A 109,046-nucleotide genomic window follows, 5' to 3' on the forward strand; every position below is an offset into this window, starting at 1 on the left:
GCGGGTGCCCGCCCCCCCCCCCCCACACCCCCCCCCCCCCCCCCCCCCCCCCGCCGATAATGACGCCCAGCGTACAGTAGAAGAACAGATCGTCCGCATGGCGTTGCGCCATCGGGCTGCCCGGCGCTTTGATCATCTTCGACAGGTGCCAATAGGCGAGCAGGATGCCCACCAGATAAGCGAGCGAATAATAGCGCAGCTCGAACCCGCCGATGCTGAACAGGTAGGGGCGCAGGCCAAGCTCCGACCAGTAAATCGGATCGGCGGCCGAAGCGGTCGCCACCAGTAGTGACAGCAAGGTATTATCTCCTTAGAGATTTCCATCGAAGGCCGACACCGCGACCGGAAATGCGGGCGGCTTTTGGCATAGCAGGTGATTTGGGGAAAGCCTGTGTCGCACGCGTTCGGCAATTGCCGCCGAACGCGCGTTGGAAGAGACATATGTACGAGAGGACTGCCACCTAATGCCCACCCAACTCGATCAGGATATCGACCGCTTTACGAGTGCCGTCACTGCGCCGGGCCAGATGTTCGAGCTCACCACGGCGATGCGTGCGAACACGGAAATGCCGGCCTTCAAGAACGCCCCGCCCAGCCTTGCGCATTATTTCGCGCATTTCTGCAACGAGAAGAAGGACGAGCTTTTTCTCGTCGACGGCGACCTGCGGCTGACCTTCGGTGAAGTCTATGCCGCCGCCGTCCACGTCGCGCACGGGCTGGCGACGAAGCAGGGCGTCAAGAAGGGCGATAGGGTGGGCATCGCCGCTCGCAACTCTGCCAACTGGATGATCGCCTATATGGGTACGCTGATGGCCGGCGGCTGCGCGACCCTGCTCAACGGCTGGTGGACGGGCGAGGAACTCGCTTACGGCATCAACCTGTGCGATTGTTCGCTGGTACTCGCTGATGCGCAACGCGCAGCCCGGATGGACGGCGAGACCATCTCCGCGAAGATCGTCACTATCGGCCATGGCAAACCATCGGAAGGGCTGTCCGATATCTGGGCCGAGGGTGATACGGCGAGCAGAATGCTCGGCGAACTCAAACCCTCCGATCTCGCGACGATCCTCTATACCTCGGGCAGCACCGGCAATCCGAAGGGCGCCTATTCCGATCACCTGGGCGTCGTGTCCGGCACGATGAACTATGTCTGCCAGACGGCGATGATCCTGCAGATCCTGACCGAGCGCAACGAAGCGCCCAGCGTCCAGCCCTCCGCGCTCGTGGCCGTTCCGCTTTTTCATGTGACCGGCGAAATCCCGTTGTTCCTTCAGAGCTTTGCTTTGGGGCGCAAGCTGGTGCTGATGCCGAAATGGGACGCGGAAGAAGCCCTCCGCTTGCTCGACAAGGAAAAGATCACCTACTTCGTCGGCGTGCCGTTGATGAGCTACGAACTGGCGACGCATCCCAATCGCGACGATTACGATCTGTCCGAATGCAAAAGCTTTGCTGCGGGCGGGTCGCCCCGGCCGCCCGAACACGTGACCAAGATCAAGAACGCCTTCCCGGAAGGCAATCCGCTTCTGGGATACGGTCTTACGGAAACCAATGCGGTCGGTTGCGGCAATCTCAACGAGAATTATCTCGCCAAGCCCGGTTCAACCGGCATGCCGTCGAAGCCGCTGGTAGATCTTGCGATCCTCGACGACGATGGCAACAAGCTCGATACCGGCAAGGTCGGCGAGGTCTGCATTCGCTCGATCGCGAACTTCATCGGCTACTGGCGCAACGAGGAAGCGACCGAAGCGGCATTCACAAAGGATGCCTATTTCCGCACTGGCGATCTCGGCTATCTCGATGAGGACGATTATCTTTTCATCGTCGACCGCAAAAAGGACATCATCATTCGCGGCGGCGAGAACATCGCCTGCATCGAAGTGGAAGAAGCGATTTACGCCCATCCCGATGTGGCGGAATGTTCCGTCTTCGGCCTGCCCGACGAGCGGCTGGGCGAGGTTCCGGCGGCGGTCTACCTCCCGGTCCGCGGCAAGACGCTGGAGAAGGACGATCTGCGCGAATATCTTGCCGAGCACATTGCCGGCTTCAAGGTGCCGCAATATCTCTGGATCGCGGAAGACACGCTCCCCCGCCTCGGCACGCAAAAGGTCGATAAGCGGACGCTGAAGGCGCGGTACGAAAAGGAAGTCGCATCAGGGTGAGCGGGCCGCGCATCTCCGATCAACGCGCAATTCTCGATCGCCGCGCGCTGTCCTCGGCAATCGAGGAACTGGTGGCGCGCGGCGAGGAGGGAACGCGGACGCAGGTCGTCGCCATGTTGCGCAAGGCGCTGGACGACGGGCGGGCCGAAATGGAGCGGCGGTTGCTCGAAAATCCCTCGGCCGGCCATACGATTGCGGCAGGCTATTCCTTCCTGATCGACCAACTGGTGCGGATCATTCACGAATACGTGACCCTGCACCTCTATCCCGCCGCCAATCCGTCCGCGCAGGAGCGGTTGGCGATCATGGCAGTCGGCGGATACGGCCGCGCGGAAATGGCGCCGCATTCCGATGTCGACATCGCGTTCCTCGTCGGCGGAAAGCGCAACAGCTGGTGCGAGCAGGTCGTCGAGGCGATGCTCTATCTGATGTGGGATCTCGGCCTCAAGGTCGGGCATTCCACCCGGACGATCGAGGAAGCAACACGCCTCGCGAAGGACGATCTCACCATCCGTACGTCCCTGCTTGAAGGGCGGTTCGTCTGGGGCGACCGCGAATTGTACGACGAAGGTGCACGGCGCTTCGAACTCGAAGTGCGGCGCGGGAACGAGCGCGCGTTCGTCACGGAAAAGCTGGCCGAAAGGAATGCTCGTCACAAGCGGATGGGCGACAGCCGCTACGTCGTCGAACCCAATGTAAAGGACGGCAAGGGCGGGTTGCGCGATCTTCAGACCTTGTTCTGGATCGGCAAGTTCATTCATAACGTGCGGCGCGCCGCCGAACTCGTCGGCGTCGGTCTGATGACGCAAGTCGAATATCGCAGCTTCCGCCGTGCCGAGCGGTTCCTCCTCGCCGTGCGCTGTCACATGCATGTAATTACCGGGCGCGCCGAAGACCGGCTGACTTTCGACCTGCAGCGGCAGGTGGCCGAGCGAATGAACTTCGCCGACCGGCCGGGAAAGAGCGCGGTCGAACGATTTATGCAGTTCTATTTTCTGCAGGCCAAACGGGTCGGTAGCCTGACCGGCATATTTCTCGCGCATATCGAGGAGGATTTCGCGCAGAAGGCGGGCCGGTCCGGCTTCTTCGCGGGCTTTCGCGCCCGTTCGCGCACCGTCCAGGGATACCGGATTTCGGGCGGGCGGATTGCGGCGCCGGGCGACGACTGGTTCCGCAAGGATCCGGTTCGCCTGATCGAGATATTTACGCTGGCAGAAAGCGAGGAAGTCGAGATCCATCCTGAAACGATGCGGCAGGCGGATCGCGACAGCGGCCTGATTGACGCTAAAATCCGCAACGATGCGCGTGCGAACGCGCTGTTTCTCGATCTGCTTACCGGGCGCAACGATCCTGAAACGGTGCTGCGCTGGATGAACGAAGCCGGCGTGTTCGGCCGCTTCGTGCCCGATTTCGGTAAGGTCAATGCTCAGATGCAGTTCGATATGTACCATCACTACACGGTGGACGAGCATACCATTCGCGCAATCGGCTTGCTCTCGCAGATCGAGAAAGGCCTGCTGGAACACGATCATCCCCGCGCCACCCGTCTGATCCACAAAGTCGCCTCGCGCCGCGTCGCCTATGTCGCCGCGCTGTTGCACGACATTGCGAAAGGACGCGGCGGCGATCATTCCGAACTCGGTGCGGACATCGCGCTGGAACTCTGCCCACGGTTCGGCCTGTCGGATAGCGAGACCGAACTCGTCTCCTGGCTCGTCCTCAATCACTTGCTGATGAGCCACACCGCCCAGAAGCGCGATCTGACCGACCCCAAGACGATCGAGGATTTTTGCGGCAAGGTTCAGAGCATCGAGCGGCTGCGCCACCTAGCGATCCTCACCGCGGTCGATATTCGTGCGGTCGGCCCGGGTACGTGGAACAGTTGGAAGGGCCAGTTATTAGGCGAGTTGTTCGACGCGGCGCACGAACGGCTCCGGCTCGGCCATATGCGTCATGGTCGCGAGCAGCGGGTTGCGTTCAAGAAGGACGAAGTTCGCCGGGAACTGGGTTCGCGCGAGGATCTGGTCGATCGGTTCGCCGATACGCTGGACGATGCCTATTGGGTCGCCGAACCCGCCGATATTATCGCCTTGAACCTCGTCCACTACGAGGCAGCGCGCGAAGCCGAACACAGCCTCTCAGTCCATTGCGAACCGTACGAGGCGCGCGGCGCAACGCTGGTCACTGTGATCGCGGCGGACCATCCCGGCCTGTTCTACCGGATCGCGGGCGGCATCCACCTTGCAGGCGGCAACATCATCGATGCGCGCATCCATACGACACGAAAGGGCTGGGCGATCGACAATTTCCTCGTCCAAGACCCTCACGGTTCGCCGTTTGCGGAAGAAACGCAGCTCGAGCGGATCGAGACCGCGATCGCCGATGCGCTCGCGAACCGCATCGAACTGGCGCCGCGCTTGGCGAAGCGTCCCTTGCCGCACAGCCGTTCGAAAGTGTTCGAGGTCTCGCCGCGGGTCGACTTCGACAACAAAGCCTCGAATCGGTTCACGGTCGTCGAGGTCAATGCGCGCGACCGGCCGGCGTTGCTCAATCGTCTGGCGCGTGTCCTGTTCGAAAGCCGTCTGGTCGTGCATTCGGCGCATATCACGCATTATGGCGAACGGGCCGTGGACACGTTTTACGTTACGGATTTGACGGGCGACAAACTCGCGGATGGAGAGCGGCAGAACCGGCTCGCTGCCAGGTTGGTCGATGCCGCAAGTGATGCAATGCAGGCACGGTTGGAAGACGCCTGAACGTAATTCGCAGAAACAATCTTGCGTAACCCGGTCGACATGCGCATTCGATTGCGCAACCGTTTATGGGAGAGTTCTGAAATGAAGGTATCCGCAGTTTCTCTGCGTACGTTGGCTATGCTCGGGGCAGGTTTCGCCCTCGTTCCGCAGGCCGCTTTGGCGCAAACCAGCAATCAGCCCGACGAAGGCGATATTATCGACAACGCCGACGTCGAAAATACGACACCAGTCATCGTTGTTACCGCGCAGGGCCGTGCTCAGGCGCTTGCCGATGTACCCGTTGCCGTCTCCGCAGTCTCTGCCGAGACGCTCGAGAATTCCGGTACGACCGACATTCGCGAATTGAACCAGGTCGCACCGTCGCTGCTCGTCTCTTCGACAGGTAACGAAGCCAACGGCTCGGCGCGTATTCGTGGTATCGGTACGGTTGGCGACAATCCCGGCCTCGAAAGCTCGGTCGCAGTGTTCGTCGATGGCGTCTATCGCTCGCGTTCGGGCAACGCGCTGTCCGAACTTGGCCCGCTTGACCGGGTCGAAATCCTGCGCGGCCCGCAGGGTACGCTCGGCGGCCGTAATGCATCGGCCGGCCTGATCAGCATTTACACCGCACCGCCGGAGTTCGAGTTCGGCGCCTATGGTGCCTTCACCTATGGCAATTACGATGCAATCCGCGTCGAGGGCGGCGTCAACGCTCCGCTCAGCGATACGATCGCGGTACGTGCCGATGGTGTGTATTTCGAGCGTGACGGCTTCTACAACGATGTCGTCAACGATGTGCGGATCAACAATCGCGACCGGTATCTCGTGCGTGCACAGGCGCTGTTCGAGCCGACCGAATCGCTGAGCTTCCGCTTGGTCGGCGACTATTCGAAGAAGGACGAGGCGTGCTGCGCTGCGACTTTCGTGCAAACGGATTTCGCGCCGCTTGCCCGCGTTTCGCCCGGCCTCGATTCGTTCGCGCGACCGGAACCGGGTGCGCCGGCTCTTACGAGCCCTGAAAATCCGATCATTCCTGTCCTCCTCGGTCTGGGTCTGAATCCCGCCGCGTTGAACAGCGGCACGTTCGATCGCGATATCTACGTGACGCCGGGCCGATCGTATGAAGGCGAAACCGAAGATTACGGCGTCTCCGGCGAACTGAATTACGATCTCGGTTTTGCGAACCTCACCTCTATCACCGGTTATCGCGAATATTCGAACTTCCAGGGTTCGGACACCGATTACCAGCAGGTCGATCTGCTCTATCGTGCGCCCAACGAGTTTGGTGGCGCGCGTTCGTTCAAGACATTCACGCAGGAACTGCGCCTCAACGGCACGTTCTTCGATGACCGGATCGACTGGCTGATCGGTGGCTTCTATGCCAATGAAAAGCTGCGTGTGCAGGATAACCTCCGCTTTGGCGACGATTACGGCACGTTTGCGAACTGTCGTATCGCGCTGGCGATCAACCCTGCACTGGCCAACCCTGCGGCCGATAATTGCTTCGGCGCGAACATCGCTGCGATTGACGGCACGCTTACCGGCACGCCGGCCTTCGGTGCAGCAACGCCGCTCATCATCGCGGGCATCAATAACCTCGCCCAGGTTCGCGACCGTGGGTCGACGGGTGATGTCTACAACCAGAAGAGCGAGAACTTCGCGTTCTTCACCCATAACATCATCCATCTGACCGATACTGTCGATCTGACACTGGGTGCGCGTTATACGAACGAAACGAAGGATTTCGACGCGACGTTCGGTAACGACAACGTCTTCTGTCAGCAGAACCAGGCACTGCTCGGAGGTCTCCTTGCCGTTCCGTCACTGGCCGGTCTTGCGGGCGGTCTGTTGGGCCTGACCTGTCAGGGTAACTCGACGGCAGGTCTCGATGGGGTATCGATCACCGATACCCGCGACGAGGACGAGTTCACCGGCACGGCTATCCTGAGCTGGAAGCCGACCCCCGATGCCCTGGTCTATGGCTCGTACTCGCGTGGCTACAAGGCCGGCGGCTTCAACCTTGATCGCTCGGCACTCGGCGCTCCGGTGACGTTCAACCCGGCGAACATCGATCCCACGGTCCTGCAATTCGCACAGGAAACGGTGGACGCTTACGAAGTCGGGTTCAAATATTCGAAGCGCAAATGGGGCTTCAGCCTGGTCGGGTTCCGGCAGGAGTTCAGCAATTTCCAGCTGAACACCTTCAACGGCTCGGTCTTCCTGGTGCAGAACATCAACGGTTGCGATGCCGATCTGGGCGGCGGCGACCGTGATGCTAGCGCCACCACCGGTCGGTGCGATCCGGACGATGTCGGTGCCGGCGTTATCGCGCAGGGTATCGAGTTCGAGACTACGCTCAACCCGATCCGCGACCTCGGTTTCACCTTGGGCGTGACTTATGCCGACACCAGCTACGAGGACAACCTCGTCGGTAATGACGACGGCTCGCCGCTCGATCCGGCGCTCCGCTTGCTGCCGGGCGACAATCTTTCGAACGCGCCCGAAATCGTCGGTACGACCTCGCTGACCTGGACCCCGCCGCTCGGCGACAGCGGTATGTCCGGCCTGTTCTTCGTGAACGCCCGGATGACCGACGATTACAACACCGGCTCCGACTTGCTATACGGTAAGGAGCAGGACGCGTTCGTGATCGTCAACGGCCGCGTGGGCGTGACGAATATCGGTGGGCGCTTCGCGGTCGAAGGCTGGGTGCAGAACCTGTTCGACGTCGATTATACGCAGGTTGCATTCAACACGCCGTTCGTGGCGCCGCAGCAGACCTTCTCGGCTTACCTTGCCGAGCCGCGGACCTACGGCATCACCCTTCGCGGCGAATTTTAAACCGCTTCGAAGCTCAGCGATACGAAGAGGGCGCTCCCTTCGGGGCGCCCTTTTTGTTTGGGTTCAGACCCTTCAGTCTCGCGCGCCGAACAGTGCAGTGCCGACGCGAACATGCGTCGCGCCAAGCATGACAGCGGTCTCGTAGTCGCCGCTCATCCCCATGCTGCGGCCTTCCAATCCATGATCGCGTGCAAGTTTGTCGAGCAGCGCGAAGAACGGAGCCGGCTCGATATCCTGCGGCGGCAGACACATGAGCCCGGCCACCGGAATATCGGCGTCGCGGGCCTGTGCTATAAGGTCGGGCAATCCGGCGATGGGGCAGCCGCCTTTCTGCTCTTCCTCGCCAACATCTACCTGAATGAAGCAGGGCACGCGCCGCCCCGTCTTGTCGAATGCCTTGCCCAGTGCCTTCACGAGGCTCGGCCGATCGAGAGAATGGATGACATCGAACAAAGCGGCAGCATCCTCTGCCTTGTTCGACTGCAACTGGCCGACGAGATGAAGCCGGACATCCGAAAAGCGGTCGCGCAAATCGGGCCACTTCTCCTGCGCTTCCTGCACCCGGTTCTCGCCAAAATCGCGGTGGCCTTGTTCCAGGACAGGCAAAATGGCCTCTGCGCTATGGCGCTTGCTGACGGCGACCAGCGTAACCTCGTCTTGCGAGCGTTTGGCGCGCTTGCACACCGAAGCGATGTTTGAGCGGATCTGTTCGAGCGGGGTGTCTGCCTTTTCCATTGGGCGGCGCTATACCGTGCGAATGGCTTCGGACCATCCCCTGCCGCTGATCTGGCTGCTGAGCGACGCGCGCAACGACGCGCACCTCGAACAGTCGCTTGAATGCCTGCCGCCCGGATCGGGTTTCGTATTTCGGCACTATCACCTCCAGAAGGATGTGCGTGTGCGCCGGTTTGCGGCTCTATGCGGGATTGCGCGCCGTAACGGTCACGTCGTCGTGCTTGCCGGAAACGAAGACTGGCCGGCCGACGGTACCTATGGTGGGCGGCGGAGACGCGAAACCGGCCTCCATCTCGCGACCGCCCATGATGGGCCGGAATTGCAGGCCGCAGTTCGCGACCGTGCCGACGGCGTGTTCCTGTCGCCCGTGTTCCGAACGGCGTCGCATCCGGGCGGCGTTACGCTCGGCTTGCAGGGTTTTCATACCCTCGCACAGCAAAGCCCGATCCCGGTCATCGCGCTCGGGGGGATGGACGCGGCGCGGGCTCGGTTGCTCGGTTGGCCGCGCTGGGGGGCGATCGACGGCTTGACGTCGGACTCTCCTCCGCCGCATACTGCCGGGCCTACGGACTAGGGGATATTGCATGGCGACGCGCGCGAGCGCTCAACCCGATTGGCGGGCGGCGTTTCGCCGTTCGATGCGGCGCGCCCTCCATATGACCGGGGCTGTGCTGCTGCTCGGGCTCCTGCTGTTCCTTACCTTGTCGCTAGCCAGCTACACGCAGACCGATCCCAGCACCTCGACCGCCGCAGCCGATGCCAATGTCGCCAACTGGATGGGCCCGAGCGGCGCTTGGGCGGCGGAGCGGGTCTTCATGCTGTTCGGGCTGCCTGCGCTCTTACTCCTCCCGATGCTCTGGATCGGTGCGCGGCGGCTGTGGACCGGAGTGGAGGATGCTGACGAGGAGGAGACCCCCGGCCAGTGGTGGCGCCCGTTCGGCCTTCTGCTGGCGGCCATGGCGCTGCTCGGCATCGTCGTCTCGCTACTGTTCGCGGAATCGCCCGGACCGTTTCCTGCCGGGGCCGGCGGCCTTGCCGGATTGCTCGGTGCGGACGGGATCGAGACGGTCGCAACTCGCTTTGCGGGAGACTTTTCCGGCTGGATCGTAGGCTTAATGGGCCTCGTCGCGCTAGGGGGCGGCCTTGCCTTGACCACGCGGGTCTTTGCGATCGATTGGGCGCAATTCCTGACGTTACCGGAGTTTCTACAAAAGCGCGTTGCGGCGGCCGACTTCGATCTGCCGCTGGTGAAAAAGGCCGCGCCGGAAAAACCCGAGAAGGCACGCCGCAAACCCGCGCCGGTCGAGGAAGAGGCGGATCGGCCTGCCGCTCCGCGCCGTGCCCCCGAAATCGCCGATCCCTTGCCCGCACCCGCGCAGTCGCGCCCCGCTGCTGCGAAGCAGCGCGACATGTTCGCGAATTACCAGCTTCCGAGCAACGACCTGCTTACCGACGCGCCGCCCAATACGGCGCAAAAGCTCGACAAGATCGCGCTGGAGCGCAACGCCCGCCTGCTCGAAAACGTTCTCGACGATTTCAATGTGAAGGGCGAAATCACTGCCGTGCGGGCCGGCCCGGTGGTGACGATGTACGAGTTGGAGCCTGCCGCGGGCATCAAGGCGAGCCGTGTGGTCGGCCTGGCCGAGGACATCGCCCGCAACATGAGCGCGATCAGCGCGCGCGTATCGCCGATCCCGGGTAAGACCGTGATCGGTATCGAACTGCCCAATGCCGACCGGCAGATGGTCAGTTACAAGGAACTGGCGACCTCGGCTGCCTTCGTCGACAATTCGGGTAGCCTGCCGATGATCCTCGGCAAGGACATCGCGGGCGAACCGATCGTGGCCGACCTTGCGGCCATGCCCCACCTACTGGTCGCGGGTACGACCGGGTCGGGCAAATCGGTTGGTCTCAATGCCATCCTCCTGTCGCTGCTCTATCGCTTCACGCCCGACGAGTGCCGCCTGATCCTGATCGATCCCAAGGTGCTGGAACTCAAAACCTACGACGATATTCCGCATCTTCTCTCGCCCGTTGTCACCGAGCCTGCGAAATCGGTCCGCGCGCTCAAATGGGCGGTCGAGGAGATGGAGCGCCGCTACCGGATGATGAGCAGCGTGAATTCGCGCAATATCGCCGGGTTCAACGAGAAGGTCCGGACGGCCGCCGCGAAGGGCGCCCCGCTCGGTCGCCGCGTGCAGACCGGCTTCGATCCGGAAACGGGCGAGGAAATGTACGAGGAGGAGCAGCTCGATTACCAGCCGCTGCCTCTGATCGTGCTGATCGTTGACGAGCTGGCCGACCTGATGGTGACGGTCGGCAAGGAAATCGAAGTGCTGATCCAGCGCCTCAGCCAGAAAAGCCGTGCCGCGGGCATCCACCTCATCATGGCGACCCAACGCCCCAGCGTCGATGTCATCACCGGCGTTATCAAAGCCAACCTGCCGACCCGCATCAGCTTCAAGGTGACGAGCCGGATCGACAGCCGCACTATCCTCGGCGAGCAGGGCGCGGAGCAGCTTCTGGGCAAGGGCGACATGCTCTATAAACCCAATACCGGCGCGATGGTGCGCGTGCACGGACCGTTCGTTTCCGACGACGAGGTCGAGCGGGTAGCCGATCACTGGCGCGGGCAGGGCAAGCCCGACTATGTCGATGCGGTCACCGAGGAGCCGGAAGACGGCGGCTACAATTTCGAGGACGAGTTCACCGCATCCGACAATCCGGAAGAGCGCAAGTATCGCCAGGCCTGCCAGATCGTGATCGAGAACCAGAAGGCGTCCGGCAGCTGGCTCCAGCGCCAGATGGGCGTCGGTTACAACACGGCCGCCAAGTGGATCGAGCGGATGGAAAGCGAAGGCCTGGTCGGCCCGGCGAACCATGTCGGCCGGCGCGAGATTTTCCGCGACCAGGACGGCAATCCGCTTTAAGCCCGCCACATGGCCGATATTGCCTCTCCGACCATCGAGCAGGATGCCCACGACCGTCGCCCGACGCCGCGTTGGGTGCACAGCCCGATCGGCCGCGCCTTCGTGCCGCTGCGGCGCTGGTGGCTCGACAATGTGGTGCAGGACGTCGACCACACGGCGGTGATCGCCAAGATCGCGGGCGAGAGCAGCACGTCTCCGCGCTACATCTTCATGACCATGATGTCGGCCGGTATCGCCATTCTCGGCATGCTGCTGTCTTCGCCGGCAGTGGTCATCGGGGCCATGCTGCTCTCGCCGCTGATGAGTCCGATCTTGGGCGCAGGCTTCGCGCTTGCGTCGGGCAAGATCAAGTGGCTGCAGATTAGCGCCCGCGCGCTTTTGATCGGCACGGTGGCGGCCATCGCCTTCACTGCGCTGATCGTGTTGCTGTCGCCGCTACAGACCATGACGCCGGAGATAGCCTCGCGCACACGGCCCAATCTGTTCGATCTGCTGGTGGCGCTGTTCTCTTCACTCGCCGGGTCCTACGCCATGATCCGTGGGCGGGAAGGCACGATCGTCGGCGTCGCCATCGCCACCGCTTTGATGCCGCCGCTCGCCGCGGTGGGTTACGGTCTCGCGACGATGAACTGGACGGTGTTCGCAGGCGCCTTCGCGCTTTACGTCACCAACTTCCTTACCATCGCGCTCACCGCCACGATCATGGCACGCCTCTATGGCTTCCGCACCGATCTTTCCAAGCGGCAGGGTGTGTTTCAGAATGTCGGCATCATCGCGGTGTTCGTCGCGCTTGCCATCCCGCTCGGCCTGTCGCTGCGCCAGATCGCGCTGGAATCGAACGCGCAGCGGCTGGTGCAGGCGGCGGTGAGCGAAAGCTTCCCGCAGGATGCGCAGGTCAGCGATGCGGCAATCGATTGGGGTAGCGAACCGTTGGTCATTTCCGGTACCGTTTTCACGCCAAGCTTCAATGCGCGGGCCAACACCGAAATCTCCGATCGGCTGCGCGAAACTTTGAACCGCGACGTGACCGTACAGATCGAGCAATTCCGCGTCGGCACCGATCCCGGAGCGGCGGAGCAGGCACAGTTGGCGCAGGCGCGGGCGGAGCAGCAGGCCGAAGCGAGCGAGCGCGAGATCGCCGCGCTCGCCGCCAATCTGGCGCTCATTGCAGGCGTCGATCGTCAGGCCGTTACCATCGATCGCGACAACAATCGCGCAATCGTCATCGCGAAGCCTCTGCCGGGGCTGACGCTAGCTGGCTGGCGCATTCTCGAACGGCGCGCGGCGGCCAAGACACCGAACTGGGATGTGGAATTGCGCCCCCCCCTCCTGCCTTTGCCCGCCATTCCGCTGAACGACGAGGGTGCACTCACGCCGGATGGCCAGCAGGCGCAACAAGTGATCGCTTGGGCGGCCGACCGGCTCGACCTGCCGGTGGTGCTGGCGGGCGGGAATGAGGAGGCGCGCGATTCGGTAGCGGAGGCGCTCGCCGCGAACGGGGTGACATTAACGCAAACCGATGGCGAGACCGAGGATGTGATCGAAGCGCGCTGGCAGACGCCGGAGCAATAAGATTACATAGCTCTCGCTCCGCTTGCCGCACCCGCGGTGCAGGCGTAACGCCGCCTGCAAATCAGGAGAGAATGTGCGATGCGTGTCGGCTGCCCCAAGGAAATCAAGAACCACGAATACCGCGTCGGCCTGACGCCGGAAAGCGCGCACGAACTGGTCAGCCAAGGCAACGAGGTGTGGATCGAAAGCGGCGCGGGCCTCGGCATCGATGCGACGGACGAGCAGTATATGGCGGCCGGCGCGGAAATCGTCGACGGACCCGACCCGATCTTCGCCGAGTGCGAGATGGTGGTGAAGGTCAAGGAACCGCAGGCTAACGAGCGCAAGAAGCTGCGCGAGGGGCAGATCCTCTACACCTATCTTCACCTCGCGCCCGATCCCGAACAGACCCGTGATCTCGTCGATAGCGGCGTGACCGCCATCGCCTACGAGACGGTGACGGGTCCGCGTGGCCAGCTCCCGCTTCTCAAGCCGATGAGCCAGGTGGCTGGTCGTATGAGCGTGCAGGCGGGTGCAGCGGCGCTGGAAAAGGCGCATGGCGGGCGCGGCGTGCTTCTGGGCGGCGTTCCTGGCGTGATGCCGGGCAAGGTCGTGGTGATCGGTGGCGGCGTGGTCGGTTTCAACGCGGCGCAGATGGCGGTCGGCCTGGGTGCGAACGTCACCATCCTCGATCGCGATCCGGAAACGCTGGAAAAGGTCGGAACCCATTTCGAAGCGCGGGCAAGTACCCGCTTCTCCAATGCCGCCAACCTGCTTGACGCGGTGAGCAGCGCGGACCTCGTGATCGGCGCGGTTCTGATCCCCGGCGCGGCGGCACCCAAGCTAGTTACCCGCACCATGCTCAAGCGCATGCAGAAGGGCGCGGTGCTGGTCGATGTCGCGATTGATCAGGGGGGGTGCTTCGAAACCTCGAAGCCCACTACCCATGCCGAGCCGACCTATGTGGTGGACGATGTGGTGCATTACTGCGTCGCCAACATGCCCGGCGCCGTGGCGCGCACCAGCACCTATGCGCTCAACAACGTGACCCTGCCCCACGCCCTGCGCATCGCGAACCTCGGCTGGAAAGAAGCGCTGAAAAGCGATCCGCATTTGGCCGAAGGCCTGAACGTCCATGCGGGTCAGGTCAGCTATAAGGCAGTGGCTGAAGAGCTTGGGTACGAATACCGGACTGCGGCTGATATTCTGGGGGTTTGAGTGCCGACCGGGAAGGGCTTTTTACGGGGCCTTCCCGTTCATTTCTGCAATTCGAGGGCAGGCCTAGCCGGAACTACGCTCTCGGCATTCGAAAAGTGAAACGCGTCTGCTCGTCGTCCGATTTTACGAGGATGCTCCCTCCGTGCGCTCTCGCGATCTCGGATGCGATGAAAAGGCCTAATCCCAATCCTTCCTGGGAAGGACGGACCTCCTCCCGTACGAAAGGTTCGAACAGGCCTTCCCGAACAGAATCCGTAATCGGTTCTCCCGCATTGATAATGGAGATTTCGAGAAATGCCTCGTCGCTGCTGGCCAGCAAGGTGATCGGGGCGGTGCTATCGCCGTGGGTAACGGCGTTTGCCAGAAGATTGGAAACGAGCTGGCTCACTCTTGGGACATCGCAGCGGACCGTACCGTTAATCTCGATGTCGGAGCTGAAGGTAACTTCGGGGTGGGAAACGGCGATTTCCTGCAGCACCTCTTCGAGCGCCGAAGACAAATCCGCGTTCTCTTCGATATTGAGCGAAACGCCGCTTCCAAGGCGCGAACGGGCAAAGTCCATCAGATCGTCGATCATATCGAACATCCGTTTCGTCGACTTCGCGCTTTCTTTCAGGATCAGCGCGCCGCGTTCACTCAGATCTTCGCGTTCGAGGAGGTTGATTCCGGCCTGTACGGCCGCAAGTGGATTGCGCAAATCGTGACCAAGGACGGCAATGAATTGTTCGCGCAGCTGAGCCTGTTCCATGCTGGAATCCAGCGACGACTTGTTCAGCTTGTCGGCGCTGATGTCGCGGGCCGTGCAATAATAAATGCCGTTCTCTGGGATCGCGTTCCACGATAGCCAGACATAGCTACCGTCCTTGTGCCGATACCGGTTTTCGAAATGAAGAGCCGGTTTGCCGGCTATGAGATCGTGGAAAGCCGCGATGGTCGCTTCGGAATCTTCCGGATGCAAAAATTCCGAAAAGCTGCGACTCTCGATCTCTTCGGGAGCCCAACCCAGAACGGATTGCCATGCCGGATTGGTTTTTTTGAAGACGCCGGTATCGTCGAGAATACCGAACAGGTCGGGCGCAACGTCCCAGATTCTTTCCGGACGAACTTCTGTTTCCGAACGTGCGATGACTTATTCCTCTTCGTCAGAGGAGAGCATCGCACAGATCCATGCAAAAGTCATCCGTTAGAACCGATCCCGGCATGGAGACGGCCTTGGTGATCCGCGGTTTATGTCGGCTCGCTGCCTGATACTTCACTTCGAAAGCTCTCGGCGATGGCCGGATTGCTCTTGGTAGTCCGGTAGGTTCAAAACAAAAAAGGCGCGGTCGGGATTCCAACCACGCCTTTCCGGTTCGTCTCGTAATTCGAAATCAGCTGAAGGAATACGCCAACTTTGTCGTACGGTTCTTCCGACGCATAGCGGCTCCGATTCCCGCAAAGCTCAACAGCATCAAAGCCCAAATTCCGGGTTCGGGAACTGCACCGGTCGCGAGACTGACATTGGCGTTGACGAAGGAACTCGTGAAGGGGTTGGTCGTGTTTACGCGATACTGGCTGCCTTGCTGCAGGAACAGGTTTGCCGTCGTTCCTGCCGCGTTGGTGAAGCCGATCCCCTGGCCGCGAACGAAGAATTCGCCCATGTAGAAATAATTATCCGCTCCAAAGACCCCCGGCGTAAGCCCGGTGATGGCAGAGCCGTTCAGAACACCGCTGATATCGGTAATAAGGAACGCTTCGCGGCCATTCACCGTATCCGGCGTGTCGGAGACCGTGAAAACTCCGTTTCCGGAGACAGGTCCACCGATCAGGCTTCTGCTCGTTTCGAAGTCGAAAATGTATTCTGCTGCCTGTGCAGCTCCAGCCGGCGCTGCCATGGCTGCTATAGCGGCAAGAAAAAGCGCTGGTTTGCAGTTAATCATAAAAATCCTCTCAGGTGAATGGTTTGCTTAATTCCAGCTGACTACCATAAACCTTTGATTAACCGGAAAGGCAACGCATGCTGTGCCATTTTGGAACGACCTAGTGTGAAATGCATCCGATCGGTGTAGCAGTTCGAACGAAATTTCATTCCCCTAAAAACGGCCCCGCCACCTCGTCCGTAATGCGCGCGGGTCGCCCGCTATCGCGGTCGATCATCGCCCAGGTCGAGCGGACTGCGACCAGCAGCTTTTCGCTCGCATCGTGGAAATCCACGCAGCGGTCGAACTTCGCGCCTTTGGGTTTGCCGGGAATGTAGGTGACGCAGCGTACCGTCTCGCCCGCACCAACATTGCCGCGATAGTCGATCTCGTGCCGTACCACGACCCAGACGTAGCGATCGACCACCGACGCGTCAGCCGCCGCGCGCCAGTGCTCGGTCGCGATGTTCTGCACCCAGCGGACCCATACGGCGTTGTTGACGTGGCCTAACTCGTCGATGTGATCGGGCTCGGCGACGAATTCCCGCTCGTAGCTGTTGCTCACTCCGTCATGCCCATCTGCCACAGGATGAATGCGTATTCCTCCGCCACTTCGTACAGCGAGGCGAAGCGGCCGGATTTGCCGCCGTGACCGGCGCCCATATTCGTCTTCAGCAGGAGCGTGTTGTCGTCGGTCTTGTTTTCGCGCAGCTTGGCAACCCACTTGGCGGGCTCCCAGTACGTGACGCGCGGATCGTTCAGCCCGGCGGTGACCAGCATCGGCGGATAGTCCTGCGCCACCACTTGGTCGTAGGGCGAATAGCTCAGCATATAGGCGAAGGCCTGCTTGCTCTCTATCGGATTGCCCCATTCGGGCCATTCGCCCGGCGTGAGCGGCAGGTCCTTGTCGAGCATGGTATTAAGCACATCGACGAATGGCACATGCGCCACCACCGCGCCCCACAGATCGGGGTTGGTGTTGACGACAACACCCATCAGTTCGCCGCCTGCCGAACCGCCGCTCGCAGAAATTCGGCCTTTGGCGGTATAGCCCCGGTCGATCAGACCTTCGGCCACATCTACGAAATCGTTGAAGGTGTTGGTCCGCTCGTTGAGCTTGCCTTGGAGGTACCATTTGCGGCCCAGATCGTCGCCGCCGCGGATATGCGCGATGGCGAAGGCGAAGCCGCGATCGACCAAGCTCAGGCGGCTGGTCGAAAAGCCCGGCGGCACGGCATAGCCGTATGCGCCATAGGCATAGAGGTGGAGCGGACCGCCCATCGGTCGATCGGCGCGGCTCACCACGGAGACCGGCACCATTGTTCCATCGCGCGCGGCGATCTCGATCCGCTCGACCTTGTAGGCATTCGCATCGTAGCCGCTCGGGATTTCCTGCTGCTTGAGCTGCTCCAGCTCGCCGTTCGCGACATGGTAATCGAACACGGTATCGGGCGTGACCATGCTTTCATAGGACAGGCGCAGCGTGTCGACGTCGTATTCGGGATTGTTCGACAGGCCGGCGCTGAAGCTCGCCTCGGTAAAAGCGACCGGTTTTACCAGGTTGGGATCGGCATAACTGCGCAGTTGGATCTGGTCGAGACCGCGCAAGCGCCCCTCGGTCACGTAGAAGTCTTTGAAGAGCTCGAAGCCGTCGAGATAGAATTCGTCCGATCCCTCGATCAGCGTCGTCCATTCGCCCGGCGCATCGAGCGTGGCGGTGGCGAGGCGGAAATTGACGTGGTCGTCGTTCGTGTGGACGTAGAGCGTGGCGTCGTCGCCCTCGGTGCGCACGTCGACGTCGTATTCCACGCCCTTGCGACGCGGTGCGACGAGGATCTGCTTGCCGGTCGGATCGTCGGCGCGCACGAGGCGGATTTCGCTCGTTTCGTTGTCGCCCGTGGCGATGATAAGCCAGTCTTCCTGCGCGGTAAGGCCGGTATCGACCCCGAAGCTCTCGTCGCCCTCACGGTAGATTTCGACGTCTTCAGACACCGGAGTGCCCATGCGGTGTACCTTGGCATTGAGGGTGCGCCATTGTTCGGTCGATTCGCCGTAAACCACCGCGCTGTCGTCGGCGACCCAGGTCAGGCTGGTGCGGATGCCGGGAATTTCGTCGGGCAGCAGTTCGCCAGTCTGCAGATCCTTGAAGCGAGCGACATAGCGCTCCGAACCGTTGGTGTCGGTCGAATAAGCGAGATAGCGGCCGTTTTTCGAAACGGAGAAAGCGCCCAGCCGAAAATAGTCGTGCCCATCGGCCAGCGTGTTCTGATCGAGGATCAGTTCCGCCTCGCCGCCCGCCACCGGTTTGCGGTAATGCTTGCGGTACTCCTTGCCTTCTTCGAATTCGGACCAATAGAGCCAGTCACCATCCTTCTGGGGGACGGTGGATTCGTCCTCTTTGATGCGCGCTTTCATCTCTTCGTACAGCGTTTCGACGAGCGGCTGATGATCCGCCATCTGCGCCTCGAACCAGGCATTCTCCGCCTTCACGTAATCGAGCACATCCTCGTCGTTCACCTCGGGATAGCTCTCGTCCTTCAGCCAGTGATACGGATCGGCGATGGTGATGCCGTGGTGGCTGTAGGAATAGTCGCGCTTCTCGGCGACGGGCGGGGTGGTCGGTTGGTTCACGGATGTCCCTTTTGCGGAATTCGGGCCGGTTTGCGCGGCGAGCGGCATCGCCGCGGCGAGCGAGACGGCAGATAGGCACGCGCCCAGTCGCATGAAACCCATGATCGGTCCTCCCTTGCGGGCACGGGTGGTGGAAAGGCGCGCCGCGATGGTCTAAGTGGGATGGGTGATTACGCGGGCGCCACGTGCGCCGCAAGCGCCGCCGCAAAGGCGGGACGAAAGGATTTTGACCATGCTCATGCAAACCCACGAAGCGCGCCTCTCGGCCCTTCGCACCGAACTCGAAAAGCGCGACCTGGACGGCTTCGTCGTGCCGATATCCGACGAGCATATGAGCGAGTATGTCGGCAGCTATGCCCAGCGCCTCCACTGGCTGACCGGCTTCGGGGGCAGCGCGGGCAGCGCGGTCGTCCTGAAGGACAAGGCGGCGATGTTCACCGACGGACGCTATACGGTGCAGGTGCGCGAGCAGGTGGACGGCAAGCTCTTCGATTACGAGGACGTGCCTAAGACCTCGCCCGCCAAATGGATCGCCGGCAATGCGGCCAAGGGTGCACGGATCGGGTACGATGCGTGGTTGCACGGCGTCGAATGGGCGGAAGAGGCGGAGAAGCTGTTCGCCAAGAGAGGTATCGAACTGGTCGCGGTCGACGGCAATCCGATCGACGCCGTCTGGGCCGACCGCCCCGAACCCAGCAGCGCCGCCGCCGTGCCGCACGAAGATCGCTTCGCCGGTCGCTCCAGCGCCGACAAGCGCGCCGCCATCGCCGATTGGCTGAAGGAGGAGGGTTACGATGCGACCGTCATCACTGCGCTCGATTCCGTCGCCTGGGTGCTGAACATGCGTGGGGCTGATATCGCCAACACGCCTGTCGCCTTGTCCTATGTGGTCGCCCATGCGGACGGCACCGCAGAGCTGTTCATCGCGGGCGAGAAGGTAACGCCGGAACTCGTCCAGCATTTCGGCAACGCCGTGACCGTACGCGAGCGCAGCGATTTCGAACCGGCGCTGCAAGGCCTGAAGGGCAAGACCGTGGCGGTCGATCCCAAGCATGCGGTGGCGGGCATTTTCCGCGCGTTGGAGCAGGGCGGGGCAAAGGTGGTGCGCGATGCCGATCCCGCTGTGCTGCCCAAGGCGATCAAAACGCCTGAGGAACAGCAGGGCCATCGCGATGCGCAGGCGCGCGATGGGGCGGCGGTTGCGAAATACCTTCGCTGGATCGAGGAGAATGCCCCCTCCGGCGAGATCGACGAACTGACCGCCGCCGCCAAGCTGCGCGAATTCCGTGGCCTCAGCGCAGACCTCAAGGACACAAGCTTCGACACGATCAGCGCGGCGGCCGGCCATGCCGCCTTGCCACATTACAAGGTGGACGAGGACAGCAACATCCCGATCCCGCCTTCCAGCATCTATCTGTGCGATTCGGGCGGCCAGTATCTCGACGGCACGACCGACATCACCCGCACCGTATGGGTCGGACCGGGCGAGCCGACGGCGGAAATGATCGACCGCAACACGCGCGTGCTCAAAGGCCATATCGAATTGGCGCTCGCGACTTTCCCCGACGAGACGACCGGGGGCGCGCTCGATGTATTGGCGCGCATGCATCTGTGGCAGGCGGGCATGGATTACGGCCACGGTACGGGTCACGGCGTCGGCAGCTACCTGTCCGTACATGAAGGGCCCCAGCGCATCTCCAAGCCCGGTGGCGCCTTCCCCGGCACCGAGACGCCGCTGCGCGAAGGCATGATCCTTTCGAACGAGCCTGGCTATTACAAGGCGGGCGAATACGGCATCCGGATCGAGAACCTCGTCCTATGCGTCGATGCGGGGATCGAAGGCGCGGAAGGCAAGTTTCTGGGTTTCGAAACGCTGACGCTGGTGCCGCTCGACCGCCGGATGGTCGACAAAGCCATGCTGACCGACCGCGAGATTGCTTGGTGGAACGATTATCACGCGCAGGTCCGCGAGGTTCTCGCGCCGCAGCTCGATGGCGCCGATCTCGAATGGCTTGAACGCGAGTGCCGCTCGCTGTGACGGGATCGCAGTTGTCTCTCGCTGTGCGGCCTCTCCATCTCGGCCTAGGCGCACGAGCGGTGCCGCAGCCTGAATTCGGCGGGGGGATGGAATGGTACGGCGCCTACGAGGCGCGCAACGCGGTCGACGGGGCAGAGGGGCGGTTGGTCAGCCAACATCACTTCACCGCCGATTGGGACATGTGGGAAATGCATCCACAAGGCGACGAGGTGGTGATCTGCATCGCCGGGCAGATGGTCCTGCATCAGGAGCGGGCGGGCGGCGGGGTTGACACCTTCACGCTCGAGCCAGGGGACTATGCAATCAATAGCCCGAGCGTGTGGCATACGGCCGATATTGCGAGCGAGGCGACAGCGATCTTCATCACCGCCGGCAAGGGCACGCAGCACCGGCCGCGCTAGATCACCGCATCAAGCCGCCGATGATGTTGCGCACGAAGGCGGTCGCGCCGGTGTGTAGCGGGTTTGCGCGCGATTTTTTGCCGAGCACGGCGGCCACGGCTATCGAAGTCAGCGAGCCTGCTGCCGCCTTGGTCGCGGCCTTCCCGGCTTTGCCCCATAGCGAGGGGGACTTGCGCGGTTCCTTAGCCACCTCGCGGCGCCCTTTTGCCTCGACCTCCTCGGCCACGGAGGCGGCATCGGCGGCTTTTGCTGCCAGCACTTCCGCTGCGCTTTCGCGATCGACCGCCTCATCGTACTTGCCGTCGAGGTCGCTAACGGAATTTACGATTTTTCGCTCCTTCTCGGTCACCGGGCCGAGGCGGGATTGCGGCGGCTTGATGAGCGTGCGCTGCACCACCGTTGGCGCGCCGTCTCCATCCAGCGTCGAAACCAGCGCTTCGCCCACCTTCAGTTCGGTGATCGCGCGCTCGACATCGAGATCCGGGTTGATCCGGAAGGTCTCCGCGGCCGCCTTGATCGCCCGCTTGTCGCGCGGGGTGAAGGCGCGCAGGGCATGCTGCACCCGATTGCCGAGCTGGCCGGCAATTTTTTCGGGAATGTCGATCGGGTTCTGCGTCACGAAATAGACGCCGACGCCTTTCGAGCGGATCAGGCGCACGACCTGCTCCACCTTGTCTTCCAACGCATCGGGCGCATCGTCGAAGAGCAAATGTGCCTCGTCGAAGAAGAAGACGAGCTTCGGTTTTTCCGGATCGCCCACTTCAGGGAGAGTCTCGAACATTTCAGCCAGCAACCAGAGCAGGAAGGTCGCATAAAGCTTCGGGCTGCGCATCAGCTTGTCGGCGGCGAGGATATTGATGACCCCGCGCCCCTGTTCGTCGGTCTTGAGAAAATCATCGATCTCGAGCGCCGGCTCACCGAAGAACAGGCCTGCGCCCTGGCTTTCGAGCATCAGCAATTGCCGCTGGATCGCGCCGACGCTGGCCTTCGAGACATTGCCGTAGGCTCCGGAAAGTTCGCTGGTATTTTCGTAGGCATAGGCCAGCATCGCCTGCAGATCGCCGAGGTCGAGCAGCAGCAGGCCATTGTCGTCGGCATAACGGAAAACGATGTTGAGCACGCCTTCCTGCGTCTCGTTCAGATCGAGCAAGCGGGCGAGCAGCAACGGCCCCATCTCGCTGATCGTCGTGCGAATGGGGAACCCTTTTTCGCCGTACAGGTCCCAGAACACCGCAGCATTGTCGGCATAGGCGTAGTCGGTCATGCCCAATTCTGCGGCGCGGCTTTCCAGTTTGTCGGCATGCTTGAACTGCGCGCTGCCGGCCATCGCGATGCCCGACAAATCGCCCTTCACATCGGCAAGAAAGACAGGAACGCCATTGGCGGAGAAGCTTTCGGCAAGGCCTTGCAAGGTGACCGTCTTCCCGGTCCCGGTTGCGCCCGCGATCAGCCCGTGGCGGTTCGCCTGGCCGAGCAGGAGGTCCTGCCGCTCGCCGTTCCCGCCCAGTCCAAGAAAGATCGATCCCATCCGTCTGCTCCCGCCGTTCGTCCTGCATTGGCGCAGAGGCGCGGGCACGGTCAAGCAGTCCTCGACTTGGCGCGGCGAGGCGTTAAAGGCAGCGGCATGGGGAAACGGCAGCCATTCGTCCTGCTCGACGATGCCCGCGAAAGCGGCGCGGCCGATGCCATGCTGTTCGAGAACCCCCACGAACTCTTCGTCGCGCGCCGCCCGGCGGATGTCGCCGCTGTGCTGGACGCGGCCGCTGCTGCGCAGGTCGGCGGCGGCACGCTGGCAGGCTACATCGCATACGAAGCCGGGCTGGCGCTTGAGCCCAAGCTCGCGCCGCTGGCCGAAGCACACAGCTGCGGGGCGGGACCGCTGGTATGGCTCGGCCTGTTTGGCGAGGGGCGGCGCATCCCGGCGGCAGACGTAGGCGAATGGCTGGCGGCGGAAGCGCAGGGGCCGGGCAGCCTCGGGCCGCTCGAACCGCAACTGTCGCCGGGCGGCTATGCCGAGGCTTTCGCAGCTTTGCAGGAGGCGATCCGCGCGGGCGATATCTACCAGGCCAACTTGACCTTTCCGCTTGCCGGCGGTTTCGCGGGCGATCCGCTCGGACTCTATGCCGCGCTGCGTCCGGCGGCGCGGGCGGGCTATGGCGGCGTGCTGTTCGACGGGTCGCACTGGCTGCTGAGCCTGTCGCCCGAACTGTTCGTATCGTTGAAGGACGGTGAGGCGAAAGCCAAGCCGATGAAGGGCACCCGCCCGCGCAGCAGCGATCCGGCGGAGGACGCCGCGCTGGCGCAGGAGCTCGGCGCTTCGGAGAAGGACCGGGCCGAAAACCTGATGATCGTCGACCTCCTGCGTAACGATCTGTCCCGCGTGGCGGAGGCGGGCAGTGTGCAGGTGGACAAGCCCTTTGCCGTCGAAAGCTATCCCACCGTCCATCAGATGACGAGCGTGGTGCGCGCCCGACTGCGCGCGGGGCAGGGGCCGATGGATCTGGTCCGCGCACTGTTCCCCTGCGGTTCGATCACCGGCGCGCCGAAAATACGTGCGATGGAATTGCTGGGCGGTGTCGAGCGCGAGCCGCGCGGTCCGTATTGCGGCGCGATCGGGCGGATCGGGCCGGATGGCGATGCCGCCTTCAATGTCGCAATCCGCACCCTGCGCCTGACCGAGATCGAGAACGGGCGCGGCAAGGCCGTGCTCGGCGTCGGGGGCGCGATCGTGGCCGATAGCGAAGCGCGCGGCGAATACCGCGAAGCCTTGCTCAAGGGTGCGTTCGCGAAAGCCTCGTCGCCAGATCTGGCCGCCGCGCAATTCGACTTGATCGAGACGATGCGGTTTTCGCCCGAAGAGGGCCTGCCGCATCTTGAACGGCACCTCGCCCGCATGAAGAGCAGCGCACAGGAACTGGGCTTCCTGTTCGACCGGCATCAGGCCCGAAACCAGCTTCATGCATTATGCTTTACGGTCGAGAAGCCGAGCCGGGTGCGCCTGCTCGCCGCGCGGTCGGGCGCCATCGCAGTCGATGTGCAGGATATCGAGGAAGCATGGCCGGAACCGGCGCGCTGTGTCGTTCTGCCCCTGCCGGTCGATCCCGGCGACTGGCGGCTGCGCCACAAGACCAGCGATCGCGGCTTTTACGAAGCTGGTCGACACATTGCGGCGGAACGTGGCGTGGAAGAAGCGCTGTTCGTGCGCGAGGACGGCTTGTTGACCGAAGGCTGCATCACCACTCTCTTCGTCGAGCGGGACGGCATGTTGCTAACCCCGCCCACATCGCTCGGTCTGCTCCCCGGCGTCCTGCGGGAAGCGCTGATCGAATCGGGCCAAGCGCGCGAGGCGGAACTTCGCATCGAGGACCTGGAAAACGGCTTCCTGATCGGCAACGCCGTGCGGGGTTTGATGAAGGCAGAGCTCGCCAGCTAAGGTATTTATGCAAGATATTCCCATCGTTTACGAAGATGCCGAAGCGCTGGTGATCGACAAGCCTGCGGGCCTGCCGGTGGACCGGCCGCGCAAGGGCGGGCCGTGTCTCGAGGATCATTTCGAACAACTGCGCCTCGGCTTCCAGCGCGATCCTGTGCCCGTCCATCGGCTCGATACCGATACCAGCGGCTGCCTGCTGCTGGCGCGCAATCCAAAGGCGTTGAAACGCTTCGGCCATGCGTTCGAGGAGCGGCGGGTCGGCAAGCGCTATCTCGGTATCCTCGCAGGCATTCCTGGCGAAGAGGAAGGCACGATCGATTTCGCCCTGTCCAAGATCAGCAGCGCGGAAAAAGGCTGGCGCATGATCGCAGCGAAGAAAGGAAAACCGTCGGTCACCCATTGGCGGGTCGTGGCGATGGCGGAGGGGCGCGCACTGGTCGAGTTCCGGCCTGAAACGGGCCGAACGCACCAGATCCGCATCCACGCGCTGTCCGGCCTCGGCATTCCGCTGCTGGGCGACCCGGTCTATGGTGATGGCAAGGGCGCGCCGCGCACAATGCTCCACGCCGCCGGGCTGACCATGCAGCGCGAAAAGAAGCCGGCCATCGAAGCCGTCGCCCCGCTGCCCGCCGATTTCGCCGCAGCCGGATTTCCCGAAGGATAGGCGCAATGGGTAAAATCGCCGATCGGGCGCTGGAGATCGCGGAAGAGAAATTCATCGCTTCGTCCGGCCCTGGCGGCCAGAACGTCAACAAGGTGGCGAGCGCTGTGCAATTGCGTGTCGACGTTTTCCAGCTCGGCATGCCGCCCGATGCCTTCAACCGGTTGCAGGAGATCGCTGGAAGCAAACTCACCAAGAGCGGCGAAATTCTCATCGCGGCGAACGAGTACCGCACCCAGGAACAGAACCGAGAGGCCGCGCGCGAACGGCTCTTGGCTCTCCTCTCCGAGGCACTGACATCGCCGAAAAAGCGCAAGAAAAGCCGGGTGAACCGCGTCGGTAAGGTCAAGCGGTTGAAGGCGAAGAAGGCGCGCGGCGATGTGAAGTCCAAACGCGGTAAGGTCGAATGGTAGGGTGTCGCTCGCCTCGCGCTTGACTTTCGCGTGTGAATCGCGCAGTGGCCGCGCCGGAACGGCGGTGCTGCGCGCGCCGCCTTATTTTTTCGGCATTGTCCCATATAGTTCGGGGCGGCCTACCAGAGATATTTAGGATTACGACATGGCGAAGCCCGCAACCGTCAAGATCAAGCTCGTCTCGACCGCCGATACGGGTTTCTTCTATGTCACGAAGAAGAACCCGCGCAACATCACGGAAAAGATGACCTTCAAGAAGTACGATCCGATCGCGCGTAAGCACGTCGAGTTCAAGGAAGCCAAAATCAAGTAAGTCCGCGCTTCGGCGCATGTCTTGCTGAACCGCGGGAACGTGCCGGGTTCACGGATGGTTCAATGCTCCGATCTCAATACGGGAGCATGAGCACCTTGTCTTTTCTTACCAAGCGTTCCGCCACCGCTGCCGCCGCACTGGCGCTGGCGGTCGGCATACCCGCCACCTTCGCGATTGCGCCTGCCCCGGTCGAAGCCGCGGTGGGCGATCTCGACAAGGCGGTCGCCGCGCTGCGCGGCATCTCCACCATGAAGGCGGACTTCACGCAGACCGATCGCAACGGTCAGAGCGTGTCCGGCGTCATGACTTTGAAGCGCCCCGGCAAGATCCGTTTCCAATACGAGAAGAGCGTTCCGATGCTCGTCGTCTCGAACGGCAAGTCGATGTATCTCATCGATTACGAAGTGAACCAGGTCCAGCGCTGGCCGATCAAGAACTCGCCCTTGGGCGCGCTGCTCGATCCCAGCCGCGACGTAAAGAAATACGGCAAGCTGATGCCGACCGAGCACCCTGACGTCGTCAGCATCCAGGTGCGCGATACGAGCCATCCCGAGTACGGTGTGATCACCCTGATCTTTCAGCGCGATGCTTCGGCCCCCGGCGGCCTGCAATTGACGCATTGGGTCGCGCTCGATTCGCAGAATCACCGCACCACCGTGCGTTTGCGCAACCAGCGCTACGGCGTGTCGGTTGCGGATAGCGCATTTACCTTCCGCGACCCGCGTCGTTCGTCCCGTCGCCCCGGATAAACCGATTGGCGGCGAACCGTTCGCTTTTAACGCCATACGCCGCGCGACATTCATTCAGTAGCAAGCCGCTAAGGCCTATTCCTAATCGGACGAAGTGACGGGAGGCGGGTTTCCCCCCTGTTGACCCCCGACCACAAGGTCACCTCGTTACAAGCGTGACGAACGCTCAAAGGAACCCTCGAGCTAATGCCCCCGGCTCGAGGGTTTTCCTTTGGCCGAACCCCGTGCGGGGTGGACCACGCATCGCCCGCATCCTATCTGGCCGCCATGATCTCCGTCGCTACGTGGAATATCAATTCGGTGCGCCTGCGCATGCCGATCGTCTCGCGCTTTCTGAAGGAGCAGGCGCCCGACGTACTCTGCCTGCAGGAAATCAAGTGCCAGGAGGATCAGTTCCCCTACGAAGCCTTCTGCGAACTCGGTTATGAGCATATCGCGGTGCATGGGCAAAAGGGCTATCACGGCGTTGCGACAGTCGCGAAGATCCCGTTCCGCGATTTCTCCAAGCATGACTGGCAGGATAACGGCGAGGCTCGGCATATCGGGGTCGAACTGACTAATCCCGTCCATCAGGGCATGATCGTGGAAAACGTCTACGTGCCCGCCGGTGGCGATATTCCCGACCGCGAGCAGAACGTGAAGTTCGGGCAGAAGCTCGATTTCCTCGAGCGCATGACCCGCTGGGCCGACGCGGTGGATCGGCCAACCTTGATCGTCGGCGATTTCAACATCGCCCCGCTTGAAAGCGACGTGTGGAGCCACAAGCAACTCCTGAAGGTCGTCAGCCATACCCCGGTAGAGGTGGATAGCCTGCAACGCTTCATGGATGCGCATGGATGGAGCGATATCGGGCGCGAGCACATCGCCGCGCCCGAGCGCTACTACAGTTGGTGGAGCTATCGTTCGAAAGACTGGAAAGCGAACGATCGGGGGCGGCGGCTGGACCATATGTGGGCGAGCCCGGAGCTCGCACGGCAGGCGACAGGACATTCGGTGCATGAATATGCGCGCGACTGGGAAAAGCCGTCCGACCATGTGCCGCTGGTGACGGAGTTCGACCTCTGAGCGAAGGTGCCTCTCCGGCACGCAGGGCGGCGCAGGCGGTGGACGGCTTGCGTCACGGCTGGCCCTTGGCGATGCCGGGCGCGCCGCTGCTACAGCCGGTGGAGACAGCGTTCGGCGATCTTTCGGGGGAACGTCTGCTGATCTCCGCCAGCCGTGCCGCCACGTTGAAGCTCGCGAACCAGCGGGATGCGGCCATACCGGGCCAGCCGGTGTTGCTACGTGGAGCCGGGACGTTCGATCTATCCGCTGCCTTGGCGATTGCCGATCCTGCGCTCGACTTGGCCAATCCGATGAAGGGACCGTTCGCCGCGCTCGAATGCGATTGGCGGGAGCAGGCAGCGGCGGCGCTGGAACTCGCGCGGTTAGCAGGCATGCTGCCCGCCTTCCTCGTTGCGCCCGAGGGTGCGGGCGAAGCAGTGATGCTGGAGCCTTCCGATCTTGCGGCGTTTGTCGATGCCTCCCGCCTCGAGATTGCCAGCCGGGCCAAACTACCCGTCGAAACGGCAGAGAATGCCCGCATCGTCGCCTTTCGCAGCCCCGACGACACACGCGAGCACGTCGCGCTGATCATCGGGGAGCAGCGTTCCGACCGGTCACCGCTTGTCCGCCTGCATTCCGAATGCCTTACCGGCGATATCCTCGGTAGTCTGAAATGCGATTGCGGACCGCAACTCAACGCGGCGCTCGGCGCGATGGCCGACGAGGCGGCGCAGGGCGGCTGGGGTTTACTGCTGTATCTGCGGCAGGAGGGCCGGGGCATTGGCCTCATCAACAAGCTGCGCGCCTATCGCTTGCAGGATCAGGGCTTCGATACGGTCGATGCCAATACGCGACTCGGTCTGCCCGACGAAGCGCGCGATTTCCCCACGGCTTCCCGGATGCTCGAATTGTTGGGCGTGCGCAGCATTCGCCTGATGACGAACAACCCGGCGAAGGTATCAGCGCTGGAAGCGTCGGGCATCGCAGTCGCAGAACGCGTGCCGCATGCCTTGCCGGACAATCCGCATAACGCCCGCTACCTCGCGACCAAGCGCGACCGGGCGGGGCATTTGCTGGACTAGCGCAACCGCCGGCCCAGTGCCTCGCCCATGCGAACGCTGTCGCCCGCTTTGAACCGGTCCATCCATTCGACGCGGCCCGGTTCGAACAACAGTACGGTAGTCGAGCCGAGAATGAAGCGCCCCATCTCGTCGCCCGCCTTCAGCACGTGTTCGCCCGGCGCAAAGCGGTCGCGCAGCAATTTCGGCGCATGGGTTTCGACCGGGCCACCCCAAACCGTTTCGATCCCCGCCACAATCATCGCGCCGACCATGACGCTGGCGAATAGGCCGTCCTCCCCCTCGAAGAGGCTGGCGAGCCTTTCGTTGCGGGCGAACAGGCCGTCGACATTCTCCGCCGTGACCTGGTTGACCGAAAAGAGATCGCCCGGAACGTAGGTCGTCGAGACCAACGCGCCGCTGGCGGGCATGTGCACCCGGTGATAATCTTTCGGGCTGAGATAGATGGTCGCGAAAGTGCCGCCTTCGAACCGGCGTGCGGCGTCAGCGTCTCCGCCGAGCAACTGGGTGGCGGTGAAGTGGCGCCCCTTGGCCTGGAAGATGCGACCTTCCTCGATCCGTCCGACCTGGCTGATCGCTCCGTCGGCAGGGCTAAGGATGAATTCGTCCGCATCGGCCAGCGGACGGACGCCGGGCTTGAGTTCGCGCGTGAAAAAATCGTTGAAGCTGCGGAACTGGCCTGCGCTGCGTGCCGCCTCGCTCATGTCCACATCGTAGGCGGCGATGAAGCGCCTGATGAGGAGATCGCGCAGCCACGGCGTCTCGCTGCTCGCGAGTTTCCCGGCGCCACGCGAAACGGCATGATGGGGCAGGGCGTGCTGCAGCCAGATGAAGGGGGAAGCCATGACTTGTTCGATGGACGCCCGCGCGGATCAGCGCAACTGGCTGTCCTTGCTGCCGCGACGGTTATAGGCGGAATGCTTCACCGCAGTGTCGCGGCCCGACTGGCATTCGACGCAGGTGCGGACGCCGGGGAGGGCGTTGCGGCGTTTCTCCGGGATCGGCTCACCGCATTCGTCGCAATATTCCGCGCTCTCGCCTTTCGGCATACGCGAGCGGGCGGCGCTGACCGCGTCGCTCACCGTATCGTCGATTTGATCCTGCACCGCGCCGTCGCGGGTCCATCCGCCTGCCATTTTTCGCTCCTTACGAGTGTAGAACGAATAGCGGTCGGGGCGTGTTCCGCCGTGTTTAATACTGGCGAATGACGGCCAGGAACGCGTCGCCATAGGCATCGAGCTTCTTCGCGCCCACGCCTTCGACCCGGCCCATCGCCTCGCGGGTCGTAGGCCGGGCGGCGGCCATCTGGCGCAAGGTCGAATCGTGGAAGATCACATAGGGCGGCAAGCCCGCTTCCTTCGCCAGATCGCGGCGCAGGTCGCGTAATGCCTCGAACAGCGGATCGCCGACTGGGTTCGCTTCGGACCCGCCGCGCCTGCCGCTCCGCTTGCGTGCCGCGGGCACAACGATTTCCACGGATTGCTCGCCTTTCAGGATATCGCGCGCATCGCCGCCGAGCGCCAAACCGCCATGCTCGGTCGCCACCAGATCGCCGCGCGCCTGCAATGCGCGCGACAAAGGCTGGAGCATTCGTGCATCCTCCCCTTCGACGATGCCGAATACGGACAGGCTTTCATGCCCCTTCTGCAGCACGCGTTCGTCACTCTGCCCGGTCAATACCTTGCGCAAATGGCCGAGGCCGAAACTCTGGCCGGTGCGATAGACCGCGCTTAGCAATTTGCGGGCGAGTTCGGTCGCGTCGGTGACTTTGGGCGGATCGAGGCAGTTGTCGCAATTGCCGCAGGTCGGCGGCGGTTCCTCGCCGAAATGGCGCAGCAGCACGGCGCGGCGGCAATGCGGCGTCTCGACCAGTCCGGCGAGCGCATCGAGCCGTTGCCGTTCCGCCGCACGCCGCGCTTCGCCGACTTCCGCCAAGCGCGAGCGGGCGGTAGCGAAATCGCCCGCGCTCCAGAACATGTCGGCTCTCGCCGGATCGCCGTCGCGTCCGGCGCGGCCGGTCTCCTGATAATAGCCCTCGATCGATTTCGGCACGCCGACATGTGCGACGAAGCGCACGTCTGGCTTGTCGATCCCCATGCCGAAGGCGACCGTGGCCACGATCACCATGTCCTCGCTGGCGACGAAGGCGGCTTGGTTGGCGGCCCGCGTCTCCGCATCGAGACCGGCGTGATAGGGCCGCACGGCGCGCCCCGTGGCAGCGCCGAGCTTTTCGGCAAGATCCTCTACCTTGCGGCGGGTGGGCGCATACACGATGCCCGCGCCCGGCTGTTCGGCCATCAATGCGGCGATCTGGCGTACGGGATTGTCGCGAGGGGCAATGGCATAGCGGATGTTGGGCCGGTCGAAGCCCGCCAGCACCAGTCCGTCTTCCGGAATACCGAGCTGCGCCATCACGTCGGCGCGGGTCTGCCGGTCGGCGGTGGCCGTCAAAGCGAGGCGGGGCACGTCCGGGAACTGGTCCATAAGCGGGCGTAGCTGGCGGTAATCGGGGCGGAAGTCGTGACCCCATTCCGAAACGCAGTGCGCCTCGTCCACCGCAAACAGGGCAAGCGGAGTGGCGCTCAGGAATTCGCGAAAGGCGGGCTGGCTGGCGCGTTCGGGCGCGACGTAGAGCAGGTCGAGCGCGCCTGCACGAAAGGCGTCCTGCGTTTCGCGCCAGTCGCTATCCGCACTGGTCAGGGTGGCGGCGCGGATACCGTTTGCCCGCGCGCTCCGCAATTGATCGTGCATCAGGGCGATAAGCGGGCTGATAACGACGCGGGTGCCTTCCAGCATCACGGCGGGCAGTTGATAGGTCAGCGACTTGCCCGCACCGGTCGGCATCACGGCAAGGGTCGATTCCCCGTTGAGCACGCGCGCGACGACATCGGCCTGCCGCCCGCGAAATTCGTCGAAACCGAAGATGTCGCGCAGATAGTCGCGTGCGCGGGCGAGGCGATCCATGGCCCCTGCCTTGGGAGCAGACCGGGCCGGGCGCAAGCGCACCATACGCGTTTTTCCCGTGGTCAGCGCTGCGCTGCCGGAGTAACACGCGGTCCGATGCGGCGATATGATGCCGCGACCTTTGTAAGGAGTTATGCAAATGAAGTTCCGTTTCACCGTGCTCGCCGCCGGTTCCATCGCCCTTGCCGCCTGCGGTGGCGGGAACGAGGACGCTTCGATGGAAGCCGAAGCCGACACCGTCGAAATCACCGCAGACGAGGCGCTCGCTCCTGTGAACGAGATGCCGGTCGAGGATCCCAACGCCAATGTCGTGACCGCTCCCGCCACGCCGGTCGACAATACGACCGAGGAAGAGCGCATCCAGGAAGCGGGCGACAGTGCCGCGGACACCGCAGCCGCCGCGATGGACGCGATGGCGGAAGACAGCGCCGACCAGCAGAACTGAGTTGGAACGGCGGGTGGCGGGGGCCGAACGCGCGCCTCCGCCGTCTTGCCGTAGCGGAATTGGCGGGGCGGAATTCTGCCGCTAGAAAACCGGGTATGATTCACCGCCTCGCATTCGCCTCCGCATCGGGTCTGATCCTCGCCGGCTGCGGCACTCCGCCCGAACAGCGCCGGGTCGATCCCGCCACCACGGAGGAGGCACAGGCGCTGGAAGACGCGGCCTCCATGCTCGACGAACGCGAAGCCGCGCCGCCGGACACGCAAATTCAAGATAACCAGACATCGGGAGAGACACGATGAGCGATGCACCTGCCACCGCCAATCCGGGCATGGATGCCGACGTTTTCGAGCAGTTCCACGAACAGCTCGAACGCTATGTGCGCGAACGCCTGCTTCCGGCGGAAAAGGACGTCATCGCGAACGACAAGATCCCCGAGGAAATCGTTGAGGAAATGAAGGAAATGGGGCTGTTCGGCCTCTCCGTTCCCGAGGACCATGGCGGGGCGGGTCTCAACATGACGCAGTACGCCAAGATCGTGAAAACGATGGCCTATGCCGCGCCCGCCTATCGCTCGATCTTCTCAATCAATATCGGGATGTTCAATTCTGCGTTGAAGAACGGCGGCACCAAGGCGCAGCAGGAGGAGTGGTGGCCGCGCATTGCGGGCGGCGAGATCGCCTGCTTCGGCCTCACCGAACCCGGCTCGGGCAGCGACAGCGCCGCGATGCAGACCACCGCCAAACCCAATCCCGACGGCAATGGCTGGATCCTCAATGGCTCCAAGCGCTACATCACCAACGCGCCCCATGCCGATGTCGCACTGATCATGGCGCGCACGGAGAAGGAGGCGCAGCCCAAGAACGCGCACGTCTCCGCCTTCATCGTGCCGATGGACACGCCCGGCGTTTCAGTTGGCAGCCCGGACGAGAAGATGGGACAGGCGGGCAGCCATATCGCCGATGTCATGCTCGACGATGTGCACGTGCCGGGCGATGCGTTGCTTGGCGGGGAAACCGGCAAGGGCTTCCGCTTCGCGATGATGAGCCTCGATAACGGGCGCATATCGGTCGGCGCGGCGAGCACCGGCTATGCCCGTCGTGCGCTCGATTCCGCGTTGCGCTACGCCAATGAGCGGCAGGCGTTCGGCGAACCGATTTCGAGCTTCCAGCTGATCCAGCAGATGCTCGCAGAAAGCGAGACCGAAATCTACGCCGCCGAGTGCATGATGGCGGACGTGACCGCGCGCGCCGATCGGGGCGAGAATACCATTCGCCAGGCCGCCGCCTTCAAGGTTTTCGCCTCGGAGATGTGCGGCCGCGTGGTCGACCGCGTGGTCCAGATTTATGGCGGCGCAGGCTACCTTGCCGAATACGATGCCGAGCGCTTCTTCCGAGATGCCCGCATCTACCGCATCTACGAAGGGACGACGCAGATCCTGCAATTGCAGATCGCCAAGAACATGCTGCGCGAATACGCCGCGCAGGCCTGAGGCGTGTACGACCTTCTTAGCGACCTATCGATCATCGAGGCGTCGAGCTTCGTCGCCTCGCCCACGGCCGGCCTCTATTGCGCGCAGATGGGCGCGGAGGTCATCCGCGTCGATCACAAGGAAGGCGGGCTCGATTACGACCGTTACCTGCTGACAGAGGAAGGCCGCTCGCTCGCCTGGGAGAACCTCAACCGGGCGAAGAAATCGGTCGCCCTCGATCTGCGCAGCGGCGTAGGGCGCGAACTGCTGGTCGAACTCAGCGCGAAAACCGGCAATCTCATCACCAACCTGCCGGAGAAAAGCTTTCTAAGCCATGCAGCGGTTGCCGCCGAGCGCCCCGATCTCGTCAGCGTGCGCATCATGGGCTGGCACGACGGACGCCAGGCGATGGACTTCACGGTCAATGCGGCGAGCGGCTATCCGCTGATGTGTGGGCCGGAAGAATGGGACATGGCCACCGCGCCACCGGTCAACCAGGTATTGCCCGCCTGGGACTTCATCACGGGCGCCTATTGCGCCTTCGCCATGCTTGCCGCGCTGCGGCACCGCGACCGGACGGGCGAGGGCAGCGAAGTGCGCGTGCCGTTGGGCGATGTCGCGATCGGGACATTGGCGAATAGCGGCGCGATGGCGGAAATGCTCCATCGCGGCGGCGATCGGGAGCGGCTCGGCAATGCGATCTGGGGTGCGTTCGGGCGCGATTTCCGCACTAGGGACGGGGTGCGCTTCATGGTCGCCGCGCTGACCGCCAAGCAATGGACGGGGCTGGTGCGGGCTTTCAACGTCGAGCACCAAATCGCGGCGCTCGAACAGAAGTTGGGTGTACGCTTCGCCGAGGGGGACCGCCCGCGCTTCGAGCACCGCCATTCGCTGTTCGATCTCTTCCAGCGTAAGGCCGAAGGACAGGATTGGGCCGACCTCTCCGCCGCGATGGCACGCGAAGGCTGCACGTTCGAGCGCTATCGCACGGCGTACGAAGCCGCCAACGACCCCGTACTTGTCGGAGACAATCCGTTGTTCGCGACCACAGCCGACAATCCGAGCGGGTTGGAATATCCCGCCCCGCGCAGCTTCGCCAATATGCCCGAGCGCGAAGCCGGCGCCCCCCGGCCCGCGCCGTTCCTCGGTCAGCATACCGAAGAGGTGCTGGCCGAACGGCTCGGCCTCTCATCCGCCGCGATCGGCACGCTCGTCGACCGCGATATCGCCCGTCTTTCCGACAAGGACCGTATCTATGCCTGAACTTCGCCGCGTCGCCATCTGCAAGCCGCTCCGCACCCCCGTCGGGGCAATTCTCGGCACACTGGCCCCGCTCGAGGCCGGTGAACTCGGCGCGAAGATCATCACGGCGGTGATCGAGCGCAGCGGCCTCGATCCGTCGCGGGTGGACGATGTCGTCTTCAGCCAGGGCTACGGCAATGGCGAGGCGCCGGCCATCGGGCGCTGGAGCTGGCTCGCCGCCGGCTACCCGATCGAAGTGCCCGGCTACCAGCTCGACCGGCGTTGCGGCTCGGGCCTGCAGGCGGTCGTCAATGCGGCGATGATGGTGCAGACCGGCGCGGCGGACTGCGTGCTGGCGGGCGGTGTCGAAAGCATGTCGAACGTCGAGCATTACACGACCAAAGCCCGCCACGGCGCGCGGCTCGGCGACATGGTGCTGTGGGACCGACTGACCCGCGGTCGGCTGATGAGCCAGCCGATCGAGCGGTTCGGCGTCATCACTGGCATGATCGAGACGGCCGAGAACCTCGCCAAGGATTACGATATTTCCCGTGAGGAAGCCGACGCCTTCGCCGTGCGGAGCCATCAGAATGCAGCGGCGGCATGGAACGCGGGGCGGTTCGACGAGCAACTCGTCGAAGTCGAAATCCCCCAGCGACGCGGCGACCCGGTAATGTTCGCCAAGGACGAGGGCTTCCGCGCCGATGCAAGCATGGAGACACTGGGCGGGCTTCGCGCGATCGACGGCAAGCGCGACAAGGATGCCATCGTCACTGCCGGCAATGCGAGCCAGCAGAACGATGCCGCCGCCGCCTGCCTCGTTGTGGCCGAAGACAAGGTCGAGGAACTTGGGCTCGAACCGATCCTGTGGTTCCATTCGTGGAGCGCGGCGGGCTGCGATCCTTCGCGCATGGGCATCGGCCCGGTCCCGGCGGTTGAACGGTTGTTCGCGCGTAGCGGGCTCGGCTGGAACGATATTGGCCTCATCGAACTGAACGAGGCGTTCGCCCCGCAGGCTCTCGCCGTGATGAAAGGATGGGGCTTCGCCGAGGACGACAGTCGCCGTGATATCGTCAACGTCAACGGTTCGGGCATTTCTCTCGGCCATCCCATCGGCGCGACCGGCATCCGCATCCTCGCGGACATGGCGTACGAGATGCAGCGGCGCGAAGTGCGCTACGGCCTCGAAACCATGTGCATCGGCGGCGGGCAGGGCATGGCGGCGGTGTTCGAGCGGGCGGCGTGACCGACTGGCAGGACTGGATCGGGCGCGAGCAGCGGGCTGCGGACCGGCTCGATCAAGGCCTAGCTGCACGCTGGTGCGCAACCTTCGATAGCGACGCTCCGGCGGGCGCCACCATGCCGCAAGGGGTCCACTTCTGCCTCTGCACACCCGAAGCGCGAACCGGACAATTGGGCGAAGACGGCCACCCTGCACGCAGCGAGGCGGGGTTCCTGCCGCCGATCCCGCTGCCGAGGCGTATGTGGGCGGGAAGCGATATTCGTTTCCATGCCCCGCTTGCCATCGGTGCGACGATCGAACGGACAAGCCGCATCGCATCGGTCACGCCCAAATCTGGCAATCGGGGCGAGATGGTGTTTGTTGCTGTCGAGCATGAGACCAGCGCCGATGGCGTGCTGGCTGCCAGAGAGACGCAGAACCTCGTCTATCTCGAAGCGGTGGCCGAAGATGCTCCGCTATCGCCGCCGGAAGCGGGCGGCGATACGTTCGACCGCTCGGAATGGGAAGCGCACCATGAGGTCGCCCCGAACGAAGCGCTGTTGTTCCGATACTCCGCACTGACGTTCAACAGCCACCGTATCCATTACGATGCGCCCTATGCGCGCGCGGTCGAGCGGTATCGCGGGCTGGTGGTCCACGGACCGCTGACAGCGAGCCTGCTGCTGCAACTCGCCGCAGCGAAATATGGCGAGAACCGTCTAGCGCAGTTCCGATTTCGCGGGCTCAGCCCGGCTATCGCGAACGAGCCGCTTCATCTCGTCATGCGAGAGGGGGAAGATGGCATCGAACTCGGCGCTTTCGCTTCCGACGGGCGCCAGATCACCGAAGCAGGTGCCTATCTGTCCTGAATGTCAGCCGGTAAAATCCGGCAATGGTTTCAGCGCGCCGTATCGCTCCACCAGCGGGGTGTGGCCGAGGGGCGGGAACGCAATTTCGGGCGGAGGCACCATCGTATCGGGCAAGCGATCGAGCAAATCGCGGATCAGGGTCAGCCGCCCCTGCTTCTGGTCGTTGAAGTCCACCAGCGTCCACGGCGCCCAGACGGTATGGGAGGCCTCGAACATCCGCTCGCGCGCTTCGGTGTAATCCTCGTACCGCTCGCGCGCGGCTAGATCGATTGGCGAAAGCTTCCAGCGCTTCAACGGATCGTCCAGCCGTTCGCGCAGCCGTTCTTCCTGCTGCGCCTGATCGGTCGCCAACCAGTATTTCAACAAATGGATGCCGTCGTCGGTCAGCATCTTCTCGAAGGTCGGCACCTGCACAAGGAATTGCGTGACCTGATCTTCGGTCGCGAAGCCCATGACCTTTTCCACGCCCGCCCGGTTGTACCAGCTTCGGTCGAACAGCACGATTTCGCCGGCGGTTGGCAAATGCTGGACATAACGCTGGAAATACCATTCGCCGCGCTCACGATCGGTCGGTGTGCCGAGCGCGACGACATGGCACTGGCGCGGATTCAGCCGTTCCGAAACCGCGCCGATCGCGCCGCCCTTGCCTGCCGTATCCCGCCCTTCGAACAGCACGACCACCCGCGCGCCGGTTGCCTTTAGCCAACGCGCCATGCCGACAAGTTCTTCCTGCATCGGTTCGAGCAGGCGTTCGTAGTCTTTGCGTTTCATGGCGGATTGGCTCCCATCGTTTGTGCCGCACGGCGATTGGTAGTAGCTTCTATTGCATGGCTACACTTGCAGAACCGCAAACCGATTTCACCCGTCTGCCCGATATGGACGAAAGCGTGTTTACCGCGCCGCTTAAACGACCGGACCACGTCGGCGAAGACTGGCTCGAGCCCAAGCAAACCGAATATGACAGCGAGGACGACGCGATCTGGAACGACCTGTTCGCGCGGCAGATGCAGGTCCTGCCGGGCCGCGCGGCGACGGCATTCATGCATGGTCTCGAAAAGCTCGATCTCGGCAAGGGCGGCGTGCCCGATTTCGGCGAGCTCAGCGAAAATCTCAACAAGCTGACCGGGTGGAGCGTGGTGCCCGTGCCCATGCTTATCCCCGATCACGTGTTCTTCTGGCATCTCGCCAACCGGCGCTTTCCCGCCGGCAATTTCATCCGCACGCGCGAGACGTTCGATTACATCCAGGAGCCGGACGTGTTTCACGACGTGTTCGGGCACGTCCCCATGCTGACCGATCCGACCTATGCCGATTACATGGCGGAATACGGCAAGGCAGGCTGGAAGGCGATGCGCTACAACCGGCTAAAGGCGCTGGGTTCGCTATACTGGTACACCGTCGAATTCGGGCTGTTGCAGGAGAAGGACGAAATCCGCGCCTATGGGGCCGGCATTCTCTCCGGGCCGACCGAAGTGGTTTATGCGACCGAAGCGGAAAGTCCCAACCGCATCATGCTGAATGTCGACCGGGTAATGCGCACCGATTACGTCATCAGCGACCTGCAGCCGACCTATTTCGTTATCGAGAGTTTCGAGGACCTGTTCCGCCAGACGGTGGAGCGCGATTTCGACAAGCTCTACCGCAATCTCGGCCCGGGCTTCACCTATGCCAATACGGCGGTGATCGACATCGATTACGTCGTCAATCGCGGCACGCTGGAATACACGTTGCGCGGCGGGCGGGGCAGCGGCGCGGCGCCGGTCTGAAACCCTTCGGACAAAAACAAAACGGCCCCGGATTGCTCCGGGGCCGCTTCGTAATTAACTTCGAACGAACGAAATTACATCGTTTCGTCGACCTGGTCTTCCATGTTTTCTTCCATGGCATCGGTCTGATCGTCCATGGCATCGGCCTGTTCGTCGGTGATCTGGCCCGAAGCTTCCATGTCGTTGACCTGCGCGTCGCGCGTATCTTCCATCTGTTCGATGTTATCTTCGGCCTGGTTTTCGGCCGGGCTGTCGCATGCGGCGACGCCGAGGCTGAGAGCGGCGGCCGAAGCGACGAGCAGAGTTTTGTTGAACTTCATGATTTTCCCCTTTGTTGAAAGACGGTGGCGTATAGCCCGGGGCGAAGGGTTTGGTAAGCCCTATTGTCGCCTTATTTCAAACCGCGGTGCGACGGCGCCGTACGAACACGAAAAGCGCAACGAAAACCGCAGCACCCAAAAGTCCGGCGAGCAAGGCGATGGCGGTTACCGATCCAAGGACCATGCCACTCGAAACTGCGAAGCCCACGATTACCGAACCTGCCGCGCCGAACGCGACCGTGCGCCCGATCTCGCCGCCATCCTCGATCCGCAGCGCGATCGTGGTCAGCCAGCCGACCAGTATTCCAGTGACGAGGAGTAAGAGCAGTCCCATCGGTCTTCCCAAAGCCTAACGTGTGAAACAGCTAGCGGTTTGCCGCTATGGCAGTTCCCGATGTTTCCCAATTATCCTTTATTGATCTCAGACTGTGACAGCTTGGTCACGCAAGGCCGAGCCAGGCGATCGCCGCGAGACCCACCACGATCCGGTACCAGCCGAACGGCGCGAAGCCCGATTTGCTGACATAAGCGACGAAGGCGCGGATCACGATCAGCGCGACGATGAAGCTGACTACGAAACCGATCGCCACTTCGTCCCAGCCGACGCGCGATGCGCCGCTCGCGAGCCGGTCGTACTTGGTCGTGAGTTCGAGGAAGCTCGCCCCGATCATGGTCGGCACGGCAAGGAAGAAGGAGAATTCCGCGGCGGTCTTGCGGTTCACGCCCATTGCCAGCGCGCCCATGATCGTGGCGCCCGAACGGCTGACACCGGGCACCAGTGCGAGGCATTGCGCGAAACCGACGCCGATAACCTTTTTGACCGGAAGCTGGGCGACAGTGCTTTCGTCCTTCGGATCGACCGAACGTTCAATTAAGATAATGGCGATCCCGCCAACCAGCAGCGCCCACGGGACGACCGCCGGGCTGCCAAGCAGTATCTCGAACTGTTCGTGCAGCGCGAAGCCGATCACGGCGCTCGGCAGGAAGGCAAGCAGGATATTGCGCGCGAACATCAGGCCTTCGCGCTCGCGCCTCAGGACACCCATGCCGGCGTTCCAGAAGGTGCTCCAGTATTGATAGACCACGGCGAGGATCGCGCCGAGCTGGATCACGACGTTGAACAGCGCCCATTCCGCGGGGTCCGCGCCGAGCAGTTCGGTCGTCAGGATGAGGTGGCCGGTCGAGGAGACCGGAATGAATTCTGTCAGGCCCTCGACGATGCCGAGGATGATGGCGGTGATCCAGTCATGCATAGGGGCAGGGTCCATGAAGAAAGGGCGGGACAAGTCAAGCGACCTGTCCCGCCCCTTTAAGGCTTTTCGGTTTCCATCGAATTACCAGATGGTGATGCGCTCTTCCGGCGGCAGGTACAGCTCGTCCGCCGGCTGTACGTTGAACGCCTTGTACCAAGCGTCCATGTTGCGCACGATGCCGTTCACGCGGAATTCTTCCGGACTGTGCGGATCGGTGGTCAGCCGCTGGCGAGCCGAAGCCTCGCGCTGCTCCGAGCGCCAGACCTGCGCCCAGGCGAGGAAGAAGCGCTGATCGCCGGTAAGCCCGTCGATCACCTTGTCTTCCTTGCCGTTAAGCGAAAGCTTGTAGGCACGGTATGCGAGGCTCAAGCCGCCGAGATCGCCGATGTTCTCGCCGAGCGTAAGTCGGCCGTTGACACAGGTTTCGCCGTTATCGAGAGGGCAATAGGCATTGTACTGCTCGACAAGGGCATCGCCGAGTTTGTCAAACGCCTTGCGATCGCTGTCGGTCCACCAGTTGCGTAGCATGCCGGTGGCATCGGACTTGGAGCCCTGATCGTCGAAACCGTGGCTCATTTCGTGTCCGATCACACCACCGATCGCGCCGTAATTTACCGCCGGGTCCGCATCGATGCCGAAGAACGGCTGCTGCAGGATGGCGGCGGGGAAGACGACCTCGTTCTTGGTCGGGTTGTAATAGGCGTTCACCGTCTGCGGCAGCATGTACCATTCAGTACGGTCGATCGGTTCGCCGAGCTTGGAGAGATTGTCCTGCCATGCCCACTGCGCCGCCGCCATGCGGTTGGCGATGGGCGAGCCGGCTTCGATCCCGAGGCCGGGATAGGTTTCCAGGTTGTCGCGATAGCCGATCTTGGGATCGAAACTTTCGAGCTTGGCCATTGCCTGCTGCTTGGTTTCCGGCGTCATCCAGTCGTTTTCTTTAAGCGACTCGGCCAGCGCAAGGCGAAGGTTAGCGACGAGATCGCTCATCGCTTCCTTGTTTTGCGGCGGGAAGTATTCCGCGACATAGGACTTACCGAGCAGTTCGCCGAGCAGTCCTTCGGTCTCTGCCGTGGCACGCTTCCAGCGCGGGCGCTGTTCGGGCGTGCCGTTCAGCAGCGTGCCGTAAAGCGCGAAGTTGGCATCGTCGAATCGCTTGGGAAGGACCGAGGCATTGGAATTGAGCCAACCCTTGGCAGTCCATGCCTGAAGCACGTCCATCGGCGTGTTCGCAGCAAGTTTTGCCAATGCGGGCAAGCCCCCGCCGATCTTGTCGAGCGTCGCCTGGTCGAGGCCGAGTTCCTGCGCGCGTTCGGCGCTAGGCGGAATATCAGACACGATGATGCGGTCGAGATCGGGGAATCCACCGGCTTCGAGCATGGCAGCGAGCGGGAAATCGCCCGCCATCGCCTCGAGCTCGTCGACCGTCAGTGCGGTATAGGTGAGGTCGTCATTACGCCGCGTCGCGCGGTCCCACGCCACGGTGCGGGCGATGGTGTCCTCGAAAGCATAGACCTGCTGGGCCATCGCCTGTGGATCGCTGTATCCCGCTTCTCCGAGCAGGAAAGCAAGATATTCGCGGTACTTCTGCTGGATTTCGCGGCCCTTCTCGCTCTCGTCGAGATAATAGTCCCGATCGGGAAGGCCGAGGCCGCCGGCACCGGCCTGCGCGGTGTAGCGCGTCGGCTCCTTGGCATCGACTTCGACATAGGCGAAGATCGGCGAACTGTAACCGGGCTGGCCCCACAAGGTGGCCAGATCTTCAAGCGTATCGGCACCCTTGATCGTTTCGAGATAGGGCTGCGCCGGAGCAAGGCCGGCCTGTTCGATCGCGTCGGTATCGAGATAGGAGCCGTAGGCATCGACGATGCGGCGCTCGTCGTCGGTCAGTTGCGCCGGATCTTTCGCCATCAACTGGTCGATCACCGCCTTGACGTCGGCGGTGGATTTCTCGCGCAGGAGATTGAAAGCACCGAAGCGGGCATACTCAGGCGGTAACGGGTTCGCATCGAGCCAGCTCTTGTTGACATAGGCGAAAAAGTCGTCGCCCGGATCAATGTTGGGCGAAAGCGATGCGGGATCGAAGCCCCATTCGCCGAACTCCATAGTCGGCGTCGCGGGCTCTGCAGCAGTCGTCTCGGCGGTCTGCTGCGCGGCAGCGGGCATGGCGATCAAAAGGGCGAGCGCGGACGCACCGGCGCTGAAAAATGTCTTGGTCAAATCGTGTCTCCTCGGGAGGAATCGCAGGGTCCTGGCCGCAGGACGCGCCGAACCATCATGACTTGTATACATAGCGCAGGCTTAATGCGGCCTGTCGCCCTTCGTCGGACGAACGCGGGGGTCGGTCGATTAATCGGGCTCAGGCGGCGGTTTCGCGGCCGAATTGCAGCGCGGCGAGTCGGGCGTACAAGCCGCTCCCGTCGGCGAGATCGGCATGGGTGCCCTGTTCCACGATACCGCCGTCTTCCATCACCACGATCCGGTCCGCCGCGCGAATGGTGGCGAGCCGATGGGCGATGACGAGCGTGGTGCGGTTCGCCATCAAGCGGTCGAGCGCGTCCTGCACCAGACGTTCGCTTTGCGCATCCAGCGCGCTGGTCGCCTCGTCCAGCAGCAGGATCGGCGCATCGCGAAGCAGGGCGCGGGCGATGGCGAGACGCTGCTGCTGGCCGCCCGAGAGCCGTGTGCCACTTTCACCGAGGAAGGTATCGAGCCCTTGCGGCAGACGTTCGAGGAATTCGGCGGCATTCGCGGCGCGGGCGGCATCCCAAAGCTCGTCCTCGCTCGCATCCCAATTGCCGTAGCGGAGATTGTCGCGCGCGCTGGCGGAGAACAGGACGCCGTCCTGCGGGACGAAGGCGATCCGCTCGCGAATTTCCGCGGGATCGGCGCTGATGAGCGGCACGCCGTCGATCCGCACGGAACCCATCTGCGGATCGTAGAAGCGTTCGACCAGCTGGAAAATCGTCGTCTTGCCCGCGCCCGAAGGGCCGACGATGGCGACCGTCTCGCCTGGCTCGATCTCGAGGCTGAAATCGCGGATCGCCGCTTCTTCGGGCCGCGTGGGATAGCGGAACGTGACATTGCGGAAGGATACACTGCCGCGCGGAGGTGTCGGCAACGTCTGCGGGCGGGCGGGGGCCGCAATTTCCGGTTCGGCATCGAGCAGTTCGGACAGGCGGCTCGCCGCGCCAGCGCCGCGCAGCAGATCGCCCAGCACCTCGGTCAGAGCCCCGAAGGCACCTGCCGCAATCACGCCCGCGAACACGAAGGCCCCGATCGTGCCACCGGTAATCTCGCCTTGCTGGACAAGGTTCGCCCCGCGCCAGAGCAGCACCACGATTGCTCCGAAGATGAGCGTGATGATCAGCGCCGTCATGATCGCACGGATAAGGATGCGTTGGCGCGCCGTGTCGAAGGTGCGCTCCACCGCCGCTCCGAACCGCTCGCTTTCGCGGCCTTGCTGGTTGAAGGCCTGGACGACCTTCATGCCCGAAAGCACTTCGGTCACCATCGCGCCCACATCGGCGATCCGGTCCTGGCTCGAACGGCTAATCGCGCGCAGACGCGAGCCGAACAGCGCGATGGGGACGATGACCAGCGGGATGCCGATCAGCAAGTAGACCGCCAGTTGCGGCGCAAGCCAGAAGAGATAGGCAGTGGCGAAGATCGCCATGATGATATTACGCAGCGCTACCGATAGCGTGGTGCCGACCACGGTTTCGATGATCGCCGTGTCTGCCGTCATCCGGCTGGAGATTTCCTTGGGGCTGTTCTCTTCGAAGAAGGAGGGGGAGAGCCGGAGCAAATTGCGATGCACTTTCGTGCGGATATCGGCGACCACCCGTTCGCCGATCCAGCTGACGAAATAGAACCGCACTGCCGTAAAGCCGCCCAGCACCACGACAAGCATGAGCAGATAGCGGAACCAGCGCCCGATATCCGCTCCGCCTTCCGCGCCGAACCCGCGATCGATGATCAGTTTCAGGGCGCTGGGCACGGCGAGTGAGGTGATCAGCGCGGTGACAAGCAAGGCGATCATGGCAAACGTGACTTGCAAAGGATATTCCTTCGCCGAGTCCCACACCATGGCCAGCGACCTTAGCGATCGTTTCTCGCCCTCGTCCTTCGGCTTGCGAAACCGGGCTAGGCCTCGCCGTTTCTCGCCCTGTGTCGCGCTCTCGTCCATGAATCCTGCCTAGCGTCCGCGTCCCGGCAAATCCACCTGCCGAAATTGGACATGCGCAAGATCGTCACTATTTGTGCATTGCACAAGGACCGCTTGTCCGTAATGTCATTCGCCACAGCACCCGCGACCTAAAAGGATGCGGGGCAGCAGGGGACCCGCAATGCTCTATCACGCCTACGAACTCCAACGAAGCTGGCTTTCCAGCGCCAGTGCTTGGGCCTCCATCGGGGCGGAAATGCTGTCGAACCCGGCTCTGCCGATGGGCTATATGGGCGTTGGGCCGGCAACGGCGTCGGCGCTCGAAGTGTTCGCCCATGCCGCAGCCACCCGGGGCAAGCCTGCATGGAACATCGAAACGGTCGCTGCCGGCAAGAAGCGCTGGCCGGTGGAAGAGGCGACGGTCCTCAACAAGCCCTTCGGCGATCTGAAGCGCTTCACCCGCGATGGCCTGCCCGACGATGCGCCGAGCATGCTGATCGTTGCCCCGATGAGCGGGCATTATGCCACGCTGCTGCGCGGCACCGTCGAGCGGATGCTTGAAAACTACGTCGTCTATGTCACCGATTGGGCGGACGCGAAAACCGTGCCTCTGAGCGAAGGGCGCTTCGATCTCGACGACTATATTGATTACGTCATCGAATATCTCGAGCTTATCGGCACCGGCGCCCATGTCATGGCGGTGTGCCAGCCTTCGGTCCCGGTATTCGCCGCAACCGCGATCATGAACCGCGACGAGCACGAATGCGCGCCGCGCACGCTGACCATGATGGGTGGGCCGATCGATACGCGCTGTTCGCCGACCACGGTGAACGACCTTGCCATGGACCGCCCGCTTGCATGGTTCCGGCAAAACGTGATCGCCACCGTTCCGATGCAGTATCGTGGGGCGGGGCGGCGGGTCTATCCCGGCTTTCTGCAACTGGCGAGCTTCATGAGCATGAACCTCGGCAGCCACCTCCAAAGCCATTACGAGATGTTCAAGCATCTCACCGAGGGCGATGAGGAAAGCGCGAACGCGACCAAGGATTTCTACGACGAATATCGCAGCGTGTGCGACATGACGGCGGAATTCTATATCCAGACGGTGGAGGAGGTGTTCCAGAAGCACTCGCTGCCGAACGGCGAATTGATGCATCGCGGCAAGCGGATCGATCTTGGCGATGTCGACACGACCGCGCTACTCGCCATCGAAGGCGAGCGAGACGATATTTCCGGCCTCGGCCAGACTCGCGCCGCGCTGGAACTGACGCCCAACCTCGATCCATCGAAAAAGCGCTATTACATGGCCGAGGGCGCGGGACATTACGGCATCTTCAACGGCAGCAAGTGGCGCGGCAAGATCGCGCCGGTCGTCGAGGAATTCGTGGCGATGCACGGCTGAACCAAAAAGGGGCGGCACGGTGCCGCCCCTTCTCTAATGGTCGGACGAATGCGCTTAAGCGAACTTCACGCTCACATTTTTGCGCGCCGCCGAACGCATCGCCGCGCCGATTACGCCGAAACCGAGGATGAACAGCGCCCAGGTCGCCGGTTCCGGAACCGCTCCGGTGGCCTGCACGACCGAGAACGTACCCCGCAGCGTTTGCGCGCTGTCAAAGTTCGCACCGCTCAGGCGGAAACCGAATTCTTGCCCGGCCACCAGATCGAGCATGACCGAACCGGTGTAGAGAAAACCGTTGGACGGTGAGGCGCAGCAATTCGCCGGACCGGCGTCGTACAGCGAGAACACCGTTTCGCCCGAGAAGGCGGAGGCGGCGGCTGTGACTGCGAAGAAGGAATAGAACCCCTCGCTGGTAAAATCGAAGGTGTAGCTCCCGGTCACATCCGAGACACCCGCAAGCGTCCACGTGCCATCGAACCCGCGGGCCGAATAGTCGAGCGTCGCGGTCGTATCGGTACTGGTCGAAGTGACCATGCCCGATCCCGAGCCCACGAGAACTTCAGTGGCGGCGGACGCCGGATTGGCGGCCACCAGCGCGACTGCGCCCGCTGCCATAGGTAGAAGGTTTTTCATTATATCCCCCTGTTGCGGGAAGGATTTCCCGTACTTTGTGGATTAGGGGGACGCGCGAACCCGGATCTAGCAAGTTAACCGAAATTAATCATGGATGTATCAGTTCGGCTCAACCGGAAAAGGGGGCGGCATCACTGCCGCCCCCGGTAATGCAGCTTCTACGCGAACTTCACGCTTACGTTTTTCCGCGCCGCCGAACGCATCGCTGCGCCGATCACGCCGAAACCGAGGATGAACAGCGCCCAGGTCGCCGGTTCCGGAATGGCTCCGGTGGCGGTCGTAGCGGTGATCGTCGTATTCGGCGCGTTCTGGAACCCGATGGTGTTCAGGACGGAGTTGGTGGTGAAGGCGTAACCGAAATAGTCCTGCCCTTCGAAGGTCGCCCGAAGACCGAGGAAGTTCTCGCCATTCGAAGCCGGAACCGCAGTTTCCTCGGAGAAGGACGCATAGGCACCGAAGGCGTCCGGGCCGAACTGCACAGTGCCGCGGTTCGTGAAGAACGGTGACGGGTTCACGGGAATACCGAGGAATCCGCCGAACGAGCTTACCGCCGCGTTAGGCGACGTCTGGATGGTCAGCGGATTGAATATGTTTCCGCTGCTCCCGAACGTGAATGTGCTGTCGAGAAATGTGAAAGTAAAATCACCGTTACGCAAATCGGCATTGATCGGCGTTATTATTTCCGCAGCGGAAGCAGGCGTAGCTGCAGCCATTGCGCAAACGGCCAAAATGGCAGCTGACGCAGATTGCTTTAAATAATTAGTCATCAAGAATCCTTTCGTGTGACCCTCCCGTATTCGCAGAAGGTACAGGATACACCGAAAGTTAACCATGAATTTATCTGAGCATTTTTTCTAGCAGGGCTGCATCCGCTGCGTTTATTAAGGGTATATCGTAGAATGGGCTATTCTGGTTCCGAGGTCGAGAGCCTGACCGGTCACGTTGAACGCAACCGCTCGGCATGCCACGCGATGTGTTCGGCCATGAAGGTCGAAATGAAGTAGTAGGAATGATCGTACCCCTCCTGCATCCGGATTTCCGGTTGCATTCCGGCTCTGGCGCAAGCCATCGATAGCAGGCCGGGTTTCAACTGGTCGTCGAGGAACTGGTCTGCGGTACCCTGGTCCACAAGAATATGGTCGTGCCGCGCGCCGTTTTCGATCAGCGCGACGGCATCGTACCTGGCCCATGTATCGCGATCCTCACCCAGATAGCGAGAGAAACTCTTCTCCCCCCACGGCACGCGCGAAGCGGTACAGATGGGCGAAAAAGCGCTGATCGAACGGAAGCGATCCGCATTGCGCAGGCCGATGGTCAGCGCCCCATGGCCGCCCATCGAATGGCCGGTGATCGACTGGCGCGACAGGTCGACCGGGAATTCGCTCTCGATCAGGCCGGGCAGTTCCTCCTCGATATAGCCACGCATCCGGTAATGCTGCGACCACGGCGCCTCGGTCGCGTCGACATACATGCCAGCGCCCTTGCCGAAGTCGTACTCGTCTTCAGCATCGGGCACATCCGGCCCGCGCGGACTCGTATCGGGTGCGACGAAAACGATGCCATGTTCGGCGCAGGCGGCGCGGTATTCGCCTTTCTCGGTCACGTTTTCATGCGTGCAGGTGAGGCCGGACAGATACCACAGTACCGGTAGCCTCGCACCGTCCTCATGCGGCGGGATATAGACCGACAGCGTCATATCGGTGCCAGTACTGGTGGAGGCATGCGAGCACACGAATTGCGTGCCGCCATACGCCTTGTTCTGCGAGAGATATTCGAATTGCATGGGCCGCCTTTGCAAGAAAGGGCGCAGCGGAGGAAGAACCGCTGCGCCCGGATCGTGTTTGCGCGGGACGAACCGCGCGGGTGTTCGGTCTCAGCCGGGGCGATGCATTGCGCAGACCTTGTTGCCGGCCGGATCGCGCAGATAGGCGAGGTAGAGCTTCATGCCCGCACCTTCGCGGATGCCCGGCGGATCTTCGATCTCGGTGCCGCCATTCTCGCTGCCCGCCTTGTGCCAAGCATCGGCCATTTCCGGACTGTCTGCCGCAAAGCCGATGGTCGAGCCATTGCCGCAGCTTGCCGGGCCGCCGTCGATCGGCTTGGTCAGCATGAAGATGCCGCCATTGTGCATGTAGAACACGCGGCCCTTGGGATCGATCGACCCTTCGCGCCCGCCCAACGCTTTGAAGCAAGCGTCGTAGAACTTCTTGGACGCCTCGATATCGTCGGCCCCCAGCATTACGTGACTGAACATTCGTCTCTCCTTCAAGCTTCCACCGCGCGGGTGGCGGTTTCGTTGTTTCCGGTGTTGGGGCTTTCGGCCGGATCGAGCAATAGCGCTCGAACCTCGCCCTTGCGTGCGACCGGGCGGTGCTCCGTCTCGCGAGGCACGACAAACAATTCGCCTTCGCGCAAGGTGACGGTTCGCTCACGCAATTCGATGTCGAGCTCTCCGCGAAGGATCAGGAACAGCTCATCGTGATCGTGACTGTGCCAGCCGAATTCGCCTTCGAGCCGCGCTATGCGGACCTCGTGCCCTTCGTAGCGCGCAACGATGCGCGGCGCCCACTGTTCGGTGAAGGTCGCAAACTTGTCGTCGAGCGAGACGGGCTCGTGCATCAATCGTACACCACCACGCTGCGGATGCTTTCGCCTGCATGCATCAGGTCGAACGCTTTGTTGATCTCTTCCAGCTTCAGCACGTGGGTGATCATCGGGTCGATCTGGATCTTGCCGTCCATGTACCAATCGACGATCTTGGGCACGTCGGTCCGACCCTTCGCCCCGCCGAAGGCCGTGCCGCGCCAGTTGCGGCCCGTAACGAGCTGGAAGGGGCGCGTCTCGATCGTCGCGCCGGCCTCGGCCACGCCGATGATGATGCTGGTGCCCCATCCCTTGTGGCAGCATTCCAGCGCCTGGCGCATGACCGTGGTGTTTCCCGTGCAATCGAAGCTGTAATCCGCCCCGCCGTCGAGCATCTCGACCAGATGCGCGACAACATCGTCCACTTCCTTCGGGTTGACGAAGTCGGTCATGCCGAAATGCTCGGCGTAGGATTTCTTGTCGGGATTGATATCGACGCCCACGATCCGGTTCGCGCCGGCCATGCGCGCACCCTGGATGACGTTGAGGCCGATCCCGCCGAGGCCGAACACCACGACATTGTCGCCCGGGCGTACGTCTGCGGTATTCACCACTGCGCCAACACCCGTCGTCACGCCGCAGCCGATATAGCAGCTGGTATGGAACGGCGCATCCTCGCGGATTTTGGCCACCGCGATTTCGGGCAGGACGGTGAAGTTCGAGAAGGTGGAGCAGCCCATATAATGGTAGATCGGCTTGCCCTGATAGCTGAACCGCGTCGTGCCATCCGGCATCAGGCCCTTGCCTTGCGTTTCGCGAATGGCGCTGCACAGGTTCGTCTTACCCGAAAGGCACATTTTGCACTGGCGGCATTCGGGCGTGTAGAGCGGGATGACATGGTCCCCCTCCTTCACGGATGTCACCCCGGGGCCGACCTCGCGCACGATGCCGGCACCTTCGTGGCCGAGCACGCTGGGGAACAGTCCTTCGCTATCCAGCCCGTCGAGCGTGTAGGCATCGGTGTGGCAGATACCGGTCGCCTTGATCTCGATCAGCACCTCGCCCGCCTTGGGGCCTTCAAGATCGAGTTCGACGATCTCCAGCGGTTGCTTGGCTTCGAAGGCGACGGCGGCGCAGGTTTTCATTCTACTAGGTGCTCCTTTGTTGCGGCCAAAGCGTAGGGAACGTGCCACGGCGGGGCAAGCGGTGTTGCGCGGCATTCAGCCCGGCGGGGGTAGGGGCGGGGCATGTCGTTGCTCTATTCGTTCGCCGTTTTGGCCATGCAGGCCGCTGCGCCTCAAGCCGAGCCGCCCGCGCCGCTGGCTCTCACCATGCAGCAGCAGACGGCGCTGCGCTGTTCGATCGCCATTGCAATGGGGGCCGAACGGCAACGCACAGGCGGAGGCGATGCCGACTGGCCGGACCTGACGGAGCGCGGGCGCGAGTTCTTTGTGCGCTCGCTCGCGCAATTGATGGATGATACGGGAATGAGCCGCGAGGCGTTGATGCAGGCGGCGGCTGGCGAGGCCGCGGACTTGCAGGATGGCGAGAACTTGCACCAGGTGATGCCCGCCTGCCTGCTGATGCTGAACGCCTCGGGTTTGTAAGGAGACAGTCGCGATGAAACGTCTGATGATCGGCGCAGCCATGATAGCCATGCCTCTCCCCGCCGCCGCGCAGGATGCGCAGCCCGCCGAAAGCGAAGCGCTGACGGGCCTGCAGGCTACGCTAACCGATCCGGCGAAGCAGCAGGAGATCGCCGCGACCCTGCGCGTGCTCGGCGAGGTGCTACTCGACCTGCCGCTCGCTTCATTGGCAGGGGCGGCGCGAAACATTACGGGCGAGGAAGTGCCCAAGGTCTCGCCCGATACGACGCTGCGCAGCATGGCACCCCAGGCCTCTCGCCTGCCTGAGCAGCTCGAAGAGAACGCACCGCGCGCGATGGCGGCGATGGGAGACATGAGCCGCGCGCTCGAAACGATGCTGCCTGCGCTGCGCGATATGGCGAAGCGGCTGGAAGAGACCGTGCCCGCCGCCGACCGGCCGTAAAACCGCTGTATCCCTGTCGCCGACTGTGGACGGGGCGGTGCATCTGCGGCATGAGCGGCTACGCATGTGGCACCTCCACCAATTTCCCCTGTGTCCCTTCAGTCGCAAGCTGCGGCTGCACATGGCGGAAAAGGCGGTCGCGTACGAATTGGTCCGTGAAAATCCGTGGGAGGGGCGCGACGGGTTCTGGCAGCTCAATCCCGCCGGAAAGACGCCCGTGCTCCACGATCCCGAGCGCGGCGCGACGCTCTGCGACAGCCGGGTGATCGCCGAATATTTCGAGGAGACGATCGAGCGCAATGCGCTGATCTCCGGCGGGGCGGCCCAGCGCGCCGAAACGCGCCGGCTGGTCGCACTGTTCGACGAGAATTTCTACCGCGACGTCACCGAACCGGTGATGCACGAGAAGATGATGAAGCGCCTGATCCTGCGCCAACCGCCGGACGGGCGCGTGCTGCGCAGCGCCGGCAAACTGCTGCACGGCCACCTCGATTATATCGACTGGCTGGTCGACACCCGCCAATGGCTCGCCGGCCCGACGCTGAGCCTCGCCGACCTCGCCTGCGCGGCGCATATCTCGGTGGTGGATTATCTCGGCGCGATGGACTGGTCGGACCACGAACAAGCGAAGGGCTGGTATATGGTCATGAAAAGCCGCCCCAGCTTCCGCCCGCTGCTGAGCGAGAAAATGGACGGTCTGCCCCCGCCGAGGGAATATGCGTCGCTGGATTTGTGAAGCATTTGAAACTAGCAGACTGACGATATCCAAAGTGTAAAAAACTTTGAAATTTCGACATCGAATTCGGAATCGAGATCAATAATTCCGATTTCAACACCGGCTTTTGAAGCAAGGTCCGCGACCGCATTTATTCGTTCTTCGATAGCGTCCTGATCTAAGGCGACAGAAAGCTTGGCGTAAACGAAGCCGCTTTCGGAACCTTCGAGATTTCGGGCGTCCAATGCCAACAGCCCGTCCCTCATGGCTTCGTGGCGATCACTTGGGCCTTCGAGATAAAATGTGAGCCAGGCATCCGAGCCAAAGGCTCGGTGGGCTAGCGCCTTCGCGAAGGCGCTTTTGTCGATCATGAAACGATCAGTCATCTCTGGCAAACCGAACAGAACCACGTGCTCCGCCCGCCCTGCACGATGCGGCGGATGGTGCCGCCGTCCTCATGGTGGCAAGGCTCGCCCTCGCGGCCGTAGACATGAAAGCGGGTGGCGAAATAGCCGAGGTTTCCGTCGGGCTGGGCGAAATCGCGTAAGGTGCTGCCGCCGTCGCGGATGGAGCGCTCCAGCACGTCCTTGATCGCGGGAACGAGGCGGCGCAGCTGCGGCATGGTGACCTTGCCGCCCGCCTTTCGTGGACTGATGCCCGCCATCCATAGCGCTTCGCACACATAGATATTGCCGAGCCCCGCCACGATCCGCTGGTCCAGTAGCAGCAGCTTGATCGCCTGCTTGCGCCCGCGCGTCGCATCGCGAAGGTGTTCAGGCGTCAAGTCCTCCCCCAAAGGCTCCGGCCCCAGCGCGGCGAAAGGTTTCCATGTCACCAGTTCGCCATTGGTCATCAGGTCGACCGAGCCGAAGCGGCGCGGATCGTTCAGCGCGAAGCGATGGCCCGCGGTCTCGATCACCAGATGGTCGTGCTTCTCGTCCTCCGCAGGATCGATCCGCCAGCGTCCGCTCATGCCGAGGTGGAAGACCAGCGCATGATCGCGGCTGGTGTGGATGAGGCCGTATTTCGCCCTCCGACCCAACCGCACCACGCTCGCACCGGTCAGCGCCTGCACCAGATCGGGCGGGAAGGGGCGGCGCATGTCGGGGCGGTTGACGGTCACGCGGGTGATCGTCTCGCCTTCGAGGAAACGGGCGAGGCCGCGCACGGTGGTTTCGACTTCGGGAAGCTCGGGCATCGCTCATCCTCTAACACCCTTTGCGCCCGCCTCAATTCCCCGTAAGGCCTAGCGTCATGAGCGAGACCGTTTCCTTCGGCTATGAAGACATCGACGCGAGCGAAAAGACCGGCCGCGTGGGCGAGATCTTTTCGAACGTGGCCTCGAAATACGACATCATGAACGATGCGATGTCCGGCGGGATGCACCGCCTGTGGAAGGACCGCTTCGTAAGGCGGGTGAAGCCGCAGGAGGGCGAGGACATCCTCGACATGGCGGGCGGCACGGGCGACATCGCCTTCCGCATGGCGGCCCGCGGGGGACGCGTGACGGTGTCCGATATCAATCAGGAAATGCTCGATGTAGGCGTGGAACGCGCGATGCAGCGCGGCATAGACGGCCTCGTCTGGAGCCGCCAGAACGCCGAGGACCTGACATTCCCCTCCCGCACTTTCGATGCCTACACCATCGCCTTCGGGATCCGGAACGTGACCCACATCGACAAGGCTCTGGCCGAGGCGCACCGGGTGCTGAAATATGGCGGACGGTTCTTCTGCCTCGAATTCTCGACCGTGGAATGGCCGGGTTTCAAGGATGTGTACGACGCCTATTCCCACAAACTGGTGCCCAAGATCGGCAAGGCTGTTGCAGGCGACGAGGCGAGCTACAAATATCTCGTCGAATCGATCCGCCGCTTCCCTGACATGGTCAAATTCGAGCGCATGATCGTCGAGGCCGGTTTCGCGAACACCAAGGTCGAGCCGATCATGGGGGGGCTGGTCGCCATCCATTCCGGGTGGAAAGTCTAGCGGCGTGACCAAGCCGATTACCCATATCTGGCGGCTCGGCAAATGGGCCCGCATTCTCGCGCGGCACGGGGCGCTGCGGGGCATCCGGAACGATCCCAATACGCCGACGCCGGTCAAGCGGCTGATCGGCCTGTTCTCCATCGGCACGGTGAAATCGCGAGAGCCGGATTACGCCGGTGCCTTTCGGGAAATAGGGCCGGCGGCGATCAAACTCGGCCAGACTTTGGCCACCCGGCCCGACCTCGTGGGCGAGGAAGCGGCGCACAATCTGCTGAGCCTGCAGGACAATCTTCCGCCGGTCGACTTCACGCTGATCCGCGACACCATCGAATCGAGTTTCGAGCAGCCGCTCGAAAACCTGTTCGCCGAATTCGACGAGACGCCCATCGGCGCGGCCTCCATCGCGCAGGTCCACAAGGCGGTGACGACCGAGGGGCGGCACGTTGCGGTCAAGGTGCTGCGGCCCGGCGTGCGCGAGCGGTTCGCGAAGGACATCCAGACTTACGAATGGGCTGCTGCCCAGCTCGAAAGCTTCGGCGGCGAGGCCGCGCGCCTGCGTCCGCGCCTCACTATCGCCAATTTCAAGCGCTGGACCATGCGCGAACTGGATTTGCGGCGCGAGGCGGCATCGGCGTCCGAACTGTCGGAATTTATGGCCGGCACGCAAGGCTACGAGATACCGGGCATCGACTGGGACCGGACCAATGGCCGGGTGATGACGATCGACTGGATTGACGGGGTCAAGATTTCGGACACCGAAGCGATCCGCGCTGCGGGCCACGATATGGACGACCTGGCCAGCCGTCTCGTCCTCGCCTTTTTGAGGCAAGCCATCGCCGCCGGGTTCTTCCATGCCGATATGCACCAGGGGAATCTCTTCGTGCGCAGCGACGGCACGATCGTCGCCATCGATTTCGGGATCATGGGCCGGATCGACCGGCAGGCGCGGATGTGGCTCGCCGAGATACTATACGGCCTGACGACGGGCAATTACCGCCGCGTCGCCGAAATCCATTTCGAGGCGCAATATGTGCCGAGCTATCACAATGTCGACGAATTCGCGACGGCCCTTCGCGCCGTGGGCGAGCCGATGCGCGGCAAGCCGGTGAGCGAGCTTTCCGTCGGCCAGATGCTCGACGGGTTGTTCGCCATCACCCGCGATTTCGACATGCAGACGCAGCCCCACCTGCTGCTGCTTCAAAAGACGATGGTGATGGTGGAAGGCATCGCCACCCAGCTCAATCCGGGCATAAATATGTGGGACGTTTCCGCCCCCTATGTCCGCAGCTGGATCCGCGACGAACTCGGCCCGGAAGCCGCCATCGCCGATCGCATCCGCGAGGATACCGAGACGCTGCTGCGCATCCCGCAGCTCGTCCGCCGGATCGAGGAACGCTTCCCGCCCAAGGGGGGAGCGCCCGAACCGCCTCCACTACCCCGAGTGGAATTGCTGCGCGACCGGCGGGGCGGACACGCGCTCGGCTATTTCACTGCGGCGGTCGCGGGCGGTGCCGCGGTATGGGCCGCCACCGTGCTCGGCTTGTTTACCTAAACTCGGCTCGTAAGGTTTGCCGCCGGGGCGGCCCAGCGCCGTACCGCAATGGCCAGCACGATAATGTGGGCCAGTTCGACCAGCATCGGCATCTGCCACAGGTCGTAAGGCCCGACCACGATCAGATTAATCAGGCGTCCGACGAACGCGACGCCGAACAGCGCGAGCGGCACCAGCAATACGCCGCCCCTCCTCCGCCAGCCGCCCCATGACATGCAGGCGGCCGAAACGAGGAAGAAGGCGGTGAAGTCTGCGCGCATGGACGAAAGGCCAGCCGGACCGTCCGATAGCAGGCCGAATTCCCCACCGGACCCCGCCGGGTCGAACAGGAAACCAAGGCCCAGCATCGCATCGACGATTGCGCCGATCACGATCAGGGTCGTGAGAATGAAATTCATGTCGATCGTTTCCCTGTTGCGGCGCGTTTGCGAATTTTAAACCATAGGCTGGCAAGGCTATGCGTCAATCGCGCGTTCTGCGCGCTGGTATTGAGGGGCAGGGAGCGCTAGCAAGCGCATCGATGACGCAATGGGAATGCATTCTGCGATCAGTGTCGATATCGCGGCACGCCGCGACGCGCACGAGGATGGTCGGGTGAGCGGTCCGAAGATCCTGCTGGTGATCGGCGGCGGTATCGCGGCGTACAAGTCGTGCGAACTGGTTCGCCTGATCCGCAAGGCGGGCGGCGATGTTACCTGCGTGCTGACGGACGGCGCGCAGCAATTCGTGACACCGATGGCGCTCGCCGCGCTAAGCGAGAACAAGGTTTATACCTCGCTGTTCGATCTCAAGGATGAGGTCGAGATGGGCCACATCCAGCTTTCGCGGCAGGCCGACCTCATCGTCGTGTGCCCCGCCACGGCAGATCTGATGGCCAAGATGGCCGCCGGCATCGCAGACGATCTCGCCACCACGCTGATCCTCGCAACCGACAAACCCGTATTCACCGTGCCAGCCATGAATGTGCGGATGTGGGAGCATGAGGCGACGCAGCGCAATGCCGACTGGCTGCGCTCTGCCGGTGTGACCGTGATGGACCCCGACGAGGGCGCCATGGCCTGCGGTGAATTCGGCCCCGGCCGCCTCCCCGAACCGCCCGCGATCGTTGCCGCTATCGCGGAAAAGCTGGGCCTGGACATCGCGCTGCCCGAACTGGCCGCGCCTGCGGCGCAGCTGTCCGCTCCTACGCCTGCGCCTTCATTCGAGGATTTGGACGATGAGGCAGGCGAGGCAGGCGAACCGTCCTTCGAAGCGGACGAGGATTTCGCGGCCGAAGCGCTGGAACCGGAACAGGCGGAAGACAGCAATCGCGTGTCCTCCGGCCTCGGCAGTCTGCTTTCCGCCATTATCCCGCGCAGCACGAAGCGCCGCAGCCATGCGGATATGGAAGCGCAATACGAGGAGCAGTGGGACGAGGCTGCGCCCGATATGCTGGATGCTGCTTCGCTCGTGGAACAGACCGATTTCGGCGGCGGACCTCTGCTTGCAAAGAAGGGCGGGGCGGGCGCCGCGCCGCCCACCGATCCCGAAGCGATCAATCACGAGGTCGCCCGAATGGATGCGCGCGCCATGCCGCAGCCGATCATCGACGATATGCAAAACGTGTCTGTCGGGTTCGGCGACATGGACAGGGCCGAAATACCGTTCGAGGATACGCCGCTTGCAGGGCAGGCGGAATTCGATCCTGATCCCGAGCATCGCCCGCTTTACGGCAAGCACGTCCTCGTCACTGCCGGCCCGACGTGGGAACCGATCGACCCGGTGCGGTACATCGCCAATCGTTCGAGCGGGAAGCAGGGTTTCGCCATCGCCGCGATGGCCGCCGCAGCAGGGGCGCGGGTCACGCTGGTCGCCGGACCGGTGCATCTGCCGACTCCGGTGGGCGTTGATCGCATCGACGTCGAGACGGCGGAAGACATGGCCGAGGAAGTGCGCAACGCCTTGCCCGCCGATGCGGCGTTCATGGTCGCAGCCGTGGCGGACTGGAAGAGCCGCCACGTCGCAGGCGAGAAGATGAAAAAGCGCGGCAGCGCGCCGCCCGCCCTGATCCTCGCCGAGAACCCCGATATTCTCGCCGCCGTCGCCGCCGGTCGCAAGCGGCCGCACTTGCTGGTCGGTTTTGCGGCGGAAACCGAGAACGTGGTCGAGAACGCGAAATCGAAGCGCAAACGCAAGGGCGCAGACTGGATCATCGCCAACAATGTGGCGTCGATCGAAGGGGCGAGCGTGATGGGCGGCGATCTCAACCAGGTCCACATCGTGACGGCGAGCGGTGTCGAAAGCCTGTCCGAAATGCCGAAGGAAGAGGTGGCCCGCCAGCTCGTGATGCGCGCGGCGGAAGCGCTGGCCGAACCGGAGGACGAGGATCCGCATGTCTGACCCGGTCGCGGTGCGGCTGAAGCGCCTGCCGCACGGTGAAGGCCTCGATCCTCCCGCTTACGCAACTCCGGGTTCAGCCGGAATGGACGTGCTCGCAGCCGAGGCGGTAACCCTGTTGCCGGGCCAGCGACACGCGGTCGCAACCGGCTATGCACTCGCCATTCCCGAAGGCTACGAAATACAAGTTCGCCCTCGTTCGGGGCTGGCGCTCAAGCACGGCATAACCGTGCCGAACACGCCCGGCACCATCGATTCCGATTATCGCGGCGAATTGAAGATCGTCCTCATCAATCATGGCGAGGCGGATTTCGCAATCGCGCGCGGCGACCGGATCGCGCAGCTCGTGCTCGCCCCGGTTGTTCAGGCGCGGTGGACTGAGGTCGAAGAACTGGATGACACCGCCCGCGGCGAAGGCGGTTTCGGCTCTACGGGCGGACACGCCCGATTGGTCTAGTCAGTCGCGCGTCGCGCGGTTCAGAAGCAGCGAGACGGCGCTCCACAGACCGGCGAACAGGCAGAGGACGCCCCATTCGACATACGCGCGGTCGGCATATTCGGTAGCATAGATACCGATGGCGAACTGCGATGCTGCCATCAACGCCGCGATGCGTGCCATGGGCCTTGACCGAAAGCGCATGAATGCGCCGAGCAAGGCTCCGACAAACAATACGACGAAAAACAGGGAGTTTACCGGATCGGCCTCGTTGCCGAGAATACCGATCGCGAGATTGCTCCAGACGGTCAGAAACGCGGTACCAGCCGCAAGTGCTATGCCGAGAAATCGCGGCCAAGATCGCGATGTGCGCAACGCCAGTTCGAGGCCGATGCCGAGCGAACCCAGTAACAATCCTGCGGCTGCAAAGTCGCCGACGGTCCAATCAACGCCGCCGGTGAGCAGCATCGCCACCGCAGGCAGAGCGAGAAGGCCGGCGGCCGATGCCCAGCCTGCAATGCGCCAGTTCCTGCCGAGAAGCGGTTCGTGTGTCCGGATCATGCCTCTTCCTTTCCGAGCTAACGAAAATAACGGCAGCGTTACCGCCAATACAACGAAAAAGGGCGGCCATTGCGGACCGCCCTTGTTACATTCGTAAATTCGATCTTAGCGCCGTCGCGCACCCTCTTCCGGGGCGATCGATATGCGCACGGTCTCGCCCGAATTACCGGGGAAGTCGGTGAACATCGCCTCGACCAGATTGGGCACGAGATACTGCAGACGTTGGGATGTCGACAGCGCCTGGGCCTTGCCTTCGAACAGGCGCTCCCCGGTCGCCGCACGGTCGATCTTCATGTCGATGCCGCTGGTGTATACCGTGTAGCTGCGCACGTCCGGACCGCCGAACCACGGATCGTAGAATCCGAAGCCCCACCGGCTGCCGTAGAAGCGCGAGCGCGGCAGGTAACCGAGGCGCGAGCCGAAGCCCAAGCGGCCATAGCCGACCCATGGATCGTAGAAAGGATCAGCAAAACCGGTCGTGCGGATCCGTTCGCGGCCGTTGTCGATACCGTAATCGAACCGAACCAGCAGCGATGCGGCTTCGGGCGATGCGGCCTGCGTATAACCGAGGCGCGACATCTGCGCTTCGACAAGGTCGGCATATTGCGAGAATTCGAGCCCACCGGCCAAAGCGGGGTCGTCCGCCACTACGGCATAGGTTTCACCCTGCGGCGCGGGCAGTTGCGATTGGAAGCGCGTAACGTCCGCCTTGAATGGCGTCGCGCAGGCGGCGAGGGATGCAAGAACGATTGGAACGGAGGCCAGCTTCAGCGCGCGCCCCCAACCCTGTTTACGGATGGTCATGGCTCGGTCCTTTCGCGATGCCATGCTTGAGGCACCGGTAAATGAAGACGCTCGCAGTTTGCCGAAAAAAGCGGGGGCAATCCGCCAGCTATCCAGCACGGACTATCGCAATGCCCGTGAACATACATTGAACGCCTCAGCGGCGATTTGTTTCATCCCGGCAGAGATTTAGCCGCGAACGAGCCCCAGGGCGCGATAGGCGGCATCCAGCGTCGGCACGGCGATTTCGCGCGCCTTGGCTGCCCCCTGGGCCAGAATGGCGTCGAGTGCCTCGCGATCTTCGAGCAGTTCGGTGAACCGCTGCGAGATCGGGCGGAGCGTTTCCACCAGCAATTCGCCCAGCGCCGGCTTGAAGGCGCCGAAGCCCGTACCGCCGTGTTCGCGCAGCACATCTTCGACCGAGCGATCGGTAAGCGCCGCGTAAATGGTAACGAGGTTGAGCGCTTCTGCGCGATCCTTAAGACCGGCCGCCTCGCTCGGCAGGGGTTCGGGATCGGTTTTCGCCTTCTTGATCTTCTTCATCACCTCGTCCGGATCGTCGGCAAGGTTGATGCGGCTCATGTCGCTGGGGTCGGACTTGCTCATCTTCGCCGCCCCGTTGCGCAGGCTCATGATGCGCGCTGCTTCGGGCGGAACGATCGGTTCGGGCAGGGTGAAGACCGGCGTGTCTTCCGATGCGAAGTCGTTGTTGAACTTCTGCGCGATATCGCGCGCCAGTTCGAGATGCTGCTTCTGATCCTCGCCTACCGGAACATGCGTCGCCTGGTATAGCAGCACGTCGGCGGCCTGAAGGACGGGGTAGGCGAACAGGGCGACAGACTGGCCTTCGCGATTCTTGCCTGCCTTGTCCTTCCATTGCGTCATCCGGTTGAGCCAGCCCATCCGCGCCGTGCCGTTGAGCAGCCACTGCAGTTCGGCATGCTGCGGAACCTGTGCCTGGTTGAACAGGATGGAGCGCTTGGGATCGATCCCGCAGGCGACCAGCGCGGCGGCCATTTCCAGCGTGCCCTTGTGCAGATCGGCGGGGGTATGCGGCTGGCTGATGGCATGAAGGTCGGCAAGGAAGAACAGGGCCTGTTGTCCGTCCTCCATCTCGTCCTGCATCCGCACCCAGTTGCGGATCGCGCCGAGGTAATTGCCGAGGTGAAGATTGCCCGTGGGCTGGATACCGGAGACGATTCGCATTGCGGGGCGCATGAAACTCTAGGGCTCTCTTTTCTTGGTCAGGCTGACGATACGCTGCCGGTCGATCGCGCCGATGGCGAAGGCCACGCCGAAATAGACGACCGCCGAACAGATCACGAGCGCAAGGAGCGCGCCCGCCCGCGCGAACAGGCCGGCGGAATACCATCCGGTAAGCATATCGCGGGCGAACCACAAGGCGGCGCCCATGGCGAGGGCGGCGACGAGCTGGCGCGCAATCCGGCCGAGCAGCGCGATCGGGGCATGGTAATAATCGCGCTTCATCAATACCGCATAGAGGTAGGCGACATTGATCCACGCCCCAACGACGCTGGCGAAGGCGACCCCGACCACACCGAAATCCGCGATCAGCGCGAAGTTCATCGCGACGAACACGACGAGCGAGATGAAAGCGGCATAGACCGGTGTGCGCGTATCGGACCGCGCATAGAAATTAGGCACGAGTACCTTCACCAGCACATAGGCCGGAAGGCCCAGCACCAGTGCGGCCAGCACGTCGCCCGTAAGCGCCGCCTGTTCGAGGCTGAAGGCCCCGCCCTGGAACAGCATGGTGACGAACGGCACCGCGCACACGGCAAGCGCCACGGCGGCGGGAATGGTCAGCAGCATGGACAGTTCGATCGCATCGGACTGTACGCGGTCCGTGCCTTCCCGGTTCTTCGCCCCCACGAAACGCGAGAGAGTCGGCAGGATCGCAGTCGACAGGGCGATCCCGATAATGCCGAGCGGCAACTGGTTCAGCCGGTCGGCATAATTCATGTAGCTGATCGAGCCGCTGTCGAGCTGGTTGAGGAAGTAGAGCTGGACCAGCGTATTGATTTGATAGGCCCCGCCGCCGATCGCCGCGGGCAGAGCGATGATCGACAGGCGCTTCACCTCCGGCGTAATGCGCGGCCAAAGCAGTTTGGGGCGGAAACCCTCGACCCGCGTCCAGTAATAGACCCAGGCGAGTTGCACGACCCCGCCGACTGTCACCGCCCATGCCTGGCTGTAGCCGACCTGCCGCGTGGTCCAGCCCCATTCGTTCATCGCGTATTCGCCGAACAATAGCGCCGCGATCAGCACGAGGTTGAGGAGGATGGGGAAGCTTGCCCCCGGCGCAAAGCGGCTGACCGAATTGAGCATTCCGGTGAACAGCGTCACCAGGCTGACCAGCAGAATGTAGGGAAACATGATTCGCGCGAAATCGACTTCCATCGCGAAGTTCACCGGATCGCGTTGCTGATCGCCCAGCGCCCAGATGACCCACGGCATGGCAATCATCATGGCCGCGCACAGCACGATCAGCACCGGCAGAAAAACGCTCAGCACATCGTCCGAGAAACTACGCGCATCCTCTATCCCGCCATCGCCGTGCAAACGCTTGGAAAACATCGGCACGAAAGCGGCGGAAAAGGCACCTTCCGCGAACAGGCGGCGGAAGACGTTGGGAATGATGAAAGCCTGAAACCACGCATCGGTCACGCCGTTCGCGCCGAGCACGCGGCTGAAGATCATTTCGCGCGCCATGCCGGCGACACGGCTCGCCATGGTCAGCGAGCCGATCGTCCCGACATGCTTGAGGAGGCTCATCGAAGCCGAGCCTTACGAATTAGAGGTGGGGTCTCAGGCGTTGCCGACCGGCGGCTGCGCACCTTCGCCCTGCTGCTGCGCGCGGGCGGCGAGCTGCTGTTGGTAGAGCTGGCCGAAATCCATCGGATCGAGCACGAGCGGCGGATAGCCCGCATCGCGCGTCGCTTCGGCGATGACCGAGCGGGCGAAGGGGAACAGCAGGCGCGGCGTTTCGGCGTACTGGAACATGTGCGCCGCTTCGTCCGGCACGTTGCGCAGGCCCACGAGCCCGCAATAGGACAGGTCGACGAGATACATCGTGCCCTTGTCGCACTTGGCGGTCGCGGTGATCTTGAGTTCGACCTCGAACACTTCGTCGTTCACCTTGTTCGAGGCGATATTGACCTGGATGTCGACCTGCGGCTGTTCCTGCCACTGGTAGGAACTGGGCGCATTCGGGTTCTCGACCGAAAGGTCCTTCACGTACTGGCTGATAATGCCGGCTGCGGGGCCGGTATCGGCGCCATTGCCGTTCATGGCTTCGGGATTGATGTCGTTCAGAATATTGCCGTCGTCAGCCATAACGCTCTTTCCTGTGATACTGCAGTAAGGTCCGGGCGGCGCGTGCCCGTCCGGTCGTGCCGCGCGCCTAGCATTGCGAATGCCGCGTAGCAACGTGGCACGCGCCAAGGCGTCCCGCTAGGTGTGCTCCGCATTGTGCGTTTGTAATTCCTACCTATCTAAGGCACATAGATAGGAACTGCGCAGGCCGCCGCCGCGTAGCCGAATTTACGAAGCTGATTGGACGTGCCACTGTGATCTACGAGATCGTCATCCTCGCCGCGATTGCCGCCTTTCTCGGGCTGCGCCTCTATTCGGTGCTCGGCAAGCGTTCGGAACACGAGGAGGAAGTGATCCCGCAGCGCTTCGAGCGCAAGGATCAGGCCCCGCCGCCCGCGCGCGACGTGTCGTCCGAACCGCGGCCGATGCGCCAGCCGTTCAAGGCATCTCCGGCGCTTGAAGACGGCGCCAGTGCGAACGAAACGGCCATTCGCGCTATCGTTGCCGCCGATCCGCGCTTCGACCTCATGCAGTTTCTCGACGGTGCGAAAGCCGCATACGGCATGATCCTGGAAGCGTTCTGGAAAGGCGACCGCGAAACCCTGCGCGAACTGACCGACAGCGATGTTTACGAAGGTTTCGTCTCTGCCATCGATGCGCGGGACGCCGCGGGTGAAACGATGGACAACCGCTTGATCCGGATCGAGGATGCGACGGTGCATTCCGCTGATCTCGACGGACGGCAGGCCCGCATTTCCGTCCGCTTCCTTGCCGATATTGCCGCCGTTACGCGCGACAAGGATGGCGAAGTCGTCGCCGGTTCGCTCGACGATGCGATCGAAGCCCGCGATGTATGGACATTCACCCGCAACGTCGATTCCCCAGATCCGAACTGGGTACTCGACGAAACCGACGAAGGCTGAGCCGGACCGGTTTCGAGGGGAAGGGACGAATGATGCGGCTGCTTGCCGGTATTCTGGGGGCCGCCTTGCTCAGCGGCTGTTCGGGCATGGTGCCCGGCGCGCGCCCGCCGCTCGATACCGGCGTCGCCCCCGCACCGCCGCCGATCCCCGCCGATACGGCCCGCGCTGCGAACCTGCGTGCCGGACCCGACATCGCCACCTTGTCGATTGCGAGCGCGGATGCGGCCTCCGCCCTTTCCGCCTTTCGCGCCTCCTGTGCCAAGATCCTCTATCGCGACGACACCAGCGGCCTGACCACGCGTACCGACTGGCAGGCGCCGTGCAGTGCTGCGCAAAGCTGGACGGGCGACGCGCGCAACTTCTTTTCCAGCCAGTTCGAAAGCGTGATCGTCGGCGACGGCTCGGCATTCGCGACCGGATATTTCGAACCGGAGATCCTCGGCAGCCGCGTGCCCACGCCGGGCTATGCCGTCCCGGTCTACAAAATGCCGCCCGATCTCGTGCGCGCGTGGCCCGCCGACATGCCGGAAAGCGAACGCAGCGGCCGCCCGCCGCTCGGCCGTTACGACGAGAGCGGCGCGTTCCTCCCCTATTTCGAACGTGCGGAAATCGAACGCGGCGCGTTGGCGGGCAAGGGTCTGGAGATCGCCTGGGCTGCCGACGGAATCGAATTCTTCTTCTTGCAGATACAGGGCTCCGGCCTCTTGCGCTTGCCGGATGGGTCGATGATGCGGATCGGCTATGCCGGGCAGAACGGCCGCGAATATGTCGGCATTGGATCGGTCATGCGCGAACACGGGCTGATCGGCGAAGGGCCGGGGCAATATCCCGGCTCGATGCAGGGTATCGTCCAGTATCTGCGCGAACATCCGCAGGAGGGCGCGGACCTGATGCGGCTCAACAAGAGCTGGATTTTCTTTCGCGAGTTGACGACCGACGGGCCCCTCGGTTCGCTGGAAATTCCTGTGCGACGCGGCGACAGCGTGGCGGTTGATCCGAAATTCGTGCCCTATGGTGCGCCCGTCTTCCTCGATCTCGACCGCGACGTGGCCGACGGGCTGTGGATCGCGCAGGATACCGGCGGCGCGATCAAGGGCGCCAACCGCTTCGACACGTTCTGGGGCAACGGGGCGGACGCGCGCGAGATCGCGGGCGGCATGAGCGGGCGGGGCCGGGCGCTGATCCTGCTGCCCAAGGGAACGCTCGCCCGCCTGCAAGCGCAATGACCGCCCCGCGCGGGTTGAGTGAGGAAGAGGCCGCCGCCTGGGACAAGCTCGCCGCGACGGTGACGCCGCTTGTGCCGGTAACCAAACCTCCCAAGGCTTTGCCGAAGGTCTCGGTCGCGCCGCCTGCTCCTATCAAGAAACCTGCAGTATCCGTTCCCAAACCGAGGCGCACCGTCGCTCACACCCCGCCCACGTCGGTGCAGCGCGGGCTCGACTCTCATTGGGAACGACGGATGAAGGCCGGTTCGGTCGAACCCGATTTCACGCTCGACCTTCACGGCCATGGCCTCGACGCGGCGTACAACCGCCTGATGAGCGGCGTGGCGCAGGCCCGTGCGATGGATGCGCGTACCATCTTGCTAATCGCGGGCAAGTCGCGCCCCGTCGATCCGGCGGACCGGGGCACGCGCCGCGGCGCGATCCGCGCCAAAGTGCTCGACTGGCTGGCGGCCTCGAGCCATTCCTCCGCCATTGCCGCCATACGAAAAGCGCACCGCCGCCACGGGGGCGAGGGTGCGCTTTACATCATCCTGAAACGCGGGCGCTGACCGTCAGCCGATATCGTCCGCGCTGAACGGGAATTGCCGTTTTTCGTGCTGGACGCTGATCCAGTGCGTCTTGGTGAACGCCTCCACCGCCCAGCGCCCGTTGAAGCGGCCGAGGCCCGAATTCTTCGCGCCGCCGAAGGGGCTGAAGGGGCTGTCGTTCACAGTCTGGTCGTTGATGTGGGTCATCCCCGCTTCCACCTGTTTCGCAAAGGCGAGGGCGCGCCCCTCGTCGCGGCTGAACACCGCGCTCGACAGGCCCATCTCGGTCGCATTGGCGAGTTCGAGTGCATGGTCCTCGTCGCGGGCTCGCTGGATCGGGGCGAGGGGACCGAAGATCTCGTTCGTTACGAGGCAATTGTCCTCGCCGACATCGGTGAAGACATGCGGCGGAATGACCAGGCCATCCGGCTCGCCGCCCAAGGCGCAGGTCGCGCCTTGGTCCTTTGCCTTGGCGATCATCTCAACGATGCCGTCGAACTGGTCGCGGTTGACGATCGGGCCGATCATACAGGCCGGATCGTCGCGCTTGCCGACCGTGAGCTTCTTCGTGCGGGCGACGAATTTCTTCACGAACTCGTCATGGATCGCGTCTTCCACCACGATGCGGTTGGCGATCATGCAGATCTGGCCTTGATGGACGAATTTGCCCCACACGCTCGCTTCAACAGCATAGTCGATATCGGCGTCGTCCAGCACAACGATGGGCGAATTACCGCCGAGCTCCAGTTCCAGCGCCTTCAACCGATCGGAATCGAGCGCAGCCTTGCCAACCCCGCGCCCGACCGGGGTGGAGCCCGTGAACGAGACGACCGAAGGGATCGGGTGCTGCACGAAGGCATCGCCTATTTCCGAACCCTTGCCCGGCAATACGGCGACGAGGCCAGGCGGCAGGTCCGCTTCCTCGCAAATCGCGGCGAAGATCGTGCCGCCGGTGACGATGGAATCGCTCGCCGGTTTGACGACGACTCCATTGCCCAGCGCGAGAGCCGGAAAAAGCGTGCGCGCGGTCAGTTGCAGCGGGAAATTCCACGGCGAGACCAGCGCGATCACGCCTGCCGGTTGGCGATAGGCGCGGCTTTCCTTACCCGGCAGACTTTCCGGGAGGATCGCGCCTTCCATCATGAACGGCAGGGCGCCCGCCTCGTTGCGTGCGACCTGCACAACCAGCATCAGTTCGAGCGCCGCCTTCAGCTTCGTGCCGCCGACCTCGCGCACGATCCATTCGGCAATCTCGTCCTTCCGGCCTTCGATGATGTCCGCGATCGCGTGCATCTTTGCCGAGCGGGCGGCGGGCGGAAGCTTCGCCCACTCCTTCTGTGCCGCCGCGCTGGCCTTGAAGGCTTCGTCGACGTCGCTTTCGCTCGCGCCCGCCATTTCGAAGATCGTGCTTTCGTCCCACGGGCTGACGTTCGTCAGCGTGCTACCGCTGCCCAAACGCCATTCGCCTGCGAGATGAAGCCTGTCGAGCGTATCGTAAGCTGCCATCGTTCCGCTTACTCTGCCGCCTCTGCCTGATGATAGGGGCATTGTTGCGCGACATCGGCGGTCTCGGGCATTCCGGTGTAGCCGTCGATCGATTCCGCCGACGCCATGCCCGGCGCTTTCGATTCGCCGCCGATCATTTCGCGGGTCTTCTTCTCGATGCGGTCACCGATGCTCTGGTCGACATTGCGCCAGTATTCGAAGGCACGCTTCAAGACGGGTTCGCTCACACCGTCCGCGAGATGGCCGGACACGTTCGATACGAAGCGGTCCCGCTGCGCATCGTCCATGACGTCACGCACGAGCGCGCCGGGCTGGCTCCAGTCGTCGTCGTCCTCGCGCAAGGTATAGGCCTGGCGGACCATGTCGCCATCGGCGTGCCATGTCGCTTCCCCGCCAACCTGCGGTTGGGCAGCGGGACCGCCATAGGAATTCGGGGCGTAGACCGGATCCACCGACTTCTCGATCCGCATCACGCCTTGCTGTGAATAGGAATTTACCTCGGCTGCCTTGGGGCTGTTGACCGGGATCTGCTTGTAATTGACGCCGAGCCGCGCGCGGTGCGCATCCGAATAGGAGAAACCGCGGGCGAGCAGCATCTTGTCGGGCGAGAGACCGATGCCGGGCACCATGTTGTTCGGCTCGAATGCGAGCTGTTCGATTTCACTGTGCCAATCGGTCGGATTGCGATCCAGCGTCAACTTGCCGACTTCGATCAACGGATAGTCGCCGTGCGGCCAGGTTTTGGTGAGATCGAACGGGTTGATGCGATAGGTCTTCGCGTCCTCGTACGGCATGATCTGCCATTTGAGCGTCCAGCTGGGATAGTCGCCTTCGCTGATGGCATTGAACAGGTCGCGGCGGTGATAGTCGCTATCCTCGCCGGCCTTCTTCACCGCCTCGTCCTGCGTGAAATGGGCATTGCCGCCTTTATCGCCGACATCGGTGTGGAAGTGGAACTTCACCCAGAACTTCTCGCCTTCCTCGTTGATCAGCATATAGGTATGGCTGGAATAGCCGTTCATCTCGCGCCAGTTCTTCGGCACGCCGCGATCGCCCATGAGATATGCGACCTGGTGCGCGCTTTCCGGGCTGAGGGTCCAGAAATCCCACATCATGTCGTGATCGCGCAGACCGTTATCGGCGCGGCGCTTCTGCGAATTGATGAAATGCTGGAACTTGAGCGGATCGCGCACGAAGAAGATCGGCGTGTTGTTGCCGACCATGTCGAAATTGCCGTCTTCGGTGTAGAACTTGACCGAGAAACCGCGCGGGTCGCGCCAGGTATCGGGGCTGCCGCGCTCACCGGCAACGGTGCTGAAACGCATCGCCACTTCGGTTTTCGCGCCCGGCTGAAACAGCTTGGCCTTCGTATATTTCGAAACGTCCGCGGTAGTTTCCCAATGACCGAACGCACCCGAACCCTTGGCGTGAGGCCGGCGCTCGGGAATGTTGATGCGATTGAAGTTCGCCATCTGCTCAAGCAGGTAGGTATCGTTGAGGACGATCGGCCCATCGCGGCCCAAGGTCAGCGAATGTTCGTCGCTCTGGACGGGGATGCCCGCATCGGTGGTGGTGCGGGGGAGTTTGGTATCGGCCATGATGGAATTCCTGAAGAGTTTTAAGCAGTTCGCTTGATGGCGAAACGGCTCGGCGGGGCAGGTCGTTCCCCGCAACGGGGGAATTAGACGCGCAGAAACAACGGCCCGAAACAAAAGGCCCTCGGCATCGCTGCCGAGGGCCTTGTTTCAAGAGAGGCGCTGCGCCTTACTTGTGGTATTTCGCATAGGTGAGATCGAAGCGGTCGGCTTCCATTACCTTGGTCCACGCCTTCACGAAGTCCTTCACGAACTTTTCCTCGTGACCCCGCTCGCCATAGACTTCGGCAACCGAGCGAAGCTGCGAGTTGGAACCGAAGACGAGGTCGGTCCGCGTCGCGGTCCACTTCTCAGATTTGTCTTCGCGATTGCGGCCGACGAATTTCTCGTCGCCGCTTTCGTCCACGACTTCCCAGAAGGTGTTCATGTCGAGCAGGTGGGTGAAGAAGTCGTTCGACAGCACGCCCTTGCGGTCCGTGAACACGCCTTCGTCACCGGCGCTGGAATGGTTCGCACCCAGCACCCGCATCCCGCCGACCAGCACGGTCATCTCGGGAATCGACAGGCCGAGCAAGCTGGCGCGGTCGATGAGGATGTCCTCGGTCTTCACGCTGTGCTTGGTCTTGAGGAAGTTGCGGAACCCGTCTGCGAAGGGCTCCAGCGGCTCCCAGCTTTCGGCGTCGAAATCTTCCGGCTTCGCGTCGCCGCGTCCGGTAGTGACCGGAACGGTGATGTCGAACCCGCCGTCCTTCGCTGCCTTCTCGACCGCGGCGGCACCGGCCAGCACGATGGCATCGGCCATCGAGATCGACCCGCGCAGTTCGTCGAGCTTGGAGAGGACCTTGCCGAGTTCCTCAGGGTCGTTGGCCTTCCAGTTCTTCAATTCATCGAACCGGATATGCGCGCCGTTCGCACCGCCGCGATGGTCGGACTTGCGATAGGTGCTTGCAGATGCCCAAGCCGCCTTGACCAGTTCGGATACGGACAGACCGCTATCCAGCACCTTGCTCTTGAAGCTCGCCACGTCGCTGTCGGAAACCTTGGTTCCGGCAGGGATCGGGTCCTGCCAGATCAGGTCTTCGGAAGGCACATCCGGGCCGAGATAGCGGATCTTCGGACCCATATCGCGGTGGGTCAGCTTGAACCACGCGCGGGCGAAGGCATCGTCCAGCGCGGACTGGTCGTTGAGGAAACGTTCGGAAATCTTGCGATATTCCGGGTCGCGCTTCAACGCCATGTCGGCGGTGGTCATCATGGTGGGGACCTTCTTCGACGGATCGCGCGCATCGGGCGCCATGTCCGCCTCTTCCTGGTCGATCGGCTGCCACTGCTTGGCACCCGCCGGGCTTTCCACCAGCTCATAATCGTATTTGAACAGGAGGCGGAAGTAATCGTTGCCCCACTCCGTCGGGTTCGGAGTCCACGCACCTTCGATGCCCGAGGTGGTGATGTGGCCCTTGTCGATCTGCTCGGCATCGGTGGCCCAGCCGAAGCCCATCATATGGATGTCGCCGCCTTCCGGCGCTTTCGACAGCGTTTCGGGCTTGGCCGCGCCGTGGCATTTGCCGAAGGCGTGGCCGCCGGCGGTCAGCGCGACGGTTTCCTCGTCGTTCATGGCCATGCGGGCGAAAGTCTCGCGCATATCGCGTGCCATGCCTTCCGCATCGTGCGGATTGCCGCCCGGACCTTCGGGATTGACGTAGATCAGGCCCATCTGGATCGCGGCGAGCGGGTTTTCGAGCGCCTTGCCCTCATCGGGAAGGATGCGCGTCTCGACGCCCTCGTCGACCCACTGCTCTTCCGAACCCCAGTAGATGTCCTGCTCCGGTTCGTACACGTCCTTGCGGCCGCCGCCGAAGCCGAACACCGGGCCGCCCATGCTTTCGATGGCGACATTGCCGGTCAGCACGAACAGGTCGGCCCAGCTGATGTGCTTGCCGTATTTCTGCTTGATCGGCCACAGGAGGCGGCGCGCCTTGTCGAGGTTGCCGTTGTCCGGCCAGCTGTTGAGCGGGGCGAAGCGCTGCTGCCCGCTGGAGGCGCCGCCGCGTCCATCGCCGGTGCGATAGGTGCCCGCCGCGTGCCATGCCATGCGGATGAAGAAGGGGCCGTAATGCCCGTAATCGGCTGGCCACCAGCTCTGGCTGTCGGTCATCAAGGCCTTGATGTCGGCTTTGATTGCGTCGTAGTCGAGAAGATTGAACGCTTCGCAGTAATCGTAATCCTCGCCCATCGGATCGGGCGACTGACCGCCCTGGGTGAGAATGTGCAGATCGAGCGCATCGGGCCACCAGTCGCGATTGGTCCGGCCGAGCAGGGCGCGCACGCCGCCATCGCCGGTGAAAGGGCAACCGCCCGAAATGGAACCTGTTTCTGCGTCCATGATGTCTCTCCTTCAAACGGGCGAGGTCACGCCCTTCGTTATTGATTAGGTTTATGCCTAAGACAGTTCGACGGGTCCAATCGATTAAATGCGTCGGTTTGATAGCTCTACGCGATGAAGGGTGACGCGTTTCCGTAGCGTCAGTCCGGTTCTGCGAGGCGGACCGCGCCATGAACCGAGGCTTCCGCCAGCAAGCCCAATCCGGCGCCTACGGTTATGTCGCTCGGATAGTGCGCGCAGCGCGGTATCTGGATCAGCGCGATGGCGGCAGCGGGCGCTCGAGCCGGCCAGGCCAGCCGCGGATATTCACGACCCAGCGCCATGGCGACGGCGACCGCACCCGCGGTATGGCCCGAGGGGAAGGAATTGTAATCGCCCTCGTCGCGTTTACCCTCGTCGAGCTCGTAACGCTGTTCGTCATGCAACAACGAGGGCCGGGTTCGGTCGACGCTCTTCTTGATCACCGCCTTGATGCCGGTGGCCACAAGATGGGACGCGATCATGCGTCCTCCGGCACGCATCATGCGCGGATTACGTAGGATCGCTCCTAGGGCGAATGTCCCGAGGCACAGGGAAAGAAGCGGCGGCTGGTCGGCTACTTCGCTGGCCGTTCCCAAAGCCTTGACGACCTTGGTTTCGCGGTAGGAAACCATCGTGTCCGCGACCGCGATGTCCGCCTGTTCGATCGCCTTCACCGGCTCGGGTCCGTCGCGATCAACCTTGGAATCGACCCGCGCATCGTCGGACGCGTCGGAGTTTTTCGAATTAGGGTGAGTACGATCCATCATTGTCGAACGCCCGGACCTTGGGGCAGGTCCGGGCAATCGACATAATGTAGATCAGGCCGCTTTGGCGATTTCTTCCGCCGGTTCGGTACGGATGAGGTAATCGAAGGCGGACAGGCCGGCTTTCGAACCCTCGCCCATCGCGACGACGATCTGCTTGTACGGCACGTCGGTTACGTCGCCCGCGCCGAAAACGCCTGGAAGATTCGTCCGTCCTTCGGCGTCCGTCTCGATCTCGCCGAACTTCGAAAGGGCGAGGCCGCTGTCCTTCAGCCATTCGGTATTGGGAACGAGGCCGATCTGGATGAAGACGCCTTCAAGTTCGACGGTCCGCTCTTCGCCGCTGTCACGATCCTTGAGGCGCAGGCCGGACACTTTGCCGTCCTTGCCGAGGATTTCGGTCGTCTGTCCGCTGGTAACGATATCGATATTGGAGAGGCTGCGCAGCTTGGCCTGAAGCACCTCGTCGGCGCGCAGCTTGCTGTCGTATTCGATCAGCGTGACATGGCCGACGATCTTGGCAAGGTCGATCGCCGCCTCGACGCCGGAATTTCCGCCGCCGACCACTGCGATGCGCTTGCCCTTGAACAGCGGACCGTCGCAATGCGGGCAATAGGCGACGCCCTTGTTGCGATATTCCGCTTCGCCCGGCACGCCGAGATTACGCCAGCGCGCCCCGGTCGCAAGGATCAGGCTGCGGCTTTTCAGCGATGCACCATTGCCCAGTTCGACCGTGTGCAGACCGCCCTCTTCCGTGGCCGGAACAAGCTTTACCGCTTTGGCGAGATTCATCAGGTCGATGTCGTATTCGCCGACATGGCGCTCCAGTTCGCCCGCCAGTTTCGGCCCTTCGGTATAAGCCGTACCGGGCAGGTTCTCGATGCCGAGCGTATCATGCAGCTGTCCGCCGAAACGTTCGGCTGCGATGCCGGTACGGAAGCCCTTGCGCGCAGTATAGATCGACGCGCCAGCGCCCGCCGGACCGCCGCCGACGACCAGTACTTCGAACGGGTCCTTCTTGCTGAGCTTCTCGGCAGTCTTCGCATCCGCGCCGGTATCGACCTTGGCGAGGATTTCGGCGAGTTCCATCTTGCCGTTGTAGAACGGTTCGCCGTTCAGGAAGGTCGCGGGCACAGCCATCACGTCGCGGCGCTCGACCTCGTCCTGGAACGTGCCGCCTTCGATGAGCGTGGCTGTCACGCGCGAATTCTCGAGCGCCAACAGGGTCAGTGCCTGCACCACATCGGGGCAGTTGTGGCACGATAGCGAGAAATACATTTCGAATTCGAAATCGCCTTCGAGGCCGCGGACCTGTTCGAGCAGGTCGGCGTCGACCTTCGGCGGATGGCCGCCAGCCCACAGCAGGGCGAGGACCAGCGACGTGAATTCGTGCCCCATCGGCAGGCCGGCGAAGCGGACCCACTTCTCCGCATCGCTCGCACGGCGGATGATGAAGCTCGGTACGCGCTCGTCGATGCCGTCGAAGCTGGCGCTAACCATATCGTGCAGTCCGGCGATCTCCTCGAGCAATTCGCGCGTCTGGGCCGACTTCGCATCGTCGCCCAAGGTGGCGACGAGTTCGATCGGTTCGCGCAGGTTCGCAAGGTAGGTTTCGAGCTGCTGTGTCATCGCGGCGTCGAGCATGGATCACTCCGGCTGGTTCGATTGGATTGGGAAGGCTGCAAAAGGCCCGGAGCGAGGGGGGGAGGTAGTGCTCCGGGCCTTCCAGCGACCCGAGCGGGGCTCGGGCTCTTGTGGCCGGCGGTTCGTGCCGCCGGCCTGTATCGGCGGGTGTTAGATTTTGCCGACGAGGTCAAGCGAGGGGGCAAGCGTCTCGCTGCCCTCTTCCCACGCGGCCGGGCAGACCTGACCGGGATTGGCACGAACATACTGCGCCGCCTTGATCTTGCGGGTCAGTTCGTTGGCGTTGCGGCCGACGCCTTCGCAGGTCTGTTCCATGATCTGGATCACACCGTCGGGATCGACGACGAAGGTCGCCCGGTCGGCAAGACCTACGCCTTCGCGCAGCACGTCGAAATTGCGTGCAAGTTCGTGGTTCTGGTCGCCGAGGAAGGGGAACTTCAGCTTACCGATCTTCTCGCTTGTGTCGTGCCACGCCTTGTGGCTGAAATGCGTGTCGGTGCTAACGCCGTAAACTTCGACATCCATCTTCTGCAGCATCTCGTACTTCTCGCCGAGGTCTTCGAGCTCGGTCGGGCAGACGAAAGTGAAGTCGGCAGGATAGAAGAAGAATACCGCCCACTTGCCCTTCACGTCTTCGTCGGTGACGTCGAAGAAATCTTCGCCGGCCTTGAAGGCGGTGGCTTTGAACGGTTTGATCTGGCTTCCGATGATACCCATGGGTTCGTCTCCGTTTGTTCGGGTTAAAACTGATGGGTCCAAGATAGGATGCGCTGCGATGCACAAAAGCGATATGTTGCGATTGCGAACATCGGAATTTTCAATCACCGGTGGGGAACTTTTGTACAATCGAATGTAAGTTAGCTTCCCGTTATCGGGGGCTACCGGCGCATATGGAATTTCCCCAACTTTATGGTAGGCTAAGGCATCCGGGGGGAATGACATGGTTGCTAATGTTCTGTGGCGTCTGAAGCAGGCAACGCACACGCTGAAATCGGCTGCTCGACCTTATTCGCGTACGTGTTCGATCTGCGATCATTCGGGTCTTTTCGGACCGTTCGGATTTCCGGTCAGGCCCGAAGCGCAATGTCCGCAATGCCAGTCCCTTGAACGTCATCGCCAGCTTGCCTTGTGGATCGCGCGAGATGGGAACGGGGATCGCCTATCCGGTAAACACATATTGCATTTTGCTCCGGAAAAAGCGGTCGAGCGGCTGCTGCGGCCGCGTTCGGAGACCTATGTCACCGCCGACTTGGTGCCGGGTGCAGCCGAAATTGTTCTCGATATCGAGAATATCGATCTGGCCGACGGTTCGATCGAGGTGATCGTCTGTTCGCATGTTCTTGAACATGTGGACGATGCAAAGGCCTTGCGTGAACTGCGCCGTATCCTTTGCCGCGATGGGTTGGCCATTTTGATGGTCCCGATGGTCCATCACTGGGAAACGTCCTTCGAGCGACCGGCGCCGACGGTGGAAGAGCGGATCAAGTATTTCGGCCAGTTCGATCATATTCGCCGCTATGGTCGCGATTTCGTTCAGCGGGTAAAGGATGCCGGCTTTGCGGTAGAGGCTTTCTCCCCAACGCCGGAAGAATGCATCGAGTACGGCCTCGGTTTGGGATCGGTGACATATTTCGCACGGCCCGAGACCGTCTAACCTTTTGCGTGCAAGTCTCTGCCGGGAATTAGCAGACCTTAGCCCTTCGTTTAGGAAACGAAACGGGGCCACACCCATTCCCTCTCATATCCGAGACGCTGGTCGCTTGGAATATTTTGGGCGGTTGGGCCGGTCGACTCCCGATCGGATTTCAGGACCGGACGAAGGGCGACAAATCTCCTATTCGATTGAGGAAATTGACCACGATGGGTTTTTTGAAGAACGGCACCTGGCACGACGAATGGGCGCATAACGACGAAGACAGCGGGGAATTCGAGCGCGACGAAAGCGCGTTCCGAAGCTGGGTTAAGCCGGATGGATTGCCCGGGCCCACGGGCGAGGGCGGGTTCGCAGCGGAGCCCGGCCGCTATCGCCTTTATATCAGTCTCGCCTGCCCATGGGCGCACCGGGCCAACGCCGTGCGGCATCTGAAAGGCCTGACGGATGCGATCGAACTCAATGTTGTGCACTGGTTGATGAAGGGAGGGGGTTGGTCGTTTCGCGAGGGCGAATGCGTGACCGGCGATCCCGCCATCGGTGCCGACAATCTGCACCAACTCTACACGCACGCAAAGTCCGATTATTCAGGGCATGTCACCGTGCCGGTGCTGTGGGATACGCGCACCGAAACCATCGTGAATAACGAAAGCGCCGACATCATGCGCATGCTCGGCAGCGCGTTCGACGGATGCGGAGCGAACGACCTCGACCTGTATCCACTAGCCCATCGCAGCGAAATCGATGCGCTGAACGACCGGATCTACGATGCGGTCAATAACGGGGTCTACAAAGCGGGCTTCGCCACTACGCAGGACGCTTACGATAAAGCAGTAAAGCCGCTGTTCGCCATGCTGGACGAACTCGAAGACAGGTTGGAGGGACAGGAATGGCTGATTGGTGATCGCCTGACCGAAACCGATATTCGCCTATGGACCACGCTGATCCGCTTCGATCCGGTCTATTACACGCATTTCAAATGCAATGTCCGCCGGATTGCCGACTATCCGAACCTCGCTGCCTTCACCCGCCGGATTTACGAGCTCGACGGGATCGCCGAAACGGTCAATTTCAAACACATCCGGCACCATTATTACGAGAGCCACGAGCGCATCAATCCGCATGGCATCGTGCCCGCCGGGCCGGAACCGCTGGTGCCGGGCATGACAGCATGAGCGGTCGCCAGGTTCTCTCGCTCCACCGCGCGATGCGCGACGACATTCAGGATCTCGTGACCCGCAGACCCCTGCCCGGGCCGGGCCTGCCGCAGGTCGATCCGTTCCTGTTCCTCAACCATCACGGGCCGCAGACCTACTCGCCGAACAATAACGGGCTGCCCTTCGGCCCCCATCCGCATCGCGGGTTCGAGACGGTGACTTTCATCCTCGCCGGCAGCCTTGCCCATCATGACAGCGGTTCGGGCGCGAGCGTCGTCGAGGCAGGCGGAGTCCAGTGGATGACCGCGGGCAGCGGTCTTGTCCATGCCGAGCTTTCGCCCGAAGAATTCAAACGCACGGGCGGCCCGTTGGAGATCCTGCAATTATGGGTCAATCTGCCAGGGCGGCTCAAGATGACCGACCCGGCCTATGTCCCCGTCCCCGCGGCGGACATGGCGGAAAGCCATCCGGGAGACGGCGTTTCGATGCGGGCGGTCTCCGGCATCGAGGGCGCGCCTATCGCTTCATTGACGGACGTGATGCTGGGGATCGTCACGATCGAAACCGGCGGCCGCGCCTCTCTGGCTGCCCCCGCGGGGCGGAACGTGCTGTTTTACACGATCAGCGGCGAGGCGGCGGTCGGCGACACGCCGGTGAGCGAACACATGCTCGCGCAATTGACGGATGGCGACCGGGTCGAGGTGAACAGCGAGGAAGGCTGCCGCATCCTCTTCGGACATGCCGATCCGATCGGCGAGCCGGTCGTGTCACACGGACCCTTCGTTATGAACACGCGCGAAGAAATCGCGCAGGCCGTCCGTGACTATCAGGCGGGCAAGTTCGGAGGCCTTTAGAAAACCGTAACGCCTACGACGCCCTCGCATAACGAAGCCTAGGCTTGTCAGTCGATCTCTCGCGCAATCGGATAGCGCAGCGGGAAAGGGTGCCCCGGTCCGGCTTGGGCATAGAGCCAATCCAGCCGCGCATCGGGATCGGCAGCAAAGGCAGGGTCGGCGCGCAGCTTGGCTTCGAACCGGTCTCTAATGGCCCGATCGTTTTCCAACACATACTCACCGAGGCCCGCCAGCACGAAATCGTCGGTATCGGGCGGAGGCGCGAGCAATTCGGGAAAGAACCCCCAAGCCAGGAAGGAATCCTGGCTTTCCGGTTCGAGTAGCGCCGCGGCCAGCAAGCCGAGCGGCTGATCGACCGGTACGCGCACGCTTCCCGCGGGCATCAGGCGTTCGGCCTCTTTATGCTCGAAGCTAGCGGTCATGGGATAACGCCCCTCGATCGGTCGGGACAGTTTGGGATCGACGAGGTGTACCTCGTCCAGCATCAGCGTTTGCGGCGCTTCGATGGTCGTAAATTCGATGCCGTGGAGGCGAAGCCGCTCGATCACTTCCGTCTGCGCCGCGGGGACCCACCATGCCACCGGCAGGTTCACCGTCTCGGTCGCCTCCTGACCGATAATCGGCATGCGGAAAGTGATGGGCTGTGCCAGCCAACGCTGTTCTTCCCTCCCGGAGGCGGGCGACACATAGGTGTCGAAAGCTACGCCTTTGAAATCGTCGACATATCCAATCGGTTCGGCCCGCGGTTTCCAGCGCGTCAGCAGTGTGTCCGGGCGACTGGCACGGTCGGCGGTCTTCGCAGCCTCGATCCGCTCGGCATCCTGTGCCGCGATCTTCAAAGCGGCTTCCATCAACACATACGTGCCCAGTACCCGCTGCCGATAGGGCTTCAGCATATGGTTTTCGACCAGAACGGTCGGCATGCCGATGAAATCGCCGTAGCCGGTGGAATAGCGCGGTCCTTCGGGACTGTACCGGATGCCTTTGGACGGTTCGCGCGAGTCGATCGGGCTGGGATAGATCGTCGGTGTGTGTCCCGCCTCGGTGAGCGCCTGCGACACCGCCGGACCGAAGCGGTCCTGCAGCCAGTCCGCAGTGGCGCGGTGCCGGGCATATTTGCCCCAGCCGGCATAGGTGAAGGTGATGTCGTACTGCATGTCGAAGCCTTCGCTGACATGACTGTCGACATAGAGAATGGGGTCGAGCGCCCGGATAAGGCCGATCATCGCGCGGCTTTCCGGCGCATCCAGCTTCGCATAATCGCGGTTGAGATCGATATTGCGCGCATTGGCATCGCGACCCTTTTGAGCCGGACCGCGCAAATGCGGATAGTTATACGCACTCATCCGCTCATGCCCGTCGATATTGTAGATCGGCACGAAAACGAGATCGACATCGTCGAGCAGATCGTCTTTCCCGCGAAGCGCAATATCGCGCAGCAGCATGAGCCCGGCATCCTTACCGTCGATCTCGCCCGCATGGATCCCGCCCTGGATCAGGACGACTGGCTTGTCCGCACCGCCCTTGCTGGCGCGGACATAAAGCAGATCGCGCCCCTCGGTCGTTTGCCCGAAAGTCTGTATGCCGATGAGAGGAGACGCTTTCGAAAGTCGCTCAAGCCATGCGCGCACTTCCGCATAGCGCGGCGTCGTTTCGAAGTCTGCGGCTTCCGCCGGGGTGATCCACGGATCGGACGGGGAAACGATAAGCTTTTCGCTTTCGCCCGACCACGGCAGTGTCGGCGGCAGGATGACGTCTGCAAGGTCGGTCGCTGGCTCACCCTGCGCCGCCACAGGAGCGGCAAGTGCGAAGGCGAGGAGGAATGCGAGCCCCGTCGAACCCATTTGAATTCGCCGGATGAACCGCCGACAATCGACGATGTGACACGTTACTTTATCCGACATGGACTACTCTTGGTTAAGGACCCTGCGATTATACGTCGATGGTTGGGTATCAGGTTATTTCTGCGACTTCGCACGGGATTGCGAAGCCTGTCGGGAAAGGCTCAGGGCGCCCGCTACCAAGACCAGCATCGTAAGTATGATGAGTGCGATCAGTGATGCGATTTCCAGCGATCCTGTCCCGCTCCGTGTTTCATAGCGCGGAATTTGCGCAAAATCGCCGCGCGTGAACATGCGGTCGTTGAACAGATAGGGGTAGTAGAACTGGCGCAGCCCGGCATGATAGGCGGCAATGCTGTCCTGATAGGCCAGCTGGCCCAAGATATCGGTGTCGGCGATCCGGTGCAGCACGGTCATCGTTCCGACGCCGGGCAAGATAAGGCCGAGCTTGCGGGTCAGATCCTCGCGCTTTGACAAGCTGGCGCGATACTCCGCGACATCCGCCGCAACCGCCTCGTCGCCGACCTGGTGCATGGCATAATACCATTTCCAGTGGAACCGCCCCTCGAATTCTTCCTTGCCCCGCCATTCGGAATGATTGACGAAAAACCGCTCGAACGTCTGTTCCTTGGGTACGTCCCACCCGCGATGAACGATTTCGCGTTGCGCGAGTGTGAGATCGATCCCCTTGGCGACGGGCACGCTGCGGGCAATTGCCGCGTTGGCGAGTGTCGGTAGGATCAGCGTCAGAACGATCCAGCAGCCCATCATCGCCGCCGCTGCCGTGGCGGAGGTTCGCAGGCTTGCCCCGATCAACATGGCAAGGCCGAACCAGAACGCGCAGTATAGCGCGGCGGTCAGCAGCATCACCGCAATCCCCGTAGCAGGCGCCGCCATGACAATCCCGCCGACGATCAGCGGCAGCCCGAGAGCGGCCAGCACGGCACCGTAACGCAAGCCAATGCGGCGGCGCCACAAACCGCTTCCGGGAAGCGAGAGCAACAGCCGCAGTCGTCCGGTCTCGCGTTCGCCCGTCACCAGATCGTGCCCCAGCGCGATGACCACCAGCGGCAACAGGTAGATCAGCACGAACGCCCAATCGAACACACCGGGTAGTGCCAGTTCGGGATTGTAGGTTTCGGAATCGTAGAGTTGCGCTTGCAATCCCAGCGCACGAACGCGCAAAACATAGGGCTGAAGGTCGCGCTGGCCGATCGCGGCGAAGGCGAGCGGAGGCGGCGGGTCCTGCGTCAGCATGAAGGCATAATAGGCGGCGTAGCCCGGATCACCTTCGGGGCCGGCATTGGCGTCCGCGACGGCAGCGAGATCGCGCACCTGTTCGGCCTCGACGCGTGCGATGGTCTCGCGCTGGTTCTCGATTTCCGCAATTCCAGCCAAGACCGCCGCGCTCGACAGAACGAACAGCAGGATCAGTGCCAACAAGTTGCGCCCCGAGCGCAGCAAGAGGCGCAGCTCGGCGGACCAGATCGATGAGGCGCTCATCGTGCCGACTTCCCAATCCGGCGCGCGGCAATAAACGCGAGTCCTGCCAGTACGGCCAGCCAGCCAAGCAGAACGGCGAACGGCCAAAGGAGGCTCTGCGGACGCGCTAGAGGGTCGCGCGTATCATAGGCGAAGCGCGGGATTTGCTGCCAGTAGGCGGCGGAAATTCGCGGGTCCTCACCCTCGATACCGGGCAGAAGCTCTGCCTGCATCCGGTTCAGGCGTTGCACGAAATCGTAGCGAAAATTCTCTGCCTGATCGAGGAAATCGTAGTGTGCGGCAGGATCGCTGCCAGCGAGCGCCATCGAGACTTGCCTGATGGCGATCAGGGGGCTCACGATGGAGAAGGCGTGAACGAAGGCGTTCTGCTCACTTTCGCTGGCGATCTGGCGGTCGGCGGCATCGGCATAAATCTGCGTCGTCAGGCGTTCGCCCTCGATGCTGACCAATCCGGCATATTGGACCGGCAATTCCTCGACCGTTTCGACGCCGTAGCGGGCGAGCACCTGGTCGCGGAAATCGTTGAAATAGGGGTCGTCGGGATCGTGGCTATCGCCGATTTCGAGCAGGTCGCGGTGAAGTGCGATCTCGGTCTCGATTTTGGTCGCAAGCTGGCTTTGCGCCGAAGCCGCCTCGGGCAGCGCGCGGGGAAGGAGGATGACGATAACCATCCAAAGCCCGATCAGGATCGCGAGCGCATCGCGTGGCCGCCCTGCCAGAGCCGAAACCACGACGCCGAGTGCCGCCCACAGCAGCAGCCAAGCGGCATAGCCGAGTATCATCAGCGCGACGCTTGCCCACTCGGCCGCGCCGGTGGCCGCAAATGCGATAAGGACGGCGAAGGCAGGCAGCCCGACACCGAGTGCGATAGCCCCGTGCCCGAGCAATTTTCCGGCCATGACGCTGCGCCCGCTCACCCCCTGTGACAGCATCAGTTTCAGGGTCGCGCGCTCATTTTCGCGTGCAACGCTGGCAAAGGCGAGGAAGATGATAAGCAGCGGCGCGAGCGTCTGGAGGACGAATGCCGGGGTCAGCTGGCCGAACCGCAAGAGCAGCGAGGACTGGCGCGCCTCGGCGAAATTGGCGCTGTTCTGGCGGTGGCCCTCGAGGAAGATCGTGTTGCCGGTGAAGCTGTCCACGCCCGCATCGAAGAAGGCGAGCGGCGCGATGGGGCGGAACACGAACTGGCCATAGTGCACCATGCGGTGCGGGTGGCGATCGGGCTGCGCGTCGAAGGTTTCATCGGTGCTCGTCTGATAGCGCTCGCGATCCGCTTCGATCGCGCTGCGCCGTTCGAGGCTGGTGAAACTGGCGACGAGGATCAGCAGCACGAGCAGCGCGCTGGCGATAAGGCCCGCGCGGTTGCGCGCCAGCACGCGCCATTCCTCACGCGCGATCAGGGTAGCAGCGCTCATGCGGCCGCTCCGGCGTATGCATAGCGATCGTGTAGCGCGTTGAGGTCGAAGCGCGGGCCGGTCGCGCTGGCTTCGCGTTCTTCCTCGATCCGGCCCTGTCCCAGGAAGCCGATCCGGTCGGCGATATCGACCGCGCTGACGATGTCGTGCGTCACCATCAGCACCGCGACCTCGCGTTCGCGCGCCGCATCCAGCAGCCGGTTGAACTCGAGCACGGCGCGCGGATCGAGGCCCGAGGTCGGCTCGTCCAGCAGGAGCACGGGCACATCGCGCGCCAATGCCAGGGCGATGGCAACTTTCTGGCGCATCCCCTTGGAAAAACCGGACATGCGCTTGTCCCATGCCTCCGGCGCGAGGCCGACGGCGGAAAGACTGTTTTCGATCGCGTCCTCGCCCCGCTTTGCTTCGGCAAGGGCGAGGAAATAGCCGATATTCTCCCGCGCGCTCAGGTGCTCGTAGAGCGAGACGTTCTCCGGCACATAAGCCATTGCTGCACGCGCGGCGCGCGGGTCGGACACCGGGTCAATCCCGCAAACCCGAACGGTGCCGGCCTCCGGCGCAAGGAAACCGAGCAAGGCGGAGAGGGTGGTCGATTTGCCGGCACCATTACCGCCAAGGAGCGCGTATATCTCGCCTCGGCGCACGGTCAGGTCGAGGCCTCGCAGTACGGCGTTCGAGCCATAGCTGTGATGCAGCCCTTCGATGGCGATGGCTGCGCCGGTATCGTCCAGCATAATCAGAACCCTGCCCGCACACCGATAGTTGCGGTGCGCGGTGCGCCCGGCTGGACCCAGAGCTGCGAATAGCTGTTGGCGTACCAGTCCGCGTCGAAGAGATTGGCGACGGTGCCGAATGCCGTAAGGTTATCCAGCACCGCGACCTCTCCGAATACCCGGAACAAGGTGTGATCGGGCAGGAAGAAGTCGGTGCCGGTCGCGCCCAGTCTCTCGCCGACATATTGCACCCCGCCGCCCAGCTTCGCGTCGCGTCCGGCAATCTGGAAGCCTTTGGACGCCTGAACGTTAAGCGTGTGATCCGGAATGTTGATCAGCGGATCGCCCGGTTCGATGACGAAGGAGAAGTTCGGGTCGAGCACACTCGAACGCGATTCCGCATCGACATAGGCGTAACTCAGCAGGACATCGATATCGCCGGGCAGGCGTCCGTTTACGTCGAGCTCGACCCCGCGGCTGCGCGCTTCGCCGATCGCGACCGAAAAGCCCGGATTGTTGATGTCGCTGGCGAGAACGTTGTCCTTTTCCAGCTGGTAGAGCGTAAAGGTGCCGGTCAGCGCCCCGTTCAGCAGCGTCAGCTTGGCGCCCGCCTCGACCGATTTGCTGACTTCGGGATCGAAAATGCGCCCCGTCACATCGGTGCCGATATTGGCGCGGAAGCCTTCGCTATAGGCGGCATAGAATGTGACGGCGGGCGATACTTCGTAGACCACCCCGAACTGGGGGCTGACCCGGCTATCGTTACGCTCGCTATCCACATCGGTCAGGTAGTTTTCGGTGCGCAATTTGAAGTCGTCGTAACGGGCGCCGAGCCGCACCTGCAAGCGATCGGTCAGCTCGATCTGATCCTGTACGAAAAAGCCCGTCGAACTTTGCTGGTCGAGACGGTTGTTCTGCGGCAGCGGGGTAGGCAGCGGGAAGCGACCGTAAACCGGATCGAGAATATCGATCACGTAAGCCTCTTCATCGGTCGAGTTGCTCGCGACCGATGGAGGGCGGACCCGGCGGAAATCCTGCAGATTGTCGAATTCATCGTGGTCGGCACCGATCAAGATGCGATGGATGAGGCCTCCGGTCGCGAATTCGCCGCTGATCTCGCCGCGGATAACGGTCTGCTGCGAATCGTACACACGCGAGCGACGCTGGCGGGACAGCGACCTGCCATCGATGAAGATCAGCTGGCGCGACACGGCGAGTTCTGGATCGGACGATGTGCCGGTAAGCAGCGTATCGCGGATGCTGCCGCCCAGCAGCAGGCTCCAGGTATCGCTGAATTCGTGTTGCAGACGCAGAGAATGGCCTTCGGCTCGTGCGATATGATCGCCATCGCCCGGCTCGCCGAGATAGCGGTCGCGCGGAACGGTATCGAAATCGTCATTCAGCACCACGATGCCGCGATCGAACGGCACCTCCACACGGGTCTTTTCAAGATCGTAGGTAATGCGGGTGTTCTCGCCCAGCGCCAGGCCGATCGAAGGGAGGAAGCCCCAGCGATATTCCTCCACCGTATCGCGAAACGTGTCGCCGTCTTCGATATAACCGATCAGGCGCGCGCTGAGATTGTCGGTGACGGCGAGGTTGATATCGGCTTCCCCCCGCACGCGGTCGAAACTGCCGAACTGGCCGGTAATGGTCCCGAACGTGTCACCGATCAGCGCCTGCTTGGTCACGAGATTGACCGTGCCGCCAGGCTCGCCGCGACCCAGAAGAGCGGCTGCCGGGCCCTTGAGAACCTCGATGCGTTCGAGGCCGGCCGTGTCGCGCTCGCCGCCGAAGCCACGCCCGCCGTTGAACCCGTTGACGAGATAGCCGGTCGGAATGTTTTCGTCGCCCGCGAAACCGCGGATAGCGAACGAATCCCACAAGCCGCCGAGCGTATTCTGCCGCGCGACCGACGCGTTGAGATCGAGCGCATCGTTCAGCCGGATGAGGTTGTTTTCTTCCAGCGTTTCGGCATCGATCACGTCGATCGACTGCGGAATTTCCGATATCGCGAAATCACCGCGATAGGCTTGCCGCACCCCGGTGACGAGAATTGCCGAATTGTCTTCTTCGTCGACACCGACTGGCACTATCTCGCCGCCGGACTGTGCGAGTGCGGGAAGCGGCGCAAGCAGGAAGCCCAGCGAAAGAAGGGCGGTGGACGTGCGAAAACGGGTGGTCATACGGGCACCTAGAAGACATGGATAGGTCGGGAGATGAGACACAGTCTCGTTCAAGCGGCGCCTGTAGCAATGTAAGATATCAGGTCAATGTTATATTGTCACTTTCTAGGATCGTTTTGTGTCTGAAAGCCGGGTTGGCCATTCTGGAGGAAAGAGGTGGCGGGTCGCGATGCGCCGCTTGCATTTGTGGCTCGGGCTGGCGTTGGGCGCGTTGGTGCTGGTCTCCGGCCTGACCGGTTCTGCGCTGGTGTATTATGTCGAGATCGACGACATGCTGGTTCCCGAGCTGAGCGCCGTTCCTGCAGACGCGCGCCCCACTTCATGGCAGGGTGTATACGATGCTTTGCAGCGCGATCATCCGGAACGGACCGGTGCCTGGCGGATCGAAGTGCGCGAGCAGGGTGGCGCGATCCCGATCCGCTATTACGACCCGGTAGAAACGCGCGGCGAGGTTTTCGCCCCGCTGATGCTATGGCTCGACCCGCGCGATTACAGCACGATCCGCAGCGCGTTCTGGGGCGAATACCCGACGACCTGGATATACAAGCTGCACTGGCAATTGCTGGCGGGGCCGACCGGCGCAACCGTGATGGGGCTCGCCGGCGCCGCGATGCTGCTGCTTCTAGCCAGCGGCCTCGTCGCCTGGTGGCCCCGGCGCGGCTATCTGCGCAATTCCATACGCTGGAAATCGAAGGCAGCCTCGGTTCGGCGTCTTTACGACATTCACAAGCTGACCGCGATCGCCAGCGTGATCGTTTTGTTCGTCGTAGTGCCGACAGGCGTGATGCTCGAATTCCCGCAATACACACGGCCCTTGCTGGAACGTAGCGCCCCGCTTTTTGCCGAGCCGACATTGAGGTTGGACCCGAATGGCCGAACGGCGCGGCCGCTCGATGCACTTGTTGCTCGCGCGCAAGCCCGCTTTCCGGACGGGTCCCTGGCCTGGATACAGACCCCGGGTGATGCGACCGCGCCGGTGCGCCTCACTTTTTCCCGACCCGGCGAACCCAGCCGGCGTTTTCCGCGCACCACTGTATGGATCGATCCATATTCCGGCGCCGTTCTCGCCACCCGCGACGGGATGGAGGAGACGCGCGGCGACATCGTCCTCAACTGGCTCCACCCGCTTCACGCCGGCGAGGTTTTGGGGCCCATCGGGCGGCTCATCGTTTTCCTATCGGGGCTGGCGTCGGCCGCTCTTGCTCTTACCGGGTTCTCGCGATGGCTCGTTCGCTACCGGCGATCGAAGACACTTGAGTGAACAATCCGATTACAGAGCGGTCACGGCCTCGGCATCCTCGCGCTTGGCGATTTTGTGATCTTCCTCGGTCAGCCCGCTTTTCCAGTAGCTGGAAAGGTAGAGCCGGTCCGCCGCTAGGTTCCGTTCTTCGCGAAGGTAAGTGCGGAGGCGGCGCATCGCCGTAAATTCGCACGCGGCCCATGCGTATAGGCGGCCATCCGGCCAATCGAAGCTACGCACCGCGTTCTCGAGCAGATCGGGCCGTGCGCCCGGCACAGGATTGATTAGCCAGTGGAGCACGATACCCGGCGGCGCGGTCAATGGCTGTATGTCGGCTTCGTCCTGCACTTCGAGAAACGCGGCTCCCCTCGCGTCCGGTGCGAGAGCTTCGAGATTGGCCGATATTGCCGGAAGCGCCGTCATGTCTCCGGCAATAAGATACCGATCGTATCCGGGCGGCAAGGGTTTCGCAGCCCCCGGCCCTCCTATCGCGATCGTATCGCCGGATTGCGCCGCAAGGGCCCACTGCGTTGCCGGACCTGCTTGCCCGTGCGCATCGGAATGCAGCGCGAAATCGACGTCCAGCTCTCCCTTTCGCTGATGGCGGATCGTGTAGGTTCTGACGACCGGCCGCCCGTCGCCGCTGCCGTTTTCAAGCATCAGCTTGAGATAGCCGCCTTTCTGGCCTGCTGGAAAATCATCGAGCTGCGCACCGCCCAAGGTGATCCGTAGCATGGAGGGGGTCACATGGCGGGTGTTCAGAACGGTAAAATTACGGGGAGCAGGGCGAGGCAAAGCAGATCTCTCATCAGGTTAGTGGCTGAAACTAGTGAGAATGCTTCGCAATTGCAAGTATGCGCGGTTCCGGTTCATCTCGATCCGTTAAGGCGGTCGCCCGGACATAAGGTGGACCCCATGCGTAGGGCAGGCGTGAACATGACAATCTTGATAGCCGAAAGCGGCACCTCGGAGGATCGTGCCGAACGGCGGGACGATGTGGGGAAGAGCTCGGGCGAAACCTATGCCGCCACACTCAGGCAACTCATGCCGGGGGCTCGTTTCGATATCGTTCGGCCTTCGGACGAGGGAGCAAGCGCGATGTCTGCGCAGGACGTTGCTGCGTATGATGCGATCTTCATCACCGGATCGCCGATGCATGTGTATAACGATACGCCCCCGGTCCGGCGGCAGATCGAATTCATGCAAGCCGTGTTCGCCTCTGGGACGCCATCGTTCGGTTCGTGTGCCGGGCTTCAGGTCGCGGTTGCTGCGGCCGGCGGAAAGGTTCGCCGTATGCCGGAGCGCCTGGAGGCGGGCATTTCGCGCGGCCTCGTTCGGACCGCTGCCGGCGAAGGGCATCCCCTGCTGGAAGGCAGGCCGGCGGTGTGGGACGCACCGGCGCTGCATGGTGACGAAGTCGAGCACCTTCCTGAAAATGCCACGCTTCTGGCGGGCAACAGGATCACGCCGATACAGGCCGCCGAGATACGACATGACCGGGGGATTTTCTGGGGTGTCCAGTATCATCCCGAACTGGCAATCGGCGAAATCGCGGCCGCATTGCGGCGGGAGTGCGATGCGCTGGTCGATGCCGGACTTGCCGAAGGACAAAGCGACGTCGGCGATATGGCGGATCGCCTGGATCGCCTTCATCGCGAACCGGATCGCCGTTCCTGCCAATGGCTGCTCGGTGTGGACGACGAGTTCGCCGACGAGACAAAACGTCGAACGGAACTGCTGAACTTCATTGCGGCGATCCCCTCGCTCGACCGCCGCGAAGGATGATACGTTCTGTGAAGCACGAGCATCCTACACCGCGCGACTAAAGCAATTCGCCTTGATCCGGGCCGCTGCCGACGGGCGAAATTCCGCCGTCGCGCCGCTCGATCTCGGTCCGTGCCGAAAAGCGGACATCCTCGTTCCGGTCCGTCGTGTAGCGTTGCAACGTCTTGTCATCCAACTCGCGCCAGTAGGTGCCGCGGTCGGCTCCGTAAGGCACGCGCGGCAGAAGTCCGGGCTCCGCGCTCCACGCCAGCAATTGGTCGAGGCCGGCCTCGTTGAGCTGGTCGCGCAGATGGTGCGCGGTCACGTATGCGTCCGGAAAGGAGCGGTGGACCGGCAAGCCTTTATCCCGGTCCAGACCCTCCGGCATGCGCCAGTAGCGCAGCACCTGATTGGAAAAGCCCGGACTGTCGGGCCACAGCCGCAGCGCGCATTTCCACGTGCAGATCCATTTCGCCCCGCCCGACAGCTTCGGGGTGCAGAAACGCTGCTCGAACGATGCGCGGTGGGCTGCGAGCGCGACCGCGCCTCCTTCCGGGCGCAGGATGGAGGGCGCGACCTCCTGCCAGAACGGCGCGTCCTTCACGTCTTCGTCCATGATGTGATGCACCGCCATGGTCACCGGGGGGATCGCCCTTCCGGGATTGACGAAGCAGGCGCCATGCTCGCTACTCAAGGACCACTCTCCGTCGTCATGAAGCACGACATCCTGCCAGCCGACTTCGCACACCGCGTGCGCCGGCGGGCTGGAACCGGTAGTTTCCAGATCGATTACGCGAACTCGGGTCGTCGGCTTCATTATGCTTAGGTAGGAAGCGCGCGGACGTTCTGCACGTGTTCTCTTGTTTGGCTATCTCGCGCTTTACGACCCACTTCCATCCGGCGTCGAACGTAATCCTGCTCCATAACCCTATCCGGGGTTTCGACGGCCTTTGCTCGTAGAAATCGCGCTATCCGCACTGCGCCCGGTGAAGCAGTTTGTGATCCGCCAGTACCAGCGCCATCATCGCTTCCACCACCGGCGTGCCGCGGATGCCGACGCATGGGTCGTGGCGACCCTTGGTGCGGACTTGCGCCGCCTCGCCGCCGCGCGTGATGCTGTCGACGGGTGTCAGGATCGAACTGGTCGGCTTGAACGCCACACGGCATGTGACCGGCTGGCCGGTCGAGATGCCGCCCGCGATGCCGCCCGCATGGTTGGCGGCGAATTCCACGCCGTCCGCGCCCGGCGTCATGGCGTCGGCATTCTCCTCGCCCGAAAGCCGCGCCGCGCCGAAACCGTCGCCGATCTCGACGCCCTTGACCGCATTGATGCTCATCATGCCGGCCGCAAGATCCGCATCGAGCTTGGCATAGAGCGGCGCGCCCCAGCCTGCAGGTACGCCCTCGGCCACGCATTCGACCACCGCGCCCAACGATGACCCGGCCTTGCGCGCCTCGTCCACCAGCGCCTCCCAGCGCCTCGCGGCGTCCGGGTCCGGGCACCAGAAGGGATTGCGCCCGATTTCGTCGCGGTCGAATCTTGCGGGATCGATCGCATCGCCGCCGATCTCGCTGACATAGGCGGTGATGCGCACCTCGGGGATCACCAGCCGCGCCACCGCGCCTGCCGCCACGCGCATCGCGGTTTCCCGCGCGCTCGAGCGTCCGCCGCCGCGATAATCGCGAAAGCCGTATTTCGCGTCATAGGCATAGTCGGCATGGCCGGGGCGATAGGTGTTCGCGATCTCGGAATAGTCCTTGCTCCGCTGATCGGTGTTCTCGATCAGCAGGGAGATCGGCGTGCCGGTCGTGCGCCGTGCTCCGTCTTGGCTTTCGAACACGCCCGAAAGGATGCGGACCGCGTCGGGTTCCTTGCGCTGCGTAGTGAACTTGTTCTGCCCCGGCTTGCGTGCATCGAGAAAGGGCTGGATATCGGCTTCGGTCAGTGAGATCCCCGGCGGGCACCCGTCGACCACCGCGCCGATCGAAGGCCCGTGGCTTTCGCCCCATGTGGTGAAGCGGAAGACCCGCCCGAACGTGTTCCAGCTCATGGCTATGCGTCTTAGCGGATCGCCGAATACTGTCGAGCGGGCGGGCAGCCAAGAATTTCCTACCCGCGCCCAAGGCGGCATGGTCGGCCGATGACTGAACCGTTCTTCAACCCAACCGATTCCTCCCCCAGAACTGTGTTCCATGTGTTCCATCGGGACGGGTTCGCCCTTGTGGTCTACAACTTCCATCCAACACTGGCCAAGGGCGGCCGGTTGGGGCAGGAACAAAACGCGCCCAATCGGCGGCGCAGCGTGGAAAGAAACCGATGATCGCGAAGCTGAAAGGCCTGCTCGACGAAACCGGCGCGGACTGGGCGGTGATCGACGTCTCGGGCGTGGGCTATCTCGTCCATTGCTCGTCCAAGACGCTGGCCGCTTTGGGTGAGGCTGGCGAGGGCTGCACGGTCTATACCGACCTTCAGGTGAGCGAGAACGACATGCGCCTGCTGGGCTTCGCCGAGGCGGCGGAGCGCGACTGGTTCCGTTTGCTGACGCAGGTTCAGGGCGTGGGCAGCAAGGTCGCGCTGGCAATCCTCTCGGCGCTCTCGACCGGCGAAGTGCAGCAGGCCTGTGCGGGCGGCGATGCCGCGATGGTCGCGCGGGCACAGGGCGTGGGGCCGAAACTGGCGGGCCGGATCGTCAACGAACTGAAGGACAAGGCAGGCGCATTGCCGGGCGGCGGCATGGCGGGCGCGGCGCCTGCGATACCGGCCGGCGGGGCGAGCGCCGATGCGGTGAGCGCGCTCGAGAACCTGGGCTTCAAACCGGCAGTCGCGGCGCGCGCCGTGGCGATGGCGCAGGGCGAATTGGGTGAAGGCGCGGCGGAAGGCGACCTGATACGGGTAGCGCTGAAGAGGGCGGCGGGATGATGAAGCGGTGGCGGCTGGCAATTCTGATTGCTTACGCGGTCGTCTCCGCATCCGCGATGGTGCGGATGGGCGATCCGGATCGCGCGGACTGGTATCCTGTTGCCATCCCGCTTCTGCTGTGGACCGTATTGCCGATAGCGATCTTGTGCCTGCAACCGTACCGCCCAAGGGCAAGCGGCATCGGCGCGGGGATTTCGGCGATGATCGGCGCTCTCATTTACCTGGCTACCGCTTGGTCCTCGACGGGCGACCCGCTCGATGGCTTGGTTTTCATGATGTTACCGGTCATGCAGCTTGGGTTCGCCTTGCTCTGGCTGGGCGGCGTCGCCCTTTATTACCGGCTGATCGATAGGAAGATCTGATATGCGTGTTATCCTGCCTATGTTAGTGCTTTTGGCCACGCCGGCGGCGGCGCAGGACGCCGCGCGGACCGGGCCGGTGTTCGACGGCTTCGGACCGCATGTTCCGGTCGAGGGGATCGAGGCGGTGCCCGCGGATACCGAATTCGCGCACAGCTTCGACGTTGCGCGCAATGCCGAGGGCGAGGCGCGTAACCGCGGGTTCGAAAGCGCGGCGCGGTTCATCAACATGCATGCCGCCCACGGAGTCGATCCCGACAATATGCGCGTGGCGGTGGTGGTGCATGGCAGCGCGGTGTACGACCTGCTGACCGATGAAGCCCATGCGGCGCGCGATTTCGGCGAAGTCAATCTGAGCGGCGACATGGTCCGTGCGATGCTGGACGAGGGCGTGCGCTTCATCGTCTGCGGCCAGAGCGCGGCGGGGCAGGGCGTCTCGCAAGCCGACCTGATCGAGGGCACGGAAATGGCCCTGTCCGCGATGACCGCGCACGCCCTCCTGCAACAGCGCGGTTATACGGTGAACCCGTTCTAGTGGTTGCCTGTCAATCTCGTCATCCTGAACTCGTTTCAGGATCCATCACGCGGCAAGTGCAGAACAAGCGGTGGCAGTCCGATGGCCGGCGCGTGGTCATGCCAGTCCGGGTTCTCGCTTTCGAAGAGATTGATCTTCCATTGCCTGCGCCAGTTCTTGAGCCGCTTTTCGCGAATAATCGCAGTATCCATGGCGTCGAACAGTTCGAAACGGACGAGATGGCGGACGGCGTAGCGCTTGGTGAACCCCTTAATAACACCTCCGCGGTGCTGCCAGATACGTCTGACCAAGTCAGATGTGACACCGATATAGAGCGTTCCGTGCGGCTTGCTGGCAAGGATGTAGACACAGGGTTGGCGCTCGGAATTCATGATCTTTCGCGTGACGAAGGATGGACCCTGAAACAAGTTCAGGGTGACGGTTTGGATAGCGCCAAAGCCATAACAAACCGTCATGCTGAACTCGTTTCCGCATTGATTTCACCGCAAAAGCTTACCTTCGAAATGCAATGACCGACCCCATCCCCCTTCACACACCAACCCGCCGGCCGGACGACCCGGACGCCGCCCTTCGTCCCAAAAGCCTTTCGGAGTTCGTCGGGCAAAAGGCCGCACGGGAGAATCTGCGCGTCTTTGTCGAGGCGGCGAAGGCGCGGGGGGAGGCGTTGGACCATGTGCTGTTCTTCGGCCCGCCTGGCCTCGGCAAGACGACGCTGGCGCAGATTGTGGCGAAGGAACTCGGCGTCGGGTTTCGGGCCACCTCCGGCCCAGTGATCGCCAAGGCGGGCGACCTTGCCGCGCTGCTCACCAATCTCGAGCCGAACGACGTCCTCTTCATCGACGAGATCCACCGCCTCAATCCGGTTGTCGAGGAAGTGCTCTACCCGGCGATGGAGGACCGCGCACTCGATATCATGATCGGCGAAGGCCCATCGGCTCGCAGCGTGCGGATCGATTTGCCACCCTTCACCCTGGTCGGCGCAACGACGCGGCAGGGCCTGCTGACCACCCCGCTGCGCGACCGGTTCGGCATTCCCGTGCGGCTGATCTTCTATACCGAGGACGAATTGCTGCACGTGGTTACACGCGGCGCGGGCCTGCTCGGCATGCCGGTGAACGAAGGGGGCGCGCGCGAGATCGCAAGGCGGTCGCGTGGCACCCCGCGGGTTGCCGGACGGCTGATGCGCCGGGTCCGCGATTTTGCGCACGTGCTGGGTGAAGGGCTGGTAACAGCCAGGGTCGCCGACGAGGCACTGACCCGGCTCGAAGTCGACCGGCTCGGCCTCGATGCGATGGACCGCCGCTATCTCACCATGATAGCTACCACCTATAAGGGTGGCCCGGTCGGGGTCGAAACTTTGGCCGCGGGCCTTTCCGAACCGCGCGATACGGTGGAGGAAGTGATCGAGCCCTACCTCATCCAGCTCGGCCTGATCGCGCGGACGGCGCGGGGGCGGATGCTGAACGATGGCGGCTGGGCGCATCTCGGCATGACGCCACCGAATGCGCCGGAAACGCCGCAGGGAGATATGTTCGAGAAATAATCAGCGGGCGACGGGAAGGCCGGCCCGCTCCCACGCGACGATGCCGCCCTTGAGATGCAGCACGGTGTCGTTCTCATACTGCGCAAGCCGCTCCGCCGCGATGTCGGAACGCCGGTCGGAACGGCAATAGAGGATACGCTCGCTGTTTCCGGCGGGGAGCAGAGCGGCGGGATCGAACCGATCGAGCGGGATATTGATCGCACCCGGCAGGTGCCCTTCGGCGAACTCCTCCGGCGTGCGGACATCGATGAGCTGGATCGGTTCGCCCGCGTCGATCCGCGTCGCAAGCGCGCGCGGTTCGATCGTCAGCACCCCGATCTGGCGCGGCCCCGCCCCCTCCTCGGCCGGCACGGACGCTCCGCAGGCGGCGAGCGGTGCCGCCGCCAGCAGGAGCGCCGCGAGCCGTGTCGTCATGCCGCCAATTTGCGGATCACGTACTGCAGGATGCCGCCGTTCTTGTAATACTCCATCTCGTTCGCCGTATCGATCCGGCAAAGCGCGGTGAAGTTGAACGTCTCGCCATTCTCACGGGTGACTTCGACTTCGACCTCCTGCGCGGGCTTGAGATTGTCGAGACCCTTGATGGTGAAGCTGTCCGTGCCGGTCAAACCAAGGGTCTGGCGCGTATCGCCTTCCTTGAACTGCAGCGGCAGCACGCCCATGCCGACGAGGTTGGAGCGGTGGATACGTTCGTAGCTTTCGACGATGACTGCGCGCACGCCCAGAAGGATCGTACCCTTCGCTGCCCAGTCGCGACTGGAGCCGGTGCCGTATTCCTTACCGGCGACGACCACCAGGGGCGTGCCGTCGTCCTTGTGCTTCATCGCCGCATCGTAGATCGGCATCTGCTCGCCCTTGTAGGTGGTGTAACCACCTTCCACGCCGGGGACCATTTCGTTCTTGATGCGGATATTGGCGAAGGTGCCGCGCATCATCACTTCGTGATTGCCGCGACGGCTGCCGTAGGAGTTGAAGTCAGCCTTCGCGACCTGGTGGCTCTTGAGGTACTCGCCGGCGGGGCTGTCTTCCTTGATCGAGCCGGCTGGGCTGATGTGGTCGGTCGTCACGCTGTCGCCCAGCACGGCGAGCGGCTTGGCGCCCACGATGTCGGCGATCGGTGCGGGCTCCATGCCCATTCCGTCGAAGAAGGGCGGGCTGGCGACGTAGGTGCTGGTGGGGTTCCAGCGATAGGTGTCCGACGCTTCAACCTTGATCGCCTGCCAGTGCTCATCGCCGTCATAGACATTGGCATAGCGGCTTTCGAACATCTCGCGGTCGATATTGGCGGCGCGGTGTTCGGCGATTTCCTGGTTGGTCGGCCAGACATCGGCCAGCATCACGTCGTTGCCCTGATGGTCCTGACCCAGGGGCCGTTCGGTGATGTCTTCCGTCACCGTGCCGAGGATCGAGTAGGCGACCACCAGCGGCGGGCTGGCTAGGAAGTTCGCGCGCACGTCGGGCGAGACGCGACCTTCGAAGTTGCGGTTGCCGGACAGGACGCTGGCGGCGACGATGTCGTTCGAATTGATCGCCTTGCTGATCGGCGGGGTCAGCGGACCGGAATTGCCGATGCAGGTGGTGCAACCGTAGCCGACGAGATCGAAGCCCATCGCGTCGAGATCGTCCTGCAGGCCCGACTTCACGAGGTAGTCGGTGACGACCTGCGATCCCGGCGCAAGGCTGGTCTTCACCCACGGCTTGGGCTTCAGGCCCCTTTCGCGCGCCTTCTTGGCGACGAGACCGGCGGCAATCAGCACATCCGGGTTCGACGTGTTGGTGCAGCTGGTGATCGCGGCGATCACGACGTCGCCGTCGCCGATGTCATGATGCGTATCTTCCACATCGACGCGCAGCGGCTTGTCCTTGCCGTAAATCGACTTCAGGTCGGTGTTGAACAACTCGTCGACCATCGGGAGCGCAACCTTGTCCTGCGGGCGCTTCGGACCGGCGAGGCTGGGAACGACCTTGGTCATGTCGAGGCTGAGCGTCTTCGTGAAGATGGGTTCGTTTTCCGGCTCGAACCACATGCCCTGCGCCTTTGCATAGGCTTCGACCAAGGCGAGCGTTTCTTCGTCGCGGCCGGTGAGGCGCATGTAGTCGAGAGTCTTGTCGTCGATGCCGAAGAAGCCGCAGGTCGCGCCGTATTCGGGCGCCATGTTGGCGATCGTCGCACGGTCGGCGAGGCTGAGGTTCGAGACGCCCGGGCCGTAGAACTCGACGAAGCTTCCGACCACGCCGACTTCACGCAGCATCTGTACGCAAGTCAGCACGAGGTCGGTCGCGGTCACGCCTTCGGCGAGCGCGCCATCGAGCTTGAAGCCGCATACCTGCGGGATCAGCATGGAGATCGGCTGGCCGAGCATGGCGGCTTCGGCTTCGATCCCGCCGACGCCCCAGCCGAGTACGCCGAGGCCGTTGATCATCGTGGTGTGGCTATCGGTGCCGACGCAGGTATCGGGATAGGCGACCAGTTCGCCGTCCGGTCCTTCGGACGACCACACGCCCTTGCCGATATATTCGAGGTTCACCTGGTGGCAGATGCCGGTGCCCGGCGGCACGGCGGAGAAATTGCGGAAGCTCTTGGAGCCCCATTTGAGGAAGTCGTACCGCTCGTTGTTACGCGCGTATTCCAGCGCCATGTTCTGTTCCATCGCCTTGGGATGGCCGAACTCGTCAACCATCACCGAGTGGTCGATCACGAGGTTGACGTTGACTTGCGGATTGATCTTCGCGGTGTCGCCGCCGAGCGCGGAAATGGCATCGCGCATCGCGGCAAGATCGACCACACAGGGCACGCCGGTGAAATCCTGCAGCAGCACACGGGCGGGCCGATACTGGATTTCCTTGCCCGTTGCCGGATTCTTCTGCCAGTCGGCGATCGCCCGCGCGTCCTCGGTCGAGACGGTGAAGCCGTCGTCCTCGAAGCGCAGCATGTTTTCCAGCAGGACCTTCAGGCTGAACGGCAGGCGCGAGACGTCGCCGATCGTTTCGGCGGCCTTGTCGAAGGAGTAATACGTATAGTCCTTCCCGTTGACGGTGAGCGTATCGCGTGTGGAGAGCGTGTCCTTGCCGACCTGGGTCATGGAGGCGTTGATCCTTTTGTTGAATGGAGCCGTCACCGGACCAATGGGCGGGACGGGGAAATGTGTCGTTCATCTGCGCTGTCGAAGCCGAAAAATCAAGGCTGCGGGCGTTGGCGGGCCTACCGTAACGTCAGATTGCGGTCTGCTCCGTCCTTTGGCGGCGCGTGGCGATCAGACAGCCGACGACGATGAGGATCGTACCTAGCAATGTGGCAGGACCCACCGGCTCTTCGAACAGCCACCAGCCGAGGATGGATGCCCAGAGAAACCCGGTATATTCGATCGGCACCAGCCGCTGCGTCTCGCTGCGTGCATAGGCCCAGGTCAGCAGCATGGCCGCGCCGATCGCGAGCGCTGCCGCGACCACGAGCGTTGCCCAGATCGGTTCGCCGGTGGGTATGTCGAGCAGGAACGGCGCGCCCGCGAACAGGATCAGCGCGACGGTACCGTTGCCGAACGCGCTCGCTTCCAAAGGCGAGGCGACGAGCGCCTGCTGGCGTTGCAGGATGAGATTGACCGCGAACAGCACGGCCGATCCCAGTATTAGCGCGATGCCGACAAAGCTCTCTGTGTCGAGCGCGCCTTTGCCCAGCCGACCTCCCACGATCACCATGACGCCTGCGAAACCAAGTATCGCACCCAGAATTGCGCGAGGGCGGATCGTTTCTTTCAGCACGGCGGCGGCGAGGTACAGCGCGATCAGAGGGGCGATGAAGCTGATCGCGATCGCTTCGGCGAGGGGCAGGCGGGTGATGGCGGCGAAGAAGCTCCAGCCCATGAACGCGCCCACCACGCCGCGCACCAAGTGGATGCGCAAGACCCGCCCGCGCGGAAAACGGCGGGTGCGGAACCACCAAATCGGCCCGGTCAGGCCTACGCCGATGAGGCAGCGAAGAAAATACGCACTGTACGCGCCGATGGCGAGTGCTGCCCCCTTCATCGCCGCATCCATCGCCGAATAGAGGGCGATCCCCGCGATGGTGGCGAGAATTGGACCGAGGCCGGAGCCGGTATCGGGGCGGGGGGGATCGGCCATCGGTCAAGCGCATAGGGGGAAGCGCTGGGCGCGTCACGCGGGTTCAGCGCGCGTCAAGCCGGGGTGCTGGAATAGCCGGTGCAGTTGTTTTATATAGCGCAAAATACCGCAGGAAGGCGCGCGATGAAGCGGGCCGCGGCAAGGTGGGCAGACTGATGAATATCGCCAAACTTCTTATCGCAGGTTCGACCGTCGCGGCACTTGCCGCCTCTCCGGTCTCGGCGCAGAACGCACCGCCGCAGAACATCCTGCCGATGCGGGACATCCCGAAGACCGCGCCCGAACCCGATGGCGACGAACCGGCTGCCGCCGAAGCGGCGAAGGACGAGAAAGAGACCTTCGACCAGGTCTTCATGCAGCAAGGCGAGGTTGTGCAGGAAATTCCGTCGCTGGTCGGCGAATGGAGCGTACCGCAGGCCGAGAAACTGCTCGCCTATATCCCGTCGGTCAAAGCGGAAGGCCTCAACCCCTCGGACTATGACGCCGGTCTCCGCGAGGCGATTGCGGCGGGCGAGGGCAATGCGCTGAACGAGATCGCCAGCCGCGTGTTCGTCTGGCTGGTGGAGGACCTGCGCGACGGGCGCACGCCGATGGAAGCGCGCAAGCAGTGGTTCGTGGTGGATCCCGATCCCGACCGCCTGCCGAGCCACGCCATGCTCGAACAGGCGCTGGCGAGCGGCGACATCGCCGGGACGTTGAATGCGCTTACCCCGGTCCATGCCGACTATGCGCGGCTGAAAGCGCAGCTCGCGACTGCGAAGGACCCTGCGAAGCGCAAGCTCATCCGTGCCAATATGGATCGCTGGCGCTGGCTGCCGCAGGATCTGGGGCGCCAGTATCTTCTCACCAATGTTCCGGAAATGCAGCTGCGCCTGACGGTGGGCGAAAAGATCATCAAAAGCTATCGCACCGTGGTCGGCAAGCCTGGCCGTACCGCGACCCCGCAGCTCGCCGAAATGGTCGAGGCGGTGATTTTCAACCCGACCTGGACCGTGCCGCAATCGATCGTGCAGGGCGAAGGACTGGGCAACAAAGTGCTGAGCAATCCCGGTTGGGCGCGCCGTGCGGGTTACAAGGCGACCAAGGGCGAGAACGGCTGGATTACCGTGGTGCAACAGCCGGGGCCGAACAATTCGCTCGGCCTGATGAAGCTCGACATGCCGAACGAGCATGCGATTTTCCTGCACGATACGCCGAGCCGCAATCTGTTCGAGCAGGACAACCGCGCGCTGAGCCATGGCTGCATTCGCGTGAAAGGCGCGCGCGAACTGGCGATGACGATGTCGATGCTCGGCAATGCGGACAGCCGCGAGGATATTCCGGCGATCCAGGAAGAAGTGTCGCAAATCACCGCGAGCGGCGAATATACGCGCTATCCGATGAAGAAGCAGTGGCCGGTCTACATCACCTATTTCACGATGGGCACCGATGTGGACGGCCAGATGCGCAGCTTCGCCGATGTCTATGATCGCGACGCTCCCGTGCTGGCCGCGTTGGATGCGCCCCGCCAGAACGACCGCGCTCGCGAAACGAGCGAGGAAGTGGTCGAAATCATCGACGACATGCAGACGTGAGGGGTTAGTCGAAGAGTTCGGCTTCCTCTTGCATTGCGAACACATTGCGGCGGTAGAAATAGCCGGTAGGAAAAGCGAAGCACGCGACCATCAGGAATTCCGCCCAAGGAAAGTCATGTTCGTAGGATGGGTCGAGGACCAAGCCGCTGATTGCGAACGCGGCGGCAAAGGGCATCGACGGCTGCTACGCCCAACGCAGCGGGCTGGGCAACATGTCGGCCCAATAGAGCAGCTATGGGGAAGCCGCAGACCACTAGATAGAACGCTACGACAAACGATGCCGCTATGATCGCTATTGCGATCATAAGGCCAGTCGCCACTACCATCATGAGCAAGTCAAGCGGCGCGAAGTTCAGGGTTGGATGCTCCAGCAGCAAGATTATGGTGCCGTTGGCGATCACGCCAATCGCAGCAGCCGCTATGCTTGCTGGAACGACTGCGCCGAGAAGTGCGCCTGGACCGAAGCCTCCTTCAAGGCCCGGGCAATAGACCAATCAATACATCCCTGGGTTCGTCCGCTCGAACGTTCCGCCGCCCTCCCGCCTCAGCAAGTCCGTCTGCGGTCGCGGAGGTTCGACGATGCTTCCGTCCTCCGCTAGCCCAAGGCTCTCTGCATAGATCAATCGACCGCCGGACAGGTCGATCAGCGCTTTCTTGAACTGGACCGGCCCCATGGCGAGGCAGCCGTTCGAGCGGCCAAGCCGACCCCAACGCGCCACATGCTCGGGTGTGGCATAGTTCGCCGGATGCATCACGATTGCGCGAGCGAGGGCATTATCATTGGTAGGATCGAGCCCGTCCATCCGGATCGACGTGCCGTAACGCCCCGTATACCAACTGCGGGTCATATAGGCGCCGCGGCTTGTGCATTCCGAACCTTCGATGTTCGAATAGCGCTTGAGCCACCCATCGTGCTGCGCATCGGAGCCCGTGCCGTGCGTCACGTGGAAGCTCTGGACACGCTCGTTCACCAGATCGGCGAAATGGAAGCGGTGCCGCGCGCTGTGCAGGCCGAAATCGGCGATGCCGACGATGTCCTTCTTCCAGATGCCGTCCCCGACACGGGCGAGTTGTTCACGCGCAATTTCCAGCAAGCGGCGATCGCGCGCGGCGGTCGGATTAACCTGCGCGAAAAGTTTGCCGGGAGCCAGAGCGGCAGTGCCTGCAACAAGCGATGTTTTCAGAAGGTCGCGACGGTTCATGTTGCGCTCTCCCTAGCAGAAAATTCGCTGACGGAGGATGAACGCGAATGTCGCATGTTCGCTTCGGCGCACGCGATCATCGATCGGGCGTGCCGTTCGGCGACCGGGCGCGGATCCCTCCCATAACCACCGCCCAAGGCACTAGCGATGGGCAGCCCGCGCCGCCGAACCTCGTTCACCACGAAGCGGTCGCGCGCTGCGATTCCCTCGTTGGTCAGGGCGAGACGGCCGAGCTTGTCGTTATAGTGAACGTCGACCCCCGCTTGGTAAAAAACGAAATCGGGCGAGAAGCTGTCGAGGATATCGGGCAAATTGCGCGACAGGGCGTCGAGATAGCCGTCGTCATCCGTCCCGTCGGCCAGCGCGACATCGCGGCTGGAGCGGGCCTTTTGCGCCGGAAAATTCTTCTCGGCATGAAGAGAAAGGGTGAACACGTCATCGCGCCCCGCCATCAGGCTTGCCGTGCCGTCGCCCTGATGGACGTCGCAATCGACGATCAGCACGCGTTGCGCATCGCCCTGCGCAATCAAACGGTTGGCGTTCACCGCGAGATCATTGAACACGCAATAGCCCGCGCCGGTATCGTGCAATGCATGATGGCTGCCCGCCGCGCTGTTTGCGGCATAGCCGTGCTCCATCGCCAGACGTGCCGCGAGCCAGGTGCCGCCATTGGTGTGCCGCACCCGGTCGCGAATACGCTCCGTCACCGGAAAGCCGATCCGGCGCTCCTTCTCGCGCGGCACGTTGGCGCCGAACACCTCCTCGACATAGGTGGGATCGTGCACCGCCTCGAGCCATTCGCGCGGGCAGGGCGGCGGGGCATGTTCGGTAAGCGGGTAACCGCTTTCCCGTAGCGCGATCATCACCAGCATGTATTTGTCGAAGCGGAACGTACCGCGGTCGGGCGGCGGCGCCATGTAATCGACATGGTGGACGACGTGGAGCAGCGCCTACTCCGCCGCTTCGGCCGGGGCGGCGTGCGGATCGTAGGCGGTCGCCTCGCCGGCTTCGATCGCGGCGGCCTTTTCTTCTACCAGCCTGACGATGTGGTCGAGCATCGCCTCGCTTTCGATATGGTGGTTCTTCACGCCCGAAAGATAAACCATGTGCTTGCCCGAGCCGCCGCCGGTAAGGCCGATATCGGTCTCGCGCGCTTCGCCGGGGCCGTTGACGACGCAGCCGAGGACCGAGAGGCTCATCGGTGTCTTGATGTGTTCCAAGCGCGATTCCAGAGCTTCGACCGTGCGAATCACATCGAAACCCTGGCGCGAGCAGGACGGGCAGGAAACGACGCGAACGCCGCGCGTGCGCAGGCCGAGGGCCTTCAGCATTTCGAAACCGACCTTCACCTCCTGCTCCGGCTCGGCGGAGAGGCTGACGCGGATCGTGTCGCCGATGCCCGCCCACAGCAGGCTGCCGATGCCGATGGAGGACTTGACCGTGCCGCCGATCAGCCCGCCCGCCTCGGTGATGCCGAGATGCAAGGGGCAATCGACCGTCTCGGCCAGGGCATGATAAGCCGCAACCGCGAGGAACACGTCGCTGGCCTTCACGGCCACCTTGTATTCGTGGAAGTCATGATCCTGCAGCAGCTTGATATGATCGAGCGCGCTCTCGACCAGCGCTTCGGGGCAAGGCTCGCCGTATTTTTCGAGCAGATGCTTTTCCAGGCTGCCGGCATTCACGCCGATGCGGATCGCGCAACCATTCGCCTTTGCGGCGCGGACAACCTCAGCCACCCGCTCGCTCGAGCCGATATTACCGGGATTGATGCGCAAACAGGCCGCGCCCTTGTCTGCCGCTTCCAAGGCCCGTTTGTAGTGGAAATGGATGTCCGCAACGATTGGGACGTTCGCCGCCGCGGTGATCTTGTCGAAATGGGCAGTCGCCTCTTCCGTCGGGCAGGAAACCCGAATGATGTCGGCCCCCACATCCTCGCATCGACGGATCTGGTCGATGGTCGCGCCCACATCCTCGGTTGGCGTATTGGTCATAGTCTGAACGCTGATCGGGGCATCTCCGCCGACGGGGACGCTGCCCACCATGATCTGGCGGGATGGACGGCGCTCGATCGTGCGCCACGGGCGAATGGAAGACATGGGCGGCAATATAGAGCAGCGCATGTGAAGGGGCAATGACAGCGCGACCGGCATGCGGCATGGGGGCAACATGACGCGTAGACACAATGCCGACAGCCTCGACGGACCCCTGCTATTCGCGCGGGTGCTGGACGGGAAGGGCGGCGGCCGGCCGATCGACTGGGCGGGCGTGCGCCTTTGGAAGCCCAAGCAACCCGAGGACGTCCTCTGGACCCATATTTGTCGTAGCCAGCCGGGCGTGCAGGAATGGCTGGAGCAGGAACTGGCCATTCCCGAACCCACCGCGGAATTGCTGGTGTCCGACGATACGCGGCCGCGCGCCTTTCGCGACGGGCGCACGCTGGTAGCGACGCTGCGAGGAATCAATTTCAATCCTGGAGCCGAACCGGAGGACATGATCTCGATGCAGATGTGGTGCGACGGGCGACGGCTTGTCACCCTTCGCCGGTATCCGCTGCAAACGCCGCGCGATGTCCTGGCCGAGATCGATCGGGGGGAAGGACCACTCGACGCGGGCGCTACGATAACCCGGCTGGCCGAACTGATGGTCACCCGCATGAACCAGTCGATCGTCGATATGAATCAGGTGATCGACGCATTGGAAGATGAAGACCCCGAAGACGATCCGGAAGGCATGGCCTCGCGCATCGCCGCCATCCGGCGGAATTGCTTAGGGCTGAAACGCCATATGTCGCCGCAGCACGTCGCGCTGGAATCAATCAGCCGCGATGCCCCGGTTTGGTTCGAGGATCACGACCGCCGCGAGATTGCCGAGACGATCGATCGCCTCCGCCGCTATCTCGACGATATCGATATCAGTAAGGAAAGCGCGGTCGTGCTGCAGGACGAATTGCGCGCCCGCAGTCAGGCGAGCAGCGAGCATGCGACCTATATGCTTACCATCGTAGCCGGCATCTTCCTGCCGCTTAGTTTCCTGACCGGCCTGCTTGGTATCAATGTCGGCGGGATGCCCGGCGTGGACGACGGGCAGGCGTTCTGGGTTGTCGTGGCGATTTGCGTAGGTGCGTTCGTCGCCCTGATGCTTTTGTTTAAGAAGCTACGCTGGCTGTAGCGGGGGGTTAGCCCCCCGCCAACCGGACAGGCACGAATTCCTCTCGCACCGCTTGCGCAATCAGTTCGAGCGGAATGATGCCCTGGCTCAACAGAAAGTCGTTGAACGCCTTTTCGTCGAACCGCTCGCCTAGTGCGAGTTCGGTTTCCACGCGCAGGTCGGTCAGCTTGCGGAAGCCGTAATAATAGGCGCCCGCCTGCCCCGGTGCGTTGAATTGATACCGGTCGAGTTCCTGCTTGGTCATTCCGGGCGACAAGCGCACATCCTCGCGCAGCACGCGTTCTGCTTCCTCGCGCGTGATCATGCCGAGATTGAGCGCCGGGTCGAGGAAGGCGCGTGCCTCGCGCAGCAGGCGCAATTGCTGGGCGACGAACTGGCCTTCGATCGGCTCGAAGGGCAGCATTTCCGCTTCCGCATAAAGCGCCCAGCCTTCGACGTTCACGCTGTTGAACGCGTACAGCATACGGGCGAGGCTGACGCCCTGCTTGACGAGAGCGTCGAACTGCATCTCGTGCCCGGGGCGCGCTTCGTGCGCGCTCAGCGTCCATGCGGCGGCGGCGTAGTTGAAATCGTCATACGCGTCCTCGGCGCTGGCCGTGGGATTGCCGGTGGTGAGGACGAAAACGCCCTGCTCGCCCGTATTCCCGACCAGACGCGGCGGGCGCATATGCGGGGCGGGCTGCGCCGCGCTTTCCGCCACGGTGGCGACGCGCATCTGAAGTTCGGTGTCCGGCACCGAGACAATATCGTTCGCGGCGATCTTTTCCTCGATCTGCCGGTTCACGTCGCGGTAGAAGGCCTCGATCTGATCGTTCGGGATCTTCTCCTGCTTCAGCCGGGTCATTACCGCGCCGTAATCCGTATCGGTCCAACCGCGCGCCTCGGCGATCTGCGGGGCAAGCGCTTCCATCTGTGCGCGGGTTTCGTAGAAGCCGCGCCGCGCTTGGCTCATTGCTTCGCGCGGATCGATATCGATGCCGACATTGCGCAAAGCGAGGGCGTACAGTTCTTCCGGCAGCCGGGCTTCCGTGCGCGCAGCCGGCAGCACGGTAGTGCGGGTCCATTCGCCATAATCGGTAAACTGGCGTTCCAAGGCGTCGAGCGATTGCTCCGCCCCGTCGATTTCGTATTTTTCGAATAGGTCGCGCAGGCCTGCAATGAAGGTGGGGGTCTTGGCGATCGATTCCTCGACCTCGACCCGGTAGGGCCCGAGCTTTCCTTCCCCCCGGCTTTCGTCGAACCGTTGCTTCGCCTGTTCGGTGTAGGGCGTGCCGCCGTTCGTACCGGCATAGTTTTTCAAAAGAGCCAGCGCCGAGCCCCTGCGGTTCTCGACCGTCTGATCGGACAGGATCGCGCCGATAGTGTAGAACACGGTTTGCGGCAGGGTGTCGAAATCGAGCAGATATTGCTCGCCCAGCTGCGTCGAGAGGATGGACCGGTCGAGGCTGTCGATCAGGATGGCAAGGTCCTGCTTGACGTAGGGATTGGTCTCCCGCGCCATCGCCGCCTCGAATTCGCCCTTCAGCGCAGTTGCGCCTGCAAGATACCGTTCGTCGCGATCGGCAGAGATGTCGAACGTGCGTCCGTCATATTCTTCGTAGCCGGACTGGCTCGCGCCTTCGGGAAAAAACTGCGCTTCGAACGCAATCAACTTCTCGGTATAGGCGTTGCTCGTTTCCACCCAATCGGGCTGCGTAGCCTGAGTTTCCTGCGCGTATACGGGGGTGACGGGCAGGGCGACGGCAAGCGCGATAGCGGCGGCAAGATGTTTCATCGGTTCGGTCCTCTCCTAATTCGAACGGTCTGAACCGGGCGGCCGAAGGACGCAAGCCGCCCTCCGACCAAACGCCGACGGACTTGGACGGAAGGCGAAGATCAATAGGCGAAGCGTTCGCCGACCATCTCCTCGCTCAAGCTCCAAAGTCGGTCCGCCTTTTCGGAATCGATAGCATAGCTGCGCACACCGCCGGTCGTGCTTTCGTCATCCTGATCGGCGACGTGGCAGTCCTCGCAATAGAGTCCGCCCGTACCTTCCAGTTCAGGCGTGGTCGCCACCCAGCAGGTGGTCGCAGCGCCTTGCGGGATGGTTTTGAAACCCTGCGGCTGTTCGCCGCTCGCTTGGGCATTCTTGCGAATACGTTCCATCAGATCGGCCATGTCCTGTTCGCTTAAGTGACGCCCGAGATTGGTTTGGATGCCGCCGGGATGGAGGGCGTAGGCGTGCATACCGCGTCCCGACAGCCGCTCTTCCAAAGCCACGGCGAACAGGACGTTGGCGGTCTTCGATTGCCCGTAGCTGCGCCATTTGTCGTATTCGCGGTCTTTGAAATTGGGATCGTCGAAATCGACCGGTGCGATATGATGCCCGCGGCTCGACAGGTTGACGATCCGCACCCGCTCCCCCTTTTCAAGCAAGGGCAAAAGGCGGTTGGTCAGCACGAAATGACCAAGATGATTGACGCCGAACTGCCGTTCGAACCCGTCTTTCGTATGGGCGAAATCGCAAGCCATCACGCCGGCATTATTGATGAGCAAATCGATCTTCTCGAACCGTTCGATGGCTTCGTCGGCTGCCTTGCGGACGGATTCAAGGGACGCGAGATCGCATGCGAGCGTATCGATTGTCGCGCCGGTTTCATTGGCGAGCTTAGATTGCGTTTCGCGCAGCTTATCGGTGTCGCGTCCTGCGATGATGATATGAGCGCCCCGCGCCGCCATCGCCCTCGCCGTTTCTTGTCCCAGACCGGAATAGCCACCTGTTATCAGAACGGTCCGACCGGTGAGGTTCTTATCGGCCAGCACTTCGTCAGCCGTGGTGTTTTCATCGAAGTCGTTCATGGGATCACTCGCACAGGATGGATGCGACCCATCGCAAGGAGGAAGGGGCTCCGACGATATCACCGGAGCCCCTCATTCGATCATGCTCCCGGGGGAAGCGGATCGTTGCTGGTCGGTTCGTTCGCCAGCGAACGATCGACAGTGGTTGAAGACGGACCGCGGTGCTTCTCGACCTTGTCGTCCAGTTGTTCGAGCTTGCGGCCGGCCCATTGGCGTCCGCCCAGACCGAAAGCGAGGGCGCCCGCCACCGCTGCGCCGATCACCAAAGCGCCGAAGAAGATGCGGATGATGTCTTCGCCGATACCGGTGAATTGCAGGCCCATGAAGGTGAAGACGAAGATCGTCGCCCATTTGATGATGGTCGCCGCAAGGCCGGTCTCTTCGCTGCCGCCGATCATCGCTGCCAGCATGCGGGCGATGAGAAAGCCGACGAGTATGACGACTGCGCCGAAGATCACCTGGCCGCCGAGTTCGAGCACCTGATTGAGGATGGCCGTCAGTTCGGGAAAGCCGAGCAGGCGGGTCGCCGCAATCGCGAAGAACAGAATGATGGCGATCTGTGCCACGCGTGCGACGATGCTCGAAATGGTCGTGCCGCCGGGCAGGAGGTCGGTCGAACCGATGGCGCGATCAACACCGAGGCCGGGCAGGATTTCCTTGAGCAACTGCACCACGAAGCGGCTAATGAGATAGCCGATGCCGAGCAGCAAGGCCGCTCCGATGATCAGCGGGATGGCATTCAAAAGCATGCTCAGCATATTGCTGGCCGGTTCCGAAATGGTCCGCAGGTTGAGCGCTTCGAGTGCCATGATCGAGACGATGATGACGATGATCGCATAGATGATCGTGCCGATCGTCTGGCTAAGCCGAGAATTGCCGGTGAATTCTTCCGCCCCGCCGCGATTGACCCATTTGTCGAAGCTCACCGTCTGCAACGCCGTGACTGTCAGGTCACGAATGATCTTGGCAATCATCAGGCCGATGAAGAAGATCAGTGCCGCACCGATCAGGTTGGGAATGAAGCTGGCGATATCGTTGAGCAGCGTCTGAACCGGGCTCATCGCACCGCCGAGGTCGAACACCTGAAGGATTGCCAGCAGGCCAATCAGCCAAATGACGAGCGAAACAATCTTGCCAAGTGACTCGCCGAGGCTGGAGCCGTTGCCGGTTCCACGCTGGAAGAAGGACACATTGTCGACGAGCTTCGCGAAGGCCCACTTCGCCGCGCGCGCCAGCGCCCATGTGACGACGAGGATGACGAGCGCGAGGACGACCTTCTCCAGTATGTCCACCGCCAGTCCCTGATCGAACCGGTAATTGCCCATTTGCATGGTGTTACTCCCTGTTTTGGACGCGCAATGTGCACACGTTTCCCATTTACTGAAAAAACAGCAGCGACAACGGTTCCGCATTATAAATCGTTTGGCAAGGTTCCGGCTCTGCGGCAGGATGGCAAAATGCGAACGATAATGCTGCTTTCCGCCCTTCTCGCAACCACTGCCGCCAGCGCTCAGGACATGCCGATGACCGATCGACCGCCCGAACCCAAGTGGTCGCTGGCTATCCATGGCGGGGCCGGCACGTTGACGCGCGACGACATGACGCCGGAGCGCGAGGCGGAATACCGCGCGGCTTTACAGGCGGCGCTGGATGCCGGGGCGAAGGTACTGGCCGACGGAGGCGAAGCGCTCGATGCGGTCGAAGCGGTCATCCTGCGGTTGGAGGACGATGAGAAATTCAACGCCGGGCGCGGCGCTGTATTTACGTGGGACGAGACGCACGAACTCGATGCTTCGATAATGGACGGGCGCGACCGTTCGGCTGGGGCGATCGCCGGGGTGACGGGAATACGGCATCCGATCCTGCTCGCGCGAAAGGTGATGGAGGATAGCCCGCATGTGATGCTTGCCGGCCGCGGAGCGGAAGAATTCGCGGCGGAGAACGGTATCGAGACGATGCCGCCCGAATGGTTCGATACCGCACCGCGGCGCGAGGCATTGGAGCGCGTCAAGACGGAGCAGGTCTCCGCGCTCGATGTCGATATCAAGTTCGGCACAGTCGGTGCGGTTGCGTTGGATCGAGGCGGTAATCTCGCCGCCGGCACCTCCACCGGCGGAATGACCGGCAAACGCTGGAACCGCATCGGCGACAGCCCGGTGATCGGTGCGGGCACCTATGCGGACAATCGATCCTGCGCCGTCTCGGCCACGGGGTGGGGCGAGTATTTCATCCGCGTCGGCGTGGCCAAGGCGATCTGCGACCGCGGCCTACTTGCTGGCGAGAATATGCAGACCGCCAGCGACACCGTCATGGCCGAGGTAAAGACGCTCGGCGGGGACGGCGGGGTCATCGTGGTCGCTTCGAACGGGGATGCGGTGTTCAGTTTCAACACCAGCGGCATGTATCGCGGTCGGGCGACCAGCGGCGGAACGAACGAAGTGGCAATCTACGGCGAGGAATAAATCTCCGGCCAGATCCGCAGGCTTACCACAAACTCGGCCTCAAACGAAAAAGGGGCCGGATCGCTCCGGCCCCTTTTCCAATTCGCTGTGGCAGCGTGGCTTACATGCCCGAACCCGGACCGTAAGTGATTTCCACCCGGCGGTTCTGTAGTTCGCGCACACCGTCGGCAGTAGGAACGCGAAGCTGCGTTTCGCCGAAGGCTTCGCTGCTGATCCGGCCATCCGGAACGCCGCGGGCGGTGAGATAGTCGCGCACCGAGGCGTTACGACGCTCTGCCAGGCCCATATTGTAGCTGGCGGTACCCGACGTATCGGTGTGGCCTGCAAGCATGACGGCAGCCGTTCCGCAGTTCGCATACGCCGAAACCGCATTATCGAGGATCGTGGCCGCTTCCGGGGTGATGTTGGATTCATCCCAGTTGAAGAACACGATGTACGGACCCTGCTGGCAC

Annotated in this window: 103 protein-coding genes; 47 read left to right on the top strand and 56 right to left on the bottom strand. The window is 62.8% G+C overall.

From position 1 onward, the window contains the following. The coding region (locus tag E3U23_RS13145; protein ID WP_279351742.1) for a prolipoprotein diacylglyceryl transferase family protein at positions 1 to 298 on the bottom strand (298 nt) is incomplete at its 3' end. 166 nt (positions 299 to 464) lie between these two features. Between E3U23_RS13145 and E3U23_RS13150 the strand changes: the two genes are divergently transcribed. The 3 genes from E3U23_RS13150 to E3U23_RS13160 all read left to right on the top strand — a co-directional run bounded on the left by E3U23_RS13150 (position 465) and on the right by E3U23_RS13160 (position 7,735). After that, entirely contained in the window at positions 465 to 2,159 is a 1,695-nt protein-coding gene (locus E3U23_RS13150) for a class I adenylate-forming enzyme family protein (RefSeq protein ID WP_279351743.1), read from the top strand. Next, a complete protein-coding gene (locus E3U23_RS13155) occupies positions 2,156 to 4,915 on the top strand; it encodes a [protein-PII] uridylyltransferase (RefSeq protein ID WP_279351744.1) in 2,760 nt (919 codons plus the stop codon). Before E3U23_RS13150 ends, E3U23_RS13155 begins: the two co-directional genes overlap by 4 nt. Positions 4,916 to 4,996: 81 nt before the next feature. Beyond that, on the top strand, positions 4,997 to 7,735 hold the full coding sequence (locus tag E3U23_RS13160) for a TonB-dependent receptor (RefSeq protein ID WP_279351745.1): 2,739 nt from the start codon (positions 4,997 to 4,999) through the stop codon (positions 7,733 to 7,735). A gap of 72 nt (positions 7,736 to 7,807) precedes the next feature. On the opposite strand, the gene E3U23_RS13165 is transcribed toward E3U23_RS13160, so the two are convergent. Then, positions 7,808 to 8,470 (bottom strand): YggS family pyridoxal phosphate-dependent enzyme, encoded by a 663-nt coding sequence (locus E3U23_RS13165; protein ID WP_279351746.1) that lies wholly within the window; start codon positions 8,468 to 8,470, stop codon positions 7,808 to 7,810. A 22-nt stretch (positions 8,471 to 8,492) separates the two neighbouring features. On the opposite strand from E3U23_RS13165, the gene E3U23_RS13170 reads away from it, so the two are divergent. The 4 genes from E3U23_RS13170 to ald all read left to right on the top strand — a co-directional run bounded on the left by E3U23_RS13170 (position 8,493) and on the right by ald (position 14,169). Further along, complete coding sequence (locus tag E3U23_RS13170; protein ID WP_279351747.1) at positions 8,493 to 9,044, top strand: thiamine phosphate synthase; 552 nt, start codon at positions 8,493 to 8,495, stop codon at positions 9,042 to 9,044. 10 nt (positions 9,045 to 9,054) lie between these two features. After that, complete coding sequence (locus tag E3U23_RS13175) at positions 9,055 to 11,400, top strand: DNA translocase FtsK (RefSeq protein WP_279351748.1); 2,346 nt, start codon at positions 9,055 to 9,057, stop codon at positions 11,398 to 11,400. Between the two features lie 9 nt (positions 11,401 to 11,409). Beyond that, the gene (locus tag E3U23_RS13180) at positions 11,410 to 12,972 is read left to right on the top strand and encodes a DUF389 domain-containing protein (RefSeq protein ID WP_279351749.1); all 1,563 of its coding nucleotides are present in this window, start codon (positions 11,410 to 11,412) and stop codon (positions 12,970 to 12,972) included. 78 nt (positions 12,973 to 13,050) lie between these two features. Beyond that, a complete protein-coding gene (gene ald, locus E3U23_RS13185; protein ID WP_279351750.1) occupies positions 13,051 to 14,169 on the top strand; it encodes an alanine dehydrogenase in 1,119 nt (372 codons plus the stop codon). A gap of 73 nt (positions 14,170 to 14,242) precedes the next feature. On the opposite strand, the gene E3U23_RS13190 is transcribed toward ald, so the two are convergent. From E3U23_RS13190 to E3U23_RS13205, 4 genes are all read right to left on the bottom strand, one after another. Next, positions 14,243 to 15,295, bottom strand: a complete 1,053-nt coding sequence (locus E3U23_RS13190; protein WP_279351838.1) for a PAS domain-containing sensor histidine kinase — start codon at positions 15,293 to 15,295, stop codon at positions 14,243 to 14,245. 244 nt (positions 15,296 to 15,539) lie between these two features. Beyond that, positions 15,540 to 16,043 (bottom strand): PEP-CTERM sorting domain-containing protein, encoded by a 504-nt coding sequence (locus tag E3U23_RS13195; protein WP_279351751.1) that lies wholly within the window; start codon positions 16,041 to 16,043, stop codon positions 15,540 to 15,542. 190 nt (positions 16,044 to 16,233) lie between these two features. Then, positions 16,234 to 16,632, bottom strand: a complete 399-nt coding sequence (locus tag E3U23_RS13200; protein WP_279351752.1) for an acyl-CoA thioesterase — start codon at positions 16,630 to 16,632, stop codon at positions 16,234 to 16,236. After that, the gene (locus tag E3U23_RS13205; protein ID WP_431732690.1) at positions 16,629 to 18,800 is read right to left on the bottom strand and encodes a S9 family peptidase; all 2,172 of its coding nucleotides are present in this window, start codon (positions 18,798 to 18,800) and stop codon (positions 16,629 to 16,631) included. Before E3U23_RS13205 ends, E3U23_RS13200 begins: the two co-directional genes overlap by 4 nt. 130 nt (positions 18,801 to 18,930) lie before the next feature. Here E3U23_RS13205 and E3U23_RS13210 point away from each other — a divergent pair, with 130 nt between their 5' ends. Together E3U23_RS13210 and E3U23_RS13215 are read left to right on the top strand one after the other, a co-directional pair. Then, on the top strand, positions 18,931 to 20,736 hold the full coding sequence (locus E3U23_RS13210) for an aminopeptidase P family protein (protein WP_279351754.1): 1,806 nt from the start codon (positions 18,931 to 18,933) through the stop codon (positions 20,734 to 20,736). Then, entirely contained in the window at positions 20,733 to 21,137 is a 405-nt protein-coding gene (locus E3U23_RS13215) for a cupin domain-containing protein (RefSeq protein WP_279351755.1), read from the top strand. The genes E3U23_RS13210 and E3U23_RS13215 overlap by 4 nt, the downstream gene beginning before the upstream one ends. 1 nt (position 21,138) lies before the next feature. Here the strand turns inward: E3U23_RS13215 and E3U23_RS13220 are convergent, their stop codons facing one another. Beyond that, positions 21,139 to 22,665 (bottom strand): helicase HerA-like domain-containing protein, encoded by a 1,527-nt coding sequence (locus E3U23_RS13220; protein ID WP_279351840.1) that lies wholly within the window; start codon positions 22,663 to 22,665, stop codon positions 21,139 to 21,141. Positions 22,666 to 22,761: 96 nt separating this feature from the next. On the opposite strand from E3U23_RS13220, the gene pabB reads away from it, so the two are divergent. The 7 genes from pabB to ribA all read left to right on the top strand — a co-directional run bounded on the left by pabB (position 22,762) and on the right by ribA (position 28,832). After that, positions 22,762 to 24,570 carry an aminodeoxychorismate synthase component I gene (gene pabB / locus E3U23_RS13225; protein ID WP_279351756.1) on the top strand — a complete coding sequence of 603 codons (1,809 nt, stop codon included), beginning with the start codon at positions 22,762 to 22,764 and terminating at the stop codon, positions 24,568 to 24,570. A 7-nt stretch (positions 24,571 to 24,577) separates the two neighbouring features. Further along, a complete protein-coding gene (locus tag E3U23_RS13230) occupies positions 24,578 to 25,234 on the top strand; it encodes an RluA family pseudouridine synthase (protein ID WP_279351757.1) in 657 nt (218 codons plus the stop codon). Between the two features lie 5 nt (positions 25,235 to 25,239). After that, complete coding sequence (gene arfB / locus E3U23_RS13235; RefSeq protein WP_279351758.1) at positions 25,240 to 25,644, top strand: alternative ribosome rescue aminoacyl-tRNA hydrolase ArfB; 405 nt, start codon at positions 25,240 to 25,242, stop codon at positions 25,642 to 25,644. A gap of 145 nt (positions 25,645 to 25,789) precedes the next feature. Beyond that, a complete protein-coding gene (gene rpmG / locus E3U23_RS13240; protein WP_279351759.1) occupies positions 25,790 to 25,957 on the top strand; it encodes a 50S ribosomal protein L33 in 168 nt (55 codons plus the stop codon). Between the two features lie 86 nt (positions 25,958 to 26,043). Further along, positions 26,044 to 26,706 (top strand): LolA family protein, encoded by a 663-nt coding sequence (locus E3U23_RS13245; RefSeq protein WP_279351760.1) that lies wholly within the window; start codon positions 26,044 to 26,046, stop codon positions 26,704 to 26,706. Between the two features lie 267 nt (positions 26,707 to 26,973). Beyond that, entirely contained in the window at positions 26,974 to 27,771 is a 798-nt protein-coding gene (gene xth, locus E3U23_RS13250; RefSeq protein WP_279351841.1) for an exodeoxyribonuclease III, read from the top strand. Between the two features lie 38 nt (positions 27,772 to 27,809). After that, positions 27,810 to 28,832 carry a GTP cyclohydrolase II gene (ribA, locus tag E3U23_RS13255; RefSeq protein WP_279351761.1) on the top strand — a complete coding sequence of 341 codons (1,023 nt, stop codon included), beginning with the start codon at positions 27,810 to 27,812 and terminating at the stop codon, positions 28,830 to 28,832. On the opposite strand, the gene asd is transcribed toward ribA, so the two are convergent. The 3 genes from asd to recQ are packed head-to-tail and all read right to left on the bottom strand — an operon-like array spanning position 28,829 to position 31,793. Further along, on the bottom strand, positions 28,829 to 29,674 hold the full coding sequence (asd, locus tag E3U23_RS13260) for an archaetidylserine decarboxylase (protein WP_279351762.1): 846 nt from the start codon (positions 29,672 to 29,674) through the stop codon (positions 28,829 to 28,831). The two genes, ribA and asd, sit on opposite strands and share 4 nt — an antisense overlap. 27 nt (positions 29,675 to 29,701) lie before the next feature. After that, complete coding sequence (locus E3U23_RS13265; protein ID WP_279351763.1) at positions 29,702 to 29,965, bottom strand: DksA/TraR family C4-type zinc finger protein; 264 nt, start codon at positions 29,963 to 29,965, stop codon at positions 29,702 to 29,704. Between the two features lie 55 nt (positions 29,966 to 30,020). Beyond that, positions 30,021 to 31,793: a DNA helicase RecQ gene (recQ, locus tag E3U23_RS13270; protein ID WP_279351764.1), complete on the bottom strand. Its 1,773-nt coding sequence runs from the start codon at positions 31,791 to 31,793 to the stop codon at positions 30,021 to 30,023. Positions 31,794 to 31,932: 139 nt separating this feature from the next. Here recQ and E3U23_RS13275 point away from each other — a divergent pair, with 139 nt between their 5' ends. The 6 genes from E3U23_RS13275 (at position 31,933) to E3U23_RS13300 (ending at position 37,039) form a co-directional block, all read left to right on the top strand. After that, positions 31,933 to 32,238 (top strand): hypothetical protein, encoded by a 306-nt coding sequence (locus tag E3U23_RS13275; RefSeq protein ID WP_279351765.1) that lies wholly within the window; start codon positions 31,933 to 31,935, stop codon positions 32,236 to 32,238. A gap of 95 nt (positions 32,239 to 32,333) precedes the next feature. Beyond that, positions 32,334 to 32,537 carry a hypothetical protein gene (locus tag E3U23_RS13280; protein WP_279351766.1) on the top strand — a complete coding sequence of 68 codons (204 nt, stop codon included), beginning with the start codon at positions 32,334 to 32,336 and terminating at the stop codon, positions 32,535 to 32,537. Continuing rightward, the gene (locus tag E3U23_RS13285) at positions 32,534 to 33,727 is read left to right on the top strand and encodes an acyl-CoA dehydrogenase family protein (protein ID WP_279351767.1); all 1,194 of its coding nucleotides are present in this window, start codon (positions 32,534 to 32,536) and stop codon (positions 33,725 to 33,727) included. Before E3U23_RS13280 ends, E3U23_RS13285 begins: the two co-directional genes overlap by 4 nt. Before the next feature lie 3 nt (positions 33,728 to 33,730). Beyond that, a complete protein-coding gene (locus E3U23_RS13290) occupies positions 33,731 to 34,969 on the top strand; it encodes a CoA transferase (RefSeq protein WP_279351768.1) in 1,239 nt (412 codons plus the stop codon). Then, complete coding sequence (locus tag E3U23_RS13295; protein ID WP_279351769.1) at positions 34,962 to 36,194, top strand: acetyl-CoA C-acetyltransferase; 1,233 nt, start codon at positions 34,962 to 34,964, stop codon at positions 36,192 to 36,194. Before E3U23_RS13290 ends, E3U23_RS13295 begins: the two co-directional genes overlap by 8 nt. Beyond that, positions 36,191 to 37,039: an FAS1-like dehydratase domain-containing protein gene (locus tag E3U23_RS13300; protein ID WP_279351770.1), complete on the top strand. Its 849-nt coding sequence runs from the start codon at positions 36,191 to 36,193 to the stop codon at positions 37,037 to 37,039. The genes E3U23_RS13295 and E3U23_RS13300 overlap by 4 nt, the downstream gene beginning before the upstream one ends. A 3-nt stretch (positions 37,040 to 37,042) precedes the next feature. Here the strand turns inward: E3U23_RS13300 and ppk2 are convergent, their stop codons facing one another. Then, positions 37,043 to 37,810, bottom strand: coding sequence for a polyphosphate kinase 2 (gene ppk2, locus E3U23_RS13305; protein ID WP_279351771.1), 768 nt, complete (start codon positions 37,808 to 37,810; stop codon positions 37,043 to 37,045). A 56-nt stretch (positions 37,811 to 37,866) separates the two neighbouring features. Here ppk2 and phhA point away from each other — a divergent pair, with 56 nt between their 5' ends. Beyond that, the gene (gene phhA, locus E3U23_RS13310; protein ID WP_279351772.1) at positions 37,867 to 38,805 is read left to right on the top strand and encodes a phenylalanine 4-monooxygenase; all 939 of its coding nucleotides are present in this window, start codon (positions 37,867 to 37,869) and stop codon (positions 38,803 to 38,805) included. A gap of 74 nt (positions 38,806 to 38,879) precedes the next feature. Here phhA and E3U23_RS13315 read toward each other — a convergent pair whose 3' ends face one another. The 5 genes from E3U23_RS13315 to E3U23_RS13335 form a co-directional block, all read right to left on the bottom strand. Then, positions 38,880 to 39,125, bottom strand: coding sequence for a hypothetical protein (locus tag E3U23_RS13315; RefSeq protein WP_279351773.1), 246 nt, complete (start codon positions 39,123 to 39,125; stop codon positions 38,880 to 38,882). Positions 39,126 to 39,201: 76 nt separating this feature from the next. After that, positions 39,202 to 39,459, bottom strand: a complete 258-nt coding sequence (locus tag E3U23_RS13320) for a hypothetical protein (RefSeq protein ID WP_279351774.1) — start codon at positions 39,457 to 39,459, stop codon at positions 39,202 to 39,204. A gap of 106 nt (positions 39,460 to 39,565) precedes the next feature. Further along, complete coding sequence (locus E3U23_RS13325) at positions 39,566 to 40,393, bottom strand: undecaprenyl-diphosphate phosphatase (protein ID WP_431732691.1); 828 nt, start codon at positions 40,391 to 40,393, stop codon at positions 39,566 to 39,568. Between the two features lie 66 nt (positions 40,394 to 40,459). Further along, the gene (locus E3U23_RS13330; protein ID WP_279351843.1) at positions 40,460 to 42,544 is read right to left on the bottom strand and encodes a M13 family metallopeptidase; all 2,085 of its coding nucleotides are present in this window, start codon (positions 42,542 to 42,544) and stop codon (positions 40,460 to 40,462) included. 193 nt (positions 42,545 to 42,737) lie between these two features. Then, a complete protein-coding gene (locus E3U23_RS13335) occupies positions 42,738 to 44,567 on the bottom strand; it encodes an ABC transporter transmembrane domain-containing protein (protein ID WP_431732692.1) in 1,830 nt (609 codons plus the stop codon). A gap of 160 nt (positions 44,568 to 44,727) precedes the next feature. On the opposite strand from E3U23_RS13335, the gene E3U23_RS13340 reads away from it, so the two are divergent. Next, complete coding sequence (locus tag E3U23_RS13340) at positions 44,728 to 45,948, top strand: polyhydroxyalkanoate depolymerase (protein WP_279351775.1); 1,221 nt, start codon at positions 44,728 to 44,730, stop codon at positions 45,946 to 45,948. A 54-nt stretch (positions 45,949 to 46,002) separates the two neighbouring features. Here E3U23_RS13340 and E3U23_RS13345 read toward each other — a convergent pair whose 3' ends face one another. The 6 genes from E3U23_RS13345 to E3U23_RS13370 all read right to left on the bottom strand — a co-directional run bounded on the left by E3U23_RS13345 (position 46,003) and on the right by E3U23_RS13370 (position 50,309). Then, complete coding sequence (locus tag E3U23_RS13345; protein ID WP_279351777.1) at positions 46,003 to 46,581, bottom strand: PEPxxWA-CTERM sorting domain-containing protein; 579 nt, start codon at positions 46,579 to 46,581, stop codon at positions 46,003 to 46,005. Between the two features lie 158 nt (positions 46,582 to 46,739). After that, positions 46,740 to 47,294 carry a PEPxxWA-CTERM sorting domain-containing protein gene (locus E3U23_RS13350; RefSeq protein ID WP_279351778.1) on the bottom strand — a complete coding sequence of 185 codons (555 nt, stop codon included), beginning with the start codon at positions 47,292 to 47,294 and terminating at the stop codon, positions 46,740 to 46,742. Positions 47,295 to 47,518: 224 nt separating this feature from the next. Then, entirely contained in the window at positions 47,519 to 48,364 is an 846-nt protein-coding gene (gene fghA, locus E3U23_RS13355; RefSeq protein WP_279351779.1) for an S-formylglutathione hydrolase, read from the bottom strand. A gap of 90 nt (positions 48,365 to 48,454) precedes the next feature. Further along, positions 48,455 to 48,835, bottom strand: coding sequence for a VOC family protein (locus E3U23_RS13360; RefSeq protein WP_279351780.1), 381 nt, complete (start codon positions 48,833 to 48,835; stop codon positions 48,455 to 48,457). An 11-nt stretch (positions 48,836 to 48,846) separates the two neighbouring features. Further along, positions 48,847 to 49,200, bottom strand: a complete 354-nt coding sequence (locus E3U23_RS13365; protein ID WP_279351781.1) for a cupin domain-containing protein — start codon at positions 49,198 to 49,200, stop codon at positions 48,847 to 48,849. After that, positions 49,200 to 50,309 carry an S-(hydroxymethyl)glutathione dehydrogenase/class III alcohol dehydrogenase gene (locus tag E3U23_RS13370; protein WP_279351782.1) on the bottom strand — a complete coding sequence of 370 codons (1,110 nt, stop codon included), beginning with the start codon at positions 50,307 to 50,309 and terminating at the stop codon, positions 49,200 to 49,202. The genes E3U23_RS13365 and E3U23_RS13370 overlap by 1 nt, the downstream gene beginning before the upstream one ends. 102 nt (positions 50,310 to 50,411) lie before the next feature. Here E3U23_RS13370 and E3U23_RS13375 point away from each other — a divergent pair, with 102 nt between their 5' ends. The 3 genes from E3U23_RS13375 to E3U23_RS13385 all read left to right on the top strand — a co-directional run bounded on the left by E3U23_RS13375 (position 50,412) and on the right by E3U23_RS13385 (position 51,949). After that, the gene (locus E3U23_RS13375; RefSeq protein ID WP_279351783.1) at positions 50,412 to 50,771 is read left to right on the top strand and encodes a hypothetical protein; all 360 of its coding nucleotides are present in this window, start codon (positions 50,412 to 50,414) and stop codon (positions 50,769 to 50,771) included. 13 nt (positions 50,772 to 50,784) lie between these two features. After that, complete coding sequence (locus E3U23_RS13380) at positions 50,785 to 51,213, top strand: hypothetical protein (RefSeq protein ID WP_279351784.1); 429 nt, start codon at positions 50,785 to 50,787, stop codon at positions 51,211 to 51,213. Between the two features lie 64 nt (positions 51,214 to 51,277). Beyond that, complete coding sequence (locus E3U23_RS13385) at positions 51,278 to 51,949, top strand: glutathione S-transferase family protein (protein WP_279351785.1); 672 nt, start codon at positions 51,278 to 51,280, stop codon at positions 51,947 to 51,949. Between the two features lie 11 nt (positions 51,950 to 51,960). Here the strand turns inward: E3U23_RS13385 and E3U23_RS13390 are convergent, their stop codons facing one another. Beyond that, entirely contained in the window at positions 51,961 to 52,314 is a 354-nt protein-coding gene (locus E3U23_RS13390; protein WP_279351849.1) for a hypothetical protein, read from the bottom strand. Next, a complete protein-coding gene (mutM, locus tag E3U23_RS13395; RefSeq protein WP_279351786.1) occupies positions 52,311 to 53,126 on the bottom strand; it encodes a bifunctional DNA-formamidopyrimidine glycosylase/DNA-(apurinic or apyrimidinic site) lyase in 816 nt (271 codons plus the stop codon). Before mutM ends, E3U23_RS13390 begins: the two co-directional genes overlap by 4 nt. A gap of 56 nt (positions 53,127 to 53,182) precedes the next feature. Here mutM and E3U23_RS13400 point away from each other — a divergent pair, with 56 nt between their 5' ends. Next, the gene (locus E3U23_RS13400) at positions 53,183 to 53,914 is read left to right on the top strand and encodes a class I SAM-dependent methyltransferase (protein WP_279351787.1); all 732 of its coding nucleotides are present in this window, start codon (positions 53,183 to 53,185) and stop codon (positions 53,912 to 53,914) included. A gap of 4 nt (positions 53,915 to 53,918) precedes the next feature. Then, entirely contained in the window at positions 53,919 to 55,466 is a 1,548-nt protein-coding gene (gene ubiB / locus E3U23_RS13405) for a 2-polyprenylphenol 6-hydroxylase (protein WP_279351788.1), read from the top strand. Here the strand turns inward: ubiB and E3U23_RS13410 are convergent. Then, positions 55,463 to 55,864, bottom strand: a complete 402-nt coding sequence (locus E3U23_RS13410) for a hypothetical protein (protein ID WP_279351789.1) — start codon at positions 55,862 to 55,864, stop codon at positions 55,463 to 55,465. The two genes, ubiB and E3U23_RS13410, sit on opposite strands and share 4 nt — an antisense overlap. A 136-nt stretch (positions 55,865 to 56,000) precedes the next feature. Here E3U23_RS13410 and E3U23_RS13415 point away from each other — a divergent pair, with 136 nt between their 5' ends. After that, a complete protein-coding gene (locus E3U23_RS13415; RefSeq protein WP_279351846.1) occupies positions 56,001 to 57,845 on the top strand; it encodes a bifunctional phosphopantothenoylcysteine decarboxylase/phosphopantothenate synthase in 1,845 nt (614 codons plus the stop codon). After that, complete coding sequence (gene dut, locus E3U23_RS13420; RefSeq protein WP_279351790.1) at positions 57,838 to 58,299, top strand: dUTP diphosphatase; 462 nt, start codon at positions 57,838 to 57,840, stop codon at positions 58,297 to 58,299. The genes E3U23_RS13415 and dut overlap by 8 nt, the downstream gene beginning before the upstream one ends. Here the strand turns inward: dut and E3U23_RS13425 are convergent, their stop codons facing one another. The 5 genes from E3U23_RS13425 to secB form a co-directional block, all read right to left on the bottom strand. Then, the gene (locus E3U23_RS13425; RefSeq protein ID WP_279351791.1) at positions 58,300 to 58,839 is read right to left on the bottom strand and encodes a hypothetical protein; all 540 of its coding nucleotides are present in this window, start codon (positions 58,837 to 58,839) and stop codon (positions 58,300 to 58,302) included. Positions 58,840 to 58,944: 105 nt separating this feature from the next. Further along, positions 58,945 to 59,643 carry a DUF4136 domain-containing protein gene (locus E3U23_RS13430; protein ID WP_279351792.1) on the bottom strand — a complete coding sequence of 233 codons (699 nt, stop codon included), beginning with the start codon at positions 59,641 to 59,643 and terminating at the stop codon, positions 58,945 to 58,947. 168 nt (positions 59,644 to 59,811) lie between these two features. Beyond that, positions 59,812 to 60,828 (bottom strand): tryptophan--tRNA ligase, encoded by a 1,017-nt coding sequence (gene trpS / locus E3U23_RS13435; RefSeq protein ID WP_279351793.1) that lies wholly within the window; start codon positions 60,826 to 60,828, stop codon positions 59,812 to 59,814. Positions 60,829 to 60,846: 18 nt separating this feature from the next. Further along, positions 60,847 to 62,418 (bottom strand): murein biosynthesis integral membrane protein MurJ, encoded by a 1,572-nt coding sequence (murJ, locus tag E3U23_RS13440; protein ID WP_279351794.1) that lies wholly within the window; start codon positions 62,416 to 62,418, stop codon positions 60,847 to 60,849. A gap of 33 nt (positions 62,419 to 62,451) precedes the next feature. Next, the gene (secB, locus tag E3U23_RS13445; protein ID WP_279351795.1) at positions 62,452 to 62,979 is read right to left on the bottom strand and encodes a protein-export chaperone SecB; all 528 of its coding nucleotides are present in this window, start codon (positions 62,977 to 62,979) and stop codon (positions 62,452 to 62,454) included. A 233-nt stretch (positions 62,980 to 63,212) separates the two neighbouring features. Here secB and E3U23_RS13450 point away from each other — a divergent pair, with 233 nt between their 5' ends. The 3 genes from E3U23_RS13450 to E3U23_RS13460 are packed head-to-tail and all read left to right on the top strand — an operon-like array spanning position 63,213 to position 65,655. Continuing rightward, entirely contained in the window at positions 63,213 to 63,881 is a 669-nt protein-coding gene (locus E3U23_RS13450; protein ID WP_279351796.1) for a Tim44/TimA family putative adaptor protein, read from the top strand. 32 nt (positions 63,882 to 63,913) lie between these two features. Then, positions 63,914 to 65,107, top strand: a complete 1,194-nt coding sequence (gene mltA / locus E3U23_RS13455) for a murein transglycosylase A (RefSeq protein ID WP_279351847.1) — start codon at positions 63,914 to 63,916, stop codon at positions 65,105 to 65,107. Next, entirely contained in the window at positions 65,104 to 65,655 is a 552-nt protein-coding gene (locus E3U23_RS13460; RefSeq protein ID WP_279351797.1) for a Smr/MutS family protein, read from the top strand. Before mltA ends, E3U23_RS13460 begins: the two co-directional genes overlap by 4 nt. Positions 65,656 to 65,658: 3 nt before the next feature. Here E3U23_RS13460 and E3U23_RS13465 read toward each other — a convergent pair whose 3' ends face one another. From E3U23_RS13465 to ahpC, 6 genes are all read right to left on the bottom strand, one after another. Beyond that, a complete protein-coding gene (locus tag E3U23_RS13465) occupies positions 65,659 to 67,140 on the bottom strand; it encodes an aldehyde dehydrogenase family protein (RefSeq protein WP_279351798.1) in 1,482 nt (493 codons plus the stop codon). 8 nt (positions 67,141 to 67,148) lie between these two features. Beyond that, positions 67,149 to 68,738 (bottom strand): catalase, encoded by a 1,590-nt coding sequence (locus tag E3U23_RS13470; protein WP_279351799.1) that lies wholly within the window; start codon positions 68,736 to 68,738, stop codon positions 67,149 to 67,151. 166 nt (positions 68,739 to 68,904) lie between these two features. Then, on the bottom strand, positions 68,905 to 71,118 hold the full coding sequence (gene katG / locus E3U23_RS13475; protein ID WP_279351800.1) for a catalase/peroxidase HPI: 2,214 nt from the start codon (positions 71,116 to 71,118) through the stop codon (positions 68,905 to 68,907). 140 nt (positions 71,119 to 71,258) lie between these two features. Then, a complete protein-coding gene (locus E3U23_RS13480; protein WP_279351801.1) occupies positions 71,259 to 71,906 on the bottom strand; it encodes a phosphatase PAP2 family protein in 648 nt (215 codons plus the stop codon). Positions 71,907 to 71,957: 51 nt separating this feature from the next. Continuing rightward, positions 71,958 to 73,547, bottom strand: coding sequence for an alkyl hydroperoxide reductase subunit F (gene ahpF / locus E3U23_RS13485; RefSeq protein WP_279351802.1), 1,590 nt, complete (start codon positions 73,545 to 73,547; stop codon positions 71,958 to 71,960). Positions 73,548 to 73,697: 150 nt separating this feature from the next. Continuing rightward, positions 73,698 to 74,264, bottom strand: a complete 567-nt coding sequence (ahpC, locus tag E3U23_RS13490; protein WP_279351803.1) for an alkyl hydroperoxide reductase subunit C — start codon at positions 74,262 to 74,264, stop codon at positions 73,698 to 73,700. 460 nt (positions 74,265 to 74,724) lie between these two features. Here ahpC and E3U23_RS13495 point away from each other — a divergent pair, with 460 nt between their 5' ends. From E3U23_RS13495 to E3U23_RS13505, 3 genes are all read left to right on the top strand, one after another. Then, positions 74,725 to 75,201 carry a methyltransferase domain-containing protein gene (locus E3U23_RS13495; RefSeq protein WP_279351804.1) on the top strand — a complete coding sequence of 159 codons (477 nt, stop codon included), beginning with the start codon at positions 74,725 to 74,727 and terminating at the stop codon, positions 75,199 to 75,201. A gap of 206 nt (positions 75,202 to 75,407) precedes the next feature. Then, positions 75,408 to 76,373 (top strand): glutathione S-transferase family protein, encoded by a 966-nt coding sequence (locus E3U23_RS13500; protein WP_279351805.1) that lies wholly within the window; start codon positions 75,408 to 75,410, stop codon positions 76,371 to 76,373. Further along, on the top strand, positions 76,370 to 77,209 hold the full coding sequence (locus tag E3U23_RS13505; protein ID WP_279351806.1) for a pirin family protein: 840 nt from the start codon (positions 76,370 to 76,372) through the stop codon (positions 77,207 to 77,209). The genes E3U23_RS13500 and E3U23_RS13505 overlap by 4 nt, the downstream gene beginning before the upstream one ends. Positions 77,210 to 77,256: 47 nt before the next feature. On the opposite strand, the gene E3U23_RS13510 is transcribed toward E3U23_RS13505, so the two are convergent. The 5 genes from E3U23_RS13510 to E3U23_RS13530 form a co-directional block, all read right to left on the bottom strand. Further along, entirely contained in the window at positions 77,257 to 79,053 is a 1,797-nt protein-coding gene (locus E3U23_RS13510) for a M14 family metallopeptidase (protein WP_279351807.1), read from the bottom strand. Between the two features lie 114 nt (positions 79,054 to 79,167). Next, positions 79,168 to 80,553 carry an ABC transporter permease gene (locus E3U23_RS13515; RefSeq protein WP_279351808.1) on the bottom strand — a complete coding sequence of 462 codons (1,386 nt, stop codon included), beginning with the start codon at positions 80,551 to 80,553 and terminating at the stop codon, positions 79,168 to 79,170. Continuing rightward, positions 80,550 to 81,968 (bottom strand): ABC transporter permease, encoded by a 1,419-nt coding sequence (locus tag E3U23_RS13520; RefSeq protein WP_279351809.1) that lies wholly within the window; start codon positions 81,966 to 81,968, stop codon positions 80,550 to 80,552. Before E3U23_RS13520 ends, E3U23_RS13515 begins: the two co-directional genes overlap by 4 nt. Beyond that, positions 81,965 to 82,705, bottom strand: a complete 741-nt coding sequence (locus E3U23_RS13525; RefSeq protein ID WP_431732693.1) for an ABC transporter ATP-binding protein — start codon at positions 82,703 to 82,705, stop codon at positions 81,965 to 81,967. Before E3U23_RS13525 ends, E3U23_RS13520 begins: the two co-directional genes overlap by 4 nt. Next, entirely contained in the window at positions 82,705 to 84,867 is a 2,163-nt protein-coding gene (locus tag E3U23_RS13530) for a TonB-dependent siderophore receptor (RefSeq protein ID WP_279351811.1), read from the bottom strand. The genes E3U23_RS13525 and E3U23_RS13530 overlap by 1 nt, the downstream gene beginning before the upstream one ends. A gap of 169 nt (positions 84,868 to 85,036) precedes the next feature. Between E3U23_RS13530 and E3U23_RS13535 the strand changes: the two genes are divergently transcribed. Further along, positions 85,037 to 86,128, top strand: a complete 1,092-nt coding sequence (locus E3U23_RS13535; RefSeq protein ID WP_279351812.1) for a PepSY-associated TM helix domain-containing protein — start codon at positions 85,037 to 85,039, stop codon at positions 86,126 to 86,128. Positions 86,129 to 86,137: 9 nt separating this feature from the next. Here the strand turns inward: E3U23_RS13535 and E3U23_RS13540 are convergent, their stop codons facing one another. Further along, complete coding sequence (locus E3U23_RS13540) at positions 86,138 to 86,902, bottom strand: siderophore-interacting protein (RefSeq protein WP_279351813.1); 765 nt, start codon at positions 86,900 to 86,902, stop codon at positions 86,138 to 86,140. Positions 86,903 to 87,043: 141 nt separating this feature from the next. Between E3U23_RS13540 and E3U23_RS13545 the strand changes: the two genes are divergently transcribed. After that, on the top strand, positions 87,044 to 87,892 hold the full coding sequence (locus tag E3U23_RS13545; RefSeq protein ID WP_279351814.1) for a type 1 glutamine amidotransferase: 849 nt from the start codon (positions 87,044 to 87,046) through the stop codon (positions 87,890 to 87,892). Positions 87,893 to 87,929: 37 nt separating this feature from the next. Here E3U23_RS13545 and E3U23_RS13550 read toward each other — a convergent pair whose 3' ends face one another. Further along, the gene (locus E3U23_RS13550; protein ID WP_279351815.1) at positions 87,930 to 88,688 is read right to left on the bottom strand and encodes a 3'-5' exonuclease; all 759 of its coding nucleotides are present in this window, start codon (positions 88,686 to 88,688) and stop codon (positions 87,930 to 87,932) included. A gap of 151 nt (positions 88,689 to 88,839) precedes the next feature. After that, on the bottom strand, positions 88,840 to 89,922 hold the full coding sequence (aroC, locus tag E3U23_RS13555) for a chorismate synthase (RefSeq protein WP_279351816.1): 1,083 nt from the start codon (positions 89,920 to 89,922) through the stop codon (positions 88,840 to 88,842). Positions 89,923 to 90,012: 90 nt separating this feature from the next. Between aroC and E3U23_RS13560 the strand changes: the two genes are divergently transcribed. From E3U23_RS13560 to E3U23_RS13575, 4 genes are all read left to right on the top strand, one after another. Further along, positions 90,013 to 90,192 carry a hypothetical protein gene (locus E3U23_RS13560; protein WP_279351817.1) on the top strand — a complete coding sequence of 60 codons (180 nt, stop codon included), beginning with the start codon at positions 90,013 to 90,015 and terminating at the stop codon, positions 90,190 to 90,192. After that, positions 90,189 to 90,791, top strand: coding sequence for a Holliday junction branch migration protein RuvA (gene ruvA, locus E3U23_RS13565; RefSeq protein WP_279351818.1), 603 nt, complete (start codon positions 90,189 to 90,191; stop codon positions 90,789 to 90,791). Before E3U23_RS13560 ends, ruvA begins: the two co-directional genes overlap by 4 nt. A gap of 65 nt (positions 90,792 to 90,856) precedes the next feature. Further along, positions 90,857 to 91,153: a hypothetical protein gene (locus E3U23_RS13570; RefSeq protein ID WP_279351819.1), complete on the top strand. Its 297-nt coding sequence runs from the start codon at positions 90,857 to 90,859 to the stop codon at positions 91,151 to 91,153. A 19-nt stretch (positions 91,154 to 91,172) separates the two neighbouring features. After that, entirely contained in the window at positions 91,173 to 91,685 is a 513-nt protein-coding gene (locus tag E3U23_RS13575; RefSeq protein ID WP_279351820.1) for a DsrE family protein, read from the top strand. Positions 91,686 to 91,720: 35 nt separating this feature from the next. On the opposite strand, the gene E3U23_RS13580 is transcribed toward E3U23_RS13575, so the two are convergent. After that, on the bottom strand, positions 91,721 to 92,056 hold the full coding sequence (locus tag E3U23_RS13580; RefSeq protein ID WP_279351848.1) for a GIY-YIG nuclease family protein: 336 nt from the start codon (positions 92,054 to 92,056) through the stop codon (positions 91,721 to 91,723). Positions 92,057 to 92,193: 137 nt separating this feature from the next. On the opposite strand from E3U23_RS13580, the gene ruvB reads away from it, so the two are divergent. Further along, positions 92,194 to 93,228, top strand: a complete 1,035-nt coding sequence (ruvB, locus tag E3U23_RS13585; RefSeq protein ID WP_279351821.1) for a Holliday junction branch migration DNA helicase RuvB — start codon at positions 92,194 to 92,196, stop codon at positions 93,226 to 93,228. Here the strand turns inward: ruvB and E3U23_RS13590 are convergent, their stop codons facing one another. The 3 genes from E3U23_RS13590 to E3U23_RS13600 all read right to left on the bottom strand — a co-directional run bounded on the left by E3U23_RS13590 (position 93,229) and on the right by E3U23_RS13600 (position 97,347). Continuing rightward, positions 93,229 to 93,642 (bottom strand): rhodanese-like domain-containing protein, encoded by a 414-nt coding sequence (locus E3U23_RS13590; protein ID WP_279351822.1) that lies wholly within the window; start codon positions 93,640 to 93,642, stop codon positions 93,229 to 93,231. It lies immediately after the preceding gene. After that, positions 93,639 to 96,311 (bottom strand): aconitate hydratase AcnA, encoded by a 2,673-nt coding sequence (gene acnA / locus E3U23_RS13595; protein ID WP_279351823.1) that lies wholly within the window; start codon positions 96,309 to 96,311, stop codon positions 93,639 to 93,641. The genes E3U23_RS13590 and acnA overlap by 4 nt, the downstream gene beginning before the upstream one ends. Before the next feature lie 130 nt (positions 96,312 to 96,441). Then, complete coding sequence (locus tag E3U23_RS13600) at positions 96,442 to 97,347, bottom strand: DMT family transporter (RefSeq protein WP_279351825.1); 906 nt, start codon at positions 97,345 to 97,347, stop codon at positions 96,442 to 96,444. 155 nt (positions 97,348 to 97,502) lie between these two features. Here E3U23_RS13600 and E3U23_RS13605 point away from each other — a divergent pair, with 155 nt between their 5' ends. Further along, complete coding sequence (locus E3U23_RS13605) at positions 97,503 to 98,921, top strand: L,D-transpeptidase family protein (protein ID WP_279351826.1); 1,419 nt, start codon at positions 97,503 to 97,505, stop codon at positions 98,919 to 98,921. Positions 98,922 to 98,925: 4 nt separating this feature from the next. Here E3U23_RS13605 and E3U23_RS13610 read toward each other — a convergent pair whose 3' ends face one another. The 4 genes from E3U23_RS13610 to ispG all read right to left on the bottom strand — a co-directional run bounded on the left by E3U23_RS13610 (position 98,926) and on the right by ispG (position 102,222). Then, positions 98,926 to 99,096 carry a hypothetical protein gene (locus E3U23_RS13610; protein WP_279351828.1) on the bottom strand — a complete coding sequence of 57 codons (171 nt, stop codon included), beginning with the start codon at positions 99,094 to 99,096 and terminating at the stop codon, positions 98,926 to 98,928. A 319-nt stretch (positions 99,097 to 99,415) separates the two neighbouring features. Next, positions 99,416 to 100,123: a murein L,D-transpeptidase catalytic domain-containing protein gene (locus tag E3U23_RS13615; RefSeq protein ID WP_279351829.1), complete on the bottom strand. Its 708-nt coding sequence runs from the start codon at positions 100,121 to 100,123 to the stop codon at positions 99,416 to 99,418. After that, positions 100,120 to 101,040 (bottom strand): histone deacetylase family protein, encoded by a 921-nt coding sequence (locus E3U23_RS13620; protein WP_279351830.1) that lies wholly within the window; start codon positions 101,038 to 101,040, stop codon positions 100,120 to 100,122. The genes E3U23_RS13615 and E3U23_RS13620 overlap by 4 nt, the downstream gene beginning before the upstream one ends. 33 nt (positions 101,041 to 101,073) lie before the next feature. Next, positions 101,074 to 102,222, bottom strand: coding sequence for a flavodoxin-dependent (E)-4-hydroxy-3-methylbut-2-enyl-diphosphate synthase (gene ispG, locus E3U23_RS13625; protein WP_279351831.1), 1,149 nt, complete (start codon positions 102,220 to 102,222; stop codon positions 101,074 to 101,076). A 70-nt stretch (positions 102,223 to 102,292) separates the two neighbouring features. Between ispG and E3U23_RS13630 the strand changes: the two genes are divergently transcribed. Beyond that, entirely contained in the window at positions 102,293 to 103,294 is a 1,002-nt protein-coding gene (locus E3U23_RS13630; protein ID WP_279351832.1) for a zinc transporter ZntB, read from the top strand. A 7-nt stretch (positions 103,295 to 103,301) separates the two neighbouring features. Here E3U23_RS13630 and E3U23_RS13635 read toward each other — a convergent pair whose 3' ends face one another. The 3 genes from E3U23_RS13635 to E3U23_RS13645 form a co-directional block, all read right to left on the bottom strand. Next, on the bottom strand, positions 103,302 to 105,068 hold the full coding sequence (locus tag E3U23_RS13635) for a DUF885 domain-containing protein (RefSeq protein WP_279351833.1): 1,767 nt from the start codon (positions 105,066 to 105,068) through the stop codon (positions 103,302 to 103,304). 101 nt (positions 105,069 to 105,169) lie between these two features. Beyond that, positions 105,170 to 106,132, bottom strand: a complete 963-nt coding sequence (locus tag E3U23_RS13640; RefSeq protein WP_279351834.1) for an SDR family NAD(P)-dependent oxidoreductase — start codon at positions 106,130 to 106,132, stop codon at positions 105,170 to 105,172. An 80-nt stretch (positions 106,133 to 106,212) separates the two neighbouring features. After that, the gene (locus E3U23_RS13645) at positions 106,213 to 107,463 is read right to left on the bottom strand and encodes a mechanosensitive ion channel (RefSeq protein WP_279351835.1); all 1,251 of its coding nucleotides are present in this window, start codon (positions 107,461 to 107,463) and stop codon (positions 106,213 to 106,215) included. 126 nt (positions 107,464 to 107,589) lie between these two features. On the opposite strand from E3U23_RS13645, the gene E3U23_RS13650 reads away from it, so the two are divergent. Beyond that, the gene (locus E3U23_RS13650; protein WP_279351836.1) at positions 107,590 to 108,594 is read left to right on the top strand and encodes an isoaspartyl peptidase/L-asparaginase family protein; all 1,005 of its coding nucleotides are present in this window, start codon (positions 107,590 to 107,592) and stop codon (positions 108,592 to 108,594) included. Between the two features lie 100 nt (positions 108,595 to 108,694). On the opposite strand, the gene E3U23_RS13655 is transcribed toward E3U23_RS13650, so the two are convergent. After that, on the bottom strand, positions 108,695 to 109,046 hold a 352-nt coding region (locus E3U23_RS13655; protein WP_279351837.1), incomplete at its 5' end, for an OmpA family protein.

The sequence above is a fragment of the Erythrobacter litoralis genome (assembly GCF_029760855.1).
Taxonomy (GTDB): Bacteria; Pseudomonadota; Alphaproteobacteria; order Sphingomonadales; family Sphingomonadaceae; genus Qipengyuania; species Qipengyuania litoralis_A.

Coding starts and splice junctions, on each gene's coding strand:
- E3U23_RS13150 (WP_279351743.1), top strand. CDS start 465: ATGCCCACCCAACTCGATCAGGATATCGACCGCTTTACGAGTGCCGTC.
- E3U23_RS13160 (WP_279351745.1), top strand. CDS start 4,997: ATGAAGGTATCCGCAGTTTCTCTGCGTACGTTGGCTATGCTCGGGGCA.
- E3U23_RS13165 (WP_279351746.1), bottom strand. CDS start 8,470: ATGGAAAAGGCAGACACCCCGCTCGAACAGATCCGCTCAAACATCGCT.
- E3U23_RS13170 (WP_279351747.1), top strand. CDS start 8,493: ATGGCTTCGGACCATCCCCTGCCGCTGATCTGGCTGCTGAGCGACGCG.
- E3U23_RS13175 (WP_279351748.1), top strand. CDS start 9,055: ATGGCGACGCGCGCGAGCGCTCAACCCGATTGGCGGGCGGCGTTTCGC.
- E3U23_RS13180 (WP_279351749.1), top strand. CDS start 11,410: ATGGCCGATATTGCCTCTCCGACCATCGAGCAGGATGCCCACGACCGT.
- ald (WP_279351750.1), top strand. CDS start 13,051: ATGCGTGTCGGCTGCCCCAAGGAAATCAAGAACCACGAATACCGCGTC.
- E3U23_RS13195 (WP_279351751.1), bottom strand. CDS start 16,043: ATGGCAGCGCCGGCTGGAGCTGCACAGGCAGCAGAATACATTTTCGAC.
- E3U23_RS13205 (WP_431732690.1), bottom strand. CDS start 18,800: ATGGGTTTCATGCGACTGGGCGCGTGCCTATCTGCCGTCTCGCTCGCC.
- E3U23_RS13210 (WP_279351754.1), top strand. CDS start 18,931: ATGCTCATGCAAACCCACGAAGCGCGCCTCTCGGCCCTTCGCACCGAA.
- E3U23_RS13220 (WP_279351840.1), bottom strand. CDS start 22,665: ATGGGATCGATCTTTCTTGGACTGGGCGGGAACGGCGAGCGGCAGGAC.
- pabB (WP_279351756.1), top strand. CDS start 22,762: ATGGGGAAACGGCAGCCATTCGTCCTGCTCGACGATGCCCGCGAAAGC.
- E3U23_RS13230 (WP_279351757.1), top strand. CDS start 24,578: ATGCAAGATATTCCCATCGTTTACGAAGATGCCGAAGCGCTGGTGATC.
- arfB (WP_279351758.1), top strand. CDS start 25,240: ATGGGTAAAATCGCCGATCGGGCGCTGGAGATCGCGGAAGAGAAATTC.
- rpmG (WP_279351759.1), top strand. CDS start 25,790: ATGGCGAAGCCCGCAACCGTCAAGATCAAGCTCGTCTCGACCGCCGAT.
- E3U23_RS13245 (WP_279351760.1), top strand. CDS start 26,044: ATGAGCACCTTGTCTTTTCTTACCAAGCGTTCCGCCACCGCTGCCGCC.
- xth (WP_279351841.1), top strand. CDS start 26,974: ATGATCTCCGTCGCTACGTGGAATATCAATTCGGTGCGCCTGCGCATG.
- asd (WP_279351762.1), bottom strand. CDS start 29,674: ATGGCTTCCCCCTTCATCTGGCTGCAGCACGCCCTGCCCCATCATGCC.
- E3U23_RS13265 (WP_279351763.1), bottom strand. CDS start 29,965: ATGGCAGGCGGATGGACCCGCGACGGCGCGGTGCAGGATCAAATCGAC.
- recQ (WP_279351764.1), bottom strand. CDS start 31,793: ATGGATCGCCTCGCCCGCGCACGCGACTATCTGCGCGACATCTTCGGT.
- E3U23_RS13275 (WP_279351765.1), top strand. CDS start 31,933: ATGAAGTTCCGTTTCACCGTGCTCGCCGCCGGTTCCATCGCCCTTGCC.
- E3U23_RS13280 (WP_279351766.1), top strand. CDS start 32,334: ATGATTCACCGCCTCGCATTCGCCTCCGCATCGGGTCTGATCCTCGCC.
- E3U23_RS13285 (WP_279351767.1), top strand. CDS start 32,534: ATGAGCGATGCACCTGCCACCGCCAATCCGGGCATGGATGCCGACGTT.
- E3U23_RS13295 (WP_279351769.1), top strand. CDS start 34,962: ATGCCTGAACTTCGCCGCGTCGCCATCTGCAAGCCGCTCCGCACCCCC.
- ppk2 (WP_279351771.1), bottom strand. CDS start 37,810: ATGAAACGCAAAGACTACGAACGCCTGCTCGAACCGATGCAGGAAGAA.
- phhA (WP_279351772.1), top strand. CDS start 37,867: ATGGCTACACTTGCAGAACCGCAAACCGATTTCACCCGTCTGCCCGAT.
- E3U23_RS13315 (WP_279351773.1), bottom strand. CDS start 39,125: ATGAAGTTCAACAAAACTCTGCTCGTCGCTTCGGCCGCCGCTCTCAGC.
- E3U23_RS13320 (WP_279351774.1), bottom strand. CDS start 39,459: ATGGGACTGCTCTTACTCCTCGTCACTGGAATACTGGTCGGCTGGCTG.
- E3U23_RS13325 (WP_431732691.1), bottom strand. CDS start 40,393: ATGGACCCTGCCCCTATGCATGACTGGATCACCGCCATCATCCTCGGC.
- E3U23_RS13330 (WP_279351843.1), bottom strand. CDS start 42,544: ATGCCCGCTGCCGCGCAGCAGACCGCCGAGACGACTGCTGCAGAGCCC.
- E3U23_RS13335 (WP_431732692.1), bottom strand. CDS start 44,567: ATGGACGAGAGCGCGACACAGGGCGAGAAACGGCGAGGCCTAGCCCGG.
- E3U23_RS13340 (WP_279351775.1), top strand. CDS start 44,728: ATGCTCTATCACGCCTACGAACTCCAACGAAGCTGGCTTTCCAGCGCC.
- E3U23_RS13345 (WP_279351777.1), bottom strand. CDS start 46,581: ATGAAAAACCTTCTACCTATGGCAGCGGGCGCAGTCGCGCTGGTGGCC.
- E3U23_RS13350 (WP_279351778.1), bottom strand. CDS start 47,294: ATGGCTGCAGCTACGCCTGCTTCCGCTGCGGAAATAATAACGCCGATC.
- fghA (WP_279351779.1), bottom strand. CDS start 48,364: ATGCAATTCGAATATCTCTCGCAGAACAAGGCGTATGGCGGCACGCAA.
- E3U23_RS13360 (WP_279351780.1), bottom strand. CDS start 48,835: ATGTTCAGTCACGTAATGCTGGGGGCCGACGATATCGAGGCGTCCAAG.
- E3U23_RS13365 (WP_279351781.1), bottom strand. CDS start 49,200: ATGCACGAGCCCGTCTCGCTCGACGACAAGTTTGCGACCTTCACCGAA.
- E3U23_RS13370 (WP_279351782.1), bottom strand. CDS start 50,309: ATGAAAACCTGCGCCGCCGTCGCCTTCGAAGCCAAGCAACCGCTGGAG.
- E3U23_RS13375 (WP_279351783.1), top strand. CDS start 50,412: ATGTCGTTGCTCTATTCGTTCGCCGTTTTGGCCATGCAGGCCGCTGCG.
- E3U23_RS13380 (WP_279351784.1), top strand. CDS start 50,785: ATGAAACGTCTGATGATCGGCGCAGCCATGATAGCCATGCCTCTCCCC.
- E3U23_RS13385 (WP_279351785.1), top strand. CDS start 51,278: ATGTGGCACCTCCACCAATTTCCCCTGTGTCCCTTCAGTCGCAAGCTG.
- E3U23_RS13390 (WP_279351849.1), bottom strand. CDS start 52,314: ATGACTGATCGTTTCATGATCGACAAAAGCGCCTTCGCGAAGGCGCTA.
- mutM (WP_279351786.1), bottom strand. CDS start 53,126: ATGCCCGAGCTTCCCGAAGTCGAAACCACCGTGCGCGGCCTCGCCCGT.
- E3U23_RS13400 (WP_279351787.1), top strand. CDS start 53,183: ATGAGCGAGACCGTTTCCTTCGGCTATGAAGACATCGACGCGAGCGAA.
- E3U23_RS13410 (WP_279351789.1), bottom strand. CDS start 55,864: ATGAATTTCATTCTCACGACCCTGATCGTGATCGGCGCAATCGTCGAT.
- E3U23_RS13415 (WP_279351846.1), top strand. CDS start 56,001: ATGCATTCTGCGATCAGTGTCGATATCGCGGCACGCCGCGACGCGCAC.
- dut (WP_279351790.1), top strand. CDS start 57,838: ATGTCTGACCCGGTCGCGGTGCGGCTGAAGCGCCTGCCGCACGGTGAA.
- E3U23_RS13425 (WP_279351791.1), bottom strand. CDS start 58,839: ATGATCCGGACACACGAACCGCTTCTCGGCAGGAACTGGCGCATTGCA.
- E3U23_RS13430 (WP_279351792.1), bottom strand. CDS start 59,643: ATGACCATCCGTAAACAGGGTTGGGGGCGCGCGCTGAAGCTGGCCTCC.
- trpS (WP_279351793.1), bottom strand. CDS start 60,828: ATGCGAATCGTCTCCGGTATCCAGCCCACGGGCAATCTTCACCTCGGC.
- murJ (WP_279351794.1), bottom strand. CDS start 62,418: ATGAGCCTCCTCAAGCATGTCGGGACGATCGGCTCGCTGACCATGGCG.
- secB (WP_279351795.1), bottom strand. CDS start 62,979: ATGGCTGACGACGGCAATATTCTGAACGACATCAATCCCGAAGCCATG.
- mltA (WP_279351847.1), top strand. CDS start 63,914: ATGCGGCTGCTTGCCGGTATTCTGGGGGCCGCCTTGCTCAGCGGCTGT.
- E3U23_RS13460 (WP_279351797.1), top strand. CDS start 65,104: ATGACCGCCCCGCGCGGGTTGAGTGAGGAAGAGGCCGCCGCCTGGGAC.
- E3U23_RS13465 (WP_279351798.1), bottom strand. CDS start 67,140: ATGGCAGCTTACGATACGCTCGACAGGCTTCATCTCGCAGGCGAATGG.
- E3U23_RS13470 (WP_279351799.1), bottom strand. CDS start 68,738: ATGGCCGATACCAAACTCCCCCGCACCACCACCGATGCGGGCATCCCC.
- katG (WP_279351800.1), bottom strand. CDS start 71,118: ATGGACGCAGAAACAGGTTCCATTTCGGGCGGTTGCCCTTTCACCGGC.
- E3U23_RS13480 (WP_279351801.1), bottom strand. CDS start 71,906: ATGATGGATCGTACTCACCCTAATTCGAAAAACTCCGACGCGTCCGAC.
- ahpF (WP_279351802.1), bottom strand. CDS start 73,547: ATGCTCGACGCCGCGATGACACAGCAGCTCGAAACCTACCTTGCGAAC.
- ahpC (WP_279351803.1), bottom strand. CDS start 74,264: ATGGGTATCATCGGAAGCCAGATCAAACCGTTCAAAGCCACCGCCTTC.
- E3U23_RS13500 (WP_279351805.1), top strand. CDS start 75,408: ATGGGTTTTTTGAAGAACGGCACCTGGCACGACGAATGGGCGCATAAC.
- E3U23_RS13505 (WP_279351806.1), top strand. CDS start 76,370: ATGAGCGGTCGCCAGGTTCTCTCGCTCCACCGCGCGATGCGCGACGAC.
- E3U23_RS13510 (WP_279351807.1), bottom strand. CDS start 79,053: ATGGGTTCGACGGGGCTCGCATTCCTCCTCGCCTTCGCACTTGCCGCT.
- E3U23_RS13515 (WP_279351808.1), bottom strand. CDS start 80,553: ATGAGCGCCTCATCGATCTGGTCCGCCGAGCTGCGCCTCTTGCTGCGC.
- E3U23_RS13520 (WP_279351809.1), bottom strand. CDS start 81,968: ATGAGCGCTGCTACCCTGATCGCGCGTGAGGAATGGCGCGTGCTGGCG.
- E3U23_RS13530 (WP_279351811.1), bottom strand. CDS start 84,867: ATGACCACCCGTTTTCGCACGTCCACCGCCCTTCTTTCGCTGGGCTTC.
- E3U23_RS13535 (WP_279351812.1), top strand. CDS start 85,037: ATGCGCCGCTTGCATTTGTGGCTCGGGCTGGCGTTGGGCGCGTTGGTG.
- E3U23_RS13545 (WP_279351814.1), top strand. CDS start 87,044: ATGACAATCTTGATAGCCGAAAGCGGCACCTCGGAGGATCGTGCCGAA.
- E3U23_RS13550 (WP_279351815.1), bottom strand. CDS start 88,688: ATGAAGCCGACGACCCGAGTTCGCGTAATCGATCTGGAAACTACCGGT.
- aroC (WP_279351816.1), bottom strand. CDS start 89,922: ATGAGCTGGAACACGTTCGGGCGGGTCTTCCGCTTCACCACATGGGGC.
- E3U23_RS13560 (WP_279351817.1), top strand. CDS start 90,013: ATGACTGAACCGTTCTTCAACCCAACCGATTCCTCCCCCAGAACTGTG.
- ruvA (WP_279351818.1), top strand. CDS start 90,189: ATGATCGCGAAGCTGAAAGGCCTGCTCGACGAAACCGGCGCGGACTGG.
- E3U23_RS13570 (WP_279351819.1), top strand. CDS start 90,857: ATGGGCGATCCGGATCGCGCGGACTGGTATCCTGTTGCCATCCCGCTT.
- E3U23_RS13575 (WP_279351820.1), top strand. CDS start 91,173: ATGTTAGTGCTTTTGGCCACGCCGGCGGCGGCGCAGGACGCCGCGCGG.
- E3U23_RS13580 (WP_279351848.1), bottom strand. CDS start 92,056: ATGAATTCCGAGCGCCAACCCTGTGTCTACATCCTTGCCAGCAAGCCG.
- ruvB (WP_279351821.1), top strand. CDS start 92,194: ATGACCGACCCCATCCCCCTTCACACACCAACCCGCCGGCCGGACGAC.
- E3U23_RS13590 (WP_279351822.1), bottom strand. CDS start 93,642: ATGACGACACGGCTCGCGGCGCTCCTGCTGGCGGCGGCACCGCTCGCC.
- acnA (WP_279351823.1), bottom strand. CDS start 96,311: ATGACCCAGGTCGGCAAGGACACGCTCTCCACACGCGATACGCTCACC.
- E3U23_RS13600 (WP_279351825.1), bottom strand. CDS start 97,347: ATGGCCGATCCCCCCCGCCCCGATACCGGCTCCGGCCTCGGTCCAATT.
- E3U23_RS13605 (WP_279351826.1), top strand. CDS start 97,503: ATGAATATCGCCAAACTTCTTATCGCAGGTTCGACCGTCGCGGCACTT.
- E3U23_RS13610 (WP_279351828.1), bottom strand. CDS start 99,096: ATGCCCTTTGCCGCCGCGTTCGCAATCAGCGGCTTGGTCCTCGACCCA.
- E3U23_RS13615 (WP_279351829.1), bottom strand. CDS start 100,123: ATGAACCGTCGCGACCTTCTGAAAACATCGCTTGTTGCAGGCACTGCC.
- E3U23_RS13620 (WP_279351830.1), bottom strand. CDS start 101,040: ATGGCGCCGCCGCCCGACCGCGGTACGTTCCGCTTCGACAAATACATG.
- ispG (WP_279351831.1), bottom strand. CDS start 102,222: ATGTCTTCCATTCGCCCGTGGCGCACGATCGAGCGCCGTCCATCCCGC.
- E3U23_RS13630 (WP_279351832.1), top strand. CDS start 102,293: ATGACGCGTAGACACAATGCCGACAGCCTCGACGGACCCCTGCTATTC.
- E3U23_RS13635 (WP_279351833.1), bottom strand. CDS start 105,068: ATGAAACATCTTGCCGCCGCTATCGCGCTTGCCGTCGCCCTGCCCGTC.
- E3U23_RS13640 (WP_279351834.1), bottom strand. CDS start 106,132: ATGAACGACTTCGATGAAAACACCACGGCTGACGAAGTGCTGGCCGAT.
- E3U23_RS13645 (WP_279351835.1), bottom strand. CDS start 107,463: ATGCAAATGGGCAATTACCGGTTCGATCAGGGACTGGCGGTGGACATA.
- E3U23_RS13650 (WP_279351836.1), top strand. CDS start 107,590: ATGCGAACGATAATGCTGCTTTCCGCCCTTCTCGCAACCACTGCCGCC.